Genomic DNA, 115,343 nt, shown 5'->3' on the forward strand with positions numbered 1-115,343 from the left:
GCGAGCAGCAGCGCCAGGCCGCTCGCGGGCCGCCGGGCGGTTCGTCTGTGGCCGGACATCCAGGCCCCTCGGCAGGGTGGGGGTACAGGGGACCGGGTCATCGTGACATAACGGACACGTGGGGTGGACGGTACGACACCGGGGCCCTTCGGGGGCTTCTGGCGGGGGGCGCGCGGTCCCGGCTAGGGGGTGGCGCCCGTGGCCAGCGCGATGCCGAGCGGCGTGCGCTCGTACAGCACCCGGTGGCCGTGCCGGTGCGACAGCAGCAGTCCGGCGTCGCGGAGCGCCGACAGGTGCGCGGAGACGGTGGAGGGCGCCATGCCGAGCCGCTGCGCGAGCGCGGTGGTCGCCTCCGGTGCCTCCAGCGCGCAGAGCACGTCCGCCCGGCCCCTGCCGAGCAGCCGGGCGAGGGCCTCGGGGGTGCGGGTGCCCGCCTCGGTCCACAGCGCGCCGATGCCGCGGGCGGGATAGACGAGCGTGGGCTGCCAGGGCGGGTCGAAGCCGGAGACCACGTCGGGCCAGCCGAAGGCGCTGGGCATCAGGACCAGTCCCTGGCCGCCGAGTTCGCGTACGTGGGTGCCGGGGCGGTCGATGGTGAGGGTGCCGTCGTGCCAGGTGAGGGACGGGTGGAGGCCGTTGAAGAGGGCCTCGAGGCCGCCCTCGGCCAGCCGGCGCGAGTGGAAGACCAGGTCCGCTTCCAGCAGGGCGCGCAGGCGGGGCCAGTGCGGCTCGACCAGGGTGCGCCAGGCGGCCTCGGTGAGATCCGCGAGGTCGCGTACGGCGCGGGCCGGGTCGGCCAGCATGGCCCGGCCCAGCCGGCTCTCGTGCGCGCCGGGCGTGCAGACCAGGGAGCGGGCGATGTCCTCGCGGGCCGCGTCGGGGTCGGCGGCGCGGATGGCGGCGATCTCCTCGTCGAAGGAGGCCGCGGGGCCGATCGGAGGCGGGCCGAGGAAATCGGGGGTGTGGCCGCGGAGGGGCATCAGCAGCCAGAGGGGGCGCAGGTCGAGGGAGGCCGCGGAGGCGCGGATCGCCCGGAGCCAGGGCAGGTGGTAGCCGTGGCGGCCGGGCCGCTGGAGCGTGCGCACCGCCTCCTGCGTCTCCCAGCGGGGCGACACCGCGAAGCGGCACCGCAGCAGGTCGCCGTCGCCGAAGCGGAGCCGGAAGGGCACGGGGATCCCCTTCTGTTCGGGCGCGCGGGCGGGAGGGCGGGAGATTCGGAGTGGGGCGAATCTATACCCCTTGCCCGGCGGGGGCCGAAGGGTGGGCGCATGAGTGTTGCCAGTCAGGCCGGCCGGGCGGGGTACGGCGTCGCGTTCCGGGTGCCGGAGTTCCGGGCCGTGTTCGCCGCGCACCTGCTGTCCGTGCTCGGGCTCGTCGTCGCCGAGATCTCCCTCACCGTCCTCGTCTTCCGGCTCACCGGGTCGCCGCTCATGAGCGCGCTGACCTTCGCCCTCGGGTTCCTGCCCCACGTGCTCGGCGGGACCCTGCTGGCGGGCGTCGCGGACCGCGTCCCCGCCCGCCGGGTGCTCGTCGTCTGCGACCTGGTGTGCGCCGCCTGCGCCGCCGCCATGGTGCTGCCCGGCACCCCCGTGGCCGCCCTGCTCGTGCTGCGGTGCGCCATGGCCTTCGTCGCGCCCCTCTTCCAGGGCACCCGCAACGCCTCCCTCGCCGACGTCCTCGGCCAGGGGCAGGCGTACGTACTCGGCCGCTCCCTGCTCCGCATGGTCGCCCAGTCCGCCCAGCTCGCCGGCTTCGGCATCGGCGGCGTGCTGCTCACCGTCCTCGCCCCGCGCGCCGCGCTCGGCGTCACCGCCGGCACCTTCCTCGCCTCCGCCGCCCTGCTCCGCTTCGGCACCCGCCGCCGCCCGGCCCGGGCCGTCGGGGACCGGCGCTCCCCGCTGGCCGGGGCGCGGGCCGTGCTCGGCGACCGCCGGATGCGCGCGCTCACCCTGATGTTCTGGGTGCCCGCCGTCTTCACCATCGCCCCCGAGGCGCTGATGGCCCCGTACGCCACGGGCATCGGCTCCGGCACCGTCGCCCTGGGCCTGCTGATGTGCGCCCTGCCCGTCGGCACCATCGCCGGCGAGCTGTGGGCCGGCTCCGCCCTCGGTGCGGCCGCCCGCTCCCGGATCGTCCGCCCGCTGGCGGCCGTGAGCCTGCTGCCGCTGCTGGTGTACGCGGTCCGGCCGGGGGTCGTGCCGCTGCTGGCCGCACTGCTGCTCGCCGGACTGGCCCACGCGTACACCCTGGGCCTCGACCAGTGGTACGTCGACGCCGTTCCCGAGGAGCTGCGGGGCCGGGCGATGACCCTGCTCAGCACCGGCCTGATGACCCTCCAGGGCGTCGGCATGGCGCTGGCCGGCCTGGCCGCCGAGTTCTTCGCCGTGCACACCGTGGTCACCGGGGCGGCACTGCTCGGCACCGCGTGCGTGCTGCTGCTCCTGCGCGAGCTGCGCGCGACCGAGGAGCGAGACGGGGCTGACCAGCATATGACCGGCCGGTAAGGTCGGGTGCGTGCCCAAGCCGCTGAGCCTTCCCTTCGACCCGATCGCCCGTGCCGACGAACTCTGGCAGCGACGCTGGGGCGCCGCGCCCTCGATGGCCGCGATCACCTCGATCATGCGCGCCCACCAGATCCTGCTCGGTGAGGTGGACGCGGTCGTCAAGCCGTACGGGCTGACCTTCGCGCGCTACGAGGCCCTGGTCCTGCTCACCTTCTCCAAGGAGGGCGAGCTGCCGATGTCGAAGATCGGCGAGCGGCTGATGGTGCACCCCACCTCGGTGACGAACACGGTGGACCGCCTGGTCAGGTCCGGCCTGGTGGCCAAGCGCCCGAACCCGAACGACGGCCGCGGCACCCTCGCCTCCATCACGGACAAGGGCCGCGAGGTCGTCGAGGCCGCCACCCGCGACCTGATGGCGATGGACTTCGGCCTCGGGGTCTACGACGCGGAGGAGTGCGCGGAGATCTTCGCCATGCTCCGCCCGCTGCGGGTGGCCGCGGCCGACTTCGACGAGAAGTAGCGGGCGCCCCGCCCCCCCCGGGGGGCGGTCAAGATCTGTTAAAACGGGCGGTTACGCTCGTGGGCATGAAGAAGAGCGTGCTGACCAGGTACCGGGTGATGGCCTTCGCCACCGCCGTCATGCTGCTCGTGCTCTGCACGTGCATGATTTTCAAGTACGGCTTCGACAAGGGCGCCGACCTGACCTTCGTGGTCTCCCAGGTCCACGGCGTCCTCTTCATGATCTACCTGGTCTTCGCCTTCGACCTCAGCTCCAAGGCCAAGTGGCCCTTCGGCAAGATGCTCTGGGTGATGGTCTCCGGCACCATCCCGCTCGCCGCCTTCTTCGTGGAGCGCAAGGTCCGCGAAGAGGTCGAGCCGCTGGTCGTCGACGGCCGCCCGGCGCCCGTCAAGGCCTGACGCCGGGGCGCGGAACCCCGCGCCGACCCAATCGTGACCTGCCCCCGGGTGACTCCCGGGGGTTTGCCATCGACATTTACTAGGACGTCCTAGTAAATTCGAAGGCATGGACGCTGACGCCATCGAGCAGGGCCGCCTCCGCTGGCAGGCCCGTTACGACAAGGCCCGCAAGCGGGACGCCGACTTCACCACCCTCTCCGGCGACTCCGTCGAGCCCGTGTACGGGCCGCGGCCCGGCGACACGTACGAGGGTTTCGACCGCATCGGCTGGCCGGGGGAGTACCCCTTCACCCGCGGCCTGCACCCCACCGGCTACCGCGGCCGCACCTGGACCATCCGCCAGTTCGCCGGCTTCGGCAACGCGGAGCAGACCAACGAGCGCTACAAGATGATCCTGGCCGCCGGCGGCGGCGGCCTCTCGGTCGCCTTCGACATGCCCACCCTCATGGGCCGTGACTCGGACGACCCGCGCTCCCTCGGCGAGGTCGGCCACTGCGGCGTGGCCATCGACTCCGCCGCCGACATGGAGGTCCTCTTCCGGGACATCCCGCTCGGCGACGTGACCACCTCGATGACCATCTCCGGGCCCGCCGTGCCCGCCTTCTGCATGTACCTGGTCGCCGCCGAGCGCCAGGGCGTCGACCCGGCCGTGCTCAACGGCACGCTCCAGACCGACATCTTCAAGGAGTACATCGCGCAGAAGGAGTGGCTCTTCGAGCCCGAGCCCCACCTGCGCCTCATCGGCGACCTGATGGAGTACTGCGCCCAGGGCATCCCGGCGTACAAGCCCCTCTCGGTCTCCGGCTACCACATCCGCGAGGCCGGGGCCACGGCCGCGCAGGAGCTCGCGTACACCCTCGCCGACGGCTTCGGCTACGTGGAGCTGGGCCTGTCCCGCGGGCTCGACGTGGACGTCTTCGCCCCGGGCCTGTCCTTCTTCTTCGACGCGCACCTCGACTTCTTCGAGGAGATCGCCAAGTTCCGTGCGGCCCGCCGGATCTGGGCCCGCTGGATGAAGGAGGTCTACGGCGCCAAGACCGACAAGGCGATGTGGCTGCGCTTCCACACCCAGACCGCCGGCGTCTCGCTGACGGCCCAGCAGCCGTACAACAACGTGGTGCGCACCGCGGTCGAGGCACTCTCCGCGATCCTCGGCGGCACCAACTCCCTGCACACCAACGCCCTCGACGAGACCCTCGCGCTCCCCAGCGAGCAGGCCGCCGAGATCGCCCTGCGCACCCAGCAGGTGCTGATGGAGGAGACCGGCGTCGCCAACGTGGCCGACCCGCTGGGCGGTTCCTGGTACGTCGAGCAGCTCACCGACCGCATCGAGGCCGACGCCGAGAAGATCTTCGACCAGATCAGGGAGCGCGGCCTGCGCGCCCACCCGGACGGCAAGCACCCCATCGGTCCGATCACCTCCGGCATCCTGCGCGGCATCGAGGACGGCTGGTTCACCGGCGAGATCGCCGAGTCGGCCTTCCGCTACCAGCAGTCGCTGGAGAAGGGCGACAAGCGGGTCGTCGGCGTCAACTGCCACCACGGATCGGTCACCGGCGACCTGGAGATCCTGCGCGTCAGCCACGAGGTCGAGTGGGAGCAGGTGCGCCTGCTCGGCGACCGCAAGGAGCGCCGGGACGACGCGAAGGTGAAGGCCTCCCTGGACGCCATGCTGGCGGCGGCCCGGGACGGCTCGAACATGATCCCCGCGATGCTCGACGCCGTGCGCGCCGAGGCCACGCTCGGGGAGATCTGCAACGTGCTGCGCGACGAGTGGGGCACGTACACCGAACCCGCGGGCTTCTGAGCCGGTCCGCGTGTGCGCCGGGAGGGCGCGGTCCTACTGGGCCGCGCCCTTCAGGCCGTGCATGAGGAGGGCGGTGAAGGTGGCCACCCACAGCTCGTCGACGGGCTCGGCGCTGACCAGCGCGCGGTGGACCACGGTCCCCGCGATCACGTCGAAGATCAGGTCGGTGGTGTGGCCGGCGAGCGCCTCGTCCTCCTCGCGGGGGAGTTCGCCGCGGGCCTGGGCGCGTTCGCGTCCGAGGACCACCAGGTGCTTCTGGCGCTCGACGATGGCGGACCGGATCCGGTCGCGCAGGGCGGGGTCCCGGGTGGACTCGGCGACCACGGCCATCAGCGCGGTCTTGGCCTCGGGGCGGTGCAGCAGGGCGGCGAACTGGAGCACCACGTACTCGATGTCCGCCTCCAGCGAGCCCCGGTCCGGCAGCTCCAGCGCGTCGAAGAGCTCGGCGACGGCGTCGACGACCAGCTCGTTCTTGCCCGCCCAGCGGCGGTAGAGGGTGGTCTTGGCGACCCCGGCGCGGGCCGAGACGTCGCCCATCGTCAGCTTGGACCAGCCCAGTTCCACCAGCGCGTCCCGGGTGGCGGCGAGGATCGCCGCGTCGGCCGCCGCGTTGCGGGGCCGGCCCGTGCGGCCGGACGGCTGCGGCCTGCCGGCGTCGCCGGAACCGCTGCCGCGGCCGGAGTCGCCGGAGTTGCCGAGGGAACAGCTGATGCGCATCCCGTGACCATACCCGCCAGTAGGGAAAGCGCCGTGACCCAGATCACGGGGCGCGAAGGGCTCGGTTTAGTTACGCTACGACTCGTAGCGTAAGAGCGACAGCCACTGGCGCCGGGTGGGGACCCGTGCGCCGCAGCTTTTCATCATCACGCGTTCCGTCGAGGAGCGTGTTTTCAGCCGGTCTTTTCGCGGCCGCGCGCGCAGGGGGGAGGATGTACGCATGCAGCCCAGAAACATGTCCATGAGCGGCGTGGTCGACCTCGCCGCTGTGAAGGCGGCCGGTGAGGCCAAGGCCAAGGCCGAGCAGGCCCGCGCGGAATCCGCCCGGCAGGGCGGCGCCGCGGCCGTACCGCCCTCCGCGCTGGTCATCGACGTCGACGAGGCCGGCTTCGAGCGTGACGTGCTCCAGCGGTCCACCGAGGTCCCGGTCGTCATCGACTTCTGGGCCGAGTGGTGCGAGCCCTGCAAGCAGCTCGGCCCCCTGCTGGAGCGGCTGGCCGTCGAGGCCAACGGCCGCTTCGTCCTGGCCAAGGTCGACGTCGACGCCAACCAGATGCTGATGCAGCAGTTCGGCATCCAGGGCATCCCGGCCGTCTTCGCCGTCGTCGCCGGACAGGCCCTGCCGCTGTTCCAGGGCGCGGCGCCCGAGCAGCAGATCCGCGAGACGCTGGCCCAGCTGATCCAGGTGGCCGAGGAGCGCTTCGGGCTCACCGGCATCGCCGTCGACGCCGACGCCGTACCGGGCCGGGAGCCCGCCGAGGCGCCCGTCGGTCCGTACGACGCCCTGCTGGAGGCGGCCGTCTCGGCGCTGGACGCCGGTGATCTGGGCGGCGCCGTGCAGGCGTACAAGAACGTGCTCGCGGAGGACCCGGGGCACCCCGAGGCGAAGCTGGGCCTGGCCCAGGCCGAACTCCTCGCGCGCGTCCAGCACATGGACCCGCAGCAGGTCCGCAGGGACGCCGCGGAGCGGCCCGCCGACCCGGCGGCCCAGATCGCCGCGGCCGACCTGGACCTGGTCGGCGGTCACGTCGAGGACGCCTTCGGCCGGCTCGTCGACACGGTCCGGCAGACCGCGGGCGACGACCGCGAGGCGGCGCGCCTGCGCCTGCTGGAGCTGTTCGAGGTCATCGGCTCGGACGACCCCCGCGTGACGCGGGCTCGCACCGCGCTCGCGCGCGTGCTCTTCTGAGGTCCGCCCGGGAGGTGCGGAGGGTTCCGCTTCCTCCCCGCCGGACCCCGGTGATTTGTTGACACAGAGATAAACAGCGGCCGCGCTTTGCCAAAACTTGGTAATCGCGGCCGCTGTTACTCGCAGTAAATCGAACCCCCGGATCTGCCCGGTTTGTTGTTCGATCTCCCCTTCTGTCGTGGCCCCCGGCGACACCCTGTGTGCCCGCCCGACGCCGCCGTGTCGTACCACGGTTATCGGGCCGTTACTAGCCAGTAACGAACCCCCTTGTGCCCCGGCTCCGAATGCACCACGATCGGCCACGCTCGGTCCATCCCGCAGCCCCCGCACACCCGGGGCCGTGGACATGGGTCCCCACCGAGTGAGCCGGCGGCTTGCCCCGGCTGTCTGGACAGGGGGGTCTCCGCCGACCGGCGGGGCCTGTCCTCGGCCGCGCGACTGCGCGGCCAGTGGTTGTCGCTCGGGGGTGATCGCCGGTGTTTCGGACGCGTTTCCGCGTTCCGGTCGCCTGCGCTCCTCCGAGGACGTAGCACTTCTCCCATCCCAGGACGGGCTCGACCCGGACCGGAGATGTACGTCCGAGAAGGAGGAACGAGAAATGAATTCCCAGGTTCGTGGTGGGACCAGATGGAAGCGCTTCGCGCTCGTCATGGTGCCGAGCATCGCGGCCACCGCTGCTGTCGGTGTGGGTCTCGCGCAGGGCGCGCTCGCCGCGTCGTTCAGCGTGTCCGGTCAGGACTTCAAGGTCTCTGCGGACAAGCTCGAGGGCGATGACCTGATCCAGTACGGCGGTGTCGCCGAGGGTCACGACCTCAAGGGCAACCCCCAGCACCACCCGGTGACCATCTCTGGCTTCAAGAAGGCCGAGATCACCAACATGTGCCAGTCGCTGGTCACCCCGGTGCCCGGCCTCGGCAACATCACCCTGCAGCTCCGCACGGGTCACAAGGGTGAGCCGGCCGTCGCGAGCAACATCTACCTCGACGTCGCCGAGCTCGACGCGGACGCGTACTTCGAGCAGCTCGACATCGGTGTCGCGGTGGGCGACTCCAGCCACACCACGAAGCCGCAGCCGGGTACGGTCGCGAGCCCGTACGCGTTCTCGCAGCGCGCCAAGAAGGCCGTGCTGAAGAACGTCGAGCAGAAGGCGTGGGCGACCACGGCGGGGACGTTCAGCCTCCCCGACCTGAACCTGCGTCTGCTCTCGGGCGACAAGCCCTGCTACTAGGCCTGACCGCCTAGCGGCCTGATCCGGCCGGGCGGGAGGCGCCTGCCGTCCCCCGCCCGGCCGGGCATCACGTAGTTCTCCGTACCACCGTTTCCAGGGAGCTGTTGTCCAATGAACGCCGAGGCCCCGGTTTCCCACAAGGACGAACACTGGCTCGCGACCGGTCGGCGCGTGTTCCGCGACTGGCGCGGCAGCCGTCCCTTCTGGGCCGGACTGTTCACCCTGTTCGGCGGCGTGCCGATCGCCTACTTCCCCTACGCCGACATGCGGTTGGGCAACGTCACCATCGCGATGGCCACGACGGCGGGCGCGGGCTCGCTGATCATCGGCGTCCTGCTGATCACGCTGGGCTTCTGCCTGTGGTTCCAGCAGAGCATGCGGGTCTTCGCCGGCATCGCCTCGATCCTGCTGGCGCTGGTCTCGCTCCCGGTGTCGAACCTGGGCGGCTTCTTCATGGGCTTCCTCTGCTCGCTGCTCGGCGGCGCCCTCGCGCTGTCCTGGGCCCCGGGCGTCCCCAAGGACGAGGCCGAGGACGCCGACGAGGCCGCGGCCGAGGCCGGTGCGCACGAGCTGGAGTACGTCCCCGGACCCCGCACGGAAACGGACCCGCAGGAGCTCCCCTACGAGCACGCCGAGAGCGTCTCGTTCGAGAAGCCCGACGCGACCGAGACGACTGCCCACGCCAATGGCGGGAGGAACAGTGCGGGGTGACGAGACGCAGCGGGCCGTGGCCCCAGGCGCAGAGTCCCGTGAGAGGAAGGGCCCGCGCCACGCGGCGCCCCGTAAGTCGCTGCTGACCAAGCTGCAGATACCCGTCGGCAAGACCATGGCCCTGGCCGCCATGCCGACCGCCGTCTTCGTCGGCATGGGCATGGCCCCGAAGCTCGCCCTGGCCGACGACAAGGAAATACCCTTCGCGCCCGGCCCGTGCGTCACCCGCTCCGACGAGCCCCCGGAGTCGGAGTCGCCGAAGGCCGAGGCGACGAAGAAGGCCGAGCGGAAGAAGAAGACCGCGGAGCCCTCCGCGTCCCCGACCGCCACGCCCCGCGCGACGACGCAGCCGTCGCCCTCCCAGTCCCCCTCGGCCAGGTCCTCCGCGACGAGCGAGCCGAAGACCGCGGAGACCACCGGGGCGACCGACACCGAGCGCACCACGGGAGACGCGGGCGCCGGCCTGCTCGACCCGCTGGGTGTCGGCGACAAGCTCCAGAACCTCGTCGAGGACCTCGGCAGCCTGGGCAAGTCGGCCACCCCGACCCCGACTGCGACCTCCACCACGACGGCGAAGACGAGCACCGCGAGCACCGCGGGCACGGGTTCGTCGACGGAGTCCGCGATTCGCGAGGCGGCCAGGAAGTCCGGCGCCACGGTCGAGGACCTCTCGGACGAGGTCAGGAAGACCGCGGTCGAGCCCAAGGACGAGACCGGCAAGAAGAAAAAGAAGAAGTCGGTCCTCGGCGCGGACACCAAGGACGACGACGAGGGCAAGGACGAGGACGGCAAGGAGCGCTTCCCCTGCCCGACTCCCGACCCGAAGGCCCTCGCCGCGGCGGAGCTGGAGACCGGTGTCCCGCTGCTGCCGGACGAGCCCTGGTACCTCGACAGCTCGCTGCTGACCCTGAACGGCCTGGACTACCACGGCATCGTCGAGGTGAAGACGGCCGGCGGCAAGATCAAGAAGGTCCTCAAGTTCACCGCGTCCTCGGTGGACATCAAGGACCTGTACCAGCGGGTCGGCAAGCCGCCCCGGAAGGTCGCCCACCTGAAGGCCCGCAGCGGTTCGACCTCCACCATCCGCGGCGGCACGGTGACGATGTACACCGAGGAGCTGAAGGGGAACCTCTTCGGCCTCATCCCGGTCACCTTCAGCCCGGAGACCCCGCCGCCGCTGAACGTCCCCTTCGCGTTCTTCACCAACGCCAAGGTCGTCCAGGCCGGCCAGCTCGGCGGCAACCTCACGGTGCCCGGCCTGCACAACTGGATCGAGTAGGTCAGGCCCTCGCACGGCCCGGCCGGCACACGCCGAGGGCGGCACCCCCTGAGGGGGTGCCGCCCTCGGTCGTCCGTGCGGCGGGGTTCCCCCCGGACGGAGCCCGGGGGAGGGGCGGGGATCAGCCGTTGGCTGCGCCGCCCAGGTGGTGGACGCGGACCATGTTGGTGGTGCCGGGGACGCCGGGGGGCGAGCCGGCGGTGATGATCATGGTGTCGCCGGCGTTGAAGCGCTTGAGCTTCAGCATCTCGGCGTCCACCAGGTCCACCATGGCGTCGGTGTTGTCCACGTGCGGGACGACGAACGTCTCGACGCCCCAGGTCAGGGTGAGCTGGTTGGCGGTGTGGGTGTCGGTGGTGAAGGCCAGGATCGGCTGGGTCGTGCGGTAGCGCGCGAGCCGGCGGGCGGTGTCACCGGACTGCGTGAAGGCCACCAGCGCCTTGCCGCCGAGGAAGTCGGCGATCTCGCAGGCCGCGCGGGCGACGGAGCCGCCCTGCGTACGCGGCTTCTTGCCCGGGACCAGCGGCTGCAGCCCCTTGGAGAGCAGCTCCTCCTCGGCCGCCGTGACGATCTTCGACATCGTCTTGACGGTCTCGATCGGGTAGGCGCCCACCGAGGACTCGGCGGACAGCATGACCGCGTCCGCGCCGTCCAGGATCGCGTTGGCCACGTCGGAGGCCTCGGCGCGGGTCGGGCGGGAGTTGGTGATCATCGACTCCATCATCTGGGTCGCGACGATCACCGGCTTGGCGTTGCGGCGGCACATCTCGATGAGGCGCTTCTGCACCATCGGGACGCGCTCCAGCGGGTACTCCACGGCGAGGTCGCCGCGGGCCACCATGACCGCGTCGAAGGCCAGGACCACGGCCTCCATGTTCTCGACGGCCTGCGGCTTCTCCACCTTGGCGATGACGGGGACCCGGCGGCCCACCTCGTCCATCACCTTGTGGACGTCCTTGACGTCGTTGGCGTCGCGGACGAAGGACAGCGCGACCATGTCGCAGCCCATGCGGAGCGCGAAGCGGAGGTCCTCGACGTCCTTCTCGGACAGGGCGGGGACGTTCACCGCGGCACCGGGCAGGTTGATGCCCTTGTGGTCCGAGATGACGCCGCCCTCGATGACGATGGTCTTGACCCGGGGGCCCTCGACCGCCGTCACCTGGAGCTCGACGTTGCCGTCGTTGATCAGGACCTGGTCGCCCTTGGAGACGTCCCCGGGCAGGCCCTTGTAGGTGGTGCCGCAGATGGACTTGTCGCCGGGGACGTCCTCGGTGGTGATGGTGAACTCGTCACCGCGCACCAGCTCGACGGGACCCTCGGCGAAGGTCTCCAGACGGATCTTGGGGCCCTGGAGGTCGGCGAGGACGCCGATGGCCCGGCCGGTCTCTTCCGCGGCCTGCCGGACGCGGTCGTACCGCTCCTGGTGCTCTGCCTGGGAACCGTGGCTGAAGTTGAATCGGGCCACGTTCATACCGGCCTCGATGAGAGCTTTCAGCTGCTCGAGCGAGTCGACGGCGGGGCCCAGCGTGCAGACGATTTTGGAACGGCGCATGGAGCGGATCCTATCCGGTTTGTTTCGTAGCGGAATATTCCGTCTGGTGGAAAGTCCAAGTGACTAATGGGTAACCAGCTCGTAGGCCTGGGTGGCGATCTCCAGCTCCTCGTCCGTGGGCACCACCGCGACCGCCACCCGCGCGTACTCCGGGGAGATCAGCCGCGGCTCGTCCGCCCGTACGGAGTTCAGCCCGGCGTCCACCGCCAGTCCCAGCTCCTCCAGGCCGCTGACCGCAGCTTCCCGTACGGCGGCCGCGTTCTCGCCGACCCCCGCCGTGAAGGCCACCGCGTCCACCCGCCCGAGCACCGCCGCGTACGCGCCGATGTACTTCTTCAGCCGGTGGACGTACGTCTCGAACGCCGTCCGCGCCGCCCGGTCGCCCTCGCCCGCGCGCCGCAGGATCTCCCGCATGTCGTTGTCGCCGCACAGCCCCAGCAGGCCGCTCCGCTTGTTCAGCAGGTCGTCGATCTCGTCCACCGACAGCCCGCCCACCCGTGCCAGGTGGAAGATCACGGCCGGGTCCAGGTCGCCGGAGCGGGTGCCCATGACCAGGCCCTCCAGCGGGGTCAGCCCCATCGAGGTGTCCACGCAGACGCCGGCGCGCACCGCCGAGGCCGAGGCGCCGTTGCCCAGGTGCAGGACGATCACGTTGACCTCGCCCGGGGCCTTGCCCAGCAGGGCCGCCGTGGCTCGCGAGACGTAGGCGTGGGAGGTGCCGTGGAAGCCGTACCGGCGGATCGAGAGCCGGTCGGCGACCTCGGTGTCGATCGCGTACCGGGCCGCGTACTCGGGCATCGTCGCGTGGAAGGCGGTGTCGAAGACCGCCACCTGCGGGATGTCGGGGCGCAGCGAGCGCGCCACTTCGATGCCCGTGACGTTGGCCGGGTTGTGCAGCGGCGCCAGCGGCACCAGCTTCCTGACCTCGGCCAGCACCTCGTCGTCGATCACCGTCGGCCGGGTGAACCGGGTGCCGCCGTGCACCACGCGGTGGCCCACCGCGGCCAGCTCGGGGGAGTCGAGGCCGAGTCCGTCGGCGGCCAGCTCGGCCGCCACCGCCTTGAGCGCGGCTCCGTGGTCCGCGATCGGCCCGGTCTGCTCCCGCTTGGCGCCGCCGCCGGTCAGCGGGGTGTGGACGAGCCGGGAGGTCTCCTCGCCGATGCGCTCGACCAGGCCGACGGCCAGCCGGGTGCGGTCGGCCATGTCCAGCAGCTGGTACTTGACCGAGGAGGAGCCGGAGTTGAGGACGAGTACGCGCGATGCGGTCACAGGTGCGGAGCTTTCTGGGTGAGGGGAGGTCATACGGCCGGGTGCGCGGGGGCGTTGCCGCCCTGTGCCTGGATCGCGGTGATCGCCACGGTGGTGACGATGTCCTGGACCAGGGCGCCCCGGGAGAGGTCGTTGACGGGCTTGCGCAGACCCTGGAGCACCGGGCCGACCGCGACGGCGCCGGCCGAACGCTGCACGGCCTTGTACGTGTTGTTGCCGGTGTTGAGGTCCGGGAAGATCAGCACGGTGGCGCGGCCGGCCACGTCGGACTCCGGCAGCTTGGTCGCGGCGACCGAGGGCTCGACGGCCGCGTCGTACTGGATCGGACCCTCGATCAGCAGGTCGGGCCGCTGTGCGCGGACGAGCTCGGTGGCCTTGCGGACCTTGTCCACGTCCGCCCCGGTGCCCGAGGTGCCGGTGGAGTACGAGAGCATCGCGATCCGCGGCTCGACGCCGAACGCGGCGGCGGTGGCGGCCGACTGGACCGCGATGTCGGCCAGCTGCTCGGCGTCGGGGTCCGGGTTGACCGCGCAGTCGCCGTACACGAGCACCTTGTCGGCCAGGCACATGAAGAAGACGGAGGAGACGATCGAGGCTTCCGGCTTGGTCTTGATGATCTCGAAGGCCGGGCGGATGGTCGCGGCCGTGGAGTGCACCGAGCCGGACACCATGCCGTCGGCCAGGCCCTCCTGGACCATCAGCGTGCCGAAGTAGTTGACGTCGGTCACCACGTCGTTGGCCAGCTCGACCGTCATGCCCTTGTGGGCACGGGCCTTGGCGTAGAACTCGGCGAAACGTTCCCGCAGGGGAGAGGTCAGCGGGTCGATCAGCTGCGCGGCCGAGATGTCGATGCCGAGGTCGCCGGCCTTCTTGAGGATGGCCTTCTCGTCGCCCAGCAGCGTCAGGTCACAGACCCCCCGGCGCAGCACAACGTCGGCGGCGCGCAGCACCCGGTCCTCGGTGCCCTCCGGCAGCACCACGCGGCGGCGCTCGGAGCGGGCCCGCTCCAGCAGCTGGTGCTCGAACATCATCGGGGTGACGCGGGTCGAGCGGGCCACGGAGATCCGGTCGCGCAGCTCGGCGGTGTCGACGTGGCGCTCGAAGAGGCCGAGGGCGGTCTCCAGCTTGCGCGGGGTCGCGGAGTTCAGCCGGCTCTGGAGCGCGAAGAGTTCGCCCGCGGTGGGGAAGCTGTTGCCCGCGACCGAGACCACGGGGGTGCCGGGGGCCAGCTTCGAGGCCAGGGTCAGCACGTGCTGGGCCGGCCGCTCGTTGAGGGTGAGCAGCACGCCCGCGATCGGCGGGGTGCCCGAGGTGTGCGCGGCCAGCGCGCCGACGACCAGGTCCGAGCGGTCCCCGGGGGTGACCACCAGGCAGCCGGGGGTCAGGGCGTTGAGGAAGTTCGGCAGGTGCGCGCCGCCGAACACGAAGTCCAGGGCGTCCCGGGCCAGTCCGGCCTCGTCGCCCAGCAGCACCTCGCCGTCCAGGGCGCGGCGGATCTGGTCGACGGTGGGGGCGGAGAGCGACTTGTCGTCCGGCAGCACGTAGCAGGGCACGGGGAGCCGGGCGGCGAGCCGCTCGGCTATGACATCGCGGTCGCCCGGGGCCACCCGGTTGACCACCATCGCCACCACCTGGCAGCCCAGGCTCTCGTACGCGCGGTGGGCGTTGCGGGCCTCCTCGCGCACCGACTCCGCGGTCTGGGTGGTGCCGCCGACCACCGGGACGACGACCGCGCCCAGCTCGTTGGCCAGCCGGGCGTTGAGGGCCAGTTCGTCCGGGAGGCTGGTGTCGGCGAAGTCGGTGCCGAGCACGAGCATCACGTCGTAGTCGCGGGAGATCCGGTGGAAGCGGTCGACCAGCCGCGAGACCAGCTCGTCGGTGCCCTTCTCGGCGAGGATCGCGGTCGCCTCGTGGTACTCCATGCCGTGCACGGTCGCCGGGTCCTGCTCCAGCCGGTAGCGCGCCTTCAGCAGGTCGAACAGCCGGTCGGGTCCGTCGTGCAGCAGCGGGCGGAAGACCCCCACGCGGCCCGTCTGGCGGGCCAGCAGCTCCATGATTCCCAGCTCGACGACCTGCCGGCCGTCTCCGCGGTCGATGCCGGTCACGTACACGCTGCGGGTCACGCGTGCTCTCCATCCCTGTTCGCTGTCCGGTCCGGCAGCGGCTTTACGAGTTGAATTTCCCAGTTAGTGTGGGCTTGCCCCCTTGACAATACCCCTCGCCATGGTGCAGGCGCCCCCGGAAGAAGGCCCTCCGGATGCGCGGAACGCCCCGGGCTGAAAGGCCCCGGACGAGGGCCGGAAGTCCCTTCGGGCGGAGCAGTACGGAGCGCGCCCCTTCCGGGGTGCGTGGAACAATCGGACAGTCCGACCCGTACTACCGCACTTGTACGACGAGAAGCAGGAGACAGAGCACGATGCGTATCGGAGTCCTCACCGCAGGCGGAGACTGCCCCGGCCTGAACGCCGTCATCCGGTCCGTCGTGCACCGTGCGCTGGTCGGTCACGGCGACGAGGTCATCGGCTTCGAGGACGGTTTCAAGGGCCTCCTCGACGGCCACTACCGCCCACTCGACCTCAACGCGGTCAGCGGCATCCTGGCCCGTGGCGGCACCATCCTCGGCTCGGCCCGCATGGAGCGCGCCCGCCTGAGCGAAGCCGCCGAGAACTGCGCGGAGTTGCGCACGCGCTACGGCCTCGACGTGCTCATCCCGATCGGCGGCGAGGGCACGCTGACCGCCTCCCGGATCCTCTCCGACGCCGGCATGCCCGTGGTCGGCGTTCCGAAGACCATCGACAACGACATCTCCGCCACCGACCGCACCTTCGGCTTCGACACGGCCGTCACCGTGGCCACCGAGGCCATAGACCGCCTCAAGACCACCGCCGAGTCCCACCAGCGCGTCATGGTCGTCGAGGTCATGGGCCGGCACGCCGGCTGGATCGCCCTGGAGTCCGGCATGGCCGGCGGCGCCCACGGCATCTGCCTGCCCGAACGCCCCTTCCAGGTGGACGACCTGGTCAAGATGGTCGAGGAGCGCTTCGACCGCGGCAAGAAGTTCGCCGTCGTGTGCGTCGCCGAGGGCGCCCACCCGGCCGAGGGCTCCATGCCGTACGAGAAGGGCGAGATCGACCAGTACGGCCACGAGCGGTTCGCCGGCATCGGCAACCGCCTCGCCGTCGAGCTGGAGCGCCGCCTCGGCAAGGAGGCCCGCCCCGTCATCCTCGGCCACGTCCAGCGCGGTGGCGTCCCCACTGCCTACGACCGCGTCCTCGCGACGCGCTTCGGCTGGCACGCGGTCGAGGCCGCCCACCGCGGCGACTTCGGCAACATGACCGCCCTGCGCGGCACCGACATCGTCATGGCCCCGCTGGCCTCCGCGGTCACCGAGCTCAAGCGGGTGCCCGAGGCCCGCATGTTCGAGGCCGAGTCGGTCTTCTGACCCGGCGGGCCGGGACCTCCGGCCCCACTTCCGCGCCGAACGGCCCCGGTCCGCTCCGTCCGGGAGCGCGCCGGGGCCGTTCGTGCGGGACCGCCTCAGGAGGGCTGTGCACCGCCCGCCAGCTCCCAGAACCGCTCGACGATCTGCGCCAGGAACTCGCGGCCCGCGTCGCCGCTGCCGGCCTGGCCACCGCCGCCGCCCCAGCTCAGGGTGGCGACCATCTTCGACTGGTACTCGTCGTAGAGCTGCTCCACGATCCCCTCCAGCTGCTGCCGGGGGACCGGGATCAGCTTGACCAGCGGCTTGACGTAGGCCTGCCAGCGCGTGGTGACCGCGTTCCGCAGCACCTCCGCCAGCTCCTCCTCCTTGCCGAGGGCGGTCACCAGGTCCGGCAGGCTCAGGGAGAGGGCGTAGGAGAGGGCCGCGGTCTGCCGCTCGTTCCCCTTCCACCGTCCCGAGTCCTCCATCTTCTGGTACGAGGACGCGTCGATGCCCAGCCGCCTGGCCAGCTCCTCGACGGCCATGCCCTTGGCGATGCGGTGCTCGCGCAGGGTGCGGGGCCGGGCCAGCAGTTCGCCGGGCGAACACCACAGCACGCCGGCGAGCGCGGTGACCTCGGCGGAGGTGGGCGGGATCTCCCCGCGCTCCCACGCCATCACCGTCTCGGGGGTGACGAGCAGTCCGTACTGCGCGTGGAGGCCGTACGCGACGTGGCCGGGCGCCATGCCCAGGGCCGCCCGCAGGCGGCGGGCGGCGAGGGCGTCAAAGGGTGGGCTCTGGTGCACGAGGCACACGCTAGAAGTGGCGGAGTTGTGATGACTACGGGCTGTTCCCCCAAGGTCACAACTCGTATGAACGTACGAGGAAGCCCGGCGCTTTCGCCCGTTTCCCCCGCGACTGTCCGGTAACCATGCTGGGTGAAGATCCACTATGGAGGTGGACTTCCGGCCTCCGCCACCCGTACGACACGGTAACTTCCCAGCGCACGTCCACGAAATCCTCGCGTCCGAGGTCCGCGTAGTGCGTGCTCGGCGTGTCCGTGTACCGGCGCCCCCCGGCGGCCGTCCGCGTGTGTTCGGTGTCGTTGTCGGAGACGTTCCGGTACCGGACCTCTCCGCCGGCCGGCCGAACCGGAAGGCCCTGCCGTACGTGGTTCCCGGAGCGGGGCCTCCGCGTACGGGGGTCGTGGAGGCCCCGTCAGCGCGTCAGGCTCTCCGCCACCGCGGCGGTCAGCCAGTCCCCGGTGTGCGAGAACCGGAAGCCCAGGCCCTCCGCCCGCGCGTTGGACATGCCGTACGCCCGAGCGAAGGAGAACGGCGAGGCCGGCTCGCCCGCCGCCACCGGCCGGTAGACCGGCTCGGGCCCGCCCGTGACCGCCCGGACCGCCGCCACCACGTCGGCCGTGTCCAGCGGGCCGTGCGCGTGCGCGTTCACCGGCCCGGTGAACTCCGCCCCCGCCACCCAGGCCAGGAAGTCCGCGATCTCCTCGACGTGGATGTACGTCGACGGGTGGCCCGGCACGTCGACCGCGATCGGCTCGCCCGCCCGCAGCCGGTCCGCGTAGTGCTCCAGCCGCCCGGTGAAGTCGTCCGCGCCGCCCAGCACGTGCGCCACGCGGACCGTGACGTACGGGAACGCCGGCGCCGCCGCGAACACCGCCTCGGCCTGCCGCTTGCCCTCGCCGTAGTGCTCGTCCAGGAAGACCGGGTCGCCCCACGGCAGCTCCGGCCGGACCGTCACCGCCGACAGGTCGATCGCGTCCTCCGGCACCCCGCCGGGCGCGTCCTCGTGCTCGTACACCTCGATCGTCGAGGTCATCACGTACCGCGCGGTGCGGCCCTCGAAGACCCGGCGGGCGATCGCGGCCTGCACCGGCGTGTAGCAGACCTGGTCCACCACCACGTCGAAGTGCCGGTCCCCGACCGCCGCCCGCAGCGCGGCCTCGTCGTTCCGGTCCGCCACCAGCAGCTCCACCCCCTCGGGCGCCGGCGCCGAGCCCCGGTTGACCACCGTCACCTCGTCGCCCCGCTCCAGCAGCCGCCGGATCAGCCGCTTGCCGAAGTACCGGCTGCCCCCGATGACACACACCCTGCTCACGCGTCCCCCGCTCCTCGATACCGCCGTGCCCCTCCTACAAGCGCCCGGGGCCGCCCGCTGTTCCCTTGCCTTGACGCGGGCGTCAAGGATTACGGTCGTGGCCATGCGCATCGGCGAGCTGGCCGCACGGGCCGGGACCACCACGCGGACCCTCCGCTACTACGAGTCGCGGGGGCTGCTGCCCGCCCGCCGGGCCGTCAACGGGTACCGCGAGTACGGCGAGGAGGACCTGCGGCTGCTGCGGCAGATCCGCACCCTCCAGGACTTCGGCTTCGGCCTGGAGGAGACCCGGCCCTTCGTGGACTGCCTCAGGGCGGGCCACCCGGCCGGGGACAGCTGTCCCGCCTCGCTCGCCGTGTACCGCCGCAAGCTCGCCGAACTCGACGAGCTGATCGGCCAGTTGACGGACGTACGACAGCAGGTGGCGCGCCAGCTCGCGAGCGCGGAGCTGGCCGCCGAGGCGGAGGCCCCGGGCGGTCCGGAGCCGCGCTGTGAACTGACCGGATGACCCCGGATGACCGGATAGGAGAGAGACCCATGGTGCGTGCGGCCGGAGTGCCCGAAGTGACGGACGCGGACTTCGAGGCGGAGGTGCTGGCGGCCGGGCTGCCGGTGCTCGTCGAGTTCACGGCGGACTGGTGCGGCCCCTGCCGCCAGCTGGCCCCCGTGCTCAGCGCGGTGGCCGCCGAGGAGGCCGGGCGGATCAAGGTCGTGCAGATCGACGTGGACAGCAACCCCGTCACCCAGTCCCGGTACGGGGTGCTGTCCATGCCGACCCTGCTCGTCTTCCGGCGGGGCGAGCCCGTCAGGCAGATGGTCGGCGCCCGCGCCAAGCGCAAGCTCCTCCAGGAGATCGACGAGGCCCTGGCCGCCTGACGGGCGTCACACCGGCCGGGTCACGCCGGCCGGAACCAGACCGTCGCCAGCGGCGGGAGGGTCAGCCGCAGGCTGGCCCCCCGCCCGTGCGCCGGCACCTCGTCCGGCTTGACCGGCCCGGGGTTGAGCACCCCGCTGCCGCCGAACCGGGCCGCGTCCGTGTTCAGCACCTCGCTCCAGGCGGGCACCGCGTCCGGGTCAGGCACGCCCAGCCGGTAGTCGTGCCGGACCACCGGCGAGAAGTTGCTCACCGACAGCAGCGGGGCGCCCTGGGCGTCGTACCGCAGGAACGCGAAGACGTTGTCCTCCGCCGCGTCCCCCACGACCCACGCGAAGCCCTCGGGCACGGTGTCCCGCTCCCACAGGGCCGGCGCCTGCGCGTACACCGTGTTCAGCTCGCGCACCAGGTCCCGCACCCCGATGTGGTCGGCCGCCGCCGCGTACGACGGGTCCACCAGCCACCAGTCGGGACCGTGCGCCTCCGACCACTCGGCACCCTGCGCGAACTCCTGCCCCATGAACAGCAGCTGCTTGCCCGGGTGGGCCCACATGAAGCCGAGGTACGCGCGGTGGCAGGCCCGCTGCTGCCACCAGTCGCCCGGCATCTTCGACACCAGCGACCGCTTGCCGTGCACCACCTCGTCGTGCGAGATCGGCAGCACGTAGTTCTCGCTGTACGCGTAGACCATCGAGAAGGTCATCTCGTGGTGGTGGTACTTCCGGTGCACCGGCTCGTGCGCCACGTACCCCAGCGAGTCGTGCATCCAGCCCATGTTCCACTTCAGGCCGAAGCCCAGGCCGCCGAAGCCGCCCGCGCCCACGTGGTGCGTCGGACGGGTCACCCCGTCCCAGGCAGTGGACTCCTCCGCGATGGTCACCACCCCGGGGCAGCGCCGGTACACGGTGGCGTTCATCTCCTGGAGGAAGGCCACGGCGTCCTGGTTCTCCCGCCCGCCATGCTCGTTCGGCGACCACTCGCCGGGCCCGCGCGAGTAGTCCAGGTAGAGCATCGAGGCCACCGCGTCCACGCGCAGGCCGTCGACGTGGAACTCCTCGCACCAGTACACGGCGTTGGCCACCAGGAAGTTGCGGACCTCCTTGCGGCCGTAGTCGAACTCCAGCGTCCCCCAGTCCGGGTGCGCGGCCCGCTTCGGGTCCTGCGGCTCGTACAGCGGCCGCCCGTCGAACTCCGCCAGCGCCCACTCGTCCCGAGGGAAGTGCGCCGGCACCCAGTCGACGATCACGCCGATCCCGGCCCGGTGCAGCGCGTCCACCAGGAACCGGAAGTCGTCCGGCGTGCCCATCCGCGAGGTCGGCGCGTAGAAGCCGGTGACCTGGTAGCCCCAGGACCCGCCGAAGGGGTGCTCGGCGACGGGCATCAGCTCCACGTGCGTGAAGCCCAGCTCCTTCACGTACGCCGGCAGCTGCTCGGCGAGCTGGCGGTACGTGAGCCCCGGCCGCCAGGACGCCAGGTGCACCTCGTACACGGAGAACGGCGAGGTGTGCGCCGGGCGGTCCCCGCGCCGCTCCATCCACTCCGCGTCGCCCCACTCGTGGCGGGAGCCGGCCACGACCGACGCGTTCGCGGGCGGCACCTCGGTGCGCCGGGCCATCGGGTCGGCGCGCAGGGTGTGGCTGCCGTCGGGGCGGGCGATGTCGAACTTGTACAGCGCCCCCTCGCCCACGCCCGGCAGGAACAGCTCCCACACGCCGGTCGAGCCGAGCGAGCGCATCGGGGAGGCGGTGGCGTCCCAGTACGAGAAGTCGCCGGTGACCCGCACGCCGCGGGCGTTGGGCGCCCACACCGTGAACCGGGTGCCGGCCACCCCCTCGTGCACCATCGGCTGCGCGCCGAGGGCCTTCCACAGCTGCTCGTGCCGGCCCTCGCCGATCAGGTGCAGGTCCAGCTCGCCGAGCGCGGGCAGGAACCGGTACGGGTCCTCGACCTCGATCTCGTCGTTCTCGTACGTCACGAGCAGCCGGTAGTCGGGCACCGCGGCCAGCGGCAGCAGCCCCGAGAACAGCCCGTCCCCGTCGTCGTGCAGCGGGGCCCGCAGGCCCTTGGCCACGACCGTGACCCCGCGGGCGTACGGGCGCAGCGCGCGGAAGGCCACCCCGCCCCGGCAGACCCGGGCCCCCAGCAGGGCGTGCGGGTCGTGGTGGGTGCCGGACAGCAGCCGGCCGCGGTCCTCGTCGGACAGCGCCGGTGCCGGCCGGGTGCGGCGGGCCGCGGGGGCCCGCCGGGCGCGGGGCGGCTTGGCGGCCGAGGCCCCGGCGGCCGCCTTCGCGGTTCCGGCCTTGGCGGTTCCGGTCCTGCGGGTGGCGGTCTTGGCCGCGGGGGGCTCGGCCGGGGCGTCCAGGCCGGCGGCGTCCGGGCCGGCGGTGTCCGGGCCGGCCGGGGGCTCTTCCGCGTCGAGCGTGCCGACCCGGCCCGGCGGGACCCCGTCGGGCCGCTCGTCCGGCCCGGCCGCGCTCCTGGGCGACTTGGCGGACTGTTTCGCGGGCTGCTTGGCGACGGTACGGGACGGCTGACGGGCGGGGGTCACGTGTGCGGCCTCCTCGGGGGCTGCGGGCGGTGGGGGGTCGGGAGGGAGCCAGGGGCGGGGTTGTTGGCCGGCTTGGCCGGTCCGGGGGTGCGGCTGCGGCGCGGGGGCCGGTCGGCGGGCGCGCGGGAGGTGGCGGGGTTGACCGCCGCCTCGCCGCCCGCGGCCAGCCGCCGGATGGCGGCCATCGGCACGTGCAGCCAGTCCGGCCGGTGCCGGTACTCGTACCGGGCCTCGTACACGGCCTTGTCGGTCTCGAAGGCACGCAGCAGCACCGGGTCCTCGCGCGGGTCGCGGCCGGTGGTCGCCGCGTAGCCCGAGCAGAAGGCGGCCCGGCAGGCCTCGGCCCAGGCGGGGGACCAGGGTTCGTGGGAGCGGGCCGCGTAGTCGAAGGAGCGCAGCATCCCCGCCACGTCCTTGACCGCCGGCTCGGGGCAGCGCCGCTCGGCCAGCGGACGGGCCGGTTCGCCCTCGAAGTCGATCAGCCGCCAGCTGCCGTCGGCGGCCCGCAGGGTCTGGCCGAGGTGCAGGTCGCCGTGGATCCGCTGGGCCCAGCCGCCCCGGCCGCCGCGCCCGCCGGGCACCAGGGCCAGCGCGTCGAACGCGGCCCGCAGCCCGGCCTCGTAGGGCCGCAGCGCCGGCACCTCACGGACGGTCGAGGCGAGCCGGGCGGTCATCGCCGCCGCCAGCCGCGCCGTCTCGGCGGGACCGAGCCGCACCGTCGGCAGGGCGGCGGCCAGCGCGCTGTGCACTTCGGCCGTGGCGCGCCCCATCTCGTACGCCTCGTCCGTGAAGGCGTCGCCGGCCCCGAGCCGGCGCAGCGCCAGCTGCCAGCCGTCGTCGGAGCCGCGCAGGTACGGCTGGAGCACGCCGAGGGTCAGCGGCTCGCCCGTTCCGGCGGGTCCCGGCGGCTCGGCCTCGTACCAGGCCACCGGCGCCGGGACGCGCGCGCAGCCCGCCCCGGCCAGGGCCCTGGGCAGCTCCAGGTCCGGGTTGGTGCCCGGGCCGACCCGGCGGAACACCTTCAGGATGAACGTATCCCCGTAGATGAGCGAGGAGTTCGACTGCTCGCCCGACAGGGGTCTGGGAGCCAGCCCGGCCGGGATCCGCACGTCCTCGTCCCGGGCGAACCGCAGCGGCCCGAGCTGGCCCGGCGTGCGCAGCCGCTCCAGCAGCAGCCCCGCCAGCCGCGGGTCGCCGAGGCCCTCGTACACCGTCAGTCCGGCGTACGCGCCCGACGCCCCCGCCTCGACCCGGCCGATCAGGGCCGGCGCGAGGGCGGGGGGCAGGGTCCGGCGCAGCCCGAGCAGCAGCTGGTAGCAGTCGTCGTCGACGTCGACCAGCAGGTGGAGCAGCCGTGGCGAGGTGCCCGGCGGCAGCAGTTCGGCCGCCGAGACCACCTCGATCCGCGCAATGGCCCTCCCCTTGCCCGCGAACCACCGCTGGCGCGGCAGCCAGCCGCGCAGCAGGGGTTCCAGCGCCCGGGCGGATGCAGCCTCTGACATGGCATCGCGTCCTTTCCCCGGGCCCGCCACAGAATGCGCAGAGTGTCCCGGATCACGGCAGTTGCTGTCCGGTCGTGAGCGAGTGTCGGGTCAGGATGGTCCGTACAGGGACGGCGGTTGACCCGTTCGCCGCGAGCCGCTGTGCACTTGGTGAGGTCGTACGCGCCGACCGCGCGGACGCGGTCAGGACTCCCCGCGCAGCCGGAACCAGTAGAAGCCGTGGCCCGCCAGGGTCAGCAGGTACGGCCACTCGCCGATCGGGGGGAAGCGGATCTCCCCGGTCAGTTCCATCGGCACCCGTCCGTTGAACGACCGCAGGTCCAGCTCGGTCGGCTGGGCGAAGCGCGAGAAGTTGTGCACGCAGAGGACCAGGTCGTCCCCGTACTCCCGCAGGAACGCGATCACCGCCGGGTTGGACGACGGCAGTTCTGTGTACGAACCGAGTCCGAAGGCGGGGTTCTGCTTCCGGATCTCGATCAGCCGGCGCGTCCAGTGCAGGAGCGAGGACGGGGAGGACATCGCGGCCTCGACGTTGGTCACCGTGTACCCGTAGACCGGGTCCATGATGACCGGCAGGTTCAGCCTGCCCGGGTCGCAGGAGGAGAAACCCGCGTTCCGGTCGGGGGTCCACTGCATCGGGGTGCGGACGCCGTCCCGGTCGCCCAGCCAGATGTTGTCGCCCATCCCGATCTCGTCCCCGTAGTAGAGGACGGGCGAGCCGGGCAGCGACAGCAGCAGGGCGGTGAACAGCTCCATCTGCTTGCGGTCGTTGTCCAGCAGCGGGGCGAGCCGGCGGCGGATGCCGATGTTGGCGCGCATCCGCGGGTCCTTGGCGTACTCCGCGTACATGTAGTCGCGCTCTTCGTCCGTGACCATTTCGAGGGTCAGCTCGTCGTGGTTGCGGAGGAAGATGCCCCACTGGCAGCCCGACGGGATGGCCGGGGTCTTGGCCAGGATCTCGGAGACCGGGTACCGCGACTCCCGCCGCACCGCCATGAAGATGCGCGGCATCACCGGGAAGTGGAAGGCCATGTGGCACTCGTCGCCGCCCTTGGCGAAGTCGCCGAAGTAGTCGACCACGTCCTCGGGCCACTGGTTGGCCTCGGCCAGCAGCACGGTGTCCGGGTAGTGCGCGTCGATCTCGGCCCGGATCCGCTTCAGCAGCGTGTGGGTGCGGGGGAGGTTCTCGCAGTTCGTCCCCTCCTCCGCGTACAGGTACGGGACCGCGTCCAGCCGGAAGCCGTCGATGCCGAGGTCCAGCCAGAAGCGCAGGGCGGAGACGATCTCCTCCTGGACGGCGGGGTTCTCGAAGTTGAGGTCCGGCTGGTGCGAGAAGAAGCGGTGCCAGTAGTACTGCTTGCGTACCGGGTCGTACGTCCAGTTCGAGGTCTCCGTGTCGACGAAGATGATGCGGGCGTCCTGGTACTGCTTGTCGTTGTCGGCCCACATGTAGTAGTCGCCGTACGGGCCGTCCGGATGCATCCGCGACTGCTGGAACCACTCGTGCTGGTCGCTCGTGTGGTTCATGACGAAGTCGATGATCACCCGCATCCCGCGCTGGTGCGCCGCGTCGACGAACTCCACGAAGTCCGCCAGGTCGCCGAACTCCGGCAGCACGGCCGTGTAGTCCGAGACGTCGTAACCGCCGTCCCGCAGGGGGGACTTGAAGAACGGCGGCAGCCAGAGGCAGTCCACGCCCAGCCACTGGAGGTAGTCCAGCTTGGCGGTCAGCCCCTTGAGGTCCCCTACGCCGTCCCCGTTGCTGTCGTGGAAGGAGCGGACCAGGACCTCGTAGAAGACCGCCCGCTTGAACCACTCGGGATCGCGGTCCTTGGCGGGGGTGTCCTCGAAGGTGTCGTGGACGGGATCGTTGATCATCATGAGGCGGGTGACCCTCCGTTCGGCGGGGACGGTCGCAGGGCCGCCAGTACGTGCGCGGGCGAGCGGCCCGGTTCGAGGCGCACGTAGTTCGCCCTGCCCCAGTAGTAGGTGTCGCCGGTGAGCTCGTCGCGCACCGGGAGGGACCCGTGCCAGTCGAGCCCGAGTACCGGCATGTCCAACGAGACGGTCGCCTCCTGGGTGTGGTGCGGGTCCAGGTTGACGACCACGAGCACGGTGTTCCGGCCCTGCGGCGTCTCCGCCGTCTTCGAGTAGGCGATCACCTGCTCGTTGTCGGTCTCGTGGAAGTGCAGGTCGCGCAGCTGCTGGAGCGCGGGGTTGCGGCGGCGCAGCCGGTTGAGCGAGGTGATCAGCGGCGCGATGGTCCGCCCCTCGCGGTCCGCCGCCGCCCAGTCACGCGGCCTGAGCTGGTACTTCTCCGAATCCAGGTACTCCTCGCCGCCCTCCTTCAGCGCGGTGTTCTCGCACAGCTCGTAGCCCGCGTACACCCCCCAGGTGGGGGACAGGGTGGCCGCCAGCACGGCGCGTACCTCGAACGCCGGGCGGCCGCCGTGCTGCAGGTAGGCGTGCAGGATGTCCGGCGTGTTGACGAAGAGGTTGGGCCGCATGGCCGCAGCGGATTCACCCGACAGCTCCGTCAGGTACTCCGTCAGCTCCGCCTTGGTGTTGCGCCAGGTGAAGTACGTGTACGACTGCTGGAAGCCCACCGCGGCCAGCGTCCGCATCATCGCCGGCCGGGTGAACGCCTCGGCCAGGAAGATCACGTCCGGGTCCCTGTGGTTGACCTCCGCGATCACCCGTTCCCAGAACACCACCGGCTTGGTGTGCGGATTGTCCACCCGGAAGATGCGCACCCCGTGGTCCATCCAGAACCGCAGGATCCGTACCGTCTCCTCGACCAGCCCGTCCATGTCACGGTCGAAGTCCAGGGGATAGATGTCCTGGTACTTCTTCGGCGGGTTCTCCGCGTACGCGATCGTGCCGTCGGCCCGGTGCCGGAACCACTCCGGGTGCTTCTCCACCCACGGGTGGTCCGGCGAGCACTGGAGCGCGAAGTCCAGCGCGATCTCCATGCGCAGCTCGGCGGCCCGGGCCACGAAGCGGTCGAAGTCTTCGAGGGTGCCCAGGTCCGGGTGGACCGCGTCGTGGCCGCCCTCCGGCGAACCGATCGCCCACGGCACCCCCACGTCGTAACGCCCGGCCTTCAGGGCGTTGTTCGGCCCCTTCCGGAAGGTCGTGCCGATGGGGTGGACCGGCGGCAGGTAGACCACGTCGAAGCCCATCGCGGCCACCGCGGGCAGCCGCTCGGCGGCCGTGCGGAAGGTGCCGCTCTTCGGCTTGCGCCGGTTGCCGGTCGGCAGCACCGCGCCCTCCGAGCGCGGGAACATCTCGTACCAGGAGCCGAACAGCGCCCGCTTGCGCTCCACCAGCAGCGGCAGTGCCTTCGACGGCGTCACCAGCTCCCGCAGCGGGAACCGCGCCAGCACCTCCGTCACCTCGGGCGCCACCGCGGCCGCCAGCCGCTCGGCCGCCGGACGCCCCTCGTCCCGCAGCGCGTCCGCAGCCGCCAGCACCACCTCGCGGCCGTCCCGCTTCGGCACGCCCGTGGCGGCCCGGTCGAACAGCTCCGCGCCCTCCATCAGCACCAGGGCCGTGTCGATCCCGGCCGGGATCTTGATGCCCGCGTGCTCCCGCCAGGTCGCCAGCGGATCGCTCCACGCCTCCACCGTGTACGTCCAGCGGCCCTCCGTCGGTGCCGAGATCCGCGCCCCCCACCGGTCGGTCCCGGGGGCCAGCTCCCGCATCGGGACGGGCGGCTGCTCCTTGCCGGCGGGGTCCCGCAGCACCAGGTGCGCCGCGACGCACTCGTGCCCTTCGCGGAAGACCGTCGCCGACACCTCGAACACCTCGTCCACCACCGCTTTCGCGGGCCTGGCACCGCAGTCGACGGCAGGGCGGACGTCCAGCACGGGAATGCGACCGATCATGAGATCACCTGGGGGTGGTTCCGGGGGCATGGTCCGAGACGCGCCGGGGCGGCGCGCTCTGCTCGGTCTGTTTCTAGCCGCTCCAACGACGGCTGAAGTGCGGGCATGGCCGCTCCTGTCCGCGTTCACTCGGGTGGCGGGAAGTGGGGGGCGGGTGCACGGTGCACTCCCGGCGGGGGAGGCACGCGGTCAGCCTTTCCCCGCGTTCGGGCGGTGCAATCCGGTCTTCGGGTCAACTACTCATACGTAACGGGAATGGCGGGAGTTCGACGCGGCTACCTTTCCTGGGGTGAAGCCGGAACGCACAGCGTGGTGCGTCCATGACGATCCGTACCTCCCCTGCGAAGGTGGACACGTGAAGGCAATCCGTCGATTCACCGTGCGCCCCGTCCTGCCGGAACCCCTCCAGCCGCTCCACGGCCTCGCGCGCAACCTGCGCTGGTCCTGGCACGCGGAGACCCGCGAACTCTTCCAATCCGTCGACCCCGAGGGCTGGCACGCGGCGGGCGGCGACCCCGTCCGGCTGCTCGGCTCCGTCTCCGCCGCCCGGCTCGCCGAGCTGTCCCAGGACCGCAGGTTCCTGCGCCGGCTGGCCGCCGTCTCCGCCGACCTCGACGACTACCTCCGCGGCGACCGCTGGTACCAGAACCAGGAGAACGCCCCGGAACTGCCCGCCGCCGTCGCCTACTTCTCGCCCGAGTTCGGGATCACCGCCGCGCTGCCGCAGTACTCCGGCGGCCTCGGGATCCTCGCCGGGGACCACCTCAAGGCCGCCAGCGACCTCGGCGCCCCGCTCATCGGGGTCGGGCTGCTCTACCGCCACGGCTACTTCCGCCAGTCCCTCTCCCGGGACGGCTGGCAGCAGGAGCACTACCCCGTGCTCGACCCGAACGAGCTGCCCGTCTCCCTGCTCCGCCAGCCCGACGGCGACCCCTGCCGGATCACCCTCCAGCTCCCCTCCGGCCGCACCCTGCACGCCCACGTCTGGCAGGCGCGGGTGGGCCGCGTGCCGCTGCTGCTGCTCGACTCCGACGTCGAGGACAACGACGCCGCCGCCCGCGAGGTGACCGACCGGCTCTACGGCGGCGGCAGCGACCACCGGCTGCTCCAGGAGATGCTGCTGGGCATCGGCGGGGTGCGCGCGGTCCGCACGTACTGCTCCCTGACCGGTCACCCGGAACCCGAGGTCTTCCACACGAACGAGGGACACGCCGGCTTCCTCGGCCTGGAGCGCATAAGGGAACTCGCGGTCGAAGGCCTGGGCTTCGACGCCGCGCTGGAGACGGTCCGGGCGGGGACCGTCTTCACCACCCACACCCCCGTCCCCGCCGGCATCGACCGCTTCGACCGCGCCCTGGTCGCCCGCCACTTCGGCGAGGGCGGCGAACTGGCCGGCATCCCCGTCGACCGCATCCTCGAGCTCGGCCTGGAGACCTACGAGGGCGGCGACCCCGGCATCTTCAACATGGCCGTGATGGGACTGCGGCTGGCGCAGCGCGCCAACGGCGTCTCCACCCTGCACGGGGCCGTCAGCCGCGGCATGTTCGCGGGCCTGTGGCCCGGGTTCGACCCCGCCGACGTGCCGATCACCTCCATCACCAACGGCGTGCACGCGCCGACCTGGGTGGCGCCCGAGGTGATGCGGCTCGGCGCCCGCCAGATCGGTGCCGGACGGGCCGAGGACGCCCTGTCGGTGGGCGGCTCGGCGCGCTGGGACGCCGTGGCGGACATCCCGGACGCGGACGTCTGGGACCTGCGCCGGGGGCTGCGCGAGCAGCTGGTGCAGGAGGTGCGCGAGCGGCTGCGGGCATCCTGGCGGCAGCGCGGCGCCGGGGCCGCGGAACTCGGCTGGGTCGACTCGGTGCTGGACCCGGACGTGCTGACCATCGGGTTCGCGCGCCGGGTGCCCTCGTACAAGCGGCTGACGCTGATGCTGCGGGATCCGGAGCGGCTGAGGAGGCTGCTGCTCGACCCGGAGCGGCCGGTCCAGATCGTGGTGGCGGGGAAGGCCCATCCCGCCGACGACGGGGGCAAGCGGCTGGTGCAGGAGCTGGTGCGGTTCTCCGACGACCCGCGCGTGCGGCACCGCATCGTCTTCCTGCCCGACTACGGCATGGCGATGGCCCAGAAGCTCTACCCGGGCTGCGACGTGTGGCTGAACAACCCGCTGCGGCCGCTGGAGGCCTGCGGGACCAGCGGCATGAAGGCGGCGCTGAACGGCTGCCTCAACCTGTCGGTGCTGGACGGCTGGTGGGACGAGTGGTTCGAGCCGGACTTCGGCTGGGCCATCCCGACGGCCGACGGCGCCGGCACGGACGAGGACCGCCGCGACGACCTGGAGGCGGCGGCCCTCTACGAGCTGATCGAGCGCCGTGTGGTGCCGCGCTTCTACGACCGCTCCGGCGGCGGCAACCTGCCGGGCCGGTGGATCGAGATGGTCCGCAGGACGCTGGTGTCGCTGGGACCGAAGGTGCTGGCGGGCCGGATGGTGCGCGAGTACGTGGAGCGGCTGTACGCGCCGGCCGCCCGGGCCCACCGCGCCCTGGTACCGGACGCCGCCCGCGAACTGGCCGACTGGAAGTCCCGGGTGCGGGCCGCCTGGGCGGGGGTGGCGGTGGACCACGTGGAGGCCCTCGCGGCCACCCCGGTCAACGGCACCGCCCAGCTGGGCGCCACGCTGAGCCTGCGGGTGCAGGTGAGCCTGGACGCGCTCGGGCCGGACGACGTGGAGGTGCAGGCGCTGGCCGGCCGGGTGGACGCGGAGGACGTGATCACCGACGCGCGGGTGTTCCCGCTCAAGCCGGCGGGTGGCCCGGACCTGGAGGGCCGCTGGCTGTACGAGGGGCCGCTGGCCCTGGACCGCACCGGGCCCTTCGGCTACACGGTGCGGATCCTGCCGTCCCACGGGCTGCTGGCCCACGGGGCGGAGCTGGGGCTGCTGGCCGCCCCGTCGACGACGGCGTCGACGGCCGCGCCGCCGCCGCTGCGGTAGCCCTCCGGGGGTGCGGGGCCCGTGCCGGGTGCGGTTCGTTGCCGTTCCTGTGCCGGGTGCGGGTCCCGTGCCGGGTGCCGGTCCCGTGGCGGGTGCGGTGCGATTCCGGGTGCGGCGTGGTGGGGGTGCGGATTTCGCTGCCCGGACGTGCGGAACGGCCCGGGGATGGTCCCCGGGCCGTTCTGTGGGTCACTCAGGTGGTGCTGCCGTCACTCGCCCCCGGTCAGAAGGTGAGCTTCCAGCTGTTGATGTAGCCGGTGTCGAGGGCCGCGAGGTCCGCGACACGGAGCTTCCAGGTGCCCTGGGCCACCTCGGAGGAGGCGTTCACCGTGAACGACTGCACGATGTTGTCCGCGCTGCCGCCGGTGCGGTTGCGCAGGTTGTAGACGGAGCCGTCGGGGGCGACGAGGTCGACCTTCAGGTCACCGACGTAGGTGTGGACGATGTTCACGTCCACCTTCAGGGCCGACGACGCGTTGCCCGTCCGGGTGACGGCGATCGGCGACTCCACGGTCGAGTTGTCGCTGATCGTGTAGTCGTTGGTGTTCTCGAAGACGTTCTGCTGGTTGGTGCCGACCGTCCAGGTGAACGACGCGGTACCGGTCGCGTTGGTCGAGTCCGTGACCGTCACCGTGACGTTGGAGGTGCCCGCGGTGGTGGCGGTGCCGGAGATCAGACCGGTGGAGGAGTTGATCGACAGGCCGGCCGGGAGGCCGGTGGCCGAGTAGCTCAGCGCGCCCGGGTTGGTGGAGGTCGCCTGGATCTGCAGGCTGGCCGCCGTGTTGATGACGGTGTTCTGGTTGCCCGGGTTGGTGACCGAGACGCCGTTGACGATGCGCGCGCCGACGTTGATGGCGGCCCAGGCGTTCGCGACGTTGTTGTACGTGGCGGAGCCCTGGCCGTACAGGTCGGCCGCGGCCTTCAGGGTCTGGACGCGGGCGTCCGCGTAGTTGGTCGTGGACTTGAAGTAGCCCACGGTCAGCGCGCGGAACCAGATCTTCTCGGCGGCGGCGCGGCCGATCGGCGTCACCGGCTGGCCGTCGGAGGTCGGCGAGTCGTAGCTCACGCCGTTGATCACCTTCGGGCCGCTGCCCTCGGAGGCGAGGTAGAACCAGTGGTTCGCCGGGCCCGAGGAGTAGTGGACGTCGATGGAGCCGATGCCGGAGTACCACGCGTCCTTGGACGAGCCGTCCTTGCTCGGCTTGTCCATGTAGCGCAGCGGGGTGCCGTTGCCGCGGATGTCGATCTTCTCGCCGACGAGGTAGTCGCCCACGTCGTTGGAGTTGCCGCCGTAGAACTCGACCGCCGCCGCGAAGATGTCGGAGGTGGCCTCGTTCAGACCGCCGGGCTCGCCCGAGTAGGTCATGTTGCCGGTGACCGAGGTCATGCCGTGGGTCATCTCGTGCGCGGCCACGTCGATCGACGTGAGCGGCTTGACGTTGCCGTCACCGTCGCCGTACGTCATGCAGAAGCAGGAGTCCTGCCAGAACGCGTTGACGTAGGCGTTGCCGTAGTGGACCCGGGTGTAGGGTGCGACACCGTCGTTGCGCAGGCCGTTGCGGCCGTGCACGTTCTTGTAGTAGTCCCAGGTCAGGGCGGCGCCGTAGTGGGCGTCGGCGCCGGCCGTCTCCAGGTTGGAAGGCGAGCCGTTGCCCCAGACGTCGTCGGATCCGGAGAACAGCGTGCCGGTGCCGGAGGTGCCCCGGTTGAGGTTGTACGTCTTGTGGTTGCCGCGCGTCGCGTCGGTCAGGTTGTAGGTGCTGCCCGACTGCGAGGTGCCCAGCGTCACGGTGCCGCTGTACATGGTGTTGCCGGTACCGGTCTCGACGCCCTGCCACTCGGCTATCTTCGCGCCGGTCTTGGCGTTGGTGACCACGTGCAGCTCGCTCGGCGTGCCGTCGTGCTGGAGGCCGCCGACGACGGTCTCGTACGCGAGGACGGGGGCGCCGGAGGCGGCCCAGACGACCTTGCGGGCGGCCCGGGAAGGCTTGGCGTCCTTGCCGCCCTCGGCCTTCGCGGCGCCGATCGCCTGCTTCTCGGCGGCCGAGGCGGCCACCGTGGCGGAGGTCGTCGGCACGCTGATGGTGTGGTGGGTGGCCTTGGTGACGGACTTGGTCACGCCGTTGCGGGCATGGACCGTCAGGTCACCGCCGAGCACGGGCAGTCCGGCGAAGGTCCGCTCGTACGTGGTGTGCGTCGTGCCGTCGGCGTCCTTGGCCACGTCGCGGACGATGAGCTTCTCCTGGCCGCCGAGCCCGAGGGCCTTGGCGGCCTGGGCGGTGCCGGATCCCGCCTCCGCGATCAGCGTCGCACGCTGGGAGGGGGTCAGCTTGACGGCAGCGGCGCCCGGGTTCGGGCGGGCGGCCTGGGCCGCGTTCGACGCGGTGGCGTCGGCGGTGGCGGAACCGGCCTGGATGCCGACGGCGAGCATGGCCGCAGCGGCAACGAGCGCGCCGGCCGCGGTGGCACGCCTATGGGGGGTGGGACTCAACGCAGGACTCCTTCTGCAGGGGGGTTCCGGACGGCTGGGTGGGCCACCGGGCAGAGCAGGCAGTGCGCAGAACGGAGTGAAGAGTGCCATCAGAGGCATGAACATGTCAGGGGCGCGTCACAAGGTTGGCCAGAAATGGTTCGTTGTCCGAAGCGGCATGTCCGCTATACGAACCGTTCATCTCCTTATGGGCGGCCGGGTGGATGGCCGGGCGTCCGGCATCTGGAATGAGAGGTACCGGGTGTTAACGACTGGGCAACGAGATGTCTCTTTGCCGTAAACGGCACTAACCGTACGGGTGTTTGTCGTACTGTTTCCCGGTGCGTCAGACGTCCACCGCCAGGGGAAGCGGTGGACGAGCGCGACACGTAGAGACCACACGTGCCAGGGGGGCCCATGAGGCATGTTCACGTTCCCGCTCCGAGAGTGGCCAGATCAGAGCCGGTGTCGGGAGCTGCCCCGCGCGGCCTCGGTGACAAGGCCCGCTGGTACCTGCCCGCCGCGCTGAGCTCCGACCTGCTCGGCGCCGGGGTCCCGGTCGCCCTGGCCTTCGAGGCCTCCCACCAGCCGCGTCCCATAATCTGCGCCGTCGGTGCCGCGTTCGCCTGGGCGGGTGTCCAGACGCTCCGCCGGCGCTACTCCGCCCGCGCGCTGGGCGAGTCCCGGGGAGCGCTGCCCGTACTCCACGACTGGCTGATTCTGCTCGGTGTCCTGGCCGTTGCCCGGGCCGCCACGGGCGAGTCCAGTCACCCGCTGGTCTCCCTGGCGGCCCTGCTGCCGGCCCTCCTGGTCACCCTCGTCTGCCACAAGCTGACCTACCGTCACCTCGCCGCGGCCCGCCGCGAGGCCCAGGCCGTCAGCCGGGTGCTGGTCATCGGGGAGCCGGACGCCGCCGAGAGCGTCATCGCCCACCTGGCCGGCCGCACCGACCACCCGTACGTCGTCGTGGGCGCCCTCCCCGTCGGCCCGGGCCGCACGACCAGCGGCGTACCGGTGCCCGCCCGCCTCGCCCACGAGATGCCCGCGGCCCCGGCCGGGGACGCCGACACGGTCCTCGCCGCGGTCCGCGGCCTGCGCGCCGACCTCGTCCTCGTCGCCCCCGGCGCCCGGCTGGCCGGCGAGCGGCTGCGCCGCGTGGCCTGGGCCCTGCACGACGCCGGCCTGGAACTGGCCGTGTTCCCGGGCCTGGTCGAGATCTCCGTCAAGCGTCTGGAGACCCTGTCCGCGGGCGGCCTCGCCGTGCTGCGGGTCGCGCCCCCGGTGCGCCGCGGCGTGCAGCCCGTACTGAAGTCGGTGCTCGACCGGGCCGGCGCCGGCCTCGGCCTGCTGGTCCTGGCGCCCGTCTTCCTCGCCCTCGTGACCGCGATCCGGCTGGGCTCGCCCGGCCCCGCCTTCTACCGGCAGCGCCGCATCGGCCGGGACGGCGTCCCGTTCGTCATGTGGAAGTTCCGCACCATGGTCGTCGACGCCGACCAGCGCAAGGCGGAGCTGGCCGGGGCCAACGAGAACGACGGCCACATGTTCAAGATGCGCCGCGACCCCCGGATCACCCGGGTCGGCCGCTTCCTGCGCCGTACCTCTCTCGACGAACTGCCGCAGCTCATCAACGTGCTCACCGGCCGGATGTCGCTGGTCGGCCCCCGGCCGCCGCTGCCCGAGGAGGTCGCCGAGTACGACGAGGTCGAGCTGCGCCGCCTGACGGTCCGCCCCGGCATGACCGGCCTGTGGCAGATCAGCGGCCGCTCCGACCTGTCCTGGGACGAGACCATCCAGCTCGACCTCCAGTACGTCGACAACTGGTCCTTCACCAGTGACGTCGACCTGGTGGCCCGTACGTTCCGCGCCGTCGTCGACGGGCGCGGAGCGTACTGAGGAGCACCACGGATGAGTTCAGCTCTGCTCGCGCCACCACCGGTAGGTGGACGCGATGCCGTCCCGCAGCGGGATCCCGGGCTTCCAGCCGAGGGAGGTCAGCCGGGACACGTCCAGCAGCTTGCGCGGCGTGCCGTCGGGCTTGCTCGTGTCCCAGGCGAGCCGGCCGCGGAAGCCGGTCACGTCGGCCACGGTCTCGGCGAGTTCCCGGATGGTCAGGTCCTCGCCGCAGCCGATGTTGACGGGCTCGTCGCCGTCGTACGAGGCCAGCAGCACCGCGCACGCGGCCGCCAGGTCGTCCACGTGCAGGAACTCGCGGCGCGGCGTGCCCGATCCCCACAGCGTGACCTCCTCGCGCCCCTCGGCCGCCGCCTCGTGGAAGCGGCGGATCAGGGCGGGCAGCACGTGCGAGGTCTCCAGGTCGAAGTTGTCGCCCGGGCCGTAGAGGTTCGTCGGCATGGCCGAGATGTACGAGGCGCCGTACTGCTTCCGGTACGACTGGACCTGGACGATGCCGGCGATCTTGGCCAGCGCGTACGCCTCGTTGGTCGGCTCCAGCGGGCCGGTCAGCAGGGCGTCCTCGCTGATCGGCTGCGGCGCCAGCTTCGGGTAGATGCACGAGGAGCCGAGGAACAGCAGGCGGCCGACGCCGGCGGCGTGCGCCCCGGCGATGACGCTCAGCTGGATCTTCAGGTTGTCCTCGAGGAACTGCACCGGGTAGGTGCTGTTCGCCATGATGCCGCCCACCTTGGCGGCGGCGAGAACCACAGCGTCGGGCCGGACGTCCTTGAGGAAGGCCTCCGTGGCCGCCGCGTCGCGGAGGTCCAGCTCGGCGCGGCCACGGGTGATCACCTCGTGGCCGTCGGCGGTGAGCCGCCGGGCCACGGCGGAGCCCACGAGGCCGCGGTGACCCGCGACGAAGACGCGGGCGTGCGTGGGCAGGTACGGCATCGATGCAGTCATGCGTCGGATGATGTCAAACCCGCTTCACCCGCAGGGGACCAACCCCGTATTTCAGTACGAACAACAACGATCCTGGGGGAACCCGCATGAGCAAGACCGCACTGATCACCGGCGTGACGGGACAGGACGGCTCGTACCTGGCCGAGCTCCTGCTCTCGAAGGGCTACACGGTGCACGGGCTCGTGCGGCGGTCGTCCAGCTTCAACACCGAGCGGATCGACCACGTCTACCAGGACCCGCAGACGGCCAACCGCTCCTTCGTGCTGCACCACGCGGACCTGTCCGACGGCGTGGCCCTGGTGAACCTGCTGCGCGAGATACAGCCCGACGAGGTCTACAACCTGGGCGCCCAGTCCCACGTCCGCGTCTCCTTCGACGCCCCGCTGTACACCGGCGACGTCACGGGCCTCGGCGCGCTGCGGCTGCTGGAGGCGATCCGGGCGAGCGGCGTGAACACCCGCATCTACCAGGCGTCCTCGTCCGAGATGTTCGGCTCCACCCCGCCGCCGCAGAACGAGTCCACCCCGTTCCACCCGCGCAGCCCCTACGGCGCCGCGAAGGTCTTCGCGTACTGGGCCACCGTGAACTACCGCGAGGCGTACGACATGTACGCCGTCAACGGCATCCTCTTCAACCACGAGTCCCCGCGCCGCGGCGAGACCTTCGTGACCCGCAAGATCACCCGCGCCGTGGCGCGGATCAAGACGGGCCTCCAGGACAAGCTGTACCTGGGCAACCTCGACGCGGTCCGCGACTGGGGCTACGCCCCGGAGTACGTCGACGCGATGTGGCGGATGCTCCAGCAGGACGAGCCCACCGACTACGTGGTGGCCACCGGAGTCGCGGCCACGGTCCGCCAGTTCGTGGAAGCCTCGTTCGCGCACGCGGGCCTCGACTGGAACGAGCACGTGCGGTACGACCCCAAGTACGAGCGCCCCAGCGAGGTCGACGCCCTGATCGGCGACTCCAGCAAGGCCCAGGAGCTGCTCGGCTGGAAGGCGACGGTCCTGGTGGACGAGCTGGCGCGGATCATGGTGGACGCCGACATCCGCCAGGTCGAGGACCAGTTGGCCGGGGCAACCGTCCGGATCGACCGCTGAGGTCCTAGAGTTTGCATGTTCCGGTCACGCCCACCCGGTCGTGGCCGGAACCTGCCGTTCGAATGTCCGTAGTGCCGTATGTCCGCAGTGCACCGATTCGCTCGAGCCCATTGGTATGCAATGGGTCAAGTGGGGTGACCGGGCCCTCACTTGAGCCCTAATCTGCGCCAGTACATATGGCTGTTCGGATAATTTCAGCCATTCATCACCGGGCGAATTGCCCTGGGGGGCTCATGCGTAGATCAAGAGGGCTGACCGCCGCCCTCGTCCTGTCTCTCGCCGGCGCAGGTGCCGGCATCGGGCTGATGGTGATGCCTCAGGCGTCCGCCATCACCACGCCCGTGGCCTTCACGGCCGACGAGCTGCCGACCTGGCAGACCAACGGCATCGTGTTCGCCATGGCGCAGGCCAACGGCACCGTGTTCGCGGGCGGCACCTTCTCCGCCGTCACCCCGCCCGAGGGCGGCAGCGGCACCGAGAAGGAGGCCGTCAACTTCGTGGCGCTCGACGCCGCGACCGGCGCGCCGACCGACTGCGAACTGTCCTTCACCGTCGGTGAGGGCTCCGCGACGGTCCGCGCGCTCGCCGTCTCCAAGGACGGCAAGACGCTGTACGCGGGCGGCTACTTCGGTGCCGTCAACAACGTCCCGGTCAGCAGCGTCGCGGCCATCGACATCGAGAGCTGCACCCCCAAGGCTGCGTTCCACCCGGCCTTCCCGGCCACCGTCCGCGCGCTCGCCGTCACGGACGACACCCTCTACGCGGCCGGCGACTTCGGCACCGTCGAGGGCGCGACCCGACAGCGCTTCGCCGCCGTCGACGCCTCCACCGGCGCCCTGAAGCCGTTCACGGCCAACGCCGACGAGCCCGGCCGCGCCATCGCCGTCACGCCCGACGGCGCGAACGTGATCATCGGCGGCGACTTCTTCTCCGTCAACGGCGCCAACAGCCACGCGCTGGCCGTGGTCAACGCGACCACCGGTGCCGTCACGAAGAGCTACGCGAGCGGCTACATCCCCACCAACTCGGTGGTCAAGCACATCGCCACCGACGACGAGGGCGGCTTCTACACCGGCAACGAGGGCTCCGGCGGTGGCGTCTTCGACGGCCGCATCGGCCTGCGCCTGAGCGACTTCTCCGAGAAGTGGCGCGACCGCTGCCTCGGCGCCACCCAGTTCGTGCTCCCGTACCAGGGCGTGCTGTACAGCTCCTCGCACGCGCACGACTGCTCCACCGAGCTGCAGTTCCCCGACGGCAAGCGGAACTTCCTGCTGGCCCAGCTGACCAACCACGAGGGCGCGGCCCCCGCGCCCGTCGACGGCTACGTCCGCAGCCCCCGCAAGCTCGGCTGGCACCCCAACGCCAACGACGGCATCGGCGAGGGCATCGGCCCGCGCGTCATGGCCATCGCGGAGAAGAACGACGTCAAGTACATGTGGGTCGGCGGTGAGTTCACGCTCATCAACGGCAAGCCGCAGATGGGCCTGACCCGCTTCGCCTCCACCGGCGACGTCGGCGCCCCGACCACCCCGGTCGCCAGCGCCTCCTCCGTCAAGCCCGGCGAGGCCCAGGTCCGCTGGCGCACCAGCTACGACCAGGACGACAGCAAGCTGACGTACCGGATCTACCGGAACGGCTCCGCCACCCCGGTCGCCACCGTCACCGCCGAGTCCCTGGAGTGGGAGCGCCCGCAGGCCTCCTGGACCGACAGCACCGTCAAGGCCGGCAACTCGTACACCTACCGGGTGACCGCCACCGACGCCGCGGGCAACACCAGCGCCCTGTCGACCGCCTCCACCGTGACCGTCCCGGCCTCGGTCCAGGCGTACCCGAACCAGGTCCGCCAGGACGGCGCCGAGCTGTACTGGCGCTACGACGACGCGGTCACCCCCTACGTGGCCGACTCGTCGAACGGCAACACCAGCGGTCTGCACATCAACGCCCCCGCCCTGCGCCAGGCCCCGGGCGCCATCTCCGGCACCAGCACGGCCATCGGCTTCAACGGCACGGACGAGCAGCTGCACAGCGACCGCCGCCAGACCGTGGGCTCCACCTACACCCTGGAGACCTGGTTCAAGACCGGCACCACGCGCGGCGGCAAGCTGATCGGGTTCGGCAACAACACCACCCGCAACAGCAGCAGCTACGACAAGCAGATCTACATGACGAACTCCGGTCGTCTGGTCTTCGGCGTCTACAACGGCTCCACCCGGACCATCACGACCGGCCTGTTCGACTCGTACAACGACAACAAGTGGCACCACGTGGTCGCCACCCAGGGCCCCGGCGGCATGGCCCTGTACGTCGACGGCCAGAACAAGGGCACTCTGAACGTCACCACGCACCAGGCCTACGCGGGCTACTGGCACGTCGGCGGCGACAACCTGGCCAGCTGGCCGAACCGCCCGACGAGCAACTTCTTCGCCGGCCAGCTCGACGAGACCGCGGTCTACCCGACCGTCCTCACCCAGGCCCAGGCCCAGAACCACTACAACCTGGCCAAGGCCCAGACCGAGACGGTCACCGAGGTCTCCGCGGCCGAGGACACCTACGTCAACCAGGGTGCGCCGAGCGCGAGCTACGGCACCACCACCTCCATGGCGGTCCGCGGCAGCGGCTCGCTGTACGAGACCTACCTGCGCTTCAACCTCCCGGCCGCCCCGGCCGGCCAGGTCCTGAAGGCCGCCTCCCTCCAGATCAAGACCACCACCCAGACGGGCGCCGGCACCGCCGACACCGTCTCCGTGGTCCCGGTCACCGGCACCTGGAGCGGCGCGAGCACCTCGTACAACACCAAGCCGGCGCTGGGCGCGACCGTGCTCGGCACCATCGGCGGCATCGCCGACGGCTCCGCCGTGCACAACGTCGACCTGGACAAGGCCGCCCTGTCGGCCGTCCTCGGCGGCGAGTACAGCGTGGCGCTGACCAGCAACGGCAGCGACCCGCTGTGGCTGTGGTCCTCCGAGTCCACCGCCAACGAGGGGACGCCGCAGCTGATCCTCACCTTCGGCCAGCCGTAACGGCCGAGTGAACGAAGGTGCGGGGTCCGGCCCACCAGGCCGGACCCCGCACCTGCACCGACACACCTGGAGCCACCTCATGCGTCACCTGAACCGACGCGTCGCGGCCGGGGCCCTGCTGGCCGCCGCCCTCACGCTCACCGCCTGCAGCTCGGGCGACAAGGCCGACGGCGGCACCGCCAACGCCAAGCCGCCGGCCAGCTCCTCTGCGCCGGAGCCGCCCACCGCCGAGCCCTCGACCGTGCCGCCCGCGGCCAAGCCCACCGGGCCGGTCGTCTCGGACGACTCTCTCAAGCCGGTCACCGGGTCCTTCACCCCGCAGGAGAAGAAGTACCTGAGCGGGCGGGTGCCCGAGAAGACCGATCCGGCGGCCGTCCTCCAGACGGGACAGGAGGCCTGCCAGCGGGTCGCCCGAACCGCCAAGCACGACAAGGACGCCGCCGTGGCCTCCATCGTCGCGGGTGAGATCCCCGCCGCCGAGGAGGCCATCCCGTACCTCTGCCCCGAGCAGAAGCCGGTCCTGGCCGCCGCCAAGCAGGGCTTCGGGGACGGCACCCACAAGCGGCCGGAGCCGGGCACGTACCGCGCCCCGGCCCCGACGGCGAGCTGCACCTGGCAGGCCAGGAGCAGCTCGGGCAAGAGCCTGGCCGCCGGCCCGGAGCTGGGCACCAAGCCCGGCGAGAAGATCACCGCGAAGATCCCCGCGGGCACCGCGGAGTTCGTCTCCACCGGCTGCTACGCCTGGATCCCCGCGTAGCCGTCGGCTCCCGCGCAGCAGAGAGGGCCCGTACCCACGTGTCGCCATGTGGGTACGGGCCCTCTCCGCTTCCTACTCGGCCACCCGCGCGTACGTGTCGAGCAGCGTGTCCAGCACCGCGTCCATCGAGAAGGACTCCGCGGCCAGCTTGCGGGCGGCGATGGACGCGTCCCGGTTCGCCTCCTCCTCCAGCAGCTCCAGCACCGCGGCGGCCACCCCCTCGGGGCCCGGCTCGACCGCGCGTCCGGCGCCGGCGCCGGCGATGTCGCGGGCCAGCCCGTTGGAGTGCGTGACCACGGCGGGCACGCCCACGGCGAGGGCCTCCAGCACCGACATCGGGAACGGCTCGTCCACCGACGGCAGGACGTACACGTGCGCCCGCCGCAGCTCCGAGAGCACCTGCGCGCTGGTCAGCGCCCCGGGAACGGAGACCGAGTCGTCCAGCCCCAGCGAGCCGACCGCCTCGGAGACGGCGGCCAGTTCGCCCTCGTCGGGACCGGCCACCACGAACTCCGCGTCCGGCACCCGCTCCCGCACCAGCGCCGCGGCCCGCACGAAGTCCACCGGCCGCTTGCGGGCCTGCAGCCGTGCCGAGTACAGGATCCGCGGCGGGCCGGCCAGCGGCGGCCGCTCGTCCTGCGCCGGTACGCCGTTGACCAGCCGTACCGTGTTCGCCAGCCCGGTGCCGCCGACCACCGCGTCCAGCGCCTCGCGCTCGTGCGGCGTCAGGTACAGCACCGCGCCCGCGCCGCGCAGCAGCCGGCGCACCGCCACCGCGTCCAGCACCTTGGCCAGCAGCTTCCCGCTCGGGTCCACCATGCCGTGGGTCTGCAGCACCAGCGGCTTGCCGGCGCGCAGCGCGGCCAGGGCCACGGGCAGCGTCACCAGGTCGCGGGCCAGGTGGACGTGGACCAGGTCCGCGTCCCGCACCAGCCGGCCGGCCCGGGCCAGCAGCGCGGGCGAGGTCATCCCGCTGAAGCCGAGCGGCAGCAGCCTGCGCGCCGGGTAGAGGCGTGCGGGCACCCCCTCGACCTCGGTGGGCCAGGGGTCGTCGAAGCCCTCGCCGAGCGCCACGAGGGCGGCCTCGTGCCCGCGGGCCCGCAGGCCCTTGGAGAGGTTCAGGGCCACCCGTACGGGGCCGCCGAAGGCGTGGGTGGGGGAATGCAGCGTGACCGCGTGCAGGACTCTCACTGGTGGACCCTCACTTGGGCTCGTCGACGGCGCGACGGCGCCCGTCCATGGTCTGCAGCGTCAGCTCGGGCAGGTCCTGGTGGACCACGGACCCGGCGGCGGCCACCGCGTGGCGGCCGACGGTGACCCCGGCGAGCACGGTGGCGCGGGCCGCGACCCACGCGCCGTCCTCGACGGTGATGGGGGCGTTGCGGTAGCGGAAGTCGGCGGCCCGGTGGTCGTGGCTGCCGGTGCACAGCAGCGCCTCCTGGGACACGCACACGTTGGCCCCGATGGTGACCGGCTCCAGGTTCAGCAGCCAGGCGCCCTCGCCGATCCAGGTGTGGTCGCCGATGCGGAGCTTCCAGGGCCACAGGACGCGGACGCGGTGCCGGATGAGCACGCCCGTACCGATCTCGGCGCCGAAGGCGCGCAGCAGGGCCACCCGCACGCGGGCCGGCGTGAACCAGGCCATGAAGACCGTGTTCATCACGGCGAACCAGAGCGCCTGGGTCAGCTTGCCCCGGCCCTTGTCGTAACCGGCCAACGTGAAGGCCGGGAGATCACGCATCGATTCACCCCCACCGGCACCCCCCTGGCACCGGGCGTTCACATTATCGGTTCAACGGACCGCCCATCGCCGGTCCGCGCAGCGCTGACTAGACTTCGGGCCGAATTGCACGACAGGGGTGGGGGCGCGGTGGCGGCGACAGACATACAGGGACCCACGCCGGGCGCGCCCGCGGGGTCGGGGCCCCGGCCGCCCGTGCCGCCGCGCGGACGCGACGAGCGCGACGAGGCGCAGTGGGGCAAGGTCACCACCCCCCGCACGCTGCTCTCCCGCGCCCTGTCGGTGCCGCTGGCGCTCGGGTTCACCGTCTTCCTGCCGCTGTTCATCGCCTCCCAGTCCGGGGCCGGTGTGCGCGACGCGGCCTTCTGGCTCCAGCTCGCCCTCACCATGTACGCCGGCGCCCGCCTCTCGGGCATGATCCTGACCAGCCGCCGCAAGCTGCTCCAGGGTTCCTTCTGGCTCTTCGTCTACATGGCGCTGGGCGTGGCGCCCCTCGCCCAGGCGGTGCTGGGCCAGGTCCCGACGCCCGTGGTCGGCCCCCGGTCCGACCTCACCCAGGCCATCGCGCTCATCCTGCTCGGCTGCATCGCCTTCGACGTCGGCGCGCTGCTGGCCCGCAGCCGGCCCAACCGCCGCACGGACAAGGAGCAGCGGCCGGTGATGGTGCACCGGCGCCGGCTCCAGCTGCTGACGGTCATCGCCTTCGTCTGCTCCGCGCTGTTCATCGTCAAGCTCGGCGGCCCCGCCGTCTTCTTCAGCAGCCGGCAGGAGATCATCGCCGGGATCGAGGAGGCGGGCGTCTCCGCCGACGACAGCCAGGCGGGCCAGGCCTTCCTGCGCGGCTTCGGCACGGTGCCGGCCCTGCTGGCCCTGCTGATGTACACCCGCTGGCTGGTCACGTCGACGCGGGCCCGCCGGATGCCCTCGGTCATCGCCACCACGGCCGCGCTGGTCGTGCTCAACACCATCGTCAACAACCCGGTCTCGAACCCGCGCTACTGGTTCATGACCGTGATGTTCTCGCTGCTCTTCACCGTCTTCCCGGTGAGCGCGGCGATGTACCGGGTGGCGCTCAGCATGGGCGTGATCGCGGCCCTGCTGATCTTCCCCTTCGCCGACCGGTTCCGGTACGACGAGAAGAACTACAAGCCGGTCGAGACGACCTCGTTCCTGGAGCCCATGGCGCTCAAGGACTACGACCAGGTCGGCATGTTCGCCAACACCATCACCTTCGCCGACTCCGGCCCCGGCTACTTCTACGGGCGCCAGCTGGCCGGCTCGGTGTTCTTCATCGTGCCGCGCTCGGTCTGGCCCGGGAAACCGCGCGACACGGGCGTGATGGTCGGCCAGTGGATGGGCACCGTCAACACCAACCTCTCCTCCCCGGTGTGGGCGGAGCTGTGGCTGGACTTCGGACCCGTGGGCATGGGCGCGGGACTGCTGGGCCTGGGGTACGCGTCCGCCCGGGTCGACCGCAGGTACGCGCGCCGCGCCACCCGGCGCTCGCCCCCGGGCAGCCTGATCTCGGTCGTCGTCCCGCTGGTGGCGGGCTACTCGTTCATCCTGCTGCGCGGCCCGCTCCTGCAGGCCTCGGGCCGGGTGGCGATCGCCGGGCTGTGCCTGGCCATCGTCATGACCCACCGTCAGGACAAGCGCACCCTGCGCTGACGGCCGACGACGGTGTTGCGACGCCCGACGCCCGACGCCCGACGCCCGACGGCGACGGACCGGGCCCGGTCGCGCCCCTCCGCGGTCAGCCGGCGAGCCGGGCGCGGAGGGCGTCCAGGTCCGGCAGGAACCAGGTCTGGCTGCCGCGGTTGCACTCGCGGACGAAGTCCCGCAGCGCCCCGCTCGCCTCCGTGTGCCGCGAGACGTCGCCCAGCACCACCATCCCCATGCGGTAGTTGACCAGCTTCTGGACGATGTCCCCGGCCACCCGCGTGCGCAGCCGGAAGAACGCGTCGTCGAACCGCCCGGCCGGCACGACCACCCACTGCGCGCCCTGGTACCAGGCCTCGCCGATGAGGTCGAGCGCCTCGGCCTCGCCGCGTACGGGCGCACCCTCGGCGGAGCAGAGCAGGACCGGGACGTCGTGGATCACCTCAAGCGTGTTCATGACGGGCCAGCCTAGGCAGCCGGGTCCCGCCGGGCGGCCCTATTCGGCCACCGCTCCGGCCGCCTCCTCCTCCGGTGACCGGCGGGAGAGGGCCAGGACGCCCGTCACGATCAGCGCCAGCCCCGCGAGCTCCGGGACCAGCCACCAGCCCGCCCGTACGTGCTCCTCGTACAGCAGCACCCCCAGCAGCAGGCTCAGGCTCGCGTCCCCCAGGGTGAGGGCGGGCTGCGAGGCGATCAGCGGGCCGCCCTGCATGGCGTGCTCCAGGAGCAGCAGCGCGACGATCCCGGAGAGGGCGAAGGCGTACGTCTGCCAGGCCGTCAGGAAGCCGCCGGGACCCCGCTCGTCCAGCACGTGCACGGCCGACTTCATCAGCGCCGCCGTCACCGCGTAGCAGACCGCGGTGGCCGCGCCCAGGCAGCCGGCCCGGGCCCGGCCCGGCGGGCGCCGCAGCCCCGCCACCGCCAGCGCGCACACCGCCACCGCGCACCCGGCCAGGGCCGGCACCCACCGGTCCAGGGGCACGTGCGTACGGTTGCCGTCCGGCGACGCCGCCACCATCGCCACCGCCAGCCCGGCCACCACGGCCGCCACCGCGAGCCACAGCGCGCCGGGCAGCGGCTGCCGGGCGAACAGCGAGGCGATCAGCAGGGCCAGCGGCAGCTCCAGCACGAACAGGGGCTGTACGAGCGACAGCGGACCGGTCGCCAGGGCCAGCGCCTGGCCCGCCCCGGCCGCGATCACGGCCGCGATGCCGCCCAGCCAGAGCGGCCGTTTCAGCAGGTCCAGGACCAGGCCCGGCCGGAAGCCCTCGCTCTGCGGCACGGTGAGGGCCGCCCGCCGCTGGAGCACGGTGGCGGCCGCGTTGCTGAAGGCGGCGAACACGGCGAAGACGACCGGGAGGACGAGGGACACGGGGCCAGCCTCGGGCCCGCCGGGCTCCGGGGGCGGACGGCCCGGCGCGGGTCGCCCGTACGGCCCCCCGGTCGGGGGAACCTCGGGCCCGGGGCGTGGCGGATCCGGCCGCCGGTGGTACGTCCAAGGGCATGCAGCCCCGGGTGTCACCGCTCCTGCGCACGGCCGCGGCGTACGCGTGGCGCCTGATCGTCGTCGCCGCCGCCGTGTACGCGGTCTTCGCCGTCCTCGGCCGCTTCCACGAGATCGGCGTGGCCCTGTTCCTGGGCCTGGTGGTCACCGCGCTGCTGCGGCCGGTCGCCGACCTGGTGGCCCGGGGCCTGCCGCGCGGGCTCGCGGTGGGCCTGACGATGCTCGGCAGCATCGCGCTGGTCCTGGGGCTCCTGGCCTTCGTGGGGGAGGCCGTGGCGGGGGAGCGCACCACGCTGGTGCGGGAGTTCCGCGACGGGCTCGACAGCATCCAGGAGTGGCTGTCCCGGCCGCCGTTCCACGTGGACCCGCAGGCGCTGGGCAACCTCCAGGCCAAGGTCGGCGAGTACCTGTCGAGCCACCGGTCGACCCTGGTGTCCACCGCGCTCAGCGGCGCCGGCCAGCTGGTGCACGTCCTGACGGTGCTGGCCCTCGCGCTGTTCTCCGCGGTGTTCTTCACGTACTCCGGCGACCGGATGTGGGCCTGGTACCGCGGGCAGCTGCCGGAGGGGGTGCGCGGGCGCTGGGGAGTGGCGGGGGAGGCCGCCTGGCGCACGTTCACCGGCTACACCCACGGCATCGTGCTGGTGGCGGCCGTCAACGCGGCCCTGGTCGGCATCGCCCTGTACTTCCTGGGGGTGCCGCTCGCGGTGCCGCTGGCGCTGCTGGAGTTCTTCGCCGCCTTCGTGCCGCTGATCGGCTCGCCGGTGGCGCTGGCGGTGGCAGCGGTGGTCGCGCTGGCGTCGAAGGGGCCGCTGGTGGCCGGGATCGTGGTCGCGCTGATCGTGGTCATCGGCCAGATCGAGGGCCATCTGCTGCACCCCCTGGTCATGAGCTGGGCGGTCCGGCTGCACCCGCTGGTGGTCGCGATCTCGGTCGTCGCCGGCACCATCGCCGCCGGCATCGTGGGCGCGGTGGTGGCGGTCCCGCTGGTCTCGGTCGTCTGGGCGGTCCACACGGCCCTCCGCGCTGCGAGGGAACGGGAGTCCCCCGAGGACCCGGAGCAGGGCGGGGACCCGCCCGGGCCCCCGGAGCCGGAGCCCGCCCCGGCCCAGCCCGGAGGGGTGTGACGCGGGTCACCTCGGGACCCTGTCACGGACAGCGGGGCTGTCCCGTCCCGTGGGTGTAGCCCCACACCACACCGGAGGAGCACCCCATGGACGCGCGACTGGACTTCGTCACCGGCCCGAACGCCCCCAAGGCCTTCAAGCACCTGATGGCCGCGGGCCGGGAGCTCAGGGCGTCGGCGCTGCCGGCCGCGACGCAGGAGCTGGTGGCCCTGCGCGTCAGCCAGATCAACGGCTGCGCCGTCTGCATCGACATGCACACCAAGGACGCGGCGGCCGCGGGCGAGACCGCGGTACGGCTGAACCTGGTGGCGGCCTGGCGGGAGGCCAAGGTCTTCACCGAGGCCGAGCGCGCGGCGCTGGAACTGGCCGAGGAGGGCACCCGCGTCGGCGACGGCGCCGGCGGCGTCAGCGACGGGGTCTGGGAGCGGGCCGCCCGGCACTACGACGAGGAGCAGCTCACCGCCCTGGTGGTGCTGGTTTCGTTCATGAACATGGTGAACAGGCTGAACGTGATCACCCAGCAGCCGGCCGGCGACTACGTGCCGGGCCAGTTCCACTGAACGGCGGCGGGGACACGAGGGGGAGGCACGACATGGGCAAGACCGAGGAGTTCGAGGAGCTGCGGCCGCTGCTGTTCTCGATCGCGTACCGGATCCTGGGCAGCGTCGCGGAGGCCGAGGACGCCGTACAGGAGGCCTGGCTGCGGTACGACCGGTCGACGACGCGGCCCGCCTCGGTCAAGTCCTACCTGTGCACCACGGTCACGCGCCTGTCGATCGACGTACTGCGCTCCGCGCGGGTCCGGCGGGAGGAGTACGTCGGCCCGTGGTTCCCCGAGCCGCTGCTCGCCGACCCGTACGAGGACCCGGCGCGGTCCGCGGAACTGGCCGACTCGCTGTCGATGGCCGCGCTGCTGCTGCTGGAGCGGCTCACCCCGCTGGAGCGGTCGGTGTTCGTGCTGCGGGACGTGTTCGCCTTCGGTTTCGACGAGATCGCCGGGGCGGTGGGGCGCTCGGAGCCGGCCTGTCGGCAGCTGCTGTCCCGGGCGCGCAGGCACATGCGCGAGGGCCGGCCCCGCTTCGAGGCGGACCGCGGGGAGCGGGACGCACTGGCGGCCCGGTTCTTCGACGCCCTCCGCGAGGGCGACGTCGCGGGGCTCCAGGACCTGCTGGCCGCCGACGTGGCGATGACCGGGGACGGCGGGGGCAAGACGCCGCAGCTGGCCAGGTCGATCGTGGGCGCGGACAACGTGGCCCGGCTGCTCGCGGCCGTGTTCCCCCGGCTGGCGGGGATCGACGTCACGCTGGAGCCGCGGGAGGTCAACGGCCAGCCGGGAGCCATTTTCCGTGACCGGGAGGGGCGGGTGGTCCAGGCGATGGCGCTGGACGTCTTGGGAGGGCGGGTGCAGGCGATTCGTCTCGTCCTCAACCCCGACAAGCTCGCGCATGTCGGGCCGGTCGCGGACGCGTGGGCGCTGCAGCGCGAGCTGCGCCGCCTGCGTCGCGGTACGCCGTAGCGGCGCCGCCGGGCCCCGTATCCCTGCGGGGCAAGTCCCCTACCCGCCCTTCCTCCGTTCCCTGGGGGCTCCGCCCCAGACCCCCGCGCCTCAAACGCCGGCGAGGCTGTACCCAGCCCCTCCGGCGTTTGAGGAAGCGGGGTCCGGGGCGGAGCCCCGGTGAGCGGGAGAGGGGTGGGTAGGGGAACCGGCCCCGCAGGGCGGCCGACGGCGGGGTCAGCCCTGGGCCGGGGTCGGGGCGGGCTGCGCCGGGCCACCCGATGGGCCGGCAGCGGCACCGGCGTCCGGGGCCACCCGGGAGACGCGAAACCACGCGGCACCGGCCTTGAGCGCAGAGCCCAGCGCCAGCCCCCACGCAGCCCCCGCCACCCCCCACACCGCGTAGCCGCCCAGCAGGAAGCCCACGGACAGCAGCGAGAAGACGACCTGCACCGACAGCGTGGCCTTGGGGCTCAGCACCCGCAGCGTCAGCAGCGCACACGTGCCGAGGCCCATCACCGCGTACTGCGCCCCGGTGGCCGGCAGCAGCGCGGCCGCCGTGTCCCAGGTGGCGCCCAGCAGTTCGCGGCCCAGCCGGTCCGGCAGCGCGTACAGGGCCGCGCCCCACCCCGCGCCCACCAGCGCCAGCACCCCGCCGAGGCCGAGCGTGGCGCGGACCACCGCGCGCTTGCCGCGGAACCGGCCGAGCAGCGGCGGCCCGAAGGCGTTCGCGGAGTTGAACAGCACGTTCAGCGGCCCGAAGAGAGTGGTCGCACCGCGCAGCGCACCCACCGCCAGCGGGGTGGCCAGCACGCCGAGCCCGAAGACGGCGAGCTGGCTGGAGCCGTTGCCCACGGCGAACTCGACCACGAAGCGGCGCCCCAGGTGACCCCGCCGCAGGTACGGGCGTATGTCCGCCCGCGCGCCCGCCGTGAACGGCCGCAGCAGCCACAGCCCGAGCGCCAGCGCCGGCAGCGCCGACAGGCCCCACACCAGCACCAGCCGGGCCGGCGAGGCCCCCTGGGGCTGCGCGGCCAGCGCGCCGAGCACGCACAGCAGCCGTACGGTGTCGGCGGCCAGCGCCCGGTGCGGCTGGCGCAGGGCGGAGAAGCAGTACCGCAGCCCGTCCTGGCTCAGCACCAGCGGGAGTACGGCGCCCAGGGCGAGGAACGCCCCGCCGGCCGGCCCGGACACGAACAGCCCGGCCGGCACCGTCAGCGCGCCGGCGGCCGCCGAGCCGAGGGCGGTGAACGCCACCGCGGACCGGCACACCGCGCCGGTCCCCGGGCCGCGCTCCAGCACCACGGTCTGGCCGACGTAGGCCATGTTGAGCCCGAGCAGCACGCTGAAGGCCACGTAGACCATCGAGAACGCGGCGAAGCCCTCGGCGGACGACAGCCGCGCGGCCAGCACCAGGACCAGGATGTTGGTCAGGCTGGACGCGGCCTGGTCCAGTACGGACGAGACCACCGCGACCAGCCGGCGGGGCTCACGGGGAGCCCCGCCCGCCGGTCCGTCCGTCCGGGGCCCCGGTATCGCGCCGGGGGCGGCCGTCACCGCTCGCCCGGGCGGACCATGCGCAGGGCGACCGTGTCACTGCCGTCGCCGGGGATGTGCTGCGTCGGGTCCGGCACCCGCTCGGCGTCCCGGACCTGCTCCCGCTCGCGGTCGGCGGCGGACGGCGGCGGCACGTGCTGCCGCCGCGGCGGTGCTGCGGCGGCCGGAGCCGGCTCGGGGCGCCGGCCGGCACCCTTGCCGCCCTTCCGGCCGCCCTTCTTGTCGGCCGGCAGCGCGCTGTGCAGCACCGCGCCCAGCACCGTGCCGCCCGCGCCGCTGATCAGCTCGCGGATGCGGACCAGGTCCGTACGGTGCACCGCACGCGGGGCGCAGACCACCAGGACGCCGTCCACACGGTCGACGAGCGCGAGCGCGTCGGCGTACGACAGGACGGGCGGTGCCAGCACCACCACGGTCGAGTTGGGGGAATCGGCCTCGGAGATCAGGCGGGAGGCCCGCTGCGAGGTCAGGGCGCGGGCGACGTTGCGCACGCGCTCGCCGGGGATCAGGTCGAAGGAGCCGGACTCGCCGGCGTCCACGACGAGCTGGCGGCCGTCGGGCCACTCGGTCTCGGCGGCGCCGGACATCTGGCTGCTCCAGCGCGGCCGGGCACCGGTGTCGGTGCGCAGCTGGCTGGCCAGCACCGGGGTGCGCAGGTCGGCCTCGATCATCAGCACGTCCTTGCCGGTCTCGGCGAAGGAGGCGGCGAGGTTCACCGCGACCGCGGCGGCCGTCTCGCTGGAGCCGCGCGGGGCGACCACCAGCAGCCGTCGCCGGTCGGCGAACCGGGCGTCGTACGCGAGCCGGAAGGCCACCGAGCGGTACTCCTCGGCGAGCCGCGGGTCCGCCTCGCCGGCCGCGAGCAGCGGTCCGCCGCCGGTGCGGTCGCGCGGCAGGTTGCCGAGGACGGGCGCGCGCAGGGCGCGGGCCACGTCGCCGTCGGAGCGGGGCGCGGGGTCGAAGACGAGACGCACCCAGGCCGCGAGGAGGCCGATGGCCAGGCCGACGGCGCCGCCGATCAGCAGCGACATGATCAGACCGGGGCCGTCCGGTGCCTTGGGCGGCGTGGCGGTGTTGGTGATCCGGCCCGGGGACATGTCCAGCGAGCCGAGCTTCTGGATGTCGCCGTCGATGCTGCCCTTGGTGCTGGCCGCCTCGGCCTTCTGGGTGTAGAGCGTGTCCCGGCCGGGGCCGTCGGGCGTCCGGCTGATCTCCTTGTTCAGGTCCTCGATGCGCTCGGCGATGGGCGCGACCTGCCGCTTCTTCGCCTTGACCATGTTGTCCCGCTGGGCCTCGTACGCGGCCTGGCGGTTCTTCAGGTACGCCTCGGTCATCGCGTTGGCCCGCTTGGCGGCCTGCTGCGGCGAGCTCGCGGTGTACGTGAAGCGCAGCACGAGGGTCTGCGGCGGGTTGGTGACCTGCAGGCCCCGGCGCAGGGCGCCGAGCTCGTCGTCGGCCACGCCGAGGTCCTTGGCGGCGTTCTTGGCGACCTCGTTGCCGAGGGCGGCCTGCCGCTCCGAGCCGATGTTGATCAGCTTGTCGGGGGAGGAGCCGTTCGCGTCGAACGGGTTCAGCGCGGGCGCCCGCAGCACCACGTCGGAGCTGGCCACGTACGTGTCGGCGGAGGTGATCCCCAGCCACGCGCCGCCGACCAGGCCGACGCCGATGCCGCCGAGCAGGATCCGCCGGTAGCGGGTCAGCTGCCGGAACTGGTCCCTCAGAAGGTCCGGTTCGTCCTCGCCCGCGGTCACGGCCGCGGCGGGCCGGTTCGTCTCCGTCACGGCAGGGGTCCCCCAAGTGCTTCGTCTATCAGTGCGTCGATCCGGGCCAGGCCCGCCTCGCGGCTGAGGTTCGCGGCCACGTGGCGCGGGCCCGCGGCGCCGAGCTCGTCGGCCGTGACCGGGTCGTCGGCCAGTGCGTGCACGGCCTTGAGCAGGGCGCGCGGGTCCTCCGGTGCCACGAGCACACCGGCGCCCGAGCGCTCGACCTCCTGGGCGGTGCCGCCTTCGGCCGCGACCGACGCGACGACCGGTCGCCCGGCCGCGAAGTAGGAGGTCAGCTTGGACGGCACGCTCATGTCCAGGACGGCCGCGTGCTGCGTGACAGCGAGTACGTCCGCCGCGGCGAGGATATCCGGGAACTTTCCGTCCTCGGCAGGGGGGATGATGTCCAGGTTGGGTACGTCAGCGGACAGTTCGGCCAAAGCGGAACGCTGACTTCCGTCACCCATCAGCACGAAGCGGACCCGCGGGTCCAGCCTGGCCGCCCCCACCAGGACTTCGAGGCCCTGCTTGAGGCCCATGTTGCCGGAGTGCAGCACGACCGTCTGGTTCGGCGCCCAGCCCATGTGGCGGCGGGTCTCGCCGCGGGGCGCCGAAGGGACCTCGACGTGCGACCAGTTCGGGACGAGGCGGATCCGCTTCGGGTCCACCCCCATCGCGACGACCTTGTCCACGAAGGTCTCGTGGATGACGCCGACCAGGGTGGCCCGCTTCAGCGCGTACGCCTCCGCCCTGGCGGCCAGCGCCGCGGCCTTGTCGCCGCCGCTGATCCCGCTCTGCGCGGCGGCCGCGCCCATCAGGTCCTGGACCACCGGGACGTACGGGACCTTCCAGCGCGCGGCGAGCCGGGCGGCCAGCACGCCGCCGGCCAGGCTGGGCATCTGCGCGAGGACCGCGTGCGGCTTCGGCATCCGAGGCGGGGCCACGGCGCCGTGCACCAGGATCGAGCCCTCGAAAGCGGCCCGCTTGACGGCGGTCTGACGGCCCGGGACCGTGTGCCTGCGCCGGTGCACGGTGACGCCCGCGCGCTTCTCGGTGCGCTGGAACGCCCCCTTGTACTGCGGGTCCAGCGACCACGAGGGGTAGTGCGGCATGCCCGCGAAGACGTGGGTGTCATGGCCGAGACCGGCCCAGTGCTCCGCGATCTGCGTGGCGTATGGGCCGATTCCGGCGTGTTCGGGTGCGTAGTTCGTGGACACCAGAAGCAGTGTTCTGCGGCCGGATATGGACACTGAAGGTCCCCTTCCCCCCTGGGTGGCGCGGCCGCCACCCTATTCGTTCACCCGCACGGTGCGGAACGTGCACGCTATCGTCTGATAATCCGCCGCACTGGGGAGTGCGGCCTCTGGGGGGTTATCGATGACGGAGCGAGACATGTCCGAAGCCGGTTCGTCCGTGCGCAAGCCGTACCGGGTCGGCTATGCCCCGGGCGCCTACGACCTGTTCCACATCGGACATCTCAACATCCTCCGCCACGCGCGCAGTCAGTGTGACTACCTGGTCGCCGGAGTGGTCTCGGACGAGATGGCCGAGCTGGCCAAGGGCCGCCGCCCGATGATCCCGCTGGTGGAGCGTCTGGAGATCGTGCGCAGCGTCAAGTACGTGGACGCGGCCTTCGTGGAGACGGTTCCGGACAAGCTGGAGACCTGGAAGCAGGTCCGCTTCGACGTGATCTTCAAGGGCGACGACTGGCGGGGCACGCCCAAGGGCGACAAGCTGGAGGCCGACTTCGCGACCGTCGGCGTGGACGTCGTCTACTTCCCGTACACCGTGCACACGTCCAGCACGCAGCTGCGCCGCGCCCTGGACGCGCTCTCGCAGCCGCTCGCGGCCGAGGCGTCGCTCACCGCCGAACTGCGCTGACCGGCGCCGGAGCCCGGGGACCGGTCCGGACCGGGGCCGCCGTTCCGCAGGCGGCCCGCCGCCCGGCGGACCACCGGGCGGCGGCCCGCCGGGCGGCAGACCGCCGGGCAGCTGCCCGCACCGGGCCCCGGCTCACCGCTTGACGGCGCTCAGCTCCCGGAACCACTTGGCGAGGAAAGCGACCAGGAACAGCACGGCCACCGCGCCGAGCGCCGCGTACGCCCAGCGGAACAGCCCGCCCCCGCCGAGCAGCAGGAACACCAGGCAGAACACTCCGTAGTCCACCGGCAGCAGCGCGACCGCGCGCAGCGTGGACGGCGCCGCCGCGGCACTGCCCGGGGCGGGCTTCGGCTTGAGCTTCTCGGTCAGCAGGCCGCCGAAGAAGGTGACGACGGCGGCGAACTGGAAGCCCAGCGGCACCAGCAGCCAGGCCTCGCCGCCGTCCCCGGATATGCCGTACGCCTCGGGGAAGCGGTAGAAGGCGATCAGCACGCAGGTGTGCAGCGCGGTGAGCTTGGCGCAGTCCACCACGTGGTCCAGCCACTCGCCCGCGGCGCTCCCGCTGCCGCGCAGCCGGGCGAGCTGCCCGTCGGCCGAGTCGAAGGCGAAGCCCACCGCCAGCGCCGCCCAGACCGCGACGCCCAGCCCCCACGACGGCGCGCTCAGCGCGACCGCGGCCACCGCGGCGAAGCTGAACGCGGCGCTCACCAGCGTCACCTGGTTCGGGGTGAGCCCCAGCGCGTACGAGCCCGCAGCCAGGTAGCGCCCGGCCGGCCGGTTCACGAACCGGGAGTAGAGCGACACCCCCTTGGCGGACTTCTGCGCTCCGCGCAGTTCGTGCAGCGCGGTCCCGACTCTGCCCATCGCACCGATCCCCTCGGTAGAACGCGGGTCCGAACCGCCCGCTTCGGCGCACATCATCGCAGGACGAGTCCGTTTTCCTTCACGGGATGTTCACGTACGTCCGGAAGCAGCAGTACGGACAGGTTCGCGGCGGCCACGAGGGCGGCCGCGACCAGCAGCGGCGCGGCGGTCCCCGTCACGGCGGCCAGCGGCGCGGCCACCGCGAGCCCCAACGGCCGTGAGGCGAAGGAGATCAGGGCGTCGAAGGAGCCCACCCGGCCCAGGGCCTCGGCCGGGATCCGGCGCTGCATCTCGGTCTCCCACAGCGGGCTGAGCACGCCGAGCCCGAACATCCCCAGGCAGTAGGCGGTTGCGGTGACCGGCACGGGCAGCCGCAGCGCCAGGGCGACCAGCGGCAGCGCGTACACCGCGGCGCCGACGGCCACCCAGGCCAGCGGGTTGCGGACCGGCAGCCGCCCGGCGGCCCACACGCCGGCGAGCATGCCCACCGTGCCGACCTGGGCGACGACCACCCAGGAGGCCGCGCCGCCCAGGGACTCCACCGCGATCAGCGGCCCCAGGGTGAGCAGCAGTCCGGCCGCCAGGTGCCAGACCCCGTGGGCCAGCACATTGGCCAGGAACCACGGGTGCCGCCGGGTCTCGGCCCACCCCTCGCGCAACTCCGCGACGAAGCCGGTGCGTACGGCCGGGCGCGCGGCACGCGCGGTCCGCAGCCCCCCGAGCGTGAGTGCGGACAGGGTGAACAGGGCGCCGGTCAGCAGCGAGGACCAGCCCGGCCCGACGGCGAGCATCAGGGCACCCGCCGAGGCGGGACCGGCGATCTGGGCCAGCCCGGTGGCCACCCCGAGCCGGGCGTTGACCCGCAGCAGCCGCTCGGGCTCGGTCACCACGGCCACCACCAGCGTGTGGGTGGAGGGCGTGCCGAAGGCCACGGCGGCTCCGGTCACCGCGGCCAGCACGGCGAGTTCGGGCACCCGGACGGGCCCGGCCAGCAGCAGCGCGCCGGTGGCGAACTGGGCGGCGGCCCGCACCAGGTCGGCGGCGAGCACCACCCGCTGGGCCGGGAACCGGTCGGCCGCCACGCCCGCGACGGGCAGCAGGAGCAGCATCGGCAGCAGCTCGCAGGCCAGCACCAGGCCGAGGTCGCCGGCCGAACCGGTGCGGACCACGGCCAGGGTGAGGGTGGTGGGGATCAGCGCGGTGGCGAAGGAGGCGAAGGTGCGGCCCGTGAGCAGCCGCCACGTTCGCGGGGTCATCGTGGTCATGACACGGAAGTTATTTCGGCAGCGAATCATTCGTCAACGAAATAAAAGGGTGCCCGGCGGCCCCGGAACCCCGGCCCCGATAATGGGCCGCATGGAAGAGGAGCCGCCGGGCGAGGACTCGGTCGACCGGCACATCGCCCGCTGGCGCGGCAAGGCGCCCTTCGACGAGCGCGTCGAGGAGATCGTCACCCGCATCCAGATGCTCGCCAAGCACGTGAACCAGGCCAAGGACCGTGCCCTCGCCGAGGTCGGGCTCCAGCTCTTCGAGTACGAGACCCTGCACCGCCTCGCCTCCCGCGGCGCCCCCTGGCGGGCCACGCCCTCCGAGCTCGCCGCCGAACTCCTGCTCTCCCCGGCCGGGATGAGCGGGCGGCTCGACACCCTGGAGAAGGCCGGGCTGGTCCGCCGGCTGCGCGGCACCGAGGACCGGCGCCGGGTGGACGTGGAGCTGACCGAGGAGGGTCACGCCCGCTGGGACGAGGCGATGCGGCTCCGGGGCGTGGCCGAGGACGCGATGGTCGAACCCCTCGGCGCCGACGAGCAGGCCGCCGTATCGGCCCTGCTCAAGCGGATGCTGCTGCGCGTCGAGAACGGCTGAACCCGACCGGTGCCGCGGGGCGGCCGGCTCCGCCCGCCCGCCGTGTGGTTCCCGTAGCCGTAGCCGTAGCCGTAGCCGTAGCCGTAGCCGTAGCCGTAGCCGTAGCCGTAGCCGTAGCCGTAGCTGCGGCCGGCCCGCCCGCACGCGGTGCGGTCAGCTGACCGCCTCGATGGTGAACAGCTGGCCGCCCTTGCCCGCGCAGCGCTCCATCACGGCCTCGGTGCCGGCCTCCCGGCCCGAACCCCTGATGCCCACGCACCCCTGGCCGTCGACGCGGAACACGTACACCCCGTCCTCGCGCGGCCCCGACGGCTCGACGTGGAAGCGGCTGCCCCGCGAGCAGTCGTCCATCGGCTCCAGCAGCCCGGTGCCGCCCGCGCCGTCCGCCTCGGTCAGCGCCCGCAGGCAGCCCTTGCCGTAGTCCGGGTGGTGCCACTGGATCTCGTAGAGGTCCCCGCCCAGCGGGTGGAGCAGGGTGTTCTGCGGTCCGACCGACGCGCACGGGCGCTGTACGGCGACCAGCGGGGTGTACCTCCTGTCGCGCACCCGGCCGTCCGTGAGGCACAGGGACCGTGCCCCCGCCGGATGGATCTGGACCCAGCCGGTGGGCAGGACCGGGTCGGCCGTGCTCCCCGTACCGCTTGCGGGGCCGCTGCCCTCGTCCCCGTCGGAGGCCCCCTGGCCGGCGAGCATCCCGGCGGCGGTGAGGGCGGCCGCGGCCACCACGGCCGCCGCCGCGGTACGCCAGGTCAGCCGCCAGGGCAGGGCCCGCGGCGCTCCGCCCGCCGCCGCCCGCGCGGTGAACTCCCGCCGGGGCGCCGCCTCCGCGGCGGCCGTACCCGTACCCGTGTCCGCCGTACCCGCGCCCGGCGCCCCGGCGCCGGACATCCCCGGAACGGAACCCGGGGCCGGCGCACCGGACGCCAGCGCGGCACCCTCCGTGCCGACAGCACCCTCCGCACCGGACGCACCGATCCCGCCCGGCACGCCCAGGACCCCCGCGGCCACGGACGGCGATGCCGCCGTGGTCCCGGACCCCGAATCCACGGCCTGCTGGCCGGCCAGCCCGGCCCAGGCGCCGACCCACTCGTCCATCCGGTCCGCGTCGCCGCAGGCCCGCACGAACGCGGCCAGCAGCTCCGGCCGCGGCAGCGTCCGCCCTCCCAGCACCCCGGCGAGCGTCGACCGCGGCAGCACGTCGCCGCGCTCCGCCGCCCGCTCCTCCAACTGCCGGTAGGTGTGACCCGAGCGGTCCTTGAGCGAGCGCATGAGGTCGACGAACCCGGCCGCGTCACCCGCCTCGTGGGGTGCGGGCTCCCGGTGGATCTGCTCCATGCGGCTCATCCTGCCCGAGCGGCCTCCCCGGACAAGGCCAGTTCCGGACGTTGCCTCCGCCGGCACGAGGCACAGCGCATATCCGGACACCCGCTGACCAGGCAGGACAGTTGTCCGGCGTCCGGGACAGCCAGAAGGTGTCGTGATTCCGGGCAGCCCGTGTCAATGTCTGTTCCGCGACGAACAGCCGGATACGGCCGCCCCCCGGTCTCCGGCTGGTTCCGTTCCCCCACGAACCCCGGGGTGCCCGCCACACACGGGCACCCCGGCTCGGGGGATCCCCAGCGGACGTCGCCACCGTCGTGGCACGGGGGTCCACGACGGCAGACCTATGGCCCGCCAGGGCCACCGGCAGGGCCGGGCGGACCGCCTCCGGTGCGCGCCTAGACCAGGCTGTCGCGCCAGGCGCGGTGCAGGTCGGCGAACCGGCCGGCGCCCGCGATCAGTTCGGCCGGCGTCCCGTCCTCGACGATCCGGCCCGCGTCCATGACCAGGACCCGGTCCGCGATCTCGACCGTCGACAGCCGGTGCGCGATCACCACGGCCGTCCGGCCCTCCAGGACGGTGCGCATCGCCCGCTGGACGGCCCGCTCGCCGGGCACGTCGAGCGAGCTGGTCGCCTCGTCGAGGATCAGCACCGCCGGGTCGGCGAGCAGCGCCCGCGCGAACGCCACGAGCTGCCGCTGCCCGGCCGAGATCCGGCCGCCCCGCTTGCGCACGTCGGTGTCGTACCCGTCGGGCAGCGCGCTGATGAAGTCGTGGGCGCCGATCGCCTTCGCGGCCTGCTCGATCTCCGCCCGGGTGGCGTCCGGCCGGCCGATGGCGATGTTCTCCGCGACGCTCCCGGAGAACAGGAAGGCCTCCTGCGTCACCATCACCACCCCGCGCCGCAGTTCGGCGGTGGACAGCTCCCTCAGGTCCGTGCCGTCCAGCAGCACCCGGCCCTCGGAGGGGTCGTAGAACCGCGCCAGCAGCTTGGCCAGCGTCGACTTCCCCGCACCCGTCGACCCGACCACGGCGACCGTGCTGCCGGCCGCCAGGCGCAGCCCGAACCGCGGCAGCACCTCGCCGCCCGTGCGGTAGCCGAAGCTCACCCTGTCGAAGACCACCTCGCGGCCCGGGTGGGCACCGTCCCGCGCCGGCAGCTCCCGCGGCGCGGCCGGCTCGGGCACCGACGGCACCTGCGCCAGCAGCCCGGCGATCTTCTCCAGGGACGCGTAGGCCGACTGGTACGCACTCAGGAACATCGCGAGCTGGTCGATGGGCTCGTACAGCCTCCGCAGGTACAGCACGCAGGCCGCCAGCACGCCCAGGTCGAGCGAGCCGGTCGCCACCCGGTACCCGCCCCACAGCACGATCGCCGCCACCGCGGTGTTGGCGGTCAGCCGGGAACGGACCACGTAGCGGGCCATCTCCACCAGCGCGTCGCCGTTCCGCACCTCCAGGTCGCGGTTGAGCGTACGGAACTCCGCCTCGTTCGCCCGCTCGCGCCGGAACACCCGCACCGGACGGATTCCGTTGAGCGTCTCGGCGAACTTCACGATCACCGAGGCCGTGGCCGTGGACCGGGCCGAATAGATGACCTGCGAGCGGCGCCGGTAGCGGCGCACGAAGAAGGCGAGCGGTCCGAAGCTGGCCACCGCGACCGCGCCGAGCCCCAGGTCCAGCCAGAGCAGCATCGACCCGATGAACACGAAGGACAGCAGCATCGACAGCAGTTCCTGGAGCCCCTCGCTGAGCAGCTCCCGCAGCGACTCCACGTCCGTGGTGGACCGGGAGATCAGCCGCCCCGAGGTGTAGCGCTCGTGGAAGTCCACGCTCAGCGCCTGCGCGTGGCGGAAGATCCGGCCCCGCAGGTCGAGCAGCACGTCCTGGTTGACCCGAGCCGCCGTGCGGATGAAGCCGTACTCGAAGACCCCCGAACCCAGCGCGCACACCAGGTAACCCGAGGCCACCGCGAGCAGCGGACCGTGGTCGCCGGCCCGCACCGCGGGCACCCCGCGGTCGATCGCGTACGCGACCAGCAGCGGCCCGGCCTGCCGCGCGGCCTGCTGGAGCACCAGCAGCAGCCCGGCCAGCGCCACCGTCCCGCGCCGCGCGGCCACCAGGTCCCGCAGCAGCGCCCGCGTCGCACCCGGCGGCGCGTCCAGCTCGTCCCGGTCGAAGGCGTCGCCCTCCGGCACCGCCGTCATCGTTCGTCCCCCTCTGCCCCGAAGGGCCCCGTACCCGACATCAGCCAGGCGTACTCGGCGTTGTCACGCAGCAGTTCCTGGTGCGTGCCCACGGCGGTGACCCGGCCGCCGGACAGCAGCGCCACCCGGTCGGCCAGCAGCACCGTCGACGGGCGGTGCGCCACCACCAGCGCGGTGGTGTCCGCCAGCACCTGCCGCAGCGCGGCCTCGACCAGTGCCTCGGTGTGCACGTCCAGCGCGGACAGCGGGTCGTCCAGCACCAGGAAGCGCGGGCTGCCGGCCACCGCCCGGGCCAGTGCGAGCCGCTGCCGCTGGCCGCCGGACAGGCTCAGGCCCTGTTCGCCGACCTGCGTCTGCGCCCCCTCCGGCAGTTCGTGCACGAAGCCGGCCTGCGCGGTCTCCAGGGCGCGGGTCAGCTCGGGCCCGCCCATCAGGACGTTCTCCGCCACGCTCGCCGAGAACAGGGTGGGTTCCTCGAAGGCCACCGACACCAGCGACCGCAGCCGCTCGCGGGGCATCGCGGTGATGTCCTCGCCGTCCAGCGTGATCCGTCCGGAGTCCGCCTCGTGCAGCCGCGGTACGAGCGCGGTCAGCGTGGTCTTGCCGCTGCCCGTGGCGCCGACCAGCGCCATCGTCTCGCCCGGCCGGACGTGCAGGTCGATGCCGTCCAGCACGGGCAGCGAGCCGGGCTCCGCGTCCGGGTACCGGAAGCTGACGCCCTCGAAGCGCAGCCCGTCCTCGCGGGGGCCGGCCCCGTCCCGGGCGCTCTCGCCCCGGGCGCTCTCGCCCCGGCCGCTCCCGTCCCGGGCGTCCTCGCCCCGCACGTCCCCGCCCTTGATCTCCTCGACCCGGCCCGCGGTGTCGTCCTCGCGGTCCGCGTCCATCGCCTCGAAGAACCGCTCGGTGGCCGTCGCGGCCTCCTGGCTCATGGCGAGCAGGTAGCCGATGGACTCCACCGGCCAGCGCAGCGCCAGCGCCGTGGAGAGGAAGGCCACCAGCGTGCCGGCCGTCAGGTCCCCGTCCGCGACCCGCACCGCGCCGAGCACCAGGGCCGCGCCGATCGCCAGCTCGGGCAGGGTCGTGATGACCCCGGAGATGTTCGCCAGCAGCCGGGCCTTGGCCAGTTCCGTGCCGCGCAGCTGCCCGGACAGCTCCCGGAAGGCCCGCGCCTGGCTGCGGTGCCGGCCGAAGCCCTTGACGATCCGGATGCCGAGGACGCTCTCCTCCACCACCGTGGTCAGGTCGCCCACCTGGTCCTGGGAGCGGCGGGCCACCAGCGAGTACCTCGCCTCGAACATCCCGCACAGCAGCACCAGGGGCACCACGGGAGTCAGCAGCACCAGCCCCAGGGTCCACTCCTGCGCCAGCAGGATCACGCAGCCCACGGCCACGGTGACCCCGTTGACGACGAGGAAGGTCAGCGGGAAGGCGAGGAAGAGCCGCAGCAGCATCAGGTCCGTGGTCCCGCGCGACAGCAGCTGCCCGGACGCCCACCGGTCGTGGAACGCCACCGGCACCCGCTGGAGGTGCGCGTACAGGTCCGCCCGCATGTCGGCCTCGACGCGCGACAGCGGCCGGGCCACCAGCCAGCGCCGGAAGCCGAACAGCAGCGCCTCGACGACCCCGAGCGCCAGCACGGCCAGCGCGCCGAGCCACACCCCGCGGGTGTCGCCCGCGGCAACCGGGCCGTCGACCAGCCACTTCAGGACGAGCGGGATGACCAGCCCGACGCACGAGGCGACGATCGCGATGAACACGGCCAGCAGCCAGCGCCCCCTGACCGGCCGCACGTACGGCCACAGGCGCAGCAGCGTGCGGACCGCCGACCGCTCGGGCGGCGCCGGATCAGGGGAAGTGGCCCCGGCCGGGGCGTCGGACGGGGCTGCTGGGGAGGCATCGAGGGCAGACATCAGGGGCGAGCCTACGGATCGCTCCTGACAGGGGACAGCGAATATCGGGCCTCACCCGGTCACCCGCCACAGCAGCACCGACCGCGCCGGAACCGTCACCGCCGCACCGCCCCGGTGGCGGTCGCCCGGGGCCTCCGCCTGGTCCTCCCGCGAGGTGTCCACCACCAGTTCGTACCCCGAGGCCCAGGGCGGCCCGGGCAGGGTCCAGGACAGCGGCCGGTCACCCGAGTGCAGCAGGGCGAGGAAGCTGTCGTCCGTCACCTTCCGGCCGCGCGCGTCCCGTCCGGGGATGTCCCGGCCGGACAGGAACAGGCCCACCGCCGCCGCCGGCGCGTACCAGTCCCGCTCCGTCATCTCCGTACCCGCGGGCGTGAACCAGGCCAGGTCCCGCAGCCCGTCCGCCTCCTGGGGCCGCCCCGAGAAGAAGGCCCGCCGCCGCAGCACCGGGTGGGCCCGGCGCAGTCCGGTCAGCCGGGCGGTCAGCGCGCACAGCTCCCGCCAGCCCGGGTCCTCCAGCAGCGACCAGTCCACCCAGCTCACCGCGTTGTCCTGGCAGTACGCGTTGTTGTTGCCGCCCTGGGTACGGCCCATCTCGTCGCCCGCCGTCAGCATCGGCACGCCCGTGGACAGCAGGAGGGTGGTGACCAGGGCGCGCAGCCGGCGACGCCGCAGCGCGGCGATCCGGGCGTCGTCCGTCTCGCCCTCCGCGCCGGAGTTCCAGGACCGGTTGTCGTGCGTGCCGTCCCGGTTGTCCTCGCCGTTCGCCTCGTTGTGCTTGTGCTCGTAGCTCACCAGGTCGCGCAGGGTGAAGCCGTCGTGGGCGGTGACGAAGTTGACCGACGCGTACGGGCGCCGGCCGCCCCACGCGTACAGGTCGCTGGACCCGGACAGCCGGTACCCGAGGTCCCGCACGTCGGGCAGCGCTCCCCGCCAGAAGTCGCGCACCGCGTCGCGGTAGCGGTCGTTCCACTCGGTCCACAGCGGCGGGAAGGCCCCCACCTGGTAGCCGCCCGAGCCCACGTCCCAGGGCTCGGCGATCAGCTTCACCCGGCGCAGCACCGGGTCCTGCGCGATCACCGCGAGGAACGGCGAGAGCATGTCGACGTCGTGCATGGACCGGGCGAGGGCCGCCGCCAGGTCGAAGCGGAAGCCGTCCACCCCCATCTCGGTCACCCAGTACCGCAGGGAGTCGGTGATCAGCCGCAGCACGTGCGGACGGCCCGCGTGCAGGGTGTTCCCGCAGCCGGTGTAGTCGGCGTAGCGGCGCTGGTCCGACTGGAGCCGGTAGTAGCCGCGGTTGTCGATGCCGCGCAGCGAGAGGGTGGGGCCCAGCTCCCCGGCCTCCGCCGTGTGGTTGTAGACCACGTCGAGGATCACCTCGATGCCGGCCGCGTGCAGCGCCCGCACCATCCGCTTGAACTCGCCCACCTGCTGCCCGGCCGTCCCGGAGGCCGAGTAGCCCGCGTGCGGGGCGAAGTAGCCGATCGAGTTGTAGCCCCAGTAGTTGCGCAGGCCCCGGCGCAGCAGGTGGTCCTCGTGCGCGAACTGGTGCACCGGCAGCAGCTCCACCGCCGTCACCCCGAGCCGCGTCAGGTGGGCGACGGCCGCGGGGTGCGCCAGCCCGGCGTAGGTGCCGCGCAGCTCGGGCGGGATCTCCGGGTGCCGCATGGTGAAGCCGCGTACGTGCAGCTCGTAGATGACCGAATCGGCCCACGGGGTCTTGGGCCGTACGTCGTCCGACCAGTCGTCGTCGTCATGGACCACCACGCCCTTCGGGACGTACGGGGCCGAGTCCCGGTCGTCGCGGACGGTGTCGGCGATGTACTGCTGGGGCCAGTCGCGGACGTGTCCGTACACCTCGGGCGGCAGCGAGAAGTCGCCGTCCACCGCACGGGCGTATGGGTCGAGCAGCAGCTTCGCCGGATTGAACCGGGCCCCGGTCCACGGGTCCCAGCGCCCGTGCACCCGGAAGCCGTATCGCTGGCCCGGCCGCACGCCCGGCACGAAGCCGTGCCAGATCTCGTGCGTCAGCTCGGGCAGCGCGCAGCGCGTCTCGGTGACCACGCCGCCCTGCTCGTCGAAGAGGCACAGCTCCACCGCCTCCGCGCCGCCCCCCGCCCACAGCGCGAAGTTCGTGCCCGCCACCCCGTCCGGGCCCACCCGGTACCGCGCCCCCAGCGGGGTCGGCGCCCCCGGCCACACCGCCGGCCCCGGCACGGCGGGCGCCGCGCGCCGGGACCCCGGCTCCGCACGCCGCCGCTCCCCGGGCCGCCGTTCCTCGGGCCGTCCGTCGTCGCGGCGGCCGTCCCGCACCTCCTCCCGTACCGCTCCGTTCACCCGCGGCACGGGCGAGGACTGTCCGCCCCGCGCCGCTGCCGCCGCCTCCCGCTCCGCTGCGCTCGACACTCTCCGGCCTCCCGCGGCTCTGGGTACCCGCGGAGGGGACGCGGCGTCCCGGCCGCGTCCCGCCCCCGTCTGGTCCTTCTCCCTGTCATGCCCGCAACTCGCCCCGCACTCACGTTTCCCCCGGAGGGCCGCGGTCGTTGGGACGGTCGTGAGAGATGCGAAGAGGCGGGCAGGGGCGGGCTTGGCCGCCGTGGTGGCCTGGGCGGGGCTGGTGGCCGTACTGGCCGGGTGTTCGGGTTCCACGGGAGCCGGGGGCGTCGAGGTCGAGCTGCCGGGCAAGGCCCTGGCGCCCCACGAGGCCATCCGGGTCACCCCGGCGGACGGGGCCAAGGGGGTGCCGGCCGACGGTCCGCTGACCGTCACCGTGCCCGAGGGCCGGCTGGAGCGGGTGGTGGTCACCAAGGTGGAGGACGCCCAGGAGGAGCCCGTACGCGGCGCCATCGCGGCGGACGGGCTGAGCTGGAGCCCGGACCCCGCGGCCGGACGGCTCGCGCTGGCCGCCAAGTACACCGTGGACGCCGTGGCCCTCGACGGCCACAACCGCCGCCAGGCCCGGCACACCAGCTTCACCACCTACGTGCCCGAGGAGCGCTTCATCGGCTACTTCAAGCCCGAGAACCGCTCCACCGTCGGCACCGGGATGATCGTCTCCTTCAACTTCAACCGCTCCATCGAGAACCGGGCCGAGGTCGAGCGCGCCATCACGGTCACCTCCGAGCCGCCGGTCGAGGTCACCGGGCACTGGTTCGGGGACGACCGGCTGGACTTCCGGCCCCGCGAGTACTGGAAGCCCGGCACGCAGGTGACCGTGGAGATGGCGCTGCGGGACGTCGAGGGCGCCCCCGGCTCGTACGGCATCCAGAACAAGACCGTCCGCTTCACCGTGGGCCGCTCCCAGATCTCCACCGTGGACGCGGCCGCGCACACGATGGTGGTGCGGCGCGGCGGCGAGGTGCTGTCCACCGTCCCGATCAGCGCCGGTGCCCCCAAGACGACCACCTACAACGGGAAGATGGTCGTGATGGAGATGTTCGACGTGACCCGGATGAACGGGCAGACCGTCGGGTTCGGCGGCGAGTACGACATCCCCGACGTCCCGCACGCCATGCGGCTGACCACCTCCGGCACCTTCCTGCACGGCAACTACTGGGCCTCCCCGGACACCTTCGGCTCGCTGAACACGAGCCACGGCTGCGTGGGCCTGCGGGACGACAAGGGCGGCGGCTCCGACACCCCGGCCGGCTGGTTCTTCGACCGCTCCCTGATCGGCGACGTGGTCGAGGTCGTCAACTCCAAGGACAAGACCGTCGCCCCCGACAACGGCCTGGGCGGCTGGAACCTCTCGTGGGCGGACTGGGTCGCCGGATCGGCCCTCACCTGAGAGTGATTGTCTGACCGGAATGCCGTAGCGGGGGAGTGTCGTCCGGCCGTCCCCGCCGGCTCCCGTCCACCCTGACCCAGGACGGGACGAGCCGCAGGCAACGGACGGAGAGCCATGACCCCGAGGACGGTCCCCGGAAGGACAGCCGCCGCACGGACGGCGGGGCTGCGGGCGCTCGGCCTCGCGGCCGGCGCCCTGCTGGCCGCCGCGCCCCCGGCACCCGCCGCCTGCCCGGGGCCGGACGGGCCCGGCACCGGCGGCCCCGCCCCGGCGGTGGCCCCGGCCGCCGTCCTGCCCCCGGGCGGACAACCGGCCGCCGGCCCCCTGGTCCAGCCCGGCCGCCCGGCCGGCGGGCCCGAGGAGCAGCCCGGTCAGCCGGCCGGCCGGCCCGGGGTCCAGCCCGGCGGCCCGCCGGCCGGACAGCCCGCCGGCCCGGCCACCCCCGCGACACCCGCCGGCCAGGCCACCCCCGCGACACCCGCCGGCCAGGCCGCCTTCGCCGGCACCGTCCGCGTGGTCGCGAGCGACGCCAAGAACGGCGACCGCGTGCCCGGCTCCGTCTTCGAGCTGTGGGCCGAGAGCAACGGCAAGGCCGGCCTCCAGACCCGCGAGCCGGGCCCCGACCGGGAGGTCCTGCCGGACTGCTCCACCGACGACAACGGCATCTGCGAGTGGACCGCCCTCCCCAAGAGCGACTACTACGTCCGCTCCGTCGACATCTCCGAGGGCTACGAACTGCCCGACCAGACGGTCAAGGGCCCGGTGCGGCTCGGCAGCGGCAGCGCCCCGCCCAAGCTGGTCCGGGTCTACTTCTCGCACCCGCGCACCGAACCCATCGAGAGCGACGGCGAGGACGCCCGCAGGACCCCCGCCCGCTGAACCGCCCGGCCACCGTCACCGGTTCGGCCGTCACCGCTTCGGACCACCCGCCCCGGCGCCGCGGCCGGACGTGCGCAGACACTGGACTGGACACCCCGTTCCGTGTTCAGCAGGGGGGACGAGGAGGACGGCTTGACTTCCCGGATAGCCCTGGCAGGGGCCCTGGCCCTCGCGGCACTCACCCTCATCCCGGCCGCCCCGGCCCTGGCGGACGGGGCCACCGGCCCCGCCCCGGCCGCCGGCTCCGCCCCGGCCCCCTGCCGGGCGCGCACCGGCCCGTACCAGCGCCCGATGGAGGCGTACCTGGGCCGCACCGTCGACGGCCGCCAGTCCACCGCCGACTGCGAGGCCATCAGGGGCTTCCAGCAGCAGCAGCGCCTGGAGCCCGCCGACGGCTACGCGGACCTCGCCACGTACCGCACCATGACCGCCCTCAAGGCCCGCAAGGACCCCAACGCCGCGGGCCGCTGCCCGGTCCGCGAGCACCGCGTCACCTGCATCGACATGGACCGCCAGCTGCTGTGGGTGCAGACCGGCAAGAAGATCGTCTTCGCCCCCGTGCCCATCCGCACCGGACGCGACACCCAGGAGACCCGGTCCGGCTGGCACGAGGTGTACTGGCGCAACATCGACCACAAGTCCAGCCTCTACGACAACGCCCCCATGCCCTACGCCCAGTTCTTCGACGGCGGCCAGGCGCTGCACGGCCGGCTCGACGACCTCTACGACGGCGGCGGCAGCGCCGGCTGCGTCAACCTGTTCCTCTCCGACGCCAAGGCCCTGTGGAACCTGCTCGGCGTCGGCGACCGCATCTACGTGTGGGGCACCAAACCGGGCACCGCGGACTGACCCGGGCTCCGGTCTCCCCCGGAGCCCCTCCCCGTCCGGCCGGTTGGGACGGAACGGTGACACGGCCGTGTCCGATCGTCACCCTCCGGTGTGGTTACCTTGCGCCAAGCGCGCGACTGTCCGCGCGCGGGGGACAGGGGACCTGGGGAGAAGAACAGCGTGAACGTGCAGCCGATACCGGGGGAGTCGCGCACGCGGCGGGGCCGTGCCCGCACCGGACTGTCCGCCCTTGTGCTGGGGGCGGCCCTGCTGCTCACCTCGGCGTGCAGCGGCGGAGCCGCGGGCGGCAAGGGCGGTGACGACCCGAAGGGCGGCGGCGCCGGCAAGAGCGGTACGGAGGCCTCGCAGGCCGTCGTCACCATCACTCCGGCCGACGGCGCCAAGGAGGTCGCGACCAGCGGCATCCTGAAGATCACCGCGGCCAACGGCAAGCTCACCACGGTCACCGTGGCCGACACCAAGGGCAACCCCGTCGAGGGCAAGCTCGCCGCCGGCGGGGCCAGCTGGGAGCCCGAGCGCCACCTGGGCGCCGCCACCGAGTACAAGGTGCACGCGGTCGCCAAGGACAGCGCCGGCCGGGAGTCCGCCAAGGACATCACCTTTACGACGCTCACCCCGAAGAACACGTTCGTCGGCCACTACACCCCCGAGGACGGGTCCACCGTCGGCGTGGGCATGCCGGTGTCCATCAACTTCACCCGCGGCATCACCAACCCCGAGGCCGTGGAGAAGGCCATCACCGTCACCGCCGAGCCGTCGGTGCCGGTCGAGGGCCACTGGTTCGGCAACGACCGGCTCGACTTCCGCCCGGAGAAGTACTGGGCGGCGGGCACCAAGGTCACCGTCAAGCTCAACCTCGACGGCGTCGAGGGCCGGAAGGGCGTGTACGGCAAGCAGACCCGCACGGTGAGGTTCACCATCGGCCGCTCCCAGGTCTCGACGGTCGACGCCAAGTCCCACCGCATGACGGTGGTCCGCGACGGCCAGGTCCTGAAGAACGTCCCGATCACCGCGGGCGCCCCGTCCACCACCACGTACAACGGCCAGATGGTGATCAGCGAGAAGTACAAGGTGACCCGGATGAACGGCGCCACCGTGGGCTTCGGCGGCGAGTACGACATCAAGGACGTCCCGCACGCGATGCGGCTGTCCAACTCCGGCACCTTCGTGCACGGCAACTACTGGGCCCCCGGCTCCACCTTCGGCAGCGAGAACGTCAGCCACGGCTGCGTGGGTCTGCGCGACGTGCGCGGCGCCTGGGACGAGAAGGCCCCGGCGGCCTGGTTCTTCGACAACTCGATCATCGGCGACGTGGTGGTCGTGAAGAACTCCAAGGACAAGCAGATCGCCCCGGAGAACGGCCTCAACGGCTGGAACATGCCGTGGTCGGAGTGGGTTTCCTGACACTCCCGGGCGCTTGCCCCCACCCCGTTAACGGGCACTAACCTGCCCGTATGACCATCTCTCTCGAAGTCTCCGAAGGCGTCGGCACCATCCTGCTGAACCGCCCGCCGATGAACGCGCTGGACATCGCCACGCAGGACGCCCTGCGCGAGCTGGCCGAGGAGGCGACGGCCCGGACCGACGTCCGGGCCGTCGTGCTCTACGGCGGCGAGAAGGTGTTCGCCGCCGGCGCGGACATCAAGGAGATGCAGACGATGGACCACGCGGCCATGGTCGCCCGGTCCCGCGCGCTGCAGGACTCCTTCACCGCCGTGGCCCGGATCCCCAAGCCGGTGGTCGCGGCCATCACCGGGTACGCGCTCGGCGGCGGCTGCGAGCTGACCCTGTGCGCCGACTACCGGATCGCCGCCGACAACGCCAAGCTCGGCCAGCCGGAGATCCTGCTCGGCCTGATCCCGGGCGCCGGCGGCACCCAGCGCCTGGCCCGCCTCGTCGGCCCGTCCAAGGCCAAGGACCTCATCTTCACCGGCCGCATGGTCAAGGCGGACGAGGCGCTCGCCCTCGGCCTGGTGGACCGTGTCGTCCCGGCCGCCGAGGTGTACGAGCAGGCGTTCGCCTGGGCCGCGAAGCTGGCCCAGGGGCCGGCCATCGCCCTGCGCGCCGCCAAGGAGTCGGTGGACGGCGGCCTGGAGGCCGACATCGACACCGGCCTGACCATCGAACGCAACTGGTTCTCCGCGCTGTTCGCCACCGAGGACCGCGAGATCGGCATGCGCAGCTTCGTCGAAGAGGGCCCGGGCAAGGCGAAGTTCGTCTGAGCCACCCCGCGCCACCCCTGGGAGTGGATTAGGCGGGACTTAAAGAAACCTTAAGAACTCGTGGAGATCCACTCACGGTGATGATCGTTGAACGGTGAGTCATTGCAGGTCAGCGCCTGTTTCGCGATGTGAAGCTTGCCTTTGGCACATGCCAAAGACCTCCTCGGAACGCGTCGTTCCGAGGAGGTCTTTTCGCTGGGAACGGCACGCGGGAAGGGTCCGGCCCTCCATGATGGGTGCATGGCGGGCCTGGAGGGTGTGGAGCAGCCGCGGCAGCGCGAAAGCGCTTCCGCCGTACGTCTTTCGGCGGCCCTGGAGGACGAACAGGGGCTGCGGGCGCTGGAGTTGTACGGCAATCCCACCGAGGCGGAAGTGACACTGCCGTCCCGACCGGAATCCGCGTCGACCGCCCGCCGGCTGACCCAGTGCGTGGTGGTCCGCCAGTGGGGGCTCTCGCCCCAGGTGGCCGAGCACGCGGTGCTGCTGGTCTCCGAACTCGTGGGCAACGCCGTCCGTCACACCGGGGCCCGCTCCTTCGGCCTGCGGATGCTGCGGCGGCGCGGCTGGATCAGGATCGAGGTGCGCGACCCCTCGCGCGGCCTGCCGTGCCTGATGCCGGTGCACGAACTCGACGAGAGCGGCCGCGGCCTCTTCCTGGTCGACAAGCTCTCCGACCGCTGGGGCGCCGACCTGTTACCCCGCGGCAAGAACACCTGGTTCGAAATGCGAGTGGCCGACCGCCACCCCGGCTAGTGCTCTGACCGCATAGGTTCGCCGGGTCGGCGGCGTCTGTCCTCGGACCGGCTGGACTCGGTGTGGGAACAAATGTGAGTGGTCACAGAGCCGATCAAACTAGGCTCCCGGCATGTCTGGTCCGACGTTGGTGATCGAGTTGGCGGAGCCGCTCTCCCCGGCTGCGCTGCGGGAGTTCCGCACGTTGATCGCGGGGCTCTCCTCCCACTTCGACGAGAAGCGGCCCGGGTTCTTCGATGTCAACGTGCCCGCAGAGCGACTGGGCGTCGAGGACAGGCGAGAGGGGGACTGGCGAAAGCCGTTCCCGCTTCCACTCCTCGGCAACGCCACCGCGAACGAGGAGCTCACGGCCCTGGTGGGATTCAATCCGCAGCGCGAGGACTGGCGTCGGCCCTTCCTGGTCTACTTGATGGGTCCGGGTGCCGGCGACGAGAGCACCTTCGAGGCCGAGCACGCGGACGAGCCCGAGGTGGAGATCGTCCTCGGCTTCAGACCGACCCACGCCGTCAATGTCAGTGCCGGCTGCAATCACAAGATCGACCACGTGACCACGGCTCTGCTGACTGCCGCTGTCATGGACGTCATCGGAGGCGTGGCCAAAGCAGAGCTGGTGGACGGACAGGCGTCGGTTGTTGCTGGCCTTCCAGGGGTATTGGGGATCGCGGACGACGACTGGATGGCGCTGGGGACGGCGGAGTTCCTGCGGGCCTGGGCTGCGCACCCCGCCTTCCGCCTGGTCAAGTAGCACAGGCAGATCCGCGGCGGAGACGGTGCTGTGACCTGGAACGTTCGCCAGTTCGCCTGATCATGCGGCGAGAGCGGTCGGCCGCCCCAGCGGATGTCTTTCTCGCTGCGGATGCGGGCGCGTTCCTTGAGCTCGGCGGCCAGGTCCCGGTGGCGGGCGTCGGCGTTGCGCCGGCGGAGGCAGGTGTGCAGGGCTCGGGTCTGCACGGTGTGGTTGGGGTGGTGAGAGTTGGCGATGGTGAACTGCCTCAGCGGTCCGAAGGGCGCTTCGAGGGGGGGCGCCCAGGAGGCGTAGGTCGGGGTGAGACACAGCTCGACCTCGCAGTGTCCTCGTCGGCCTGGACCACTGGGCGATCACCGGCACCCGGATTCCGCCTGCCGAGGCCATCAGCGTCATCGCCCGCCGGTAGCGAACCGAACTGGTGCTGCCCCGGCGCACGATCTGCTGCAGCTTCTGCCCCTCCTGATCGGTAAGTCTGCGCACGCGGACGGGCTCGGCCACCGCGCCTCCAGCGGTCGGATCGGACGTCACCGCCCTTCCAACCGCTACGACTGCCGACCCGGCGAACCCATGCGGCTACGGCACTGGCTCCGGCACGGGGCCCCGCTCAGGTGTGGCCGGTCGCGGTCGGTGACCGCGGCGAGTGGGCCGGCGGCGCGGAGCACCGTGTCGAGGACGCGTTCCGGCTCGGCGGCGTAGCAGTTGGCGAACCACGCCATGTTCGCCTCGACCACCGCCCAGCCGCCGTCGGTGAGCCGGCCGATGTCCAGGCACACGGCGCTGGGCAGGCCGGAGGCGGTCGCGTCGATGACCGTACGGGCGAACGCGCGGCTCGCGGCGTCCAGCGGCGCCGGGTCGAGGCGCCCGTGCACGGCGTAGCGGCTGCCGGTGACGACTTCGCCGTCGAGGACGAACAGCCGGTACTCCGCGGCGAACTCCACCACGTCGCTCACCAGGACCGGCGTGGAGCCGTCGAGCCCGGCGGGCAGGCTGGTCCCGTCGTCGTGGACCGCCGCGGGCAGCCGGGAGATCTTGGCCGAGGGCGGCTTCACGAAGCACCGTTCCCGCAGCGCGCGGGCCTCGGCGAGGGTGGTGAGCCGTACGGTGCGCCGCAGGAGGTCGCCCGGTACCCGCGTCAGCCAGTCGTCGGCCGGTTCGAGCAGCCCGAGGCCCAGCGGGCCGGCGAGGCGTGCGGCCGCCCGGGGGCCGCCGTACCAGTGCACGCTGCGTCCTTCCGCGCTCGCCGCGCGCCCGGTCACGTCGTATCCGCGCCGGGCCGCCGCGCCGGCGACGAGTTCGGCGGTGGAGGTGCGGGGTGCGGCCAGGAGCAGCACGGGCCGGGAGCGGTCGTCCATTCCGGTGAGCCTAGCGAGCCCGGCCGAACGGCCGGCCGCGGATACGCAGAAGCCCCCTGTCGCCGGGGTGGGGCGCTGCGGGGGCTTCGTGAGTGCGCCGAGGACCGGAAGGGGTGTGGTCCTCGGCGGCAGGCGACCTCGCTCGGGTCAACGGGAAGTCGTGGCTCCGACTATGTCAGAAGAGGCCTCGGATGCCAAAAGTCCCGAAACAGGACATAAGTGTGTAAGTAGTAAGAGTTTCCACCTAAATCCTAGGTGAGTTGGGCCACGTGCCTCGTAATCGATGAATAAGTATCGGTACGGGCGAGAGAATCCTTGATTCTTTAGGGGGTGGATGCCTTTCTGGGTGGGGCCGTCGGACGTCCTGAATTGGGTCAATCGTTATCTTTGGTGCGCATTGCCCCTTAAATGGGCTGGTGGTTTCCTCACCGGACCGTCGCGACGCCCTGCGGGCCGCCGCCGCCGCGCTCGCCGCGGGGGCCCTCACCTCCTGCGGGGACGGCCGCCCCGCCCCGGCCCGCCCGAGCGCCCGCCAGGCCGCCGCCCCCCAGCCCCGCAGCACCCCCGCACCGGCACCCCGCTCCCTCCCCGGCCTGCCGGCCCAGATCGAGCACGGCCCCCGCGGAGCCGCCCGTGTCGCCCTCACCTTCCACGGCAACGGCGATCCCGCCACCGCCCACGCGGTGCTGCGCGAGGCCGAGCGGGCGGACGCGCGGCTGACCGTACTGGCCGTCGGCACCTGGCTCGACGCCCATCCCGCACTCGCCCGGCGGATCCTCGACGGCGGCCACGAACTCGGCAACCACACCCAGCGCCACCTCGACGTCTGCGCCATGCCCGAGGCCGAGGCGTACGCCGAGATCACCGCCTGCGCCGACCGGCTCCGCCGCCTCACCGGATCCATCGGCAGCTGGTTCCGCCCCTCGCGGGCCCGCCACGCCACCCCCCTCGTCCAGCGGCTGGCCGCCAGGGCCGGGTACCCGCACGTCCTCTCGTACGACGTGGACTCCCTCGACTTCACCTCTCCCGGTGCCGCGGCCGTCATCCGCAACGTCATCGGGACGGTCCGCAACGGATCGGTGGTGAGCCTGCACCTCGGCTACGCGGACACGGTCGACGCGCTGCCCGCCCTGCTCGAAGAACTCGCGCGCCGGGGACTGCGCGCGGTGACCACCACGGAGCTGCTGACCCCATGACCACCCTCCTCACCAGGAAGACCGCCGCCGCGCTGGCCGGCCTCGCCCTCGCCGCCCTGGCCGGGTGCGCCTCACCGGCCGAGAAGGGCGGGCCCGAGGCGGTCGGCTCCAAAGGCCCCGCCCGGCCCGCGAAGGCGGTACCCGCGGCGCCCCCCGGACTGGCCGGGATGCCGCCCCTGCTCGACCCGGCAGACGTCTACGCCGCCGACCGGCCCGGCAAGCTCTCGCCCGTGGTCAAGGACTTCCCCTCCCGGGTCTACGTCCCGAACACCACCTCCAACACGGTCTCGGTGATCGACCCGGTCACGTACAAGGTCGTCGACACCATCCCCGTCGGCGTCCAGCCGCAGCACGTGGTGCCCTCCTGGGACCTGAAGACCCTCTGGGTCAACAACAACCGGGGTCACACGCTCACCCCCATCAACCCCGCGACGGGCGAGGCGGGCAAGCCGGTCGAGGTGCACGACCCGTACAACCTGTACTTCACGCCCAACGGCAGGTACGCGGTGGTCATGGCCTCGATGGACCGCGAGCTGGTCTTCCGCGACCCGCACACCATGGACAGGGTCAAGACCGTGCCCGTGAGCTGCTACGGGGTCAACCACGCCGACTTCTCGGCGGACGGCCGCTACTTCATCGTCTCCTGCGAGTTCTCCGGCGAGCTGCTCAAGGTCGACACCGAGAAGATGGAGGTCGTCGGCCAGCAGAAGATCCCCTTCGAGGGCGCCATGCCCCAGGACGTGAAGATCTCCCCGGACGGCAAGACCTTCTACGTCGCCGACATGATGGCGCACGGCATGTGGGTCCTGGACGGCGAGAAGTTCACCACCCCCACCCTGCTGCCCACCGGCAAGGGCTGCCACGGCCTCTACGTCAGCCGCGACTCCCGCGAGATGTACATCTCCAACCGCGGCGAGGGCACGATCTCGGTCTTCGACTTCCCGAAGAACCGGCTCACCAAGAAGTGGGTGCTGCCCGACGGCGGCAGCCCCGACATGGGCGGCGTCTCCGCGGACGGCAAGGTCCTGTGGCTCTCCGGCCGGTACAACGGCGAGGTGTACGCCGTCGACACCGCCACCGGCAAGCAGCTCGCCCGCATCCCGGTCGGCGGCGGCCCGCACGGCCTGGCGGTCTACCCGCAGCCCGGCCGCTACTCGCTCGGCCACACCGGGATCTTCCGGTAGGGACCCCGCGGGCGCTGCCGTCCCCCGGGGTGCCGGGACCGCGCGGGGGGTCGCTAACCTTGCCCGGTCTAACAAGCACCAGCAAAGGGGTGGATCCCAGTGGCGGACATCGAGAGCGCACGCGAGACCTTCGGCAAGTTCGACGTGGACGGCGACGGCTTCGTGACGGCCGAGGAGTTCAAGAAGGCCATGGCCCTGATGGGCGACCCGTTCGTCACCGGCCCGGTCGCCGAGGCCGTCATCGCCGCGAAGGACGCCAACCACGACGGCCGCATGAGCTTCGACGAGTTCTGGGGCGCCCTGAACAAGTGACCCGAGCCGTCGCGCCCCGCCCCCGGGGCCCGCGGGCCCCTTCGCGGGCGCCAATCCCGGGGCGGGGCGCACGCATGTCCGGACGCTTCCCCGCCGGACGCCTTCCGGCCGTACGTGTCCCCGCCGTACGCCTCCCCGCCGGGCCCTCCCGGCCGGCCCCTCCCCGGCACGGCCCGACAGCCTAGGACTCCTCGCCGCCCATGCCGGAGACCTCCGGCAGCGCCTCGGCGAGCCAGCGCAGCCAGAACGTCTCCAGCTCGATGCCGCCCCGCAGCACCAGCCGGCGCAGCCGGTCCTCGTCCGCCGTGCGCCGCCCGGGCGGGAAGTCCCGCTCCTCGATGGCCTCGTACACCGCCAGCTGCCGCTCGTGCAGCTCCAGGTGGCGGCGCAGCTCGGCCGCCAGGCCGTCCACCCCCACCACGCCGGCCGCCCGCAGCCGCAGCAGCAGGGGGTCCCGGATCGGCTTCGGGTCCTGGCTCTCCGCCACCCACCGGGTCAGCTCCTCCCGGCCCGCCGGGAGCACCTCGAACTCCTTGCGGCGGCCGCGCGCCGGCGTCTCCGAGGGCAGCGCCCTGATCAGGCCGGTCTCCTCCAGCCTCCCCAGCTCGCGGTAGATCTGCTGGTGCGTCGCGGACCAGAAGTAGCCGATCGACCGGTCGAACCGCCGGGTCAGCTCCAGGCCGGACGAGGGCTTCTCCAGCAGGGCGGTGAGGATCGCGTGCGGCAAGGACATGCCGACATCCTATTTTTCGGAGTCAGCGCGCGGCCGCCGCCCAGGCCTCCAAGGCCTCCGGGGTACGCGGAGCCGGCGCGTCCGGCGCCAGCAGCCCCCGCTCCCGCAGCAGGCCGGCCACCGCCGTGGCCCACGGCAGCCGCAGCCCGGCCGCGGCCAGCAGCTCCCCGTCCGCCAGCAGTTCGGCCACCGGTCCCGTCCGCACCCCGCCGGGCACCAGCACCGCCGCGTCGTCGGCCCACCGCAGCGCCAGGTCCACGTCGTGGGTGGCCATCACCACCGTCGTGCCCAGCTCCCGCAGCCGCCCCAGCGCGGTCAGCAGCCGCTCCTGGCCGTGCGGGTCGAGCCCCGCCGTCGGCTCGTCCAGGATCAGCACCCGCGGCCGCATCGCCACCGCCCCGGCGATCGCGGCCCGCTTGCGCTGCCCGAAGGACAGCAGGTGCGTGGGCCGGTCCCGCAGAACCTCGATGTCCAGCGCGGCCAGCGCCTCCGCCACCCGCGCCCGGACCTCCTCCTCCGGCAGGCCCAGGTTCATCGGGCCGAACGACACGTCCTGCTCCACCGACGCGGCGAACAGCTGGTCGTCAGGGTCCTGCGTCACCAGCTGTACGGAGGTCCGCAGCCGGGTCAGCCCGGCGCGGTCGTGCCGCACCCGCTCGCCGTCCAGCCGCAGTTCCCCCGAGCCCGGCCGCAGCCCCCCGCTCAGCAGCCGCAGCAGCGTGGTCTTCCCCGCGCCGTTGCGGCCCAGCAGCACCAGCGCGCGGCCGGCCGGGATCCCGAAGCCGACGTCCGCCAGCACCGCGGGCCCGTCCTCGTACGCGTACCCCGCCGCCACCAGCTCCACGACCGGCATCACAGCCACAGCCCCTCCACTCCCAAGGTGAGCGCGACGACCGCGCCCAGCAGTACACCCGTGGCCCCCAGGAAGCGCCACGACACGGCCGCCTCCGGCACCAGCACCCGCAGCGTCCCGTCGTAGCCCCGCCCGGCCAGGCCGGACTGGAGCCGGGCCGCCCGGTCGAAGGCCCGGACGAACGAGGTCGCCGCCAGCCCGGCCAGCGAACGCCAGGCCGCCGCCCGACCGGTGGCCCCCAGCCGGGCGGCCTGGGCCTGCCGGATCCGGGCCACCGAGTCGAGCAGCAGGAAGCTGATCCGGTACATCACCATCGCCACGTCCACGACCGGCGCGGGCACGCCGGCCCGCACCAGCCGCGGCAGCACGTCCGAGACCGGGGTGGTGAAGGCGAACAGCAGCACCCCCAGCGACGCCGCCGAGGTGCGCAGCAGCAGCTCGGTGGCGGCCACCGGGCCGTGCGGCGCCAGGGACACCCAGCCGGCGTCGCCGCCCACCTGGAGGAGCAGCGGGGCCGCGCCGGTGAAACAGAACCCCAGCGGGATCCGGAACGCCCGCCACAGCCGGCGCGGCGCCACCCCGGCCGGACCGAGCAGCACCGCGAGGGAAGCCGCCGCGACGACCGGGCCGCCGGGCCAGGGCGGCAGGCAGACCGCCGAGACGGTCAGCCCGAGCCCCAGCACGGCCTTCTCCAGGGGGTGGCGGCGGCGCCAGCGGCTCGCGTGCGCCGCCGCGTCGATGGGCAGCACCGGCTACGCGTCCGAACCGGATGAGCCGGCGGGACCGGACGAGCCGGCGGGACCGGATGAGCCGGCGGGACCGGCCGAGCCGCTCGAACCGGCCGGGCCGGAGGCCTCCGCCGATTCGCCCGCACCGCCCTCGCGGGGCATCCCCGCGGCCCGCAGGGCGCTCTTCAGTTCGCCCTGGCGCCGGCCCCGCCGCAGCCCGAAGTAGTACGCGAGCACGCCCGCGCCCAGTGCCGCCTGGAGGGCGAACAGCGCCGACTCGATCTCGCCCGACGGCGGTTCGTACAGCGGCGAGAACCAGGGCTCGTAGTCCGGCTCCAGCTCGGTGATCGCCGCCTCGGCCTGTGCGTCCGCGCCGGCGAACGGCTCCTCCTTGCCCTCGCCCAGCCCCAGCGCGAGCGGCAGCACCGCCAGCGCCGCGACCAGGAGCAGCAGCAGGGAGTTGATCTTCGCGTTGCGGCTCATCGCGCGACCTCCGCGGCCGCACCGGACTGCGTGCCGGACCCCGCACCGGAGCCCTTGAGCACCCCGAGGCGCAGCAGGTCCGCCTTGCTCGACTGCGACAGCAGCCGCATCACGAGCACCGTCAGCAGCCCCTCGCTGATGGCGAGCGGGATCTGGGTGAGGGCGAAGATGCCGCCGAACTTGGCGAGCGCGCCCGCGACTCCGGTGGCCGGGTCGGGGAACGCCAGGGCGAGCTGGACGCTCGTGACGCAGTACGTGCTCAGGTCCGCGACGAAGGCGCCGAAGAACACGGACACCATCAGCGGGACCCCGGTCCTGCGCAGCAGCAGGTACGTCCCGTACCCGGCCCAGGGGCCCGCGATCGCCATCGAGAAGACGTTGGCGCCCAGGGTGGTCAGGCCCCCGTGGGCCAGCAGCAGGGCCTGGAACAGCAGCGTGATCGTGCCCAGTACGGCCATCACCGGCGGCCGGAACAGGATGGCGCCGAGCCCGGTGCCCGTGGGGTGGGAACAACTGCCCGTCACCGAAGGGATCTTCAGGGCGGACAGGACGAAAGTGAATGCTCCGGACGCGCCGAGCAGCAGTGTGCTCTCGGGGTTCGCCTTCACCTCGCGGGTCAGCGCGCGGACCCCGTGGACGACGAAGGGAGCGGACGCGGCGCCCCAGGCGGCCGCGTGCAACGGGGGCAGAAACCCCTCGGCTATATGCATGAGTGGGGGAGACCTCTCCAGCACCTCGTGGATGGACAACGCGCCCTGGCCGGTCTCCTGGCTCACGGGTGCTGATGCCCGGGCTCCGCCTTCCCGGGCTGCGCGGTCGGTCAGCCGCGGCAGCCCAGTGGCTTCCTCGCGGAGTGGAGCCGGACTTCCCGATCACAGTGGCGAGGGCCGCACCGGTTTCACACCGGTTTCCCGTACACCAAGGCCCAATGACCCTAATCGCCCGTGTGGATCACTCACAACCCGGCCTCCGGTCCGCCGGACACGTGAGGGGCCGGACGCGTGCGCGCCCGGCCCCTCACTCCGACCGTGCCGGAACGCTCAGCAGACGTTCCAGTGCTTGACGTCCAGCACGAAGCGCTCCGGGTTGTGGAGCTTGAACGTGCTGTAGTACGGATAGGTGTTGAACGCGGCGCCGAAGGTGACGACACCCTCGTAGTCGCCGGTCAGGGCGATGCCCTTGAGCTTCGGAAGATAGATCTTCTGCAGCTTAGGGCCCTTGTAGACGGACTGGCCCGCGTCGTTGTGCGCCGCGGCCGGCGTCAGCTTGATCTCCAGGAAGTACCGCCCGGCGAGCGGCACCAGCTTGCCCGAGCCGTCGTAGCGCAGCTCGGAGACCCGCTTCACCGTCGTCGTCGGGATGTACCCCTTGATGTCGATGACGAGCCGGTCGTACGTGCAGTGCCCGCCCCAGCGGGCGTTGACCACGAGCGGCGTCTGCGTCGCGGTGGTCGTGGCGGGAACGGCCGCGCGGGACTGCGCGAACGCGGAAGCCGGTACGGCGAGCCCGATCCCGGCGGTGAGGACGACACCCGTGGCCACGGCCACGAGGCGCCGGCGGTTGAAGTGACGGTGAGGCATTGCGTCCCCCGATTCTCCGGATGTGGGGACAGTGGTGTCACCACGGAAGACACCCCGCACCCCCCGCCCGGTTGCACGGTCCGGGGAGAAAACAGAAAAGAAGGGGCGGTACCCGGAAGTTCCGGGTACCGCCCCTCGGCGTCCTACCGTCGTGGCGACGGGCCGGTCAGCACTCGATGACGTTGACCGCGAGGCCGCCGCGGGCGGTCTCCTTGTACTTGATCTTCATGTCGGCGCCGGTCTCCTTCATGGTCTTGATGACCTTGTCCAGGGAGACCTTGTGGCTGCCGTCGCCGCGCATCGCCATCTTGGCCGCCGTGACGGCCTTGACCGCCGCCATGCCGTTGCGCTCGATGCACGGGATCTGGACCAGGCCGCCGACCGGGTCGCAGGTCAGGCCCAGGTTGTGCTCCATGCCGATCTCGGCCGCGTTCTCCACCTGCTCCGGGGTGCCGCCCAGTACCTCGGCGAGGGCGCCCGCCGCCATCGAGCAGGCCGAGCCGACCTCGCCCTGGCAGCCGACCTCGGCGCCGGAGATCGAGGCGTTCTCCTTGAACAGCATGCCGATCGCGCCCGCGGCGAGGAGGAAGCGGACCACGCCGTCCTCGTCCGCGCCCGGCACGAAGTTCATGTAGTAGTGCAGGACGGCCGGCAGGACGCCCGCCGCGCCGTTCGTCGGGGCGGTCACGACCCGGCCGCCGGCCGCGTTCTCCTCGTTCACCGCCATCGCGTAGATGGTGGTCCACTCGCTGCGGTGCATCATCGGGTCGCCCTCGGTGCGCAGCTGCCGTGCCGTCGAGGCTGCCCGGCGCTTGACCCGGAGGCCGCCGGGGAGGATGCCCTCGCGGGACATGCCGCGCTGGACGCAGGCCTGCATGACCCGCCAGATCTCCAGGAGGCCCTCGCGGATCTCCTCCTCCGTACGCCAGGCCTTCTCGTTCTCCAGCATCAGGGAGGAGATCGACAGGCCGGTCTCGCGGGTCAGCCGGAGCATCTCGTCGCCGGTGCGGAAGGGGTACTTCAGCACGGTGTCGTCGAGCTTGATCCGGTCCTCGCCGACCGCGTCCTCGTCGACGACGAAGCCGCCGCCGACCGAGTAGTAGGTCTTCTCCAGCAGCGGGGCGCCGGTCTCGTCGTAGGCGAAGAGGGTCATGCCGTTCGCGTGGTACGGCAGGGAGCGGCGGCGGTGCAGGATCAGCTGGTTCGGCTCGTCGAACGCGATCTCGTGTACGTCCCCTATCTCCGCGCCGAGCAGCCGCAGCCGGCCGTTCTGCCGGATGCGCTCGACCTCGTCGTCGGCCTTCTCGACGTCGACGGTGCGGGGGGAGTAGCCCTCCAGGCCGAGCAGGACGGCCTTGGGGGTGCCGTGGCCGTGCCCGGTCGCGCCCAGCGAGCCGTAGAGCTCCGCGCGCACCGACGCCGTCTGGGCGAGGACGCCGTCCTTCTTCAGGCGGTTCACGAACATCCGGGCCGCCCGCATCGGGCCGACCGTGTGGGAGGAGGACGGACCGATGCCGATGGAGAAGAGATCGAACACGGAGATGGCCACGGGTCGGACTCCTTTGTCTGCTCGTGGAGGGGGCAGGAGATGGGGATGTGTGCGGATTTTGTCCGACAGACGAGCCTAACCCGAGTGGGTGAACAGCTCGCCTGCCGGACGGTCTCTGGGGGTCAGGCGTGGGACAGCTCACGTTCGCGCTGCCCGGTCGCCCGGGGCTCCCCGGCGGCGGTGTCGCCGTCGAGGACGGGGTCCGGGCCCGGCAGCCCGGCACGGTGGGCCTTGACGCCGGCGCGGACGGCCCAGTGGTAGTGGCCGAGTGCGGCGACCGCGACCAGGGCGACGTCCACGCCGCCCGGGATGCGTCCGGTGCCGCCGAACTCGGTGCTGCCCAGGTAGGACAGCAGGGACAGGGTGCCGAGGAAGCCGACCATCCACCACGCCGGGGCGAACTGCTCGGTCAGGTCGCGGCGGCCCTTGCGGGTCAGGACCAGGGCGGCGACGGGCGCCGCGACCAGGGTCAGGGCGGTGACGATGCCGGTGTTGGGCCACTTCGACCAGTACAGCGCGCAGGCGGCGAAGACGAAGGTCAGCGGGCACAGCACCCGGGCGAAGGGGAGGCGGAAGGGGCGGGGGAGGTCCGGCTTGGTGCGGCGGAAGACGCCGACCGCGACCGGTCCGATCAGGTACGAGATGACCATGGCGGCCGAGATGATCGGCGCCAGGGTCTTCCAGCTGTGGCCGACGGTGACCAGCAGCAGCACGGAGAAGCCCAGGTTCGTCCACATGGCGGGGCGGGCCGTGCCGTAGACGGGGTGGGTCTCCTTGAGCTTCTTCGGGAAGAAGCCCGTCTCGGAGAGGTTCTGGACCATGTACGCGGCCGAGGCCACGTTCGCGATGTTGGAGCCGGCGGGGGAGATGAAGGCGCCGAACTGGAGCATCACCACCACCCAGTGGATCATCAACAGCTGGGCCAGCTCGGCGAAGGGCGAGTTGAAGTTGACCCCGGCCCAGCCGCCGGCCTGCGCCAGGTGCTCCGGCGGTACGGCGCCCAGGAAGGCGGCCTGGAGGGCGAGGTAGATCACCAGGCCCAGGGAGAGCGCGCCGACCAGGGCGACCGGGATGGCCCGGCCGGGGTTCCTGGCGGCGCCCCCGAGGTTGACCACGGCCTGGAAGCCGTTGAAGGCGAAGACCACGCCCGAGGTGGTGACGGCGGTCAGGACGGCCGTCCAGCCGTTGGGGGCGAAGCCGCCGTGCGCGGAGAAGTTCTCCGTGTGGAAGCCCGAGGCGACGAGCGCGGCCACCGCGAGGACCGGGATGGCGAACTTCACCAGGGTGAGCAGGGAGTTGATCTTGGCCAGCAGCTGGACCGACCAGTAGCAGGACAGCCACAGCAGCACCGTCAGCACCAGGGCCACGCCCATGCCGAAGGCGGTCAGCTGGTGCGTCTGCGCGTCGACCAGGTCCTTCGCCCAGCCGAAGCTCCAGGAGGACATGTACTGCGTGGCGGCGATCGACTCGATCGGGATCAGCGAGGCCACCGCGATCCACACCGCCCAGCCGGTGATGAAGCCGAGCACCGGGCCGTGGCTGATGTGGCCGTAGCGGGCCATGCCGCCCGGGATCGGGTAGGCGGCGCCCACCTCGGCGTACGACATGGCGATCATCCCGATGAAGACCGCGCCGATCACCCAGGCCGCCAGCGCCGCGGGGCCGGCCACCTGTGCCGCCGTACCGGCGCCGAACAGCCAGCCGGAGCCGAAGATCGAGCCGATGCCGATCATGATCAGGGCGAAGAGACTGAGTCCCTTCCGGTTCCCCGCGCTCATGTCCATGGGTGCCTGCCTGTCGTCCTTGACGGGATGCCTTTATCCGGAGCCTATTTGCCGTTTTTTGGTGTTTTCAGAGGCAAGAGGACGCATCCACCAGGGACGTTGGTCATGAGAAGGGCCCGGCCTGTGGAAACCGAAGGCCGGGCCCGCTCACGTGCCGCACGCGGCGGCGGGTCCGCTTACAGCGAGGGGTACAGCGGGTGCTTCGCGGCCAGCGCCGAAACGCGGGCCTTGAGGGCCTCGGCGTCGTACGCGGGCTTCAGGGCCTCGGCGATGATGTCGGCGACCTCGGTGAAGTCCTCGGCCTGGAAGCCGCGGGTGGCGAGCGCCGGCGTGCCGATGCGCAGACCCGAGGTGACCATCGGCGGCCGCGGGTCGTTCGGGATCGCGTTCCGGTTGACCGTGATGCCGACCTCGTGGAGGCGGTCCTCGGCCTGCTGGCCGTCCAGCTCCGAGTTGCGCAGGTCCACCAGGACCAGGTGCACGTCAGTGCCGCCGGTGAGGACGTCCACGCCGACGGCCTTGGCGTCGTCCTGGACCAGGCGCTCGGCGATGATCTTCGCGCCGGCCAGGGTGCGCTCCTGGCGCTCCTTGAACTCGGGCGAGGCCGCGACCTTGAAGGAGACCGCCTTGGCCGCGATCACGTGCTCCAGCGGGCCGCCCTGCTGACCCGGGAAGACCGCGGAGTTGATCTTCTTGGCCAGCTCCTGCGTCGACAGGATGACGCCGCCGCGCGGACCGCCCAGGGTCTTGTGCGTGGTGGTGGTGACGACGTGGGCGTGCGGCACCGGGTTCGGGTGCAGCCCCGCGGCCACCAGGCCGGCGAAGTGCGCCATGTCGACCATCAGGTACGCGCCGACCTCGTCCGCGATGCGGCGGAAGGCGGCGAAGTCCAGCTGGCGCGGGTACGCGGACCAGCCGGCGACGATCAGCTGCGGCTTCGACTCCTTGGCGAGGCGCTCGACCTCGGCCATGTCGACCTGGCCGTCCTCGCCGACGTGGTACGGGACCACGTTGTAGAGCTTGCCGGAGAAGTTGATCTTCATGCCGTGGGTCAGGTGACCGCCGTGGGCCAGGTTCAGGCCCATGATCGTGTCGCCCGGCTTCAGCAGCGCGAACATCGCGGCGGCGTTGGCCTGCGCGCCCGAGTGGGGCTGCACGTTGGCCGCCTCGGCGCCGAACAGCGCCTTGATGCGGTCGATCGCGATCTGCTCGACCACGTCGACGTGCTCGCAGCCGCCGTAGTAGCGGCGGCCCGGGTAGCCCTCGGCGTACTTGTTGGTCAGGACCGAGCCCTGGGCCTCCATGACGGCGACCGGAGCGAAGTTCTCCGACGCGATCATCTCGAGGGTGGACTGCTGGCGGTGGAGCTCGGCGTCGACGGCGGCCGCGACGTCCGGGTCCAGCTCGTGAAGGGGAGTGTTCAGAACAGACATCAGGATCCCTCGGTCGGTTCAGCCCGCGAAGTCGGTGTACTCGTCGGCGGAGAGCAGGTCGGCCGGCTCCTCGGAGACGCGGACCTTGAACAGCCAGCCGCCCTCGAACGGGGCGCTGTTCACCAGGGCCGGGTCGTCGACGACGTCCTGGTTGGCCTCGACGACCTCGCCGGTGACGGGGGAGTACAGGTCGCTGACCGACTTGGTGGACTCCAGCTCACCGCAGGTCTCGCCCGCGGTCACGGTGGAACCCACCTCGGGGAGCTGGGCGTAGACGACGTCACCGAGCGCGTTGGCCGCGAACTCCGTGATGCCGACCGTCGCGACGCCGTCCTCGGCGGCCGACAGCCACTCGTGCTCCTTGGTGTAACGCAGCTGCTGGGGGTTGCTCATGACCTGATTCTCCTGGATGCGGGGGACTGCTGATGAACGGATGTCTTGGAGGGTGAGACGAACGCCGCGACGGATTCCCGGGCGGGGATCGTCACTTCTGCCGCTTGTAGAACGGCAGGGCCACGACCTCGTACGGCTCATGCGTACCGCGGATGTCGACGCCGACGCCGGAGGTGCCCGGCGCGGCGTGCGCGGCGTCCACGTACGCCATGGCGATCGGCTTGCCCAGCGTCGGGGACGGGGCCCCGGAGGTGACCTCGCCGATGACCTGGCCGTCGGCGACCACGGAGAAGCCGGCGCGCGGGACGCGGCGGCCCTCGGCGATCAGGCCGACCAGCTTGCGCGGCGGGTTGGTCGCGGCACGCTCGGCGGCGGCCTCCAGCGCGGCGCGGCCGACGAAGTCGCCCTCCTTCTCGAACTTCACCACCCGGCCGAGACCCGCGTCGAAGGGGGTCAGGGCGGTGGTCAGCTCGTGCCCGTACAGCGGCATGCCCGCTTCCAGGCGCAGGGTGTCGCGGCAGGACAGGCCGGCCGGGACCAGGCCGACGCCCTCGCCGGCGTTCAGCAGCGCGTTCCACAGCTCGACCGCGTGCTCGGGCTTGACGAACAGCTCGAAGCCGTCCTCGCCGGTGTAGCCGGTGCGGGCGATCAGCGCGGGGACACCGGCGACGGTGCCCGGCAGGCCCGCGTAGTACTTCAGGTTGTCCAGGTCGGCGTCGGTGAGCGACTTCAGGATGCCGGGGGACTCCGGGCCCTGGACGGCGACCAGCGCGTACGCGTCGCGGTCGTCGCGGACCTCGGCGTCGAAGCCGGCGGCGCGCTCGGTGATCGCGTCGAGGACGACCTGGGCGTTGGAGGCGTTGGCGACGACCATGTACTCGGTCTCGCCCAGGCGGTAGACGATCAGGTCGTCCAGGATGCCGCCGTCCTCCTGGCAGATGTGCGTGTAGCGGGCGCGGCCCACGCCGACCGTGGAGATGTTGCCGACCAGCGCGTAGTCGAGGACCTTCACGGCCTCGGGACCGGTCAGGGTGATCTCGCCCATGTGGGAGAGGTCGAAGAGGCCGGCCTTGGTGCGCACGGCGTTGTGCTCGTCGCGCTCGCTCGCGTACCGCAGCGGCATGTCCCAGCCCGCGAAGTCGGTCATCGTGGCACCGAGGGAGCGGTGCACGGCGTCGAGGGCGGTCAGACGGGGGGTGTTCGTCATAGGGGTGGCTCCCAGGGCAGGCCCGCATGAGTGACTGAAGGACGTTCCTCCCCATCTGTCATCGGAACCTGAGAGGTTCGTCACGACCGCACGCCCGTACGAACGTAAGGCGACTGCGGGGTGACTTGCACCTTGGGTGGAGCCGGGGAAGGCGGTGGACGTGCCTGCCGGGCTCGCTTTTCAGATGTGCCTCGCCCGCGCGGTATCGGGGCCTGAGAGATTCAAGGGAGGGTCTTGCTCCTTCGGCGTCCGGGGCGGCGGTCTTACGACAGCGGTGCCCGGCACTCTCCCGCGCGGATTCAAGCGGCCTGTATGGAGTTGGCGCGCACATCATTGCACGCGTCCGCCGGGAACGGGGGGCCCGGGGCCCGCCCGAATCGCACGCGGGCGGTCGGTGCGCGGTCAGTGGGCGGACAAGGGGGAGACCGGAGCGGGCGGCGGTGGGAGGGTGGGGGGGACCGCGGAAGGACCGCGGGGCGAGTGTGGGGGACGGGTCCCGGACGGAACCGGGGCGGTCGGATTACCGTCTCTTTACACTCAGTGGGCAAGGGTCCCGTGACCTTCCCTTCCGGCCGCTGCCGGGAGGGGCCCCCAGGGGAGGCGAGCACTGTGCGGATCTTCGGAGCGGTGGCGGGCGGCGCGCGTGCGCTGCCGGACGAGGCGCGCCCAGGAGCGGGCGGCCCCGAGGGCACCTCGCGCCCCGGACCCGGCGGCGCCGGGGGAGTCCCGGGCCGGGTACAGGCGGGCCCCGGGGAGGCCCAGGAAGCGGCCGGACGCGTCGCGGCGGTGCCGGCGGCGGCCCCTGTGGTCCCTGTGGCGGTGCCGGCGCCGGCCCCTGCGGCGGTTCCCGCGGTCCCGGCCGCGGTCCCGGCCGTACCGGCCCAGCCGGGGGCGCGTGAGGCGTCCCGGGCGCTGCCGTCGCGGGCGGTGGTCCGGCCCGGTCCCGAGGGCGTCTGCGACCTGCGGGGCGCGGGAGCGCGCCGCCCGGTCCGGCTGGAGTTCGCCGCCGGGGACGTGGTGGTGGTCTCCGGGCTGCCCGGCAGCGGCAAGAGCACGCTGATGAAGCGGGCCGTCGCGGGGCGCGGCATCGACTCCCAGGACGTGCGCGAGCGCTGGGAGCGGCGCATGCCGGCCCTCCTGCCGTACGCGGTCTACCGCCCGCTGGTCAGGGCGGCCCACTACACCGGCCTCTGGCGGGCCCTGCGCTCGGGCGAGAGCCTGGTCGTCCACGACTGCGGCACGCAGGCCTGGGTCCGCGGGCTGCTGGCCCGTGCCGCCGGACGGCGCGGCCGCGGGCTGCACCTGCTGCTGCTGGACGCGAGCCCGGAGGAGGCGCTGTCCGGCCAGGCGGCACGGGGCCGCGGCGTCTCCGCGTACGCCTTCCTGCGCCACCGCCGTACGGTCGCCCGCCTCCTCTCCACCGCCGAGCGCGGCGGGCCGCCCGCCGGCTGCGCCTCGGTGACCCTCCTCGACCGCCCCGCGGCGGCCCGTCTCACGCGGGTCGACTTCGGGGGATGACCGGCGGCCGCCCGGGGCCCGGGACCGGTAGGGTCGGGGCGGCACGCGGAGAGGACGACCGGGGTGGACATGACCAGCGGCACGCACGACGGCACCTACGGCGGCGCCGGCCTGGCCGGGCACGGGTGGCCCGCGAACGAGCTCGAGGAGACCCTCGGCGCCTCCCTCGGCAACCCGGCCGCCGGCGGCCGCATCGTCGAGGTGCTCGGCCGCAGCCAGCTCTGGATCCCACTGCCCGAGGGCGGCGGACCCGACAGCCCCAGCCTCCGGCTGCCCACCATGGAGCTCGACGGCGCCCCCTACGTGCCCGTCTACAGCTCCCAGCAGCAGTTCGAGCAGTGCGCCGGCCCCCAGATGCCCTTCACCGTGGCCCCCGCGGTCGAGTTCGCCCGCGGCCTGCCCCCGCAGCTCGGCATCGCCGTGAACCCCGAGGGCGCCGTCGGCGTCCCCCTGCCGCCCCCCGCCGTCGCAGAGCTCTGCCGTGCCGGGCGCACCGCGCTCGACGGCCCCGCCAGCGGCGGCCGGGTCCGGCTCTTCGAACCGGACTGGCAGGAGGACCCGGTCGACTTCCTCGCCGCCGCCGGCGAGGAGTTCCGCGCCACCGGCGTGGTCGCCTCGGCCCGCCGCTGCCTGGCCAGCATCGAGGGCGGCGACCCGGTCCTCTTCATCGGGGTGCAGTTCCTGAACTGGGAACTGGCCGACAGCAACGCCCCCATGGAGGCCCTCGGCCGCGCCCTGGCCCGGGTCCATCCGGCCTGGCAGGTGAACCTGCTGCTCCTCGACGTGGCCCAGGACCCGGTCGGCGACTGGATGCTGGAGCGCGTACGCCCCTTCTACCTGCCCTGAGCGGCACCGGGGACCGTAAGCTGTTTTCCATTGCAGGCCGCATCCGGTTGCCGGGCGGCCGACACGCGTGACGTCGGGCGGACGAAGAGGGGTACCGGGTGAGTGCGTCAGGCACGGCCGCGGCAGGCCAGGTCGAGCACATGCTGCGCCAGGTCACGCCCGGGCGCTACGAGAGCTACGAGGCGCTGCTCCAGGCGCTGGCCGACGGTCAGCTGTGGATGCTGCTCTGGCACGGCCGGCCCGGGGCGCCCGACGCCCAGTACGGCGGCATGGAGGTCGAGGGGCTGGGCTACGCGCCCTGCGTGACCTCCGCCGCGGAACTCGCCGCCAGCGGCTGGAACCGGGCGTACGAGGTGGTCAGCGGCCGTGAGGTGGCCCGCTCCCTCTACCCCGAACGCTGGGGGATCTGGCTCAACCCGCACGCCAGCGGCGGCGGCCTCGGCGTCCCGTGGGCGGACCTGCGGCGCATCGCCACCGGCCTGGACCGCATGCCGGCCGGCCCGTTGCGCATCTCCGACCCCGCCATCGAGCTGCCGCAGTTCTACGCCCTGCTCACCCAGCACGCGCACCGCACCACGGCCGTCCGCTCGCTGCGGCGCGCCTGGGTGCAGCCCGCGCTCGGGACCCCGTACCTCGCCATCGGGCTGGACCTCTACGACACCTCGGCACCGGCGGTCGAGTCGGTGCGGGACATGATGCGCCGGGCGGTCTCCGCCGTTCCGGAGGGGCTCCCCGTGTCGACCGTCGCGCTCGCCGACGAGCACGACCCGGTGGCGATGTGGCTGCGCGCGCAGGCCCGCCCCTTCTACGACCGCGAGGCGCACGCCCCGGCGTACTGACACCCCCGTCCGGCCCCGTGCCGGTCCGGTGCCCCGCCTGCCGGGTGGCCGGAATGTGAGACGGGCATCTCGAAGGCCGTACCGATCCGCATCGGTGCGGCCTTTGCCGTATGTCCGGCTGCGGGCGGTTGGTTCCGCCCAAAAAGCGCACCCGAAGGGGTAGTTGGGCCCGATGTCCGATCCGCGCCGATCGGCCGGTGTTGCTCCGCTGAGCCGCGCGCTTGGTCCGGATAACGGAAGGTATCGAGCCACATCACGGTTGCGCATCACATCCCCGTCGGGTCTGGCGGGTGATCGCGCGACCGTTGAAGACTCCCCCCACCAAGAGCTGCGAACCCTGCAACCACCAGCTCTTCACGTGCACTTCAGCAGCTCTTTCCAGCCAGCACACGCAGCAACATCAGCCAGCAATCGCACCATCAGCGACACCGATGTGAACCAAGCCGCTACAGCGGCGGGCATGGGCCGGCCACCCGTCGGCCGAGAGGGGTCCCCACCACGATGACGGCACCACTGCACGACACAGCCGCGGACGAGATCGCAGCCGTCGCCGCCGAAGTCCCTGCCAAGGCCATCGAAGGTCGTTCGCCCGGCAAGATCGCGTGGATGCGCCTCAAGCGCGACAAGGTCGCCCTGACCGGCGGCTTCGTCGTGATCTTCCTGATCCTGGTCGCGGTGTTCGCACCGCAGATCGTCAGCCTCCTCGGCCACCCGCCGAACGAGTTCCACGAGGACATGCTCGACCCCGACCTGGGCATCCCGAAGGGCTCCTTCGGCGGCATCAGTTCGGACTTCCTGCTCGGCGTCGAGCCCACCAACGGACGCGACGTCTTCAGCCGGATCGTCTACGGCTCGCGCATCTCGCTGCTCGTCGCCTTCCTCGCCGCGTTCGTCTCCGTGGTCCTGGGCAGCATCCTGGGAGCCCTGGCCGGCTTCCTCGGCGGCTGGGTCGACGCGGCCATCAGCCGCACGATGGACCTGCTGCTCGCCTTCCCGCAGCTGCTGTTCACGATCGCGCTGGTCTCGGTGGTCCCCAACGAGCTGTGGGGCCTGACCGGTACGGGCGTCCGCATGGGCGTACTGATCGTGGTCATCGGCTTCTTCGGCTGGCCGTACATCGGACGCATCGTCCGCGGCCAGACCATCTCGCTCCGCGAGCGGGAGTACGTCGAGGCCGCCCGCTCCCTGGGCGCCGGCCGCGGCTACATCCTCTTCAAGGAACTGCTCCCGAACCTGGTCGCCCCGATCCTCGTCTACACGACGCTGATCATCCCGACCAACATCCTCACCGAGGCGGCCCTGAGCTTCCTGGGCGCGGGCGTCAAGCCCCCCACCCCTTCCTGGGGAAAGATGCTCTCCGACGCGCTGCCGCTCTACCAGGCGGACCCCATGTCGATGGTGGTCCCCGGTGTCGCGATCTTCCTCACCGTCCTGGCGTTCAACCTCTTCGGGGACGGGCTGCGTGACGCACTCGACCCCAAGGGCAGCTGAACCGTTTCACCTGATTCACCTGAATCCATTCCTGGAGGTTGGAACACAGTGATCCGCAGAAAGCAGGCAGTCGCGATCGCCGCCACGGTGGCCGCGCTGTCCCTCACGGCCACCGCCTGCGGCGGCAAGGATGACAGCGGCAACGGCAAGGCGGGCGGCTCTTCCAACGCCGCGTTCAACGCCGCGACCACCGGTGTCGTGAACCCGTCCGACAAGAAGGGCGGCGAGCTCAAGCTCTGGTCGCCCCAGGACGTCGACTACCTCGACCCGGCGCGTGCCTACTACGGGTTCGTCTGGAACCTGCAGCGCCTCTACATCCGTCAGCTGCTCGCGTACGACAGCAAGCCGGGCAAGGACGGCACCAAGCTGGTCCCGGACCTCGCCGAGGCCCTGCCGGTCCTGAGCAACGGCGGCAAGACCTACACGCTGAAGCTCAAGGACGGCGTGAAGTTCGAGGACGGCACGCCGATCACCTCGAAGGACATCAAGTACGGCATCGAGCGCGTCTTCGCGCAGGACGTCCTCTCCGGCGGTCCGACCTACCTGATCGACGTCCTGGACCAGGGCCAGAAGTACCCCGGCCCGTACAAGGACAAGGACCCCAACAAGATGGGTCTGAAGTCGGTCCAGACGCCGGACGACAAGACCATCGTCTTCAACCTGGCGAAGCCGAACTCCGACTTCTCCTACCTGCTGGCCATGCCGTCCTCCTCGCCGGTCCCGGCCGCGAAGGACACGGGCGCCAAGTACACCAACGCCCCGATCTCCACGGGCCCGTACAAGGTCACCAGCTTCACCGCGAGCAAGGGCGCCACCTTCGAGCGCAACCCGAACTGGGACCCGAAGACCGACACGATCCGCAAGGGTCTGCCGGACAAGGTCTCGTTCACGGTGACCACCAACGCCGAGGACATGGACGCGCGTCTGCTCAACGGCGACATCGACCTCGCGGTCGACGGCACCGGTGTCCAGCAGGCCGCCAAGATCAAGATCCTGCAGGACCCGAAGCTGAAGAAGAACGCGGACAACCCGTTCACGGGCTACATCCGCTACTTCGTCTTCCCGCAGACGGTCAAGCCGTTCGACAACATCGAGTGCCGCAAGGCCGTCATCTACGCGGCCAACCCGAAGTCCCTGCAGACCGCCCGTGGCGGCCCGACCTCGGGTGACCTCGGCGCGAACATGCTGCCTCCGGGCATCCCGGGCTCCGACAAGGCGTACGACCCGTACGGCCTGACCGCGGGCGCCCCGCAGACCGACAAGGCCAAGGCCGCCCTGGCCGCCTGTGGCCAGCCGAACGGCTTCAAGACCACGATCGCGGTCCGCAACAACCGCGCCGCCGAGGTCAAGACCGCCGAGTCGCTCCAGGAGTCGCTGAAGGCCGTCGGCATCGAGGCCTCCATCGACCAGTACGACGGCAAGCTCTCCTCCTCCACGATCGGCTCGCCCGAGAACGTGAAGAAGAAGAACTACGGCATCATCGTCATGGGCTGGGGTGCCGACTACAACTCCGGCTCCGGCTTCCTGCAGCCGCTGGTCGACGGCAGCTTCATCCTGCCGAACGGCAACAACAACTACTCCATGCTGAACGACCCCGAGGTCAACGGGCTGTTCGACAAGGCCGCCGACGCCGCCACCCCGGAAGAGGCCGCCCCGTTCTACACGGACATCAACAAGAAGGTCATGGAGAAGGCGCTCTACCTGCCGATCAACTTCGACAAGGCCTTCGTCTACCACAACCCGCGCCTGACGAACGTCTACTTCAACGAGTCGATGGGCAAGATCGACCTCGCCACCGTGGGTGTCGTCAAGTAACAGCAGGACATGTGCCTTCACCACACATGCGCTAGTTCGAAGGGCAGGTGAAGGCCGCAGGCGGCGGCTGCCGTCCCCACAAGGGACGGCGGCCGCCCGCCCGAGCGGCCGACTGCAGTGCTCGTCTACCTCATTCGGCGGCTCTTCAATGTCGTCGCCACGCTGCTGGTGGTCTCCGCGGTCACCTTCGGCATCTTCTTCGCGGTGCCGAAAATCACCGGCAGCGACCCGGCTCTCATGTACGCCGGCCGCGAGACCAACGAAACGGCTCTTCAGGGCATCCGCGTCAAGATGGGCTTCGACAAGTCCATCCCTGAGCAGTACGGAATCTTCCTCAAGGGCATCGTCGCCGGCCGCGACTACAACCAGGGCACGGAGGTAACGCACTGCCCCGCGCCGTGCTTCGGCTACTCGTTCAAGGCCGAGCAGCCGGTGTGGGAGATGCTGCTCGACCGCATTCCCGTCACCCTCTCCCTCGCCAGCGGAGCGGTGATCCTCTGGGTCATCGGCGGTGTGCTCACCGGCGTGATCTCCGCACTCAGGAGAGGCACGATCTGGGACCGGTTCACCATGATCGGCGCCCTGGCCGGCGTGTCCCTGCCCATCTACTTCACGGGCATGCTGGCGACCGCGATCTTCGTGTACTCCCTCCAGTGGCTGGACGCGAGTGAGTACGCGCCGCTCGTCGACGATCCGGCGGCCTGGTTCAACAGCATGCTCCTACCGTGGATCACGCTGGCCTTCCTGTTCGCCGCGACGTACGCCCGCATCACCCGGGCCACCATGCTCGAAGTGCTGGGCGAGGACTACATCCGAACGGCCCGCGCCAAGGGCCTCAAGGAGAACGTGGTCATCGGCAAGCACGCGCTGCGCTCCACCCTGACCCCGGTCCTCACCCTCGTCGGCCTGGACCTGGGCGGCCTGCTCGGCGGCGCCGTCCTCACCGAGTCGACCTTCAACTTCCCCGGCCTCGGCACTGCCGCGGTCGGCGCGATCAGCCAGGGCGACCTGCCCGTCATCATGGGCGTGACCCTGGTCGCCGCCTTCTTCATCGTGATGGCGAACCTGATCGTGGACATCATGTACTCCGTTGTAGACCCGCGCGTGAGGCTGACGTGACCGAGACCCCGCTGAACAACGAAGGCGCCCAGGTCGCGGGAACCGCCACCGGCCCGGTCGGCATTCCCGAGCAGGCCGGCCCCCGCCCGGAGGCCTTCCTCTCGGTCCGCGACCTCAAGGTCCACTTCCCGACCGACGACGGCATCGTGAAGTCCGTCGACGGCCTCTCCTTCGACCTGGAGCGCGGCAAGACCCTCGGCATCGTGGGCGAGTCCGGCTCCGGCAAGTCGGTCACCTCGCTCGCCGTGATGGGCCTGCACCGGACCGGCCACAGCCGCAACCGCCCCCGGATCTCCGGCGAGATCTGGCTGGACGGCCAGGAGCTGCTGCGGGCCGACGCCGACGACGTACGGCAGCTGCGCGGCCGCAAGATGGCGATGGTCTTCCAGGACCCGCTGTCCGCGATGCACCCGTACTACTCGGTGGGCTCCCAGATCGTCGAGGCGTACCGGAACCACAACGCCGTCGACAAGAAGACCGCGCGCAAGCGCGCGATCGAGATGCTCGACCGGGTCGGCATCCCCGAGCCCGGCAAGCGCGTCGACGCGTACCCGCACGAGTTCTCCGGCGGCATGCGCCAGCGCGCCATGATCGCCATGGGTCTGGTCAACAACCCCGAGCTGCTGATCGCGGACGAGCCGACCACCGCCCTGGACGTCACCGTCCAGGCGCAGATCCTCGACCTCATCCGGGACCTCCAGAAGGAGTTCGGCTCGGCGGTCATCATGATCACGCACGACCTCGGCGTGGTCGCCGAGATGGCCGACGACATCCTCGTGATGTACGGCGGCCGGTGCGTCGAGCGCGGCACGGCGGAGAAGGTCTTCTACGAGCCCCGGCACCCCTACACCTGGGGTCTGCTGGGCTCCATGCCGCGCATCGACCGCGACCAGACCGAGCGGCTCATCCCGGTCAAGGGCTCGCCGCCCAGCCTCATCAACATCCCCAGCGGCTGTGCCTTCAACCCGCGCTGCCCGTACTCCGACGTGCCCAAGGGCGGGGTCACCCGCACCGTGCGGCCCGAGCTGACGGACGACGGGACGAAGCACTGGTCCGCCTGCCACATGTCGCAGGAGGAGCGGACCCGGATCTGGACCGAAGAGATTGCGCCGAAGCTGTGACCGACATGAAGAAGACGGACGCGGCCACCGTCCCCGCGCAGGCCACCGCCTCGCCCGAGCCGCTGCTGAGGGTCTCCGGCCTGACCAAGCACTTCCCCATCAACAAGGGGCTGCTGCGGCGCCAGGTCGGTGCGGTCAAGGCCGTCGACGGCCTCGACTTCGAGGTCTACCCGGGTGAGACCCTCGGCGTGGTCGGCGAGTCCGGCTGCGGCAAGTCGACCATGGGCCGGCTGATCACGCGGCTGCTCGAACCGACCGGCGGAAAGGTCGAGTTCGAGGGCAAGGACATCACGCACCTCGGCGTCTCGGGCATGCGCCCGCTCCGCCGCGACGTGCAGATGATCTTCCAGGACCCGTACGGTTCGCTGAACCCGCGCCACACGGTCGGCACGATCATCAGCGCCCCCTTCAAGCTCCAGGGCATCGAGCCCGAGGGCGGCCTGAAGCAGGAGGTCCAGCGCCTGCTCAGCCTCGTGGGCCTGAACCCCGAGCACTACAACCGCTACCCGCACGAGTTCTCCGGCGGCCAGCGCCAGCGCATCGGCATCGCCCGTGCGCTCGCGCTCAAGCCGAAGCTCGTGGTCGCGGACGAGCCGGTCTCGGCCCTCGACGTGTCGATCCAGGCGCAGGTGGTCAACCTGCTGGACGACCTCCAGGACGAGCTGGGCCTCACGTACGTGATCATCGCGCACGACCTGTCGGTCATCCGGCACGTCTCGGACCGCATCGCGGTCATGTACCTCGGCAAGATGGTCGAGCTGACCGACCGCAAGTCGCTGTACGAGGCGCCGATGCACCCGTACACCAAGGCGCTGCTGTCGGCCGTGCCGGTGCCGGACCCGAAGCGCCGCGGCGCCAAGACCGGCCGCATCCTGCTCAAGGGCGACGTGCCCTCGCCGATCTCGCCGCCGAGCGGCTGCCGGTTCCACACCCGGTGCTGGAAGGCCACGCAGATCTGCAAGACCACCGAGCCGCCGCTGCTGGCGCTCAAGACCGGTCACCAGGTCGCCTGCCACCACCCGGAGAACGCTCCGGACCAGGCCCCGGGCGACCCGGCGCTGCCGGAGGCGGCGGACGCCGCCGAGTAGACGGGGGAGCGGGGGACCCGGGGCGCGGCCCCGGGTCCCCCGCACCTCGGCACGGGCGTGGCCGGAAACGACCGGCAGAATGTGTCCGTGTCCCTGTACCACGATCTGTTCAACCCGACCCTCCAGCACGCCCTGGATCTGGTCGGCATCTTCGTCTTCGCCCTGGCCGGCGCCCTGCTCGCGGTCCGCAAGAACTTCGACATCTTCGGCATCGCGATGCTCGCGATGGTCACCGCCCTCGGCGGCGGCCTCTTCCGAGACCTGATGATCGGCGCGATTCCGCCCGCGGCCTTCACCGACTTCGGCTACTTCATCACGCCGCTGGTCGCCGCCGCCTTCGTCTTCTTCCTCCATCCCGAGGTGGCCCGGATCAACCGGCTGGTCAGCGTCCTCGATGCGGCCGGCCTCGGTCTCTTCTGCGTCACGGGCACGACCAAGGCCTACGAGTACGGCCTCGGCCTGACCCAGTCCGCCGCCCTCGGCCTCGCCACCGCCGTCGGCGGCGGTGTGCTGCGCGACGTCCTGGCCAACGAGGTGCCCTCGCTGCTGCGCGACCGCGAGATGTACGCCGTACCCGCGATGGTGGGCGCCGGCATGGTCGCCCTCTTCCTCAACTTCGACGCCCTCAACGCGGTGACCAGCACCATCGCCGCCGTGACCGCCTTCGTCTTCCGGCTGCTCGCGATGCGCTTCCACTGGCAGGCCCCGCGCGCGTGGAACCGCCGCTCGGAGGTGGCCGAGGAGGAGCACGCCAAGCCGTAACAAGAAAAGCTACCGCTTAGTAGCTACCGGCGGTACGCTGGATGTATGGCACAGGCAGCAGCTCAGGCAACGATCGGCGACAGCGAGTTCGACCGGGACACCCGGCTCACGCCCCGCGGCGCGGCCGAACCGGGCGTCTTCGACGCGGAACTCTCCGCCGGGTGGACCATCATCAGCGCCGTCAACGGCGGCTACCTGCTGGCCCTGGTGGGGCGGGCGCTCTCCGAGGCCCTCCCGCACCGCGACCCCGTCACGGTCTCGGCGCACTACCTCACCTCCTCGGTCCCCGGCCCCGCCGTGATCCGCACCCAGCAGGTCCGCACCGGCAACACCCTCTCCACCGGCCAGGCCTCCCTCTTCCAGTACGACGAGACCGGCGCCGAGGTCGAGCGCATCCGCGTCCTCGCCTCCTACGGCGACCTCGGCGCGCTCCCCGACGACGTCCGCACCAGCGCGAAGCCGCCGGCCATGCCCCCGTACGAGCACTGCCTCGGCCCCGAGATGGGCCCGGCCCCGATCCCCGGCAGCTCCGCCATCGTCGACCGGCTCGCGCTCCGGCTGGATCCGGCCACCGCGGGCTGGGCCCTGGGCGCCCCGTCGGGCAAGGGCGAGATGCGGGCCTGGTTCGGCCTGGCCGACGGCCGCGACGCCGACCCGCTCTCCCTGCTGCTGGCCGTGGACGCGCTGCCGCCCACCGCCTTCGACCTCGGCCTGATCGGGTGGGCGCCCACCGTCGAGCTCACCACCCACATCCGGTGCCGCCCCGCGCCCGGTCCGCTCCGGGTCTCGATCACGACGCGGAACATGGCCGGTGGGTTCCTGGAGGAGGATGCCGAGGTCTGGGACAGTACGGACCGCCTGGTGGCGCAGTCGCGGCAGCTGGCCCGCGCCCCGCGCGGCTGAGGCAGGGCCGGGGCCCGGCGCGGCGTTCGGCGGACCGGCGTACCGTCGTCCCGCCCGTACGCCGCGCACCGGGGTCAAGGCGGCCGCCGGGCCCTCGTAGAATCGGGGAACCATGGCCTACCTCGACCACGCCGCGACCACTCCGATGCTCCCGGAGGCCGCCGAGGCGATGACCGCCCAGTTCACCGTCACCGGCAACGCCTCCTCCCTCCACGCGGCGGGCCGCAGAGCCCGCCGCACCGTCGAGGAGGCCCGCGAGGCCCTGGCGGAGGCGCTCGGGGCACGGCCCAGCGAGGTCGTCTTCACCGCAGGCGGCACCGAGGCCGACAACCTCGCGGTCAAGGGCCTGTACTGGGCCCGCCGCGACGCGGACCCCGCCCGCACCCGCGTGCTGACCAGCCCGGTCGAGCACCACGCGGTGCTGGACGCGGTGCACTGGCTCGGCGAGCACGAGGGCGCCCGCGTGGAGTACCTGCCCGTCGACCGGTACGGCCGGGTGCACCCCGAAGCCCTGCGCGAGGCCATCGAGCGCGACCCGGACGACGTGGCCCTGGCCACCGTGATGTGGGCCAACAACGAGATCGGCACCGTGCTGCCGATCGCCGAACTGGCAGCGGTGGCGCGCGAGTTCGGCGTACCGATGCACTCCGACGCGGTCCAGGCCTTCGGGCAGCTGGACGTGGACTTCGCCGCGTCGGGGCTCGCCGCGCTGACCGTCAGCGGCCACAAGATCGGCGGCCCCTACGGCATCGGCGCACTGCTGCTGGGCCGCGACCAGACGCCCGTACCCGTCCTGCACGGCGGCGGCCAGGAGCGGCACGTCCGCTCCGGCACCCTCGACGTACCCGCCATCGCCGCCTTCGCGGTGGCCGCCCGGCTCGCCGCCGAACGCCGCGCGCACTTCGCTGCCGAGATCGGCGCCCTGCGGGACGAGCTCGTCGCGGCCGTGCTGGCCGCCGTGCCCGACGCGGTGCTGAGCGGCGACCCGGCCGACCGGCTGCCGGCCAACGCCCACTTCAGCTTCCCCGGCTGCGAGGGCGACTCCCTGCTGCTCCTGCTCGACGCCCAGGGCATCGAGTGCTCCACCGGCTCCGCCTGCACGGCGGGCGTCGCCCAGCCCAGCCACGTCCTGCTGGCCACCGGCACCCCGCCGGACCTGGCCCGCGGCACGCTCCGCTTCTCGCTGGGCCACACCTCCACCAAGGAGGACGTGGCGGCCCTCGCCGCAGCGATCGGCCCGGCGGTGGCCCGCGCCCGCACGGCCGGCCTCAGCTGACGCGGCCGCCCGGCCGGCCCGGGCCGGCGCACCCGTCCCGGGCGGCGCGGCGGCTCAGCGTCCGCGCCGCTTCAGCTCGGCCCGGACCAGCCTGATGTAGCGGTCCCAGTCCCAGTGGGGGCCCGGGTCCGTGTGGTCGGCGCCCGGCACCTCGTTGTGGCCGATGATGTGGCGGCGGTCCGCCGGGAAGTCGTAGCGCGCGCAGATGTCGGCCGCCAGGCGCGCGGAGGCCGCGTACATCGCCGGTGTGAAGTCCTTGGGCCGGTCGACGAAGCCCACGTGCTCGATGCCCACGCTGCGCTCGTTCACCGAGCGGTTGTTGGCGTGGAAGGCCACGTCCAGCTCGCGCACCATCTGCTCGACGTGCCCGTCCCCGCGCACGATGTAGTGCGCCGACGCCTTGTGCCACGGATTGCGGAACGCGCTGACCGAGCCCTCGAAGCCGCCCTGCGTGACATGCACCACGATCCGGTCCACGGGGTAGTCGGCCGGCCGGTCCGCCATCCGCCAGTTCGCGGGGGAGGCGGCCGTCCAGCCCGCCCCCTTGTGGTCCAGCTCGCCCTCCTTGCGGGGCTTGGACACCCCCGGGAGCAGCCAGTAACCGCGGGAGATCTCGTCACGCCCGGCCACGCCGGCCCCCACCAGCACGCCCAGGGCCGTGACGAGCAACGCCCTGCGCGCCGGTCCGCGCTTCTTGCGCGCCACCCGCACCACCCCCTCGGGGAAGAAGAACGCCCGTGCTCCGGATCCGGTTCCCCCCGTACTCTGGTGGGTGCTATGACTCAGAACCCGCAGCCGCGCCGTCCCCTCCGTGTACTCGCCGCCATGTCCGGCGGCGTGGACTCCGCCGTCGCCGCCGCCCGCGCCGTCGAGGCGGGCCACGACGTGACCGGTGTCCACCTCGCACTCTCCGCGAACCCGCAGTCCTTCAGGACCGGGGCCCGCGGCTGCTGCACGATCGAGGACTCCCGCGACGCCCGCCGCGCCGCGGACGTGATCGGCATCCCCTTCTACTGCTGGGACCTGGCCGAGCGCTTCCGCGAGGACGTGGTCGAGGACTTCGTCGCGGAGTACGAGGCCGGCCGCACCCCCAACCCCTGCCTGCGCTGCAACGAGAAGATCAAGTTCGCCGCGCTGCTCGACAAGGCGCTCGCCCTCGGCTTCGACGCGGTGTGCACCGGCCACTACGCCACCATCGTCGAGCTGCCCGACGGCAGCCGTGAGCTGCACCGCGCCTCCGACATGGCCAAGGACCAGTCGTACGTCCTCGGCGTGCTGGACGAGAAGCAGCTGGCCCACGCCCTCTTCCCGCTGGGCGACACGGTCACCACCAAGGGCGAGATCCGCGCGGAGGCCGAGCGCCGGGGCCTGGCCGTGGCCAAGAAGCCCGACAGCCACGACATCTGCTTCATCGCCGACGGCGACACCCAGGGCTTCCTCGCGAAGCGCCTGGGGAAGGCCGAGGGCGACATCGTCGACGAGTCCGGCGAGAAGGTCGGCACCCACGACGGCGCGTACGGCTTCACCATCGGCCAGCGCAAGGGCCTGCGGATCGGGCACCCGGCCCCGGACGGCAAGCCGCGCTACGTCCTGGACATCTCCCCGGTGGACAACACGGTCACCGTCGGGCCGAAGGAGTCCCTGGACGTCTCCGCCCTGACGGCGATCAAGCCGCGCTGGTGCGGTGCCCGCGAGGCCGCCCCCGGCACGTACACCGCGCAGCTGCGCGCCCACGGCGGCGAGACCGAGGTCTTCGCCGAGGTCGTGGACGGGGAGCTGCGGGTGCGGTTCACCGAGCCGGTCCGCGGCGTGGCCCCGGGCCAGGCCATCGTGCTGTACGACGGCACGCGCGTGGTCGGCTCCGCGACCATCGCCGCCACGACCAGGGCCACCGCGGGCGTCTGAGCCGGGGGCTCACACCACCGACAGGACGATCTTGCCGGTGGTGCGGCCGCGCTCGCCGATCTCGTGGGCCTTCGCGGCCTCCGCGAGCGGCAGGACGGTGTCGATCTCCGGGCGCAGGCTGCCCTCCTCGGCCATCGCGGCGATGGCCTGCAGGCCCGCGAAGTCGGGCTCGACGAGGGTCCAGCCGGTACGGAAGCCCTCGGCGCCGGCCGGGATGTCGTCCGGGCCGTTGAGGGTGATCAGCGTGCCGCCGGGCTTGAGGACCTCCAGCGAACGGGTGCCGTAGTCGCCGCCGATCGAGTCGATCACCACGTCGACGTCCGCCACGGCCTCCTCGAAGGCGGTGCTGCGGTAGTCGACCACCTCGTCGGCGCCGAGGGAGCGTACGAAATCGTGCTTGCCGGCGCTGGCCGTGCCGATCACGTACGCGCCCAGGGCCTTGGCGATCTGGACCGCGAAGTGGCCCACACCGCCGGCGGCGGCGTGCACCAGCACCCGCTGGCCGGACCGCAGCCCCGCGGTGTCGTTCAGCGCCTGCCAGGCGGTCAGGGCGGCCAGCGGCAGCGCGGCGGCCTGCTGGTGGGTGAGGGAGGCGGGCTTGCGGGCGAACTGCCGTGCCGGGGCCGTGACGTACTCGGCGTAACCGCCCGCCTGGGAGGGGAAGCGCGGCATGCCGAAGACCTCGTCGCCCGGCTGGAAGAGGGTCACGCCCGGTCCCACGGCCTCGACCGTGCCGGAGACGTCCCAGCCGATCATCGGGGTCTCGCCCCAGGCGATCAGGGCGCCGGAGGCCCGGGTCTTCCAGTCGACCGGGTTGACGCCGGCGGCGTGGACCCGGACGAGGACCTCGCCCAGGCCGGGCTCGGGCTTGGCCAGCTCGACCTCGGTGAGCACCTCGGGACCGCCCCACTGGCTGACGACGACTGCGCGCATTGCTTGCTCCTTGGAAAGAAAGACCCTGGTCGGGGGGCCGCTCGTCCGGCGGCGTGACTTCAGCATGGGGCGGCGGGGACCCGTGCGGTGGTGGCCGAATAGCCATGATGTGACAGAATCTGGCCATGGAGACCAAGCACCGCGTCGCCGTCCTCGCCCTGGAGGGCGTGCCGCCCTTCGAGCTCGGGATCCCGTCCCGGGTCTTCGGCAACGCCTACGGACCGGGCGGCCGCAAGCTGTACGAGGTGGTCGTGTGCACCGCGGACGGGCAGCCGGTCACCAGTGACGCGGGCTTCACCGTCGGCGTCTCGGCCGGGCCCGAGGCCCTGGAGACCGCCGACACCGTGATCGTCCCGCCCACCCACGCCATGGACGAGCTGCTGGAGGGCGCGCCACTGCCGGAGCACCTGCGCGCGGCACTGGACCGGATCAGGCCCGGCACCCGGCTGGTGTCCATCTGCACCGGCTCGCACGTGCTGGCGGCCGCCGGGCTGCTGGACGGGCGGCCCGCCACCACGCACTGGGTGGACGCCGAGAGGTTCCGGCGGGCCTTCCCGCGCGTGAAACTGGACGAGGACGTGCTCTTCGTCGACGACGGCGACCTGCTGACCTCCGCCGGGGTGGCCGCGGGCGTGGACCTCTGCCTGCACCTGATCCGCCACGACCACGGCAGCGCCGTCGCCAACCTCACCGCCCGGCTCTGCGTGGTGCCGCCCTGGCGCGACGGCGGACAGGCCCAGTACATCGAGCGGCCGGTGCCCGAGCCGACCGTGGCCACCACCTCCGCGGCCCGCGCCTGGGCCATGGACCGGCTGGACACGCCGCTGACCCTCGCCGAGCTGGCCGCGGAGGCCGGGATGAGCCTGCGCACCTTCACCCGCCGGTTCCGCGACGAGGTGGGCATGACGCCGGTGCAGTGGCTCACCGCCCAGCGGCTGGAACTGGCCCGCCAGCTGCTGGAGACCAGCGACCTCCCGGTCGACCTCGTGGCGCACCGGTCCGGCTTCGGCTCGGGCAACTCCCTGCGGCAGCACATGCGGGCGGCCTTCGGGGTCTCGCCGATCGCCTACCGGCGCACCTTCCAGGCCAGGGAGGCGGTGGGGGTCTGAGCGGAGCGGGCGCGCACCGGCCGGGCCGGGCGCGCGGCGGCTCGTACCGGCCGGGCACGGAGGCCCCGTATGCAGCGGCGCGCGCCAGGCGGGTCAGCCGCCGCAGCCCCCGCAGCCGCCTCCGCAGCCGCTCCCGCAGCCCCCGCCGCCGTCCCCGCCCCCGCAGCCGCCCCCGCCGCCACCGGACGAGCCGTCCGCGGCGGCCGAGGTGTGCGCCACCGGCATCTCGGAAGCGAACAGCGCCGAAAGGCCCTGCATCATCAGGAGGCCTGCCATCGCCACCGCGGCCAGGGACAGCACGTCCGTGCTGACGCGCACCATCCCCGGGTCCGGCGTGACCGTGTGGAGCCCGTACCGCTGCAGCCACAGCCGGCCCCGGTGCGTGGCGAAGCTGCCCCGCAGGGGCGCGCTCATGGCCGCCACGACGATCCCCGCCACCAGCAGTGTCGTGAAGGCCACCGCGGGGAGCACCGCGGGGCGCCGTGACACCGCCTCGTGGGTGACGGCGGCGATGCCCAGCAGCGCGGTGCCCACCAGCGCCGCGGCGTGCAGGCCGGCCGTGTTCCTGGCCGCCGGGAGGGCCTTCTGGTCCTGTGCCAGCCCCTGGGCCACCAGCCGGTCGGCCACCGCGGCCACCGCCGCCGACCCGGCGACGTCCCCGGTCACCCCGTGGAGTGCCCGGCCGGCCCGGCCGGTCGGGCCGCTCGTGCCGCGGCTGTCGACGGCCGCGCACTGCACCGGGTCGCCGGGCCTCGGATCGCTCGCGATCTCCAGCCAGCGGGGGGCCGTCACGGTCACCCGGCCGGTCAGGAACAGGGCCCCGATCGCCGTCTCCGCGACCCGGGACGGCCCGCCCTTCAGGTAGGCGAACTCGTAGACGGTCGGAGGGCTTTCAGGACGCGGCCGGGCCGGCCGCGGGTGGAGCCGCCGGTACGCCCTGAGGTGCCGGACGCACAGGACGGTCTGCAGGACGACGGCGACGGAGAAATAGGTGATCCACACAAGTACCCCCCGTTACTGGCGCTTCACCTCGATTGTCGCCCCGCATCGGACGGTCCAAACAAGACGATCGCGTCAGAGTGGTGTCACCTCAGTCGTCCCAACCGCCTAATCAGGCCACTCTGTTGAGCAATCTGATCGCTTACGCACATACTGCGTATGCCGGGGGGCCATTCCGTTCCCCCGTGAGATGACCTCATCATCCAGGGGGGATGACGTGCGCAGTCAACTCAACCGGGCGGGAGCGGCCTTCGTGGCCGCCGCCGCCACCGTGGCACTCGCGGCGGGGCTGACCACCCCGGCCGCCGCAGTGCCGGCCGGGGCCGGGGACCTCGCCGCCCCGGGCGGCGCTCCCGTCCAGGCGGCCACCCGCATCGCGCTGCTCACCGGCGACAAGGTCGTCGTCGACGCCAAGGGCAAGCCGGTCGGCATAGAGCGCGCCAAGGGCCGCGAGCACGTGCCGGTTTCGGTGCAGCGCGTGAACGGTCACGTCCGCGTCGTGCCGTACGACGCCCAGCGCCTGATCGACAGCGGGAAGCTGGACGCCCGGCTCTTCGACGTCACCGAGCTGAGCCGCCCCGAGTACCAGGCCGCCCGCCGCGCCGGCATCCGGCTGATCGTCCAGTACAACGGCACCGCTCCGGCGCCCAAGGGCGAGCTCCGCCAGGCCCCCGGCAGCGAGGTGCGCCGTACCTTCACCTCCCTCAACGCCGAGGCCGTCACGGCCCCGCAGCGCGGCGCCGCCGCCGTCTGGGAGGCCCTGACCGACCCGCAGGCCGGGACCGCGTACCGCACCACCGCCTCCGGCATCGCCAAGGTGTGGCTCGACGGCGTCCGCAAGGCAAGCCTCGACAAGAGCACCCGCCAGATCGGCGCCCCGACCGCCTGGGCCGCCGGATACGACGGCAAGGGCGTCAAGATCGCGGTGCTCGACACCGGTGTCGACGCCACCCACTCCGACCTCGCCGGACAGGTCGTCGCGGAGAAGAACTTCACCGCCGCCGCCGACGCGGGGGACCGCTTCGGCCACGGCACGCACGTCGCCTCCATCGCGGCCGGCACCGGCGCCGGCTCCGCCGGCAAGTTCAAGGGCGTCGCGCCCGGCGCCAAGCTGCTCAACGGCAAGGTCCTCGACGACAGCGGCTACGGCGACGACTCCGGCATCCTCGCCGGCATGGAGTGGGCGGCCGCGCAGGGCGCCGACGTTGTCAACCTCAGCCTCGGCGGCACCGACCAGCCCGGCATCGACCCGCTCGAAGCGGCCGTCAACAAGCTCAGCGCCGACAAGGGCATCCTGTTCGCCATCGCGGCCGGCAACGACGGCGCCCCGTCCAGCGTCGGCTCCCCGGGCAGCGCGGACGCCGCGCTCACCGTCGGCGCCGTCGACGACAAGGACCGCCTGGCCGGCTTCTCCAGCCAGGGCCCCCGCGTCGGCGACGGAGCGGTCAAGCCGGACGTCACCGCCCCCGGCGTCGACATCACCGCGGCCGCCGCGCCCGGCAGCGTCATCGACAAGGAGGTCGGCCAGAACCCCAAGGGCTACCTGACCATCTCCGGCACCTCCATGGCGACCCCGCACGTCGCGGGCGCCGCCGCGCTGCTCAAGCAGCAGCACCCGGAGTGGAAGGGCACCGAGCTCAAGGGCGTGCTGACCGCCTCCACCAAGCCCGGCAAGTACAACCCCTTCCAGCAGGGCAGCGGCCGCATCGCCGTCGGCAGCGCCATCAAGCAGAACGTGATCGCCGAGCCCGTGTCGGTGAGCTTCGGCCGCCAGCTGTGGCCCCACACCGACGACAAGCCGGTCACCAAGAAGGTCACGTACCGCAACCTCGGCACCCAGGCCGTCACCCTCGCCCTGAAGGCCGACGCGACCGGCCCCGACGGCAAGCCGGCCCCCGCGGGCTTCTTCGCCCTCGGTGCCCAGCAGGTCACCGTCCCGGCGGGCGGCACCGCCTCCGTCGACCTCACCGCGGACACGCGGATCGGCGGCGCCCTGGACGGCTCGTACTCCGCGTACGTCGTCGCGACCGGCGGCGGCACCACCGTGCGCACTGCCGCGGCCGTGGACCGCGAAGTCGAGTCGTACGACGTGAAGTTCAAGCACGTCGGGCGCGACGGCAAGCCGTCCACGGACTTCAACACCATGCTGGCCGGCACCTCGGGCCTCGCGCAGGACCAGTTCCTGAACCTGTTCGACCCCTCGGGCACCTCCAAGGTCCGCCTGCCCAAGGGCGACTACATCCTCAGCAGCTCCTTCGTGCACGACCCGCGCGACTTCACGAAGGGCGTCAGCTGGGTCGCCCAGCCCGTCCTGAAGGTCGGGAAGAACGGCACCGTCACGATCGACGCCCGCACCACGAAGCCGGTCGACATCACCGTCCCGTCCGCCGTCGCGACCAGCGAGTTCGCCGCACCCAGCTTCGAGGTCTCCAACGCCGACTCCGGCTGGGGCTTCGGCTGGTGGCTCGACTCCTACAAGGGCTTCCGCACCGCCCACCGCGGCGGTGCCGTCCCCGCGGGCACCACGGTCGTCCAGACCTGGGACTCCCACTGGACCGAGGGCCCGACGACCGAGTACCACATGACGGTCGGCGGCAAGGTCAAGCGCCTGGCCGACGGCTTCACCCGGCACGTCAAGGCCTCCGAGCTCGCCACGGTGAAGGTCGCCCAGGGCACCTCGCTGCCCGGCAAGCAGGGCGCGCTCAGCGCCTTCGGCATGCTGCCCGGCGGCTCCGGCTCTACCTCCATCTCCATCCCGCGCCGCCTGCCGGCGACCGCCACCCTGCGCCTCGCCGTCATCGGCGACGTCAAGTGGGAGGTCGACTTCGACCAGCTGGGCGGCCGTGACGAGCAGGGCTTCCCGATCCGCGAGGGCGGCTGGTTCGGCACGCCGAAGGCCTTCAAGGCGGGCAAGACCTACCGCGAGACCTTCAACACCGGCGTCTTCGGCCCGAGCGTCAGCGACGAGACCGGCATCTACCGCGACGGCAACCAGCTGTTCGGCTACGTCCCGCTGCTGACCGACGGCGCCGGCCACCAGGGCGACACCGCGTTCACCAAGGGCTCCACGGTCCTGCTGCGCGACGGCAAGGAGATCTTCCGCACCAAGACGCCGTTCGGCTACGCGGAGCCGTTCGAGCTGCCGGCCGGCAGCGCGGACTACCGCCTGACCACCACGCTGGACCGCGGCCAGGCCATCGCCCGCACCACCAGCAGGGTCGAGGCCTCCTGGACCTTCCGGTCCAAGAAGACCGCGGAGTTCACCAAGCTGCCCGCCTCGGTGGTCCGCTTCACCCCCGGGCTGGCGTCCGACAGCACCGCCCCGGCCGGCCGCACCCTCCGGGTGCCGGTCACCGTCCAGGGCAGCGCCAAGGGCTCGAACCTCAAGTCCCTGGCCGTGTACGTCAGCTTCGACAACGGCACCACCTGGAAGAAGCTGACCGTCAAGGACGGCGCGGTCAGCGTCAAGAACCCGGCGAAGGGCAAGGCGGTCTCGCTGCGAGCCGTCGTCACCGACAAGCAGGGCAACACCGCCGAGGTGAAGGTCTTCCGGGCGTACACCACCCGGTAAGTCCCCACCCGCGGAATGACGGTGGCCCGCCGGAGCGTCTCGACGCTCCGGCGGGCCACCGCCTCGTTTCCGGTGCTGCCACTAGCGGCCGATCGCCCAGCCGAAGGGGCTGCCGCCGGGGGTGGACCCGAAGGTGGCCGCCCTGAGGGACAGCCCGCCGGTCGTGCCGACCCCGGTGGCCGTGCCGCGCAGCACGTTGACGACGCCGTCGCCGTAGTAGGGCCACTCGGCGGCGCCGTTGTCCTCGCCGTGTGAGGACACCGTCAGCTCGGCCTTCCCGTCCTTGGTGAAGTCCATCAGTGACACGGCCGAGCCGAACTGGTCCCGCGCCTCGGTGGTGCCCGGGACGCCCGTGGAGTTCTGGGTCAGCACCACACCGCCGGTCGCGGTGACGATCCCGGTCGCGCTGCCGCGCAGCACTGTGACCGAACCGCCGTCCACCGCGGTGCCGTTGTCCTCCCGCCCGGCCCCGACGGCCAGGTCGAGGTGGCCGTCGCCGTCGAGGTCGCCCAGCGCGACGGAGGTGCCGAAGCCGTCGCCGTCCTCCGCGGTCCCGGGCACACCGGCGGTGGCCTGGGTGATGACCCGGTCGGGCTCGTCGGCGATGCCCCCGGTGCGGCCCTTCCAGATCGCCACGTCGCCGCCGGGCGCGTACCACGGGGCCTTCGGGCGGCCGATGACGATGTCGGCCTTCCCGTCCTTGTCGATGTCGCCGACGGCTGCGTCGGCGCCGCCCTCGCCGGGCGACTCGGGCCACCAGGCCGAGTTGTCGGCCAGCTTCCCGCCGTGGAAGACACCGACATCCTGCAAGCCGCCCGTGCTCGTGTACTGCGCCACCACCTCGTCGCGCCCGTCGCCGTCCACGTCGCCGGCCGCCAGCCCGTACACGCCGAAGGTGGTGTAGTCGGCTGTCCGGGTCAGGGAGGTGCCGCCCCGGGCCACGGTGAAGCGGCGCAGACCGCCCTCCGGGTAGAGCCGGTACTCGCTGGCGACGACCTCCGGGCGACCGTTGCCGTCCATGTCGGCCGCGGTGACCGCGAGGCCCAGCTGCTTGGCCGTGCCCATGATCCGCGCCGCCTTCACCAGGCCCGCGGGGCTGCCGTAGAGCACGGTCACCGAGCCCGGGGCCTGGTTGAGGGCCACCGTGCCCGTCCGGTCGTACGGAGCGCCCACCGCCAGGTCGGAGAAGCCGTCGGCGTTGAAGTCGCCGGTCGCGAGCGAGTAGCCGAACCAGTCCTCGTTCCCCGGATCGCCGGGCACGCCCTCCGTGGCCTGGCTGATCACCTTGCGCTGGGCCGTGACCGGACCGTTCGCGCCGCCCGGCACGACGGCCACGTAGCCCGCGCCTGACTTGGCGCCGACCGTGGCCGCGGGGGCACTGATGACCAGGTCGTTGTACCCGTCCCCGTTGAAATCGGCCTTGTGCACCCCCGACGCACTGGCCGCGCTCGCCGGCCCCGCCGCCACCACCGACCCGGCCACCGCCGCCACCGCGACCGCCAGTGCCGCCCATTCCCGGCGCATCCGCATGATTCCTCCCCTGAGCCGTGCTCCCGCCCCCGCGGAGCGGGCCCACGGACTTTAAGCCACTCCCGCCCCACCGGACCCACCGGGTCCGGTACACGCGTACGAGGCGCGGCCCCCGAATGCGAGCATGTCCGGTATGGCTACTCACCTGATCACCGGTGCCGGCTCGGGCATCGGCGCGTGCGTCGCGCGCCGGCTCCACGAGCGCGGCGACGACCTCGTGCTGCTCGCCCGCGACGCCGCCCGCGGCAAGGAGCTCACCGCCCGCTACCCCGGCTCCCGCGCCCTCGTCGGCGACCTCGCCGACCCGGACCGGCTCTCCTGGGCCTTCTCCCACCAGGCGCTGCCGGACCGCCTCGACTCCCTGCTGCACGTCGCCGGCATCGTCGACCTCGGCCCGGTCGCCGAGCTCCGCCCCAAGACCTGGCACCAGCAGCTCAACGTCAACCTGATCGCCCCCGCGGAGGTCACCCGGCTGCTGCTGCCCACGCTGCGCGCCTCCCAGGGCCAGGTGGTCTTCGTGAACTCCGGCGCCGGGCTCAACGCCCACGCCGACTGGAGCGCGTACGCCGCCTCCAAGCACGGCCTGAAGGCCCTCGCCGACTCGCTCCGCCAGGAGGAGAAGGCCAACGGGATCCGGGTCACCTCCGTCTACCCCGGCCGCACCGCCAGCCCGATGCAGGCCAAGGTGCACTCGCAGGAGGGCAAGGAGTACGACCCCGCCCGCTGGATCGACCCCGAGTCCGTGGCGACCACCATCCTGATGGCGATCGACCTCCCGCGCGACGCCGAGGTCAACGACCTCTCCGTGCGGCCCGGCCGATGACCGGGTACGGGGGAGGCGCCACCGGCGTCGGCTCGCTGCCCGGCGGCGACGCGCGCGAGGCCGCGAAGACCGTCACCGGCAGCTTCGAGGAGTTCGTGTACCTGCCCGAGCTGCCCGCCCGCGGGCCCGGCGCCGACATGATCGGCCGCTCCCTCGGGCTGCTGGTCGACATGTACGCGCACGTGGAGCCCAGCGGCTGGCGGGTCAGCGACCGGCCCGGCCGCGACACCAAGCGGGCCAGGTCCTGGCTCGGCGAGGACCTCGACGCGCTGGAGGAGTTCACCCAGGGGTACGAGGGGAAGCTCAAGGTCCAGGCCGTGGGTCCGTGGACGCTCGCCGCCGCCCTGGAACTGCGCACCGGCGAGGCCCTGCTCCAGGACGCCGGCGCCTGCCGGGACCTCGCCGGGTCCCTGGCCGAGGGGCTGCGGAACCACCTGGCCGACCTGCGCAGGCGGGTGCCGGGCGCCGAGATCGTGCTCCAGTTCGACGAGCCCTCGCTGACGGCCGTACTGCGCGGGCAGGTGAAGACGGCCAGCGGCTACCGCACGTACCGGGCCGTGGACCGCCAGGCCGTCGAGGGCGCCCTGCGCGACCTCTTCGCCGTGCACGGGGGAGAGTCGGTCGTGCACTCCTGCGCGCCCGGCGTGCCCTTCGCGCTGCTGCGGCGGGCCGGCGCCACGGGCGTGTCGTTCGATTTCTCCCTGCTCACGGAGCGCGAGGACGACGCCATCGGCGAGGCCGTGGAAGGCGGCACGAAACTCTTCGCCGGAGTGGTGCCGGGCACGGACACCGCGTTGTCGGACCCTGCCGGTAGCGTCATGGGGGTCAGGAAGCTTTGGCGCAGGCTGGGGCTGGCACCGGGGACTCTGGCGGAGTCCGTCGTGGTCACTCCCTCGTGCGGTCTCGCGGGCGCTTCGCCCGCTTACGCCCGCGCGGCCATGGCGCACTGCGTCAGGGCGGCGAGATCCCTCGCCGACAACCCTGAGTGATCGAAACGGGAGGACCAGGGGCATGGCAGCCGAACAGCAGGACACGGTACCGGCGGAGGTGCGCGAGCAGCACCAGCTGCTGGCCGAGCAGGTCGAGGAGCACCGCTTCCGGTACTACGTGAAGGACCAGCCGGTCGTCAGCGACGCCGAGTTCGACCGGCTGCTGCGGTCCCTGGAGGCCCTGGAGGAGCAGTACCCCGAGCTGCGCACGCCCGACTCGCCGACGCAGAAGGTGGCGGGGGCGTACGAGACGGAGTTCACCGCGGTCGAGCACCGCGAGCGGATGCTCTCCCTGGACAACGCCTTCGACGACGAGGAGCTGTCCGCCTGGGCCGAGCGGGTCGCGCGGGACGTCGGCACCCCCGACTACCACTACCTCTGCGAGCTCAAGGTCGACGGCCTCGCCGTGAACCTCACGTACGAGCACGGGCGGCTGACCCGCGCGGCCACCCGCGGCGACGGCCGCACGGGCGAGGACATCACGCCGAACGTGCGGACCATCGCCGAGATCCCGGACCGCCTCAAGGGCGACCGGATCCCGGCCGTGGTCGAGATCCGCGGCGAGGTCTACTTCCCGATGGAGAAGTTCGAGGAGCTCAACGCCCGGCTGGTCGAGGCCGGCGACAAGCCCTTCGCCAACCCGCGCAACGCGGCGGCCGGTTCGCTGCGCCAGAAGGACCCCAAGGTCACCGCCACCCGCCCGCTGCACATGGTGGTGCACGGCATCGGCGCGCGCGACGGCTTCGAGATCGACTGCCTGTCGCACGCGTACGAGCTGCTGCACGAGTGGGGCCTGCCCACCGCCCGGCACAACAAGGTCGTGGGCTCGCTCGCCGAAGTGCGCGAGTTCATCGCCTACTTCGGGGAGAACCGCCACTCGGTCGAGCACGAGATCGACGGAGTGGTCGTCAAGCTCGACGAGATCCCGTTGCAGGGCCGCCTGGGCACCACCTCGCGCGCCCCGCGCTGGGCCATCGCCTGGAAGTACCCGCCGGAGGAGGTCAACACCAAGCTGGTCGACATCCGGGTCGGCGTCGGCCGGACCGGGCGCGTCACGCCGTACGCCGTGGTCGAGCCGGTGACCGTGGCCGGCTCCGAGGTGGAGTTCGCCACCCTGCACAACCAGGACGTGGTCAAGGCCAAGGGCGTGCTCATCGGCGACACGGTGGTGCTGCGCAAGGCCGGTGACGTGATCCCCGAGATCCTCGGGCCGGTCACCGACCTGAGGGACGGCACCGAGCGGGAGTTCGTGATGCCGGCCCGGTGCCCGGAGTGCGAGACGGAGCTGCGGCCGATGAAGGAGGGGGACATCGACCTTCGCTGCCCGAACTCCCGCTCCTGCCCCGCCCAGCTGCGCGAACGTCTGTTCTACCTCGCCGGGCGGAAGTGCCTGGACATCGAGAACTTCGGGTACGTGGCGGCCGTGGCCCTCACCCAGCCGCTGGAGCCCTCGGAACCGCCGCTGCGCGACGAGGGCGACCTGTTCGACCTGACGGTCGAACAGCTGCTGCCCATCAAGTCGTACGTGCTCGACCCGGACACCGGGCTGCCCAAGCGCGACCCGAAGACCGGCGAGGAGAAGGTGGTCACCTTCTTCGCCAACCAGAAGGGCGAGCCCAAGACCAACACCCTGGCGATGCTGGCCAACATCCAGGCCGCCAAGGAGCGCCCGCTGGCCCGGATCCTCACCGGCCTGTCCATCCGTCACGTCGGCCCGGTGGCCGCCGAGGCGCTGGCCCGCGAGTTCCGGTCGATCGAGCGCATCGAGCAGGCGGGCGAGGAGGAGCTGGCGGCCGTCGAGGGCGTGGGTCCCACCATCGCCGCCTCGCTCAAGCAGTGGTTCGAGGAGGAGTGGCACCGCGAGATCCTGCGGAAGTGGCGCGCCGCCGGCGTCCGGATGGAGGACGAGGGCGCCGGCGAGGACCAGGGTCCCCGCCCGCTGGAGGGCCTCACGGTGGTCGTGACGGGCACCCTGGCCTCGTACACGCGGGACGGCGCCAAGGAGGCGCTGCAGAGCCGCGGGGCCAAGGTGACCGGCTCCGTCTCGAAGAAGACCTCCTTCGTGGTGGTCGGCGAGAACCCCGGCTCGAAGTACGAGAAGGCGATGCAGGTGAAGGTCCCGGTGCTCGACGAGGCGGGCTTCGCCATCCTTCTGGAGCAGGGCGCCGACGCCGCGCGCGAGGCGGCTCTTCCGGTTGAGGGGGAATAGGGAGAAGCGCGGAGGAGCGGGGTAGGTAAAGAGGGGAACAGGAGGAAGGCGAGGGGTAGTCAGCCCGCGGTGGCCTGTCGGATCATCGGATGGGTGACAGGGGGGTCCTGGTCCAATCTCACCCGTTCGGCGGATACCGTACTGATGAGGATGGCTGGGGCGCATTCGGGCAACCGCCGCCGACCGCTGCCCCTGGGAGCTTCCTGCGGCCTACTGTTGAGGGGTGCGCCTGTCGTGCACGGCTGCGTGGTGCAATTCCAGCCGTGATGGCATGACATCGGGGCATCCCCCAGCCACCGCTGGGAGGTGCCCCCAGGCATCGGCATCGCCGGCTGTGAGAGGGACGGGCATGAAACCCACCGAAAGCGCCGACCCGTCACCAGAATTCGGCGGGGACCTGATCCCGTCAGGACGGGCGGCCAGGTTCGGTGTCCTGGGCTCCAGGACACCCGAGACCCATCCGCTGGAGACGGCGGCCGGGCGGCGCAAGGCGCTGCCCGTCGCCGTGGTGACGGCGGCCGCCCTGGTGCTCGCGGCCGGCATCGTGCTGGGCATCGGCGACGGCCAGGCGCTCTTCCCGGGCGGCACGGTGGGCTGGTGCCTGGCCCTGCTGACCGGAATCATCGTCGGCCACCTCGTCGCCCTCGGCCGCGACCGCTGGTGGGGCGGCACCGGTTCCGGCGCGGCCCTGACCCTCGGCGTCCTGCTGCTCTACGGCTGGGTGCCGGCCGGACTGGTCAGCCTCGCGGTGGTCTCGCTGGTGGGGGCCGCCCGCAGGCACCGCTGGCGACAGGGCCTGCTGCACGGCTCGGTGGACGTGCTCGGCATCGGCGCGGGCGCCCTGGTGCTCGCCGCCTTCGGCGAGTCCCCGACCGTCGAGGACCCCTGGCTCCCCGCGTTCTGGGACGCCGCGGCGGTACCCGAGGTGACGCTGGTCGCCATCGCGTACCTGCTGGTGACCCGGGTGCTGCTGTGGTTCGCGCTGGCACCCCGCGGGGGCGGGCTGCCCACCGTGGCCCGGACCGCGATGGTCCGTCAGGGGCTGGTCGCCGTCGCCCTGCTGGGGATCGCCCCGCTCATCTGCGTGGTGGCCACCAGCCTCCCGGTGCTGCTGCCGCTGTTCGCCGTACCGCTCATCGCCCTCGACTCCACCCTGTGGATCGCCCGGGCGCGGGCCGAGGAGCAGCTGCGCGACCCGCTCACCGGACTGCCCAACCGGCAGTGGCTGCTGGAGCGCGCCTGGTCGGCCCTGGACGAGGCTGAACGTATCGGCACCCGGTCCGCGCTCGTGCTGATCGACCTGGACCGGTTCCGGGCGGTCAACGACACGCTGGGCCACCTGGCGGGCGACCGCCTGCTGCTCCAGATCGCCGAACGCCTCCAGAAGGCCCTGCCGGGGCAGGCCGAGGCCGCCCGGCTGGGCGGCGACGAGTTCGCCGTGCTCCTGCCGGTCGCCGACTCCACCACCAGCGCCCAGCGCGTCGCCCGTCACCTGGTCGCCGAGCTGTCCTCGCCGCTCGACCTCGACGGACTCACCCTGGTCCTGGAGGCCAGCGCCGGCCTCGCGGTCTTCCCCGACCACGCGCTCGACGCCGAGGGCCTGCTCCGGCGCGCCGACGTGGCGATGTACCAGGCCAAGCGGGACCGCACGGGCGTCGAGGTGTACGAGTCCAAGCGGGACAGCAACACCCCCGACCGGCTCGGGCTGCTCGGCGACCTCCGCCGTGCCCTCGACGCCGGCGAGGTCGAGCTGCACTACCAGCCCAAGGTCCGCTTCGACGGCCAGGTCGCCGGGCTGGAGGCGCTGGTCCGCTGGGTGCACCCGGAGCGCGGCCGGGTCCCCCCGGACGAGTTCATCGCCATCGCCGAGACCTCCGGCCTGATGCCCCACCTCACCGAGTACGTGCTGGAGACCGCGCTCGCCCAGGTCGCCCGGTGGCGGGCCCAGGGGCTGAAGGTGCCGGTCGCGGTCAACGTCTCGCCCCGGGACGTGCACACCCCCGGCTTCGCGGGTGCGGTCGCCGCCCGGCTGGCCCGCCACGGTGTGCCCGCGGGCTCCCTCCAGCTGGAGATAACGGAGCACGTGCTGCTGGAGGACCCCCAGCGGGCCGCCGACACCATGGCCGGGCTCACCGGCCACGGCGTGAAGATGTCCCTCGACGACTTCGGCACCGGCTACTCCTCCCTGGTCCACCTGCGCCGGCTGCCGGTCAGCGAGCTGAAGATCGACCGGTCGTTCGTGGCCCGGCTCGCCGTGGACGCGCAGGACGCCGAGATCGTCCGCTGCACCGTCGACCTCGCGCACTCGCTCGGCCTGCTCGTCGTGGCCGAGGGCGTGGAGGACGACGAGACCTGGGAGCGCCTGCGCGACCTGGGCTGCGACGCCGTCCAGGGCTGGCTCGTCGCCGCCGCCATGCCGCCCGCCGAGGCCACCGCCTGGCTGCTGGCCCGCGGCGAACACGGCTGGCGCCGGCCGGCCGACATCACGGCGGAGCTGGCGGCTTCGGAGATTCAGGGGCCGTGAGGGGGGTGGGGGCGGGGCGTGAGGCCCGGGGGGCCGTGGGGGCGTGAGGCCGGGGGGTGTGAGGCCGTAAGGGGTGGATTCGCGGAGCCTGGGGCGGCTTCGGGGGCCGGTGGTGCGGGGTGGCCGGTCGTGTGGTGTGTGGGTCCCCTCGGTGCTTGACGGGGCATGGCCTGCAGGCCCTGCGGCAGGCCCACCCCTGGGGCAAGGGGCTTCGCCCTGGCCTTCGGCCACCCCAGGCCCGGGCCTGCCTCCGGACCAGCCTGCCATGCCCCGTCAAGCACCTTCCCCACACACCACACGACCGGCCGGGAGTGCACGGCGCCGACCCGGGCCCCGAC

General features: G+C 72.4%; 93 protein-coding genes, 1 pseudogene and 2 riboswitches (1 of these 96 cut by a window edge). Of the genes and pseudogenes, 50 read left to right on the forward strand and 44 right to left on the reverse strand.

Annotation, left to right across the window (positions count from 1 at the left end; all coding sequences use genetic code 11):
* Together ACIQUQ_RS01450 and ACIQUQ_RS01455 are read right to left on the reverse strand one after the other, a co-directional pair.
* A protein-coding gene (locus tag ACIQUQ_RS01450; protein ID WP_403969846.1) for a glycoside hydrolase family 6 protein crosses the window boundary here: on the reverse strand, positions 1-59 show its beginning. The gene continues 973 nt to the left of window position 1, outside the view; the window shows 59 of its 1,032 coding nt (coding positions 1-59); the start codon lies at positions 57-59; the stop codon falls past the left edge of the window.
* A 123-nt stretch (positions 60-182) separates the two neighbouring features.
* A complete protein-coding gene (locus ACIQUQ_RS01455; RefSeq protein WP_403969849.1) occupies positions 183-1,169 on the reverse strand; it encodes a DUF5937 family protein in 987 nt (328 codons plus the stop codon).
* A gap of 99 nt (positions 1,170-1,268) precedes the next feature.
* Between ACIQUQ_RS01455 and ACIQUQ_RS01460 the strand changes: the two genes are divergently transcribed.
* From ACIQUQ_RS01460 to ACIQUQ_RS01475, 4 genes are all read left to right on the forward strand, one after another.
* Positions 1,269-2,504, forward strand: a complete 1,236-nt coding sequence (locus ACIQUQ_RS01460) for an MFS transporter (protein WP_403969852.1) — start codon at positions 1,269-1,271, stop codon at positions 2,502-2,504.
* Positions 2,505-2,514: 10 nt separating this feature from the next.
* Entirely contained in the window at positions 2,515-3,024 is a 510-nt protein-coding gene (locus ACIQUQ_RS01465; protein WP_403662102.1) for a MarR family winged helix-turn-helix transcriptional regulator, read from the forward strand.
* Positions 3,025-3,089: 65 nt separating this feature from the next.
* Complete coding sequence (locus ACIQUQ_RS01470; RefSeq protein ID WP_403662099.1) at positions 3,090-3,422, forward strand: DUF3817 domain-containing protein; 333 nt, start codon at positions 3,090-3,092, stop codon at positions 3,420-3,422.
* Positions 3,423-3,528: 106 nt separating this feature from the next.
* On the forward strand, positions 3,529-5,229 hold the full coding sequence (locus ACIQUQ_RS01475) for a methylmalonyl-CoA mutase (RefSeq protein ID WP_403969855.1): 1,701 nt from the start codon (positions 3,529-3,531) through the stop codon (positions 5,227-5,229).
* A 33-nt stretch (positions 5,230-5,262) separates the two neighbouring features.
* On the opposite strand, the gene ACIQUQ_RS01480 is transcribed toward ACIQUQ_RS01475, so the two are convergent.
* Entirely contained in the window at positions 5,263-5,946 is a 684-nt protein-coding gene (locus ACIQUQ_RS01480) for a TetR/AcrR family transcriptional regulator (protein ID WP_403969858.1), read from the reverse strand.
* A 220-nt stretch (positions 5,947-6,166) separates the two neighbouring features.
* Here ACIQUQ_RS01480 and ACIQUQ_RS01485 point away from each other — a divergent pair, with 220 nt between their 5' ends.
* From ACIQUQ_RS01485 to ACIQUQ_RS01500, 4 genes are all read left to right on the forward strand, one after another.
* The gene (locus tag ACIQUQ_RS01485) at positions 6,167-7,135 is read left to right on the forward strand and encodes a tetratricopeptide repeat protein (protein ID WP_403969861.1); all 969 of its coding nucleotides are present in this window, start codon (positions 6,167-6,169) and stop codon (positions 7,133-7,135) included.
* A gap of 598 nt (positions 7,136-7,733) precedes the next feature.
* Positions 7,734-8,363, forward strand: a complete 630-nt coding sequence (locus ACIQUQ_RS01490) for a DUF6230 family protein (protein ID WP_403662086.1) — start codon at positions 7,734-7,736, stop codon at positions 8,361-8,363.
* 111 nt (positions 8,364-8,474) lie between these two features.
* A complete protein-coding gene (locus ACIQUQ_RS01495; protein ID WP_403969864.1) occupies positions 8,475-9,074 on the forward strand; it encodes a DUF6114 domain-containing protein in 600 nt (199 codons plus the stop codon).
* On the forward strand, positions 9,064-10,353 hold the full coding sequence (locus ACIQUQ_RS01500) for a hypothetical protein (RefSeq protein ID WP_403969867.1): 1,290 nt from the start codon (positions 9,064-9,066) through the stop codon (positions 10,351-10,353). The genes ACIQUQ_RS01495 and ACIQUQ_RS01500 overlap by 11 nt, the downstream gene beginning before the upstream one ends.
* Positions 10,354-10,474: 121 nt before the next feature.
* Here the strand turns inward: ACIQUQ_RS01500 and pyk are convergent, their stop codons facing one another.
* The 3 genes from pyk to pta form a co-directional block, all read right to left on the reverse strand.
* Positions 10,475-11,905, reverse strand: a complete 1,431-nt coding sequence (gene pyk / locus ACIQUQ_RS01505; protein WP_403969870.1) for a pyruvate kinase — start codon at positions 11,903-11,905, stop codon at positions 10,475-10,477.
* A 63-nt stretch (positions 11,906-11,968) separates the two neighbouring features.
* Positions 11,969-13,174 (reverse strand): acetate kinase, encoded by a 1,206-nt coding sequence (locus tag ACIQUQ_RS01510; RefSeq protein WP_403969873.1) that lies wholly within the window; start codon positions 13,172-13,174, stop codon positions 11,969-11,971.
* 29 nt (positions 13,175-13,203) lie between these two features.
* Positions 13,204-15,297, reverse strand: coding sequence for a phosphate acetyltransferase (gene pta, locus ACIQUQ_RS01515; protein WP_403969876.1), 2,094 nt, complete (start codon positions 15,295-15,297; stop codon positions 13,204-13,206).
* Between the two features lie 293 nt (positions 15,298-15,590).
* On the opposite strand from pta, the gene ACIQUQ_RS01520 reads away from it, so the two are divergent.
* Positions 15,591-16,616 carry a 6-phosphofructokinase gene (locus tag ACIQUQ_RS01520; RefSeq protein WP_399948713.1) on the forward strand — a complete coding sequence of 342 codons (1,026 nt, stop codon included), beginning with the start codon at positions 15,591-15,593 and terminating at the stop codon, positions 16,614-16,616.
* A 95-nt stretch (positions 16,617-16,711) separates the two neighbouring features.
* Here ACIQUQ_RS01520 and ACIQUQ_RS01525 read toward each other — a convergent pair whose 3' ends face one another.
* Complete coding sequence (locus ACIQUQ_RS01525; protein WP_403970549.1) at positions 16,712-17,341, reverse strand: helix-turn-helix domain-containing protein; 630 nt, start codon at positions 17,339-17,341, stop codon at positions 16,712-16,714.
* A 472-nt stretch (positions 17,342-17,813) separates the two neighbouring features.
* Positions 17,814-18,713 carry an NAD-dependent epimerase/dehydratase family protein gene (locus ACIQUQ_RS01530; RefSeq protein WP_403969880.1) on the reverse strand — a complete coding sequence of 300 codons (900 nt, stop codon included), beginning with the start codon at positions 18,711-18,713 and terminating at the stop codon, positions 17,814-17,816.
* Positions 18,714-18,816: 103 nt separating this feature from the next.
* Between ACIQUQ_RS01530 and ACIQUQ_RS01535 the strand changes: the two genes are divergently transcribed.
* Positions 18,817-19,221 (forward strand): MerR family transcriptional regulator, encoded by a 405-nt coding sequence (locus tag ACIQUQ_RS01535; RefSeq protein ID WP_403970551.1) that lies wholly within the window; start codon positions 18,817-18,819, stop codon positions 19,219-19,221.
* 29 nt (positions 19,222-19,250) lie between these two features.
* A complete protein-coding gene (gene trxA, locus ACIQUQ_RS01540; RefSeq protein WP_403969883.1) occupies positions 19,251-19,589 on the forward strand; it encodes a thioredoxin in 339 nt (112 codons plus the stop codon).
* A gap of 20 nt (positions 19,590-19,609) precedes the next feature.
* Here trxA and glgB read toward each other — a convergent pair whose 3' ends face one another.
* The 4 genes from glgB to ACIQUQ_RS01560 all read right to left on the reverse strand — a co-directional run bounded on the left by glgB (position 19,610) and on the right by ACIQUQ_RS01560 (position 27,524).
* The gene (gene glgB / locus ACIQUQ_RS01545; protein WP_403969886.1) at positions 19,610-22,135 is read right to left on the reverse strand and encodes a 1,4-alpha-glucan branching enzyme; all 2,526 of its coding nucleotides are present in this window, start codon (positions 22,133-22,135) and stop codon (positions 19,610-19,612) included.
* On the reverse strand, positions 22,132-23,637 hold the full coding sequence (locus ACIQUQ_RS01550; RefSeq protein ID WP_403969889.1) for a maltokinase: 1,506 nt from the start codon (positions 23,635-23,637) through the stop codon (positions 22,132-22,134). The genes glgB and ACIQUQ_RS01550 overlap by 4 nt, the downstream gene beginning before the upstream one ends.
* Positions 23,638-23,820: 183 nt before the next feature.
* Complete coding sequence (gene treS, locus ACIQUQ_RS01555) at positions 23,821-25,518, reverse strand: maltose alpha-D-glucosyltransferase (RefSeq protein ID WP_403662048.1); 1,698 nt, start codon at positions 25,516-25,518, stop codon at positions 23,821-23,823.
* Positions 25,515-27,524 (reverse strand): alpha-1,4-glucan--maltose-1-phosphate maltosyltransferase, encoded by a 2,010-nt coding sequence (locus tag ACIQUQ_RS01560; protein ID WP_403969892.1) that lies wholly within the window; start codon positions 27,522-27,524, stop codon positions 25,515-25,517. The genes treS and ACIQUQ_RS01560 overlap by 4 nt, the downstream gene beginning before the upstream one ends.
* A 355-nt stretch (positions 27,525-27,879) precedes the next feature.
* On the opposite strand from ACIQUQ_RS01560, the gene glgP reads away from it, so the two are divergent.
* Entirely contained in the window at positions 27,880-30,516 is a 2,637-nt protein-coding gene (gene glgP / locus ACIQUQ_RS01565) for an alpha-glucan family phosphorylase (RefSeq protein ID WP_403969895.1), read from the forward strand.
* A 223-nt stretch (positions 30,517-30,739) separates the two neighbouring features.
* Here the strand turns inward: glgP and ACIQUQ_RS01570 are convergent, their stop codons facing one another.
* A complete protein-coding gene (locus ACIQUQ_RS01570; RefSeq protein WP_403970554.1) occupies positions 30,740-32,947 on the reverse strand; it encodes a M4 family metallopeptidase in 2,208 nt (735 codons plus the stop codon).
* A 456-nt stretch (positions 32,948-33,403) separates the two neighbouring features.
* On the opposite strand from ACIQUQ_RS01570, the gene ACIQUQ_RS01575 reads away from it, so the two are divergent.
* Positions 33,404-34,879, forward strand: a complete 1,476-nt coding sequence (locus ACIQUQ_RS01575; protein ID WP_403969898.1) for a sugar transferase — start codon at positions 33,404-33,406, stop codon at positions 34,877-34,879.
* Positions 34,880-34,897: 18 nt separating this feature from the next.
* Here ACIQUQ_RS01575 and ACIQUQ_RS01580 read toward each other — a convergent pair whose 3' ends face one another.
* Positions 34,898-35,842 (reverse strand): GDP-L-fucose synthase family protein, encoded by a 945-nt coding sequence (locus tag ACIQUQ_RS01580; RefSeq protein ID WP_403969901.1) that lies wholly within the window; start codon positions 35,840-35,842, stop codon positions 34,898-34,900.
* Between the two features lie 86 nt (positions 35,843-35,928).
* Here ACIQUQ_RS01580 and gmd point away from each other — a divergent pair, with 86 nt between their 5' ends.
* From gmd to ACIQUQ_RS01595, 3 genes are all read left to right on the forward strand, one after another.
* Positions 35,929-36,942: a GDP-mannose 4,6-dehydratase gene (gene gmd, locus ACIQUQ_RS01585; protein ID WP_403969904.1), complete on the forward strand. Its 1,014-nt coding sequence runs from the start codon at positions 35,929-35,931 to the stop codon at positions 36,940-36,942.
* Positions 36,943-37,175: 233 nt separating this feature from the next.
* Complete coding sequence (locus tag ACIQUQ_RS01590; RefSeq protein ID WP_403969907.1) at positions 37,176-39,962, forward strand: DNRLRE domain-containing protein; 2,787 nt, start codon at positions 37,176-37,178, stop codon at positions 39,960-39,962.
* A gap of 79 nt (positions 39,963-40,041) precedes the next feature.
* Entirely contained in the window at positions 40,042-40,719 is a 678-nt protein-coding gene (locus tag ACIQUQ_RS01595; RefSeq protein ID WP_403969910.1) for a hypothetical protein, read from the forward strand.
* Between the two features lie 72 nt (positions 40,720-40,791).
* Here ACIQUQ_RS01595 and ACIQUQ_RS01600 read toward each other — a convergent pair whose 3' ends face one another.
* The gene (locus ACIQUQ_RS01600; protein WP_403969913.1) at positions 40,792-41,910 is read right to left on the reverse strand and encodes a glycosyltransferase; all 1,119 of its coding nucleotides are present in this window, start codon (positions 41,908-41,910) and stop codon (positions 40,792-40,794) included.
* A 10-nt stretch (positions 41,911-41,920) separates the two neighbouring features.
* Positions 41,921-42,460: a WcaF family extracellular polysaccharide biosynthesis acetyltransferase gene (locus ACIQUQ_RS01605; protein ID WP_403969916.1), complete on the reverse strand. Its 540-nt coding sequence runs from the start codon at positions 42,458-42,460 to the stop codon at positions 41,921-41,923.
* A 195-nt stretch (positions 42,461-42,655) separates the two neighbouring features.
* Here ACIQUQ_RS01605 and ACIQUQ_RS01610 point away from each other — a divergent pair, with 195 nt between their 5' ends.
* On the forward strand, positions 42,656-44,128 hold the full coding sequence (locus ACIQUQ_RS01610; protein WP_403969918.1) for a hypothetical protein: 1,473 nt from the start codon (positions 42,656-42,658) through the stop codon (positions 44,126-44,128).
* A gap of 85 nt (positions 44,129-44,213) precedes the next feature.
* Here ACIQUQ_RS01610 and ACIQUQ_RS01615 read toward each other — a convergent pair whose 3' ends face one another.
* On the reverse strand, positions 44,214-44,576 hold the full coding sequence (locus tag ACIQUQ_RS01615) for a DUF4180 domain-containing protein (protein WP_403969921.1): 363 nt from the start codon (positions 44,574-44,576) through the stop codon (positions 44,214-44,216).
* A gap of 39 nt (positions 44,577-44,615) precedes the next feature.
* Positions 44,616-45,491: a DMT family transporter gene (locus ACIQUQ_RS01620; protein WP_403969924.1), complete on the reverse strand. Its 876-nt coding sequence runs from the start codon at positions 45,489-45,491 to the stop codon at positions 44,616-44,618.
* A 131-nt stretch (positions 45,492-45,622) separates the two neighbouring features.
* On the opposite strand from ACIQUQ_RS01620, the gene ACIQUQ_RS01625 reads away from it, so the two are divergent.
* The 3 genes from ACIQUQ_RS01625 (at position 45,623) to ACIQUQ_RS01635 (ending at position 48,266) form a co-directional block, all read left to right on the forward strand.
* Positions 45,623-46,750: an AI-2E family transporter gene (locus ACIQUQ_RS01625; protein WP_403969927.1), complete on the forward strand. Its 1,128-nt coding sequence runs from the start codon at positions 45,623-45,625 to the stop codon at positions 46,748-46,750.
* Positions 46,751-46,836: 86 nt separating this feature from the next.
* Positions 46,837-47,310 carry a carboxymuconolactone decarboxylase family protein gene (locus tag ACIQUQ_RS01630; RefSeq protein ID WP_403969930.1) on the forward strand — a complete coding sequence of 158 codons (474 nt, stop codon included), beginning with the start codon at positions 46,837-46,839 and terminating at the stop codon, positions 47,308-47,310.
* Positions 47,311-47,342: 32 nt separating this feature from the next.
* A complete protein-coding gene (locus tag ACIQUQ_RS01635; RefSeq protein WP_403969933.1) occupies positions 47,343-48,266 on the forward strand; it encodes an RNA polymerase sigma-70 factor in 924 nt (307 codons plus the stop codon).
* 216 nt (positions 48,267-48,482) lie between these two features.
* Here the strand turns inward: ACIQUQ_RS01635 and ACIQUQ_RS01640 are convergent, their stop codons facing one another.
* The 3 genes from ACIQUQ_RS01640 to ACIQUQ_RS01650 form a co-directional block, all read right to left on the reverse strand.
* Entirely contained in the window at positions 48,483-49,715 is a 1,233-nt protein-coding gene (locus tag ACIQUQ_RS01640; protein WP_403969936.1) for a hypothetical protein, read from the reverse strand.
* Between the two features lie 83 nt (positions 49,716-49,798).
* Positions 49,799-51,583: a lipopolysaccharide biosynthesis protein gene (locus ACIQUQ_RS01645; protein WP_403969939.1), complete on the reverse strand. Its 1,785-nt coding sequence runs from the start codon at positions 51,581-51,583 to the stop codon at positions 49,799-49,801.
* The gene (locus tag ACIQUQ_RS01650) at positions 51,580-52,785 is read right to left on the reverse strand and encodes a glycosyltransferase family 4 protein (RefSeq protein ID WP_403970557.1); all 1,206 of its coding nucleotides are present in this window, start codon (positions 52,783-52,785) and stop codon (positions 51,580-51,582) included. Before ACIQUQ_RS01650 ends, ACIQUQ_RS01645 begins: the two co-directional genes overlap by 4 nt.
* 172 nt (positions 52,786-52,957) lie before the next feature.
* Here ACIQUQ_RS01650 and ACIQUQ_RS01655 point away from each other — a divergent pair, with 172 nt between their 5' ends.
* Positions 52,958-53,446, forward strand: a complete 489-nt coding sequence (locus ACIQUQ_RS01655; protein ID WP_403969942.1) for an adenylyltransferase/cytidyltransferase family protein — start codon at positions 52,958-52,960, stop codon at positions 53,444-53,446.
* Positions 53,447-53,578: 132 nt separating this feature from the next.
* On the opposite strand, the gene ACIQUQ_RS01660 is transcribed toward ACIQUQ_RS01655, so the two are convergent.
* Together ACIQUQ_RS01660 and ACIQUQ_RS01665 are read right to left on the reverse strand one after the other, a co-directional pair.
* Positions 53,579-54,310: a CDP-alcohol phosphatidyltransferase family protein gene (locus ACIQUQ_RS01660; RefSeq protein ID WP_403969945.1), complete on the reverse strand. Its 732-nt coding sequence runs from the start codon at positions 54,308-54,310 to the stop codon at positions 53,579-53,581.
* 53 nt (positions 54,311-54,363) lie between these two features.
* Complete coding sequence (locus tag ACIQUQ_RS01665) at positions 54,364-55,575, reverse strand: MFS transporter (RefSeq protein WP_403969948.1); 1,212 nt, start codon at positions 55,573-55,575, stop codon at positions 54,364-54,366.
* Positions 55,576-55,666: 91 nt separating this feature from the next.
* Here ACIQUQ_RS01665 and ACIQUQ_RS01670 point away from each other — a divergent pair, with 91 nt between their 5' ends.
* Positions 55,667-56,173 (forward strand): MarR family winged helix-turn-helix transcriptional regulator, encoded by a 507-nt coding sequence (locus ACIQUQ_RS01670; RefSeq protein ID WP_403969951.1) that lies wholly within the window; start codon positions 55,667-55,669, stop codon positions 56,171-56,173.
* Positions 56,174-56,326: 153 nt separating this feature from the next.
* Here the strand turns inward: ACIQUQ_RS01670 and ACIQUQ_RS01675 are convergent, their stop codons facing one another.
* The 4 genes from ACIQUQ_RS01675 to glgX form a co-directional block, all read right to left on the reverse strand.
* Complete coding sequence (locus tag ACIQUQ_RS01675; RefSeq protein WP_403969955.1) at positions 56,327-57,508, reverse strand: RICIN domain-containing protein; 1,182 nt, start codon at positions 57,506-57,508, stop codon at positions 56,327-56,329.
* A gap of 383 nt (positions 57,509-57,891) precedes the next feature.
* Positions 57,892-59,700 (reverse strand): ABC transporter ATP-binding protein, encoded by a 1,809-nt coding sequence (locus tag ACIQUQ_RS01680; RefSeq protein WP_403969959.1) that lies wholly within the window; start codon positions 59,698-59,700, stop codon positions 57,892-57,894.
* Positions 59,697-61,610, reverse strand: coding sequence for an ABC transporter ATP-binding protein (locus ACIQUQ_RS01685; RefSeq protein WP_403969962.1), 1,914 nt, complete (start codon positions 61,608-61,610; stop codon positions 59,697-59,699). Before ACIQUQ_RS01685 ends, ACIQUQ_RS01680 begins: the two co-directional genes overlap by 4 nt.
* A gap of 51 nt (positions 61,611-61,661) precedes the next feature.
* A complete protein-coding gene (glgX, locus tag ACIQUQ_RS01690; protein ID WP_403969965.1) occupies positions 61,662-64,016 on the reverse strand; it encodes a glycogen debranching protein GlgX in 2,355 nt (784 codons plus the stop codon).
* Between the two features lie 181 nt (positions 64,017-64,197).
* Between glgX and ACIQUQ_RS01695 the strand changes: the two genes are divergently transcribed.
* The 7 genes from ACIQUQ_RS01695 (at position 64,198) to ACIQUQ_RS01725 (ending at position 70,845) form a co-directional block, all read left to right on the forward strand.
* Positions 64,198-65,397: an Ig-like domain-containing protein gene (locus ACIQUQ_RS01695; protein ID WP_403969968.1), complete on the forward strand. Its 1,200-nt coding sequence runs from the start codon at positions 64,198-64,200 to the stop codon at positions 65,395-65,397.
* Positions 65,398-65,511: 114 nt separating this feature from the next.
* Positions 65,512-66,276 (forward strand): SpaA isopeptide-forming pilin-related protein, encoded by a 765-nt coding sequence (locus ACIQUQ_RS01700; protein WP_403969971.1) that lies wholly within the window; start codon positions 65,512-65,514, stop codon positions 66,274-66,276.
* Positions 66,277-66,480: 204 nt separating this feature from the next.
* The gene (locus ACIQUQ_RS01705; protein WP_403970559.1) at positions 66,481-67,125 is read left to right on the forward strand and encodes a L,D-transpeptidase family protein; all 645 of its coding nucleotides are present in this window, start codon (positions 66,481-66,483) and stop codon (positions 67,123-67,125) included.
* 159 nt (positions 67,126-67,284) lie between these two features.
* The gene (locus ACIQUQ_RS01710) at positions 67,285-68,529 is read left to right on the forward strand and encodes an Ig-like domain-containing protein (RefSeq protein ID WP_403969974.1); all 1,245 of its coding nucleotides are present in this window, start codon (positions 67,285-67,287) and stop codon (positions 68,527-68,529) included.
* A 50-nt stretch (positions 68,530-68,579) separates the two neighbouring features.
* Positions 68,580-69,347: an enoyl-CoA hydratase/isomerase family protein gene (locus tag ACIQUQ_RS01715; protein WP_399948791.1), complete on the forward strand. Its 768-nt coding sequence runs from the start codon at positions 68,580-68,582 to the stop codon at positions 69,345-69,347.
* Positions 69,348-69,587: 240 nt separating this feature from the next.
* Complete coding sequence (locus ACIQUQ_RS01720) at positions 69,588-70,100, forward strand: ATP-binding protein (protein ID WP_403661958.1); 513 nt, start codon at positions 69,588-69,590, stop codon at positions 70,098-70,100.
* 112 nt (positions 70,101-70,212) lie between these two features.
* Entirely contained in the window at positions 70,213-70,845 is a 633-nt protein-coding gene (locus ACIQUQ_RS01725) for a DUF6368 family protein (protein ID WP_403969978.1), read from the forward strand.
* 68 nt (positions 70,846-70,913) lie between these two features.
* Here the strand turns inward: ACIQUQ_RS01725 and ACIQUQ_RS01730 are convergent.
* Positions 70,914-71,165: pseudogene (locus ACIQUQ_RS01730) on the reverse strand (IS630 family transposase); the annotation flags it as partial.
* Positions 71,166-71,390: 225 nt separating this feature from the next.
* Positions 71,391-72,200: an ATP-grasp domain-containing protein gene (locus tag ACIQUQ_RS01735; protein ID WP_403969981.1), complete on the reverse strand. Its 810-nt coding sequence runs from the start codon at positions 72,198-72,200 to the stop codon at positions 71,391-71,393.
* A gap of 416 nt (positions 72,201-72,616) precedes the next feature.
* Between ACIQUQ_RS01735 and ACIQUQ_RS01740 the strand changes: the two genes are divergently transcribed.
* From ACIQUQ_RS01740 to ACIQUQ_RS01750, 3 genes are all read left to right on the forward strand, one after another.
* Positions 72,617-73,396: a polysaccharide deacetylase family protein gene (locus tag ACIQUQ_RS01740; RefSeq protein ID WP_403969984.1), complete on the forward strand. Its 780-nt coding sequence runs from the start codon at positions 72,617-72,619 to the stop codon at positions 73,394-73,396.
* A complete protein-coding gene (locus ACIQUQ_RS01745) occupies positions 73,393-74,580 on the forward strand; it encodes a YncE family protein (RefSeq protein WP_403969987.1) in 1,188 nt (395 codons plus the stop codon). Before ACIQUQ_RS01740 ends, ACIQUQ_RS01745 begins: the two co-directional genes overlap by 4 nt.
* Positions 74,581-74,679: 99 nt before the next feature.
* A complete protein-coding gene (locus ACIQUQ_RS01750) occupies positions 74,680-74,892 on the forward strand; it encodes an EF-hand domain-containing protein (RefSeq protein WP_403969990.1) in 213 nt (70 codons plus the stop codon).
* Between the two features lie 181 nt (positions 74,893-75,073).
* Here ACIQUQ_RS01750 and ACIQUQ_RS01755 read toward each other — a convergent pair whose 3' ends face one another.
* From ACIQUQ_RS01755 to gcvT, 11 genes are all read right to left on the reverse strand, one after another.
* A complete protein-coding gene (locus ACIQUQ_RS01755; RefSeq protein ID WP_403969992.1) occupies positions 75,074-75,625 on the reverse strand; it encodes a PadR family transcriptional regulator in 552 nt (183 codons plus the stop codon).
* Between the two features lie 22 nt (positions 75,626-75,647).
* Complete coding sequence (locus ACIQUQ_RS01760; RefSeq protein WP_403970562.1) at positions 75,648-76,478, reverse strand: energy-coupling factor ABC transporter ATP-binding protein; 831 nt, start codon at positions 76,476-76,478, stop codon at positions 75,648-75,650.
* Positions 76,478-77,227 carry a cobalt ECF transporter T component CbiQ gene (gene cbiQ / locus ACIQUQ_RS01765; protein ID WP_403969995.1) on the reverse strand — a complete coding sequence of 250 codons (750 nt, stop codon included), beginning with the start codon at positions 77,225-77,227 and terminating at the stop codon, positions 76,478-76,480. The genes ACIQUQ_RS01760 and cbiQ overlap by 1 nt, the downstream gene beginning before the upstream one ends.
* 3 nt (positions 77,228-77,230) lie before the next feature.
* Positions 77,231-77,689, reverse strand: coding sequence for an energy-coupling factor ABC transporter substrate-binding protein (locus ACIQUQ_RS01770; RefSeq protein WP_403969998.1), 459 nt, complete (start codon positions 77,687-77,689; stop codon positions 77,231-77,233).
* Positions 77,686-78,399, reverse strand: a complete 714-nt coding sequence (locus ACIQUQ_RS01775) for an energy-coupling factor ABC transporter permease (protein WP_403970565.1) — start codon at positions 78,397-78,399, stop codon at positions 77,686-77,688. Before ACIQUQ_RS01775 ends, ACIQUQ_RS01770 begins: the two co-directional genes overlap by 4 nt.
* A gap of 29 nt (positions 78,400-78,428) precedes the next feature.
* Positions 78,429-78,627: riboswitch (cobalamin riboswitch) on the reverse strand.
* A gap of 102 nt (positions 78,628-78,729) precedes the next feature.
* Positions 78,730-79,269: a hypothetical protein gene (locus ACIQUQ_RS01780; RefSeq protein ID WP_403970000.1), complete on the reverse strand. Its 540-nt coding sequence runs from the start codon at positions 79,267-79,269 to the stop codon at positions 78,730-78,732.
* A 166-nt stretch (positions 79,270-79,435) separates the two neighbouring features.
* A complete protein-coding gene (locus tag ACIQUQ_RS01785; protein WP_403970003.1) occupies positions 79,436-80,818 on the reverse strand; it encodes an L-serine ammonia-lyase in 1,383 nt (460 codons plus the stop codon).
* A 122-nt stretch (positions 80,819-80,940) separates the two neighbouring features.
* A complete protein-coding gene (locus ACIQUQ_RS01790; RefSeq protein ID WP_403970005.1) occupies positions 80,941-82,602 on the reverse strand; it encodes an APC family permease in 1,662 nt (553 codons plus the stop codon).
* 176 nt (positions 82,603-82,778) lie between these two features.
* Positions 82,779-84,035 (reverse strand): serine hydroxymethyltransferase, encoded by a 1,257-nt coding sequence (gene glyA, locus ACIQUQ_RS01795; protein WP_399948824.1) that lies wholly within the window; start codon positions 84,033-84,035, stop codon positions 82,779-82,781.
* An 18-nt stretch (positions 84,036-84,053) separates the two neighbouring features.
* Positions 84,054-84,428 carry a glycine cleavage system protein GcvH gene (gene gcvH / locus ACIQUQ_RS01800; protein WP_399948826.1) on the reverse strand — a complete coding sequence of 125 codons (375 nt, stop codon included), beginning with the start codon at positions 84,426-84,428 and terminating at the stop codon, positions 84,054-84,056.
* A gap of 91 nt (positions 84,429-84,519) precedes the next feature.
* A complete protein-coding gene (gcvT, locus tag ACIQUQ_RS01805) occupies positions 84,520-85,635 on the reverse strand; it encodes a glycine cleavage system aminomethyltransferase GcvT (RefSeq protein WP_403970009.1) in 1,116 nt (371 codons plus the stop codon).
* Positions 85,636-85,825: 190 nt separating this feature from the next.
* Positions 85,826-85,937, reverse strand: a riboswitch (glycine riboswitch).
* A gap of 517 nt (positions 85,938-86,454) precedes the next feature.
* On the opposite strand from gcvT, the gene ACIQUQ_RS01810 reads away from it, so the two are divergent.
* From ACIQUQ_RS01810 to ACIQUQ_RS01860, 11 genes are all read left to right on the forward strand, one after another.
* Positions 86,455-87,153, forward strand: coding sequence for an AAA family ATPase (locus ACIQUQ_RS01810; protein WP_403970568.1), 699 nt, complete (start codon positions 86,455-86,457; stop codon positions 87,151-87,153).
* Between the two features lie 69 nt (positions 87,154-87,222).
* A complete protein-coding gene (locus ACIQUQ_RS01815) occupies positions 87,223-87,999 on the forward strand; it encodes an enhanced serine sensitivity protein SseB (RefSeq protein ID WP_403970571.1) in 777 nt (258 codons plus the stop codon).
* A gap of 98 nt (positions 88,000-88,097) precedes the next feature.
* The gene (locus tag ACIQUQ_RS01820) at positions 88,098-88,838 is read left to right on the forward strand and encodes an enhanced serine sensitivity protein SseB C-terminal domain-containing protein (protein WP_403970012.1); all 741 of its coding nucleotides are present in this window, start codon (positions 88,098-88,100) and stop codon (positions 88,836-88,838) included.
* A gap of 501 nt (positions 88,839-89,339) precedes the next feature.
* Positions 89,340-90,329, forward strand: a complete 990-nt coding sequence (locus ACIQUQ_RS01825; protein ID WP_399948831.1) for an ABC transporter permease — start codon at positions 89,340-89,342, stop codon at positions 90,327-90,329.
* Between the two features lie 48 nt (positions 90,330-90,377).
* Complete coding sequence (locus ACIQUQ_RS01830; RefSeq protein ID WP_403970016.1) at positions 90,378-92,144, forward strand: ABC transporter substrate-binding protein; 1,767 nt, start codon at positions 90,378-90,380, stop codon at positions 92,142-92,144.
* A gap of 117 nt (positions 92,145-92,261) precedes the next feature.
* Positions 92,262-93,263, forward strand: coding sequence for an ABC transporter permease (locus tag ACIQUQ_RS01835; protein WP_399948835.1), 1,002 nt, complete (start codon positions 92,262-92,264; stop codon positions 93,261-93,263).
* A 62-nt stretch (positions 93,264-93,325) separates the two neighbouring features.
* Positions 93,326-94,384, forward strand: a complete 1,059-nt coding sequence (locus ACIQUQ_RS01840; RefSeq protein WP_403970574.1) for an ABC transporter ATP-binding protein — start codon at positions 93,326-93,328, stop codon at positions 94,382-94,384.
* Positions 94,381-95,472: an ABC transporter ATP-binding protein gene (locus tag ACIQUQ_RS01845; protein ID WP_403970019.1), complete on the forward strand. Its 1,092-nt coding sequence runs from the start codon at positions 94,381-94,383 to the stop codon at positions 95,470-95,472. Before ACIQUQ_RS01840 ends, ACIQUQ_RS01845 begins: the two co-directional genes overlap by 4 nt.
* A 93-nt stretch (positions 95,473-95,565) precedes the next feature.
* Entirely contained in the window at positions 95,566-96,234 is a 669-nt protein-coding gene (locus ACIQUQ_RS01850; RefSeq protein WP_403662669.1) for a trimeric intracellular cation channel family protein, read from the forward strand.
* A gap of 45 nt (positions 96,235-96,279) precedes the next feature.
* Positions 96,280-97,137 (forward strand): thioesterase family protein, encoded by an 858-nt coding sequence (locus tag ACIQUQ_RS01855; RefSeq protein ID WP_403970022.1) that lies wholly within the window; start codon positions 96,280-96,282, stop codon positions 97,135-97,137.
* A gap of 112 nt (positions 97,138-97,249) precedes the next feature.
* On the forward strand, positions 97,250-98,413 hold the full coding sequence (locus tag ACIQUQ_RS01860) for a cysteine desulfurase family protein (RefSeq protein ID WP_403970025.1): 1,164 nt from the start codon (positions 97,250-97,252) through the stop codon (positions 98,411-98,413).
* 54 nt (positions 98,414-98,467) lie between these two features.
* Here ACIQUQ_RS01860 and ACIQUQ_RS01865 read toward each other — a convergent pair whose 3' ends face one another.
* Positions 98,468-99,124, reverse strand: a complete 657-nt coding sequence (locus ACIQUQ_RS01865; RefSeq protein WP_403970028.1) for an N-acetylmuramoyl-L-alanine amidase — start codon at positions 99,122-99,124, stop codon at positions 98,468-98,470.
* Between the two features lie 66 nt (positions 99,125-99,190).
* On the opposite strand from ACIQUQ_RS01865, the gene mnmA reads away from it, so the two are divergent.
* Positions 99,191-100,318, forward strand: a complete 1,128-nt coding sequence (mnmA, locus tag ACIQUQ_RS01870; RefSeq protein ID WP_403970031.1) for a tRNA 2-thiouridine(34) synthase MnmA — start codon at positions 99,191-99,193, stop codon at positions 100,316-100,318.
* A 9-nt stretch (positions 100,319-100,327) separates the two neighbouring features.
* On the opposite strand, the gene ACIQUQ_RS01875 is transcribed toward mnmA, so the two are convergent.
* Positions 100,328-101,251: an NADP-dependent oxidoreductase gene (locus ACIQUQ_RS01875; RefSeq protein ID WP_403970034.1), complete on the reverse strand. Its 924-nt coding sequence runs from the start codon at positions 101,249-101,251 to the stop codon at positions 100,328-100,330.
* A gap of 125 nt (positions 101,252-101,376) precedes the next feature.
* On the opposite strand from ACIQUQ_RS01875, the gene ACIQUQ_RS01880 reads away from it, so the two are divergent.
* Positions 101,377-102,360, forward strand: a complete 984-nt coding sequence (locus ACIQUQ_RS01880; protein ID WP_403970036.1) for a GlxA family transcriptional regulator — start codon at positions 101,377-101,379, stop codon at positions 102,358-102,360.
* Between the two features lie 93 nt (positions 102,361-102,453).
* Here ACIQUQ_RS01880 and ACIQUQ_RS01885 read toward each other — a convergent pair whose 3' ends face one another.
* Positions 102,454-103,362 (reverse strand): TIGR04222 domain-containing membrane protein, encoded by a 909-nt coding sequence (locus ACIQUQ_RS01885; protein WP_403970039.1) that lies wholly within the window; start codon positions 103,360-103,362, stop codon positions 102,454-102,456.
* A gap of 187 nt (positions 103,363-103,549) precedes the next feature.
* Here ACIQUQ_RS01885 and ACIQUQ_RS01890 point away from each other — a divergent pair, with 187 nt between their 5' ends.
* Positions 103,550-106,930 (forward strand): S8 family peptidase, encoded by a 3,381-nt coding sequence (locus ACIQUQ_RS01890; RefSeq protein WP_403970041.1) that lies wholly within the window; start codon positions 103,550-103,552, stop codon positions 106,928-106,930.
* Between the two features lie 81 nt (positions 106,931-107,011).
* Here ACIQUQ_RS01890 and ACIQUQ_RS01895 read toward each other — a convergent pair whose 3' ends face one another.
* Positions 107,012-108,460, reverse strand: a complete 1,449-nt coding sequence (locus ACIQUQ_RS01895; RefSeq protein ID WP_403970044.1) for an FG-GAP-like repeat-containing protein — start codon at positions 108,458-108,460, stop codon at positions 107,012-107,014.
* Positions 108,461-108,593: 133 nt separating this feature from the next.
* On the opposite strand from ACIQUQ_RS01895, the gene ACIQUQ_RS01900 reads away from it, so the two are divergent.
* From ACIQUQ_RS01900 to ACIQUQ_RS01915, 4 genes are all read left to right on the forward strand, one after another.
* The gene (locus ACIQUQ_RS01900) at positions 108,594-109,283 is read left to right on the forward strand and encodes an SDR family oxidoreductase (protein ID WP_403970047.1); all 690 of its coding nucleotides are present in this window, start codon (positions 108,594-108,596) and stop codon (positions 109,281-109,283) included.
* Complete coding sequence (locus tag ACIQUQ_RS01905; protein WP_403970050.1) at positions 109,280-110,272, forward strand: methionine synthase; 993 nt, start codon at positions 109,280-109,282, stop codon at positions 110,270-110,272. The genes ACIQUQ_RS01900 and ACIQUQ_RS01905 overlap by 4 nt, the downstream gene beginning before the upstream one ends.
* 22 nt (positions 110,273-110,294) lie before the next feature.
* Entirely contained in the window at positions 110,295-112,481 is a 2,187-nt protein-coding gene (ligA, locus tag ACIQUQ_RS01910) for an NAD-dependent DNA ligase LigA (RefSeq protein WP_403970052.1), read from the forward strand.
* Positions 112,482-112,830: 349 nt separating this feature from the next.
* Complete coding sequence (locus tag ACIQUQ_RS01915) at positions 112,831-115,005, forward strand: putative bifunctional diguanylate cyclase/phosphodiesterase (RefSeq protein WP_403970055.1); 2,175 nt, start codon at positions 112,831-112,833, stop codon at positions 115,003-115,005.
* Positions 115,006-115,343: the final 338 nt, after the last annotated feature.

Origin of the sequence: Streptomyces sp. NPDC101118, assembly GCF_044759445.1 — a bacterium.
Classification (GTDB): Bacteria; Actinomycetota; Actinomycetes; order Streptomycetales; family Streptomycetaceae; genus Streptomyces.

Bases quoted from the DNA above. Each gene is read 5' to 3' on its own strand.
- ACIQUQ_RS01460 (WP_403969852.1), top strand. From the start codon at position 1,269: ATGAGTGTTGCCAGTCAGGCCGGCCGGGCGGGGTACGGCGTCGCGTTC.
- ACIQUQ_RS01470 (WP_403662099.1), top strand. From the start codon at position 3,090: ATGAAGAAGAGCGTGCTGACCAGGTACCGGGTGATGGCCTTCGCCACC.
- ACIQUQ_RS01475 (WP_403969855.1), top strand. From the start codon at position 3,529: ATGGACGCTGACGCCATCGAGCAGGGCCGCCTCCGCTGGCAGGCCCGT.
- ACIQUQ_RS01480 (WP_403969858.1), bottom strand. From the start codon at position 5,946: ATGCGCATCAGCTGTTCCCTCGGCAACTCCGGCGACTCCGGCCGCGGC.
- ACIQUQ_RS01485 (WP_403969861.1), top strand. From the start codon at position 6,167: ATGCAGCCCAGAAACATGTCCATGAGCGGCGTGGTCGACCTCGCCGCT.
- ACIQUQ_RS01490 (WP_403662086.1), top strand. From the start codon at position 7,734: ATGAATTCCCAGGTTCGTGGTGGGACCAGATGGAAGCGCTTCGCGCTC.
- ACIQUQ_RS01495 (WP_403969864.1), top strand. From the start codon at position 8,475: ATGAACGCCGAGGCCCCGGTTTCCCACAAGGACGAACACTGGCTCGCG.
- pyk (WP_403969870.1), bottom strand. From the start codon at position 11,905: ATGCGCCGTTCCAAAATCGTCTGCACGCTGGGCCCCGCCGTCGACTCG.
- ACIQUQ_RS01520 (WP_399948713.1), top strand. From the start codon at position 15,591: ATGCGTATCGGAGTCCTCACCGCAGGCGGAGACTGCCCCGGCCTGAAC.
- ACIQUQ_RS01525 (WP_403970549.1), bottom strand. From the start codon at position 17,341: ATGGCGCCCGGCCACGTCGCGTACGGCCTCCACGCGCAGTACGGACTG.
- ACIQUQ_RS01535 (WP_403970551.1), top strand. From the start codon at position 18,817: ATGCGCATCGGCGAGCTGGCCGCACGGGCCGGGACCACCACGCGGACC.
- trxA (WP_403969883.1), top strand. From the start codon at position 19,251: ATGGTGCGTGCGGCCGGAGTGCCCGAAGTGACGGACGCGGACTTCGAG.
- ACIQUQ_RS01550 (WP_403969889.1), bottom strand. From the start codon at position 23,637: ATGTCAGAGGCTGCATCCGCCCGGGCGCTGGAACCCCTGCTGCGCGGC.
- treS (WP_403662048.1), bottom strand. From the start codon at position 25,518: ATGATGATCAACGATCCCGTCCACGACACCTTCGAGGACACCCCCGCC.
- ACIQUQ_RS01560 (WP_403969892.1), bottom strand. From the start codon at position 27,524: ATGATCGGTCGCATTCCCGTGCTGGACGTCCGCCCTGCCGTCGACTGC.
- ACIQUQ_RS01570 (WP_403970554.1), bottom strand. From the start codon at position 32,947: ATGCTCGCCGTCGGCATCCAGGCCGGTTCCGCCACCGCCGACGCCACC.
- ACIQUQ_RS01575 (WP_403969898.1), top strand. From the start codon at position 33,404: ATGAGGCATGTTCACGTTCCCGCTCCGAGAGTGGCCAGATCAGAGCCG.
- ACIQUQ_RS01580 (WP_403969901.1), bottom strand. From the start codon at position 35,842: ATGACTGCATCGATGCCGTACCTGCCCACGCACGCCCGCGTCTTCGTC.
- gmd (WP_403969904.1), top strand. From the start codon at position 35,929: ATGAGCAAGACCGCACTGATCACCGGCGTGACGGGACAGGACGGCTCG.
- ACIQUQ_RS01590 (WP_403969907.1), top strand. From the start codon at position 37,176: ATGCGTAGATCAAGAGGGCTGACCGCCGCCCTCGTCCTGTCTCTCGCC.
- ACIQUQ_RS01595 (WP_403969910.1), top strand. From the start codon at position 40,042: ATGCGTCACCTGAACCGACGCGTCGCGGCCGGGGCCCTGCTGGCCGCC.
- ACIQUQ_RS01605 (WP_403969916.1), bottom strand. From the start codon at position 42,460: ATGCGTGATCTCCCGGCCTTCACGTTGGCCGGTTACGACAAGGGCCGG.
- ACIQUQ_RS01615 (WP_403969921.1), bottom strand. From the start codon at position 44,576: ATGAACACGCTTGAGGTGATCCACGACGTCCCGGTCCTGCTCTGCTCC.
- ACIQUQ_RS01625 (WP_403969927.1), top strand. From the start codon at position 45,623: ATGCAGCCCCGGGTGTCACCGCTCCTGCGCACGGCCGCGGCGTACGCG.
- ACIQUQ_RS01630 (WP_403969930.1), top strand. From the start codon at position 46,837: ATGGACGCGCGACTGGACTTCGTCACCGGCCCGAACGCCCCCAAGGCC.
- ACIQUQ_RS01635 (WP_403969933.1), top strand. From the start codon at position 47,343: ATGGGCAAGACCGAGGAGTTCGAGGAGCTGCGGCCGCTGCTGTTCTCG.
- ACIQUQ_RS01655 (WP_403969942.1), top strand. From the start codon at position 52,958: ATGTCCGAAGCCGGTTCGTCCGTGCGCAAGCCGTACCGGGTCGGCTAT.
- ACIQUQ_RS01660 (WP_403969945.1), bottom strand. From the start codon at position 54,310: ATGGGCAGAGTCGGGACCGCGCTGCACGAACTGCGCGGAGCGCAGAAG.
- ACIQUQ_RS01665 (WP_403969948.1), bottom strand. From the start codon at position 55,575: ATGACCACGATGACCCCGCGAACGTGGCGGCTGCTCACGGGCCGCACC.
- ACIQUQ_RS01670 (WP_403969951.1), top strand. From the start codon at position 55,667: ATGGAAGAGGAGCCGCCGGGCGAGGACTCGGTCGACCGGCACATCGCC.
- ACIQUQ_RS01675 (WP_403969955.1), bottom strand. From the start codon at position 57,508: ATGGAGCAGATCCACCGGGAGCCCGCACCCCACGAGGCGGGTGACGCG.
- ACIQUQ_RS01680 (WP_403969959.1), bottom strand. From the start codon at position 59,700: ATGACGGCGGTGCCGGAGGGCGACGCCTTCGACCGGGACGAGCTGGAC.
- ACIQUQ_RS01685 (WP_403969962.1), bottom strand. From the start codon at position 61,610: ATGTCTGCCCTCGATGCCTCCCCAGCAGCCCCGTCCGACGCCCCGGCC.
- ACIQUQ_RS01700 (WP_403969971.1), top strand. From the start codon at position 65,512: ATGACCCCGAGGACGGTCCCCGGAAGGACAGCCGCCGCACGGACGGCG.
- ACIQUQ_RS01715 (WP_399948791.1), top strand. From the start codon at position 68,580: ATGACCATCTCTCTCGAAGTCTCCGAAGGCGTCGGCACCATCCTGCTG.
- ACIQUQ_RS01720 (WP_403661958.1), top strand. From the start codon at position 69,588: ATGGCGGGCCTGGAGGGTGTGGAGCAGCCGCGGCAGCGCGAAAGCGCT.
- ACIQUQ_RS01725 (WP_403969978.1), top strand. From the start codon at position 70,213: ATGTCTGGTCCGACGTTGGTGATCGAGTTGGCGGAGCCGCTCTCCCCG.
- ACIQUQ_RS01735 (WP_403969981.1), bottom strand. From the start codon at position 72,200: ATGGACGACCGCTCCCGGCCCGTGCTGCTCCTGGCCGCACCCCGCACC.
- ACIQUQ_RS01745 (WP_403969987.1), top strand. From the start codon at position 73,393: ATGACCACCCTCCTCACCAGGAAGACCGCCGCCGCGCTGGCCGGCCTC.
- ACIQUQ_RS01755 (WP_403969992.1), bottom strand. From the start codon at position 75,625: ATGTCCTTGCCGCACGCGATCCTCACCGCCCTGCTGGAGAAGCCCTCG.
- ACIQUQ_RS01760 (WP_403970562.1), bottom strand. From the start codon at position 76,478: ATGCCGGTCGTGGAGCTGGTGGCGGCGGGGTACGCGTACGAGGACGGG.
- ACIQUQ_RS01770 (WP_403969998.1), bottom strand. From the start codon at position 77,689: ATGAGCCGCAACGCGAAGATCAACTCCCTGCTGCTGCTCCTGGTCGCG.
- ACIQUQ_RS01775 (WP_403970565.1), bottom strand. From the start codon at position 78,399: ATGCATATAGCCGAGGGGTTTCTGCCCCCGTTGCACGCGGCCGCCTGG.
- ACIQUQ_RS01780 (WP_403970000.1), bottom strand. From the start codon at position 79,269: ATGCCTCACCGTCACTTCAACCGCCGGCGCCTCGTGGCCGTGGCCACG.
- ACIQUQ_RS01790 (WP_403970005.1), bottom strand. From the start codon at position 82,602: ATGGACATGAGCGCGGGGAACCGGAAGGGACTCAGTCTCTTCGCCCTG.
- glyA (WP_399948824.1), bottom strand. From the start codon at position 84,035: ATGTCTGTTCTGAACACTCCCCTTCACGAGCTGGACCCGGACGTCGCG.
- gcvH (WP_399948826.1), bottom strand. From the start codon at position 84,428: ATGAGCAACCCCCAGCAGCTGCGTTACACCAAGGAGCACGAGTGGCTG.
- gcvT (WP_403970009.1), bottom strand. From the start codon at position 85,635: ATGACGAACACCCCCCGTCTGACCGCCCTCGACGCCGTGCACCGCTCC.
- ACIQUQ_RS01815 (WP_403970571.1), top strand. From the start codon at position 87,223: ATGACCAGCGGCACGCACGACGGCACCTACGGCGGCGCCGGCCTGGCC.
- ACIQUQ_RS01825 (WP_399948831.1), top strand. From the start codon at position 89,340: ATGACGGCACCACTGCACGACACAGCCGCGGACGAGATCGCAGCCGTC.
- ACIQUQ_RS01855 (WP_403970022.1), top strand. From the start codon at position 96,280: ATGGCACAGGCAGCAGCTCAGGCAACGATCGGCGACAGCGAGTTCGAC.
- ACIQUQ_RS01860 (WP_403970025.1), top strand. From the start codon at position 97,250: ATGGCCTACCTCGACCACGCCGCGACCACTCCGATGCTCCCGGAGGCC.
- mnmA (WP_403970031.1), top strand. From the start codon at position 99,191: ATGACTCAGAACCCGCAGCCGCGCCGTCCCCTCCGTGTACTCGCCGCC.
- ACIQUQ_RS01875 (WP_403970034.1), bottom strand. From the start codon at position 101,251: ATGCGCGCAGTCGTCGTCAGCCAGTGGGGCGGTCCCGAGGTGCTCACC.
- ACIQUQ_RS01880 (WP_403970036.1), top strand. From the start codon at position 101,377: ATGGAGACCAAGCACCGCGTCGCCGTCCTCGCCCTGGAGGGCGTGCCG.
- ACIQUQ_RS01890 (WP_403970041.1), top strand. From the start codon at position 103,550: ATGACCTCATCATCCAGGGGGGATGACGTGCGCAGTCAACTCAACCGG.
- ACIQUQ_RS01895 (WP_403970044.1), bottom strand. From the start codon at position 108,460: ATGCGGATGCGCCGGGAATGGGCGGCACTGGCGGTCGCGGTGGCGGCG.
- ACIQUQ_RS01900 (WP_403970047.1), top strand. From the start codon at position 108,594: ATGGCTACTCACCTGATCACCGGTGCCGGCTCGGGCATCGGCGCGTGC.
- ACIQUQ_RS01905 (WP_403970050.1), top strand. From the start codon at position 109,280: ATGACCGGGTACGGGGGAGGCGCCACCGGCGTCGGCTCGCTGCCCGGC.
- ligA (WP_403970052.1), top strand. From the start codon at position 110,295: ATGGCAGCCGAACAGCAGGACACGGTACCGGCGGAGGTGCGCGAGCAG.
- ACIQUQ_RS01915 (WP_403970055.1), top strand. From the start codon at position 112,831: ATGAAACCCACCGAAAGCGCCGACCCGTCACCAGAATTCGGCGGGGAC.